This is a genomic window from Lysinibacillus sp. NPDC093688, assembly GCF_050280145.1.
Lineage (GTDB): Bacteria > Bacillota > Bacilli > Bacillales_A > Planococcaceae > Lysinibacillus > Lysinibacillus xylanilyticus_B.
Genome location: NZ_JBNNUX010000014.1, coordinates 1 through 114,134, shown reverse-complemented (window position 1 = coordinate 114,134; position 114,134 = coordinate 1). Strand labels below are relative to the sequence as shown.

The window sequence follows — 114,134 nt, the reverse complement described above, 5'->3', positions numbered from 1 at the left end:
GCTTCGCTTTCGCACAGATAAAACATTTGTTGCTGACGCTTCGCTTTCGCACAGATAAAACATTTGTTGCTGACGCTTCGCTTTCGCGCAGAGCAGAGCTTCCTGGGGGCGTCCGATGAGCTGCTTGGGCCAAAAGGATGTTGGTCACGAAGGCGTTATCACAGGACGTGATGCTTTTAGCCTCCGTTCCTCTATTGCTAATCCCCAAGGAGTCGCCCAGCCTCCACTCCAATCAACTTATTTACATAGTAGACGTTTTAACAAAAGTCATCCACGACCTTTGGTGATGAACTATCAAGAAGCAATCAATCAGAGGTTAAAAAATCCCCATTCACTTCAAAAGTGAATGGGGATTGGGGATATTTATTTTTACTTCGATTTCATAAACAAGATCGTTTTTTGACGAAACATTAAAATTAAACATAAAATCTTCATGTGAACTATTCTATTACATATACAATGCTGCAAGGAATATACCTAATGTCTCTTCATAGATGTCCTCGAACTGGCTAAGTGGAAGCGGATTTGTACCACTACCCAACTCAACGGTAAAGCCAGGTCTACGCCAATCCTGGATAAACCAATCCTTATAGCCCGCATAACTGCCTGCTGAATTGATAGGCTCGTAGCCACTAACCCGGCTAAACTCATTAACAAGGATTTCTGACTCTGGTGGTTCGAGATTTTCAAAACCCCAATAAATAACTCTACCTTGTGTATGAAACGCAAGAACTCTGGCAAAATCGCGCTTCTTTGTTAAATCAGCCATAGCAATGGCCTCGGGCTCAGACAAAGGTTGTGGGCCTCCAAAATCTCTTGGTCCAGGTGTTTTTGGATTTCGTGCGTTTTCGAGCTCCCATTTTGCAGGAAACTGATCGTTCAAATCGACACCATGTATATTTGCCTTCCAACCAGAGAAATCGGTGCTGCCGTTATTCAAAGTAATAAGCTGATTTCTTAATGCTTCGTCATTAGGTGGTCCTTGTAATACTAAATCAACACCATCGGGATTGACCATCGGAACGATTGAAAGAATTGTTTGCTGGTACAGTGGGAGTAGGGATAAACCGCGAATTGTATTTTGATTGGTGAGAGATAGTAGGTAGTCGTTTATAAAAGTTAAAATAATCGGAGTTGTTATCCACTCATTTGCATGAAAGGAGCCGTTATAATGGACACGTTTAGCTCCGTTCCCGATTAGAAGCTCTGGAATTTCATGCTGTAAAACAGAATGTCCAATGGTAGAGCTTTGTAGAAACGGGTAAGCATCGAGTAGTTTTTTGATATCGTTTATCATGGTCGTGTAAGTATAATTTTGTTTACCATTGATGAGCCTCCATGTGATTCGTTGGGGAATGCGAATGGTCTGGTCAATTTGTAATTGATTTGGATTTAAACCAGGGTTGACAAGCAAAATGGCGACTAATGGGAGATTTCTGCTTTGAGCTATTTGCCAAAAAGTATCTCCTTGTTTTATTTGATAATTGACTGTAATAAACCCCGGAATTCGAATGCGTTGTCCAACCCTTAAAAATTGAGGTTTAATAGTTCGATTCGAATCTATAATTAGTTGAAGAGGTATTTTAAACACTTCACTAAAATGCCAAAGAGAATCCCCTGGTCTTACGAAAATGTCCACGATTGTTCTCTCCTTACTATCAATTATGCCTCGGCAAAAAGGCCAATATCATATATATATGAAAAGAATATGGGACTTATTAACTTTTAATGGCTCATCACCAAAACGTGTGGTTGATTTCCGTTCCGACTGGGCGCTTTCCTGGGGGCGTCCGATTAGCCGCTTCGCTTCGCTGCAGGGTCTCGGGCCAACAGATGTTTTTTGCGCGAAAGCGAAGCGGCAGCAGCACCGATGTTGGTCACGAAGGCGTTATCACAGGATGTGATGTTTTTAGCCTTCGTTCCCCTTGCGCTGATCCCCGAGGAGTCGCCCAGTCTCCACTCCAATCAACTTATTTACATAGTAGACGTTTTAACAAAGTCAGCCACAACTTTTGATGTGAACTTTGTTAAGTATTCCTCGCAAAGAGGTTATTCTCTTAACCTAAGAGGAAGAAACTGTATCACTTTTTGATGTACAATAATACTAGATAATAGAGTTTATGTCAGGTAAAGGTAGGGAAGCAAATGTTAAATAAATTAAAGATAGGTATACGAACTAAAATTACGTTAGGCTATATTGTTATCATACTTTGTTTACTTGCATCAGTGATCATCTTATATCAACAAATTTCCTCTCTACAAAACGAAAGAAATTATATTATCAAGAAAGACTCAAATATACAAGCTCTAACCAATCGCATTGAAAAGTCCTTTTTAGATATGGAATTGGGCCAGAGGGGCTTTGTTATTACAGGTGAATCAAGTTATTTAGAGCTTTATAACGAAACCAGTGAAAGTTGGAAATCCGATTTTAATGAACTATATAAGCTTTTAGAAAAAAATCCAACACAACAAGAGAAGTTAAATGAGATAAAGACGACGATAGAGCATTGGATTACAACATCAGGCGAACCTTCTATTACATTAAAAAAAGAAAACAATACTGAAGCGTTATGGAAACTCTATAAAGTAGATATAGGCCGTAAAAACATGGAAACAGTACGTGATCAGTTTGAATCACTCCGTTCAGAGGTAATTGCATCAATGCAAGCCCGAGTAAATGACCTGGACAAGGGGAATAGTATTGTAACACTTACACTGCTTGCCATACTTGTATTTACCTCAGTTGTTGCAATTGTCATTGCAAGTGGTATTTCTCGTTCAATCGTAAAGACGTTAACTGAGGTTACACGAACGATCCGAGAAATCGCTGCTTCCAAGAGCAGCCAAAAAGGAAGAATACATGTTAGAACGAATGATGAAATCAATGCTCTTGCAACTGCTACAAATGAGTTGTTGGATGCGCTTGAAAGAAGAGAATGGCTACAGTTGAATATCGCGGAAATTGTCACAAAATATCAAGGTGTTTCTGCCATAACCAAATTAGCTGACATCTTCCTTTCAGAAATAGCGCAAAAAACGCAGTCTTCCCTTGGCGCATTATATGTCCGTGAAACTACTGATAATCGTATACAGTTTGTAAAAAAAGCTGCTTTTGCGGACGCAACGGATAACGTTGGAATTGAGAGCTTTAAACTGGGACAAGGCTTAATTGGACAATGTGCTTTAGAAAAAAAGGTTTTAATTTATAACGATATTCCAGAAGATTTCCGTTTAATAGGCACTGGTTTAGGGAAAGTACCGCCAAAAGGTATTTTTATCGTCCCTATAATATTTGAAAATGACGTAATCGCTGTTGTTGAATTAGCTACAATAACTAGCTTTAATAAGCTGCAGCAGGAATTAGTGAAGCAAGTTATCGATACTTTTGGATTAACGATCAATAGTGTCCTAGGGCGTATGGAAATTGTCCGTTTATTGAATGAGTCAAGAGCTATGACAGAGGAATTACAGGCACAATCTGAAGAGCTTCAGACACAATCAAAAGAATTACAGATGCAAACAGAGGAACTGACAATGATTAATGACCAATTGGAAGAAAGAACAAAAGAGGCAGAGTTAAAGTCGAGAGAATTAGAACAAGCTAAAAAAGAATTAGAGGAAAGTGCGGAACAGCTGTTACTAAATTCAAATTATAAATCTGAGTTTTTAGCCAATATGTCACATGAATTACGAACGCCACTGAATAGCATTTTAATTTTATCTGAAATGTTAGCTGAAAATGGCCAAAATACTTTATCAGAAGAGGAAGCTGAATTTGCAAAGGTTATCCATTCTTCAGGTGGAGATCTGCTGGCATTAATTAACGATATTTTAGATTTATCAAAAGTTGAGGCAGGCAAGTTGGATATTAGTTTTGATGAAATGAATATGAGTGAGGTTCCTGTACAAATGGAGCAAATTTTTGCGCCTGTAGCAACGAAGAAAAATCTACAATTCTATATTTCGAAAGACGAAAATGTAGTCGATATTTTCTATACTGATGAACAAAGATTCCAGCAAATATTGAAAAATTTATTATCAAATGCCTTTAAATTTACAAAGCGTGGCTCAGTTCATCTTGACATTAAACAGCTTAGTGAAGAACAGGTAACAAATAAAATGCAGGATGTGAGTGCTGACTGGTTAGAAATCACAGTTTCCGATACAGGTATAGGGATTCCGAAGGACAAGCATCAGCTTATTTTTGAATCATTCCAACAGGCTGATGGGGCAACAGTACGTAAATACGGTGGAACAGGTCTTGGCTTGTCCATTTGTAAAGAGCTTGCGAGATTGCTTGGCGGCTGGATTTCTTTACAAAGTAGTGAAGGGCAAGGTAGTACATTCACACTAATAATCCCAAGCTTGCCAAATGGCATCGAAGAGCAAAAACGTCTAGAACTTGCTATTCATGAGGTAGGGGCTGCTAATGAATTAGAAGAGCTAATGGAAGTGCTATCGGAGAATCAGGATTTCTCTCAACAAGAGGTAGAAGTTTTTCAAGGGAAAAATATTTTAATTGTAGACGATGATTACCGTAATATATATGCATTAAAAAATGCACTCGAAAAACGAGGTATGAATATTTTAGTTGCCAAAGATGGGGTAGAGTGTTTAGAGGTTATGCAAGCTAATGATGAAATTGACCTTATTCTGATGGATATTATGATGCCAAATTTAGATGGCTATGAAACGATGTCGATTATACGCAAACAAATGAAGATTACAGATTTACCGATTATTGCTTTAACAGCGAAGGCTATGAAAAATGATCGAGATAAAACATTAGAGGCTGGTGCTTCAGATTATATAAGTAAGCCATTAAATTTAGATCAATTAGTATCCGTTTTAAGAGTATGGCTAGTTTAAGGGAGTTAATAAGATGGACCCATTGCCTTTGCAGCAAAAAATGCATACAGATTTAGAAATTGATTTATTACTTGATGCCATTTATCGTTTATCAGGATTTGATTTTCGACAATATAATCGATCTTCTATATCGCGAAGGATATATAGTAGGATGAGGATGAGTAATATTCCAACCATTTCTCGTGTACTTGAAAAAGTAATACACGAAAATGAGTTTTTAGAGCAACTATTGAATGATTTTTCTATAAATGTTACTGAAATGTTCCGTAACCCTAGTTTTTTTAAGGCTTTTCGCCAAGAGGTTGTACCGTATCTAAGAAATTACCCTGAAATTCGGATATGGCATGCAGGATGTTCCACAGGTGAGGAAGTATACTCCATGGCTATTTTGCTACAGGAAGAAGGGTTAATGGATCAAGCAGTTATTTACGCTACGGATATGAACGAACAAGTATTGGAACAGGCAAAAAAAGGAGCATTCCCGATTAACAAAATGCAGGCATATACGAAAAACTATATGCTTGCAGGCGGCAGCCATGCTTTTTCCGAATACTACAGAACAGATTATCAATATGCTTATTTCCATCCGTCGCTGTTAAAAAACATTATATTTGCACAGCATAATTTAGTAACAGATCAATCGTTTAATGAATTTCATGTCATTATGTGCCGAAATGTATTAATTTATTTTTCACCTGAGTTACAAAAGCAGGTTCATCATTTGTTTTCCGAAAGCCTAAGTGATCATGGATTTTTATGCTTAGGAGATCAAGAGGCACTACGATTTGAAGATATTATTTCGAAATATAAAGAAATCATAGGCAATGAAAAAATATTTCAGAAGATCAAGTAAGAAAAAAACGGGCTGTTTCCTAAGTTTCTCCACAGTAGAGACTTAGGCAACAGCCACTTTTTATGTAGTTTAATGTGCCTGTATCATTAGTACACACATATCATCTGGTTGATTCCCTTGTTTCTCCTTAGGCAGTAAATGGTCAATCAGACGTCGAGAATGATCCCATTTCGTAGATATTAACGTTTGTATATGCTTCTCGGATTCCATTTCACATGGTCCCATTGCCTCCAGCACACCGTCCGTATATAAAATAATTTGCACGTCCTCATTGTATTGAATGAATTGCTTTTGCACGTCAATCTCATCAAAAAAGCCGACTGCACAGCTTCCACGATTTAAATGTACGAGCGTTTTTTCATCAACTAGAGCATAGCCAGAAGGATGACCAGCGTTCACATATTCAATGGTTTTTTGTTCTGTATCTATCACTAAATAAATAGCTGTGAAATAAAAAAGATTGTCGTCTTTACCATTTCGCAAAAGGGTCATGTAACGGTTTAACTCTTTTATCACTAATTCGGGATCTTCTAATTGTTTAACAGCTTCTCTTAGGACAGAGGAGATAAACATACAAACAAGCGCTGCAGAGATACCATGTCCCATCATATCAAGCAAAATGCAGGCGTATCGGTGATCATTTATTTTATGCCAATAATACATATCCCCTGCTAAATTAGAAGAAGGAAGATAAGAGACCTCTATTTGAATATTCGTCTCGTTTAAAGGAGTGCTCAAAAGGCTTCTTTGTACATGTGTTGCTAAATCTAATTCGTATTGTATTTTCTTTTCTTGCTGAGTATGCCAATCTAATTCTGCTTTCAATCGTAAAGCAACCCGAATTCTAGCAAGAAGCTCGGTTTTATTAATCGGCTTCGTAATATAATCTACTCCACCGATATCAAGTGCTTCCGCAAGCGTGTTTTTATCTTCTAGAGCGGTGACAAAGATAATTTGAATATCTTTTAATCGTTCATCTTGCTTAATACGTTTGCAAGCTTCAATACCGTCTACTTCAGGCATCATAATATCTAATAAAATTAAATCCACTGAATTTCCTGTTGGATTTGGTGCATCTAACTGTAAATAATCAAAAAGCTCATAGGCAGATGTTAGAGAAACACAGTTATCATAACCTGCATTTTTTAATATTTTTTCAATTACAAATAGATTGACTTGATTGTCATCTACAAGAAGAATGGTCATAATTATTTCCCCTTATTCTGTCTGAATTAGTGCAGATTATTTATGAATGTATTTAATAACTCTCAACTTTATTATACAAAACATTAGAGAATAACGGTATTTTGATCGATGGAGGGAGTTTTTAAATAAGTGTAGGGCCAACAAGAAAAAGTCAGCCCCAAAATGTATTTTATTTTAAAATTCTAGCCTTTTTAAAGCCACTATAAATATCAAATGCATTTGCTATGATGGCGATAGCAATGCTGACGAATAATATTCGATCTATAGCAAACAAAATCTTAGCAGAGGTCGTTTCCGTAATCGCAGCGATATAAGGTATAGCGGGACTGTGTATGAGATCAGGGTGAATAGCCATGAGAATAAAAACAATAATTCCTGTACATTGAAGAAGAGCATTAGCTACGGCAATTAACATTGTCCATTGGCCAGCCTTCAATTTCCATAATGTTAACGCTACACTTAAAACGATACAAATTAAAATAATCGGTGCAAAGGAGAGTAAGACATCCTGATTGAATATAGGCATAACAAATTTAAAGCCAACTTTATTGTGAGAAGTATAGATTCCTATAAGGTGATGAGCATTGAAATAGACAAAGGAAAAGATAGCAATACCTAAGAAACTAAAAATATTATCATGAAGTGAAATCGTTTTTTCCTTAGGAATTATTTTAACTTTAGCTAAATCATCAGGTGTCCATTCTGGATGGTCCTTTATAAGGGGTATTCGAATATTATTTCCTCCGGATCGTTCTATGACAATGAAAGTAACTGTAATCCAGAATAGTACGTAGATGATTACGGAAATAATATGAGCGATAGTTATAGAAATAGTATTAATAATAGCAGACAGAAGAGCACCACCTTCTCCACTATAAAGCACAATACTTTCTATCATCTGTACAATAACTGTAATAATTATTGCCCAAGGAATAACTAATTTTATTGTTCTAATATAAGTATCAAACACTTTTGGACCGATTAATAATCGTGGTGTGTTTTGATAGCTTGCTGCAACTTCTACAGGACTTCCTAGATTTTTAAGCACTTCCTTTATATCTGATTCTGAATAATCTTCAGGTAACATATTTTCAATAGTAGATTTTAACTCTAGACTGGTTTCATCACGTTTATCTTTGTGAATCCTTTTAGTTACTTCATGAATATATGCATCAATCAGATTCATTCTTTCCGTCTCCCTTCAATAATTCATGCTGTCCAAAGTCCATAGCTGTACATTCCTTTTCGAGCTGAGCTATATGCACCCAACCCATCATATTTCTGAGCTTTACATTTGGCTGTATCTCAACTTCTTGTAATCACATCCTAATGCCAGAATCGACGAGGCAATGAGAATAGTGTACGCAGTTCATTAGTATTCCGACTTGCTCGAGACGTTGAATAAGGGGATAGTTACTAACCGGTTTATGTAGTTGGCTTAAAACAACAAGCACTAATGTTTCACTTTGGACTCTTAATGTAGTCATCAGACAGTATTATTTGCACGTGGTAATATATGTTATTATCGAGAGCTGAATTTAATGTAAAAAAAAATGATGAAAGAGCGTGCCTTATAATTAAAATAGTGTAGGATGGGGATGCATATGAGGTTCGTTGAAGAATTATTGAAGGAAGAAGATTTTACATCAGGAAGGGTAGTTTACAGCCAACAAAATGCGACTCCATGATTTTGAAATGAACCTTCATTCCAATGAGAGGAGTCGACCTAATTTGTAGTTGATTTCCTTCGTGAAAAAGAAATGCTGCCAACGAATAAATGGCTCATTTTTCTAAGGTTCAGATGTTTTGCTTACTGTAATAAAGCTATTGTTCTTTTTTCATAATGAGTGATGAGCTTACAGGTCGTTCCAATGGCGTAATGTTAATAATAAAATAGCTAATAATTAATATTAAAATAATAAGTGAATAAATTAAGGTATTAATGGGATGGTCATGCTCTACGATAATTAATCGAATCATGGCCGTAATCCCTATATATATAAAGTACCTTAGTGGAAAATGATAATTCTCTTTAAAATATTTAATAATCATCGTGATAAATTCAAAATACAAAAAGAAAATAAGAATGTTAGCGAGGAAAAGCTTATAGTCTCCGCCATCGTTGTTGAATAATAAAATTTTAAGGAATTGAATGAGTTCTTTGCAAAGTAGGAAGGATAAAATGAGCGCTAAAAGTACAAGGCAAACATTTAGAAACAATTGTAAAGATTTCGGTACAGCCTTTATTAATTGTAAGTAAGTCGAGTTCTTTTGGTTCACAGAATTCCTCCAATCTTGTAAAACGTCCTAAGTGAATATGAAAAACTAAATAGAGAATACATAATCATATGGTTGAGTGTCATCATTTTATGATTTGAATATAACATTTTATCGTAAATGTAGATGCGCTAATTTGTAAAGTTTTGGTATATATTGAATCGTCACCAAAAGCAAACGTATGTTATGTATATAGGTTGATTGGAGTGGAGGCTGGGAGACTCCTTGGGGATCAGCGATAGAGGAACGAAGGCTAAAATCATCACATCCTGTGATAACGCCTTCGTGACCAACATCGTGTTGGCCCGAGACCCTGCAGCGAAGCGGCTCATCGGACGCCCCCAGGAAAGCGCCCAGTCGGAACGGAAATCAACCACACGCTATGGTAATGAGCCGATATATTCATGAAAGAAAGTTTTTAAAATAATTTAGCTGTATGCTAAAATAGATGTGCATGAATATAAAATTTAAAAGGGGTTTTTAAAATGGCTAAAGCAGCAAAAGCAGGAAAAATTACACCAGAGCGTTTAGAAGAAGCATTAAACGTACGTGACCGTCTTACTATCGAGTTACTAGTACAAGTACTTGATGAAAAGCTTGTAATTGAACGTCCAGTATTACGTGAGCGTGTAGCAAACCTTGTAGACCTTTCTGATTACGATGCAGAATTAAAAGAAACGATCCACGCTGTTATTAACAAACTATAATTTTAAGGAAAATGCTACACGTAATCGGTAGCATTTTTTCTTTTGCTGAAAAGGTGCGTTTTCAATAAAAGAATTGGTCAGTCAAGAGCCGAGAACGTTCGGGTAGCTAGAAGAAGTGATCAGGTAAGAGCCAACCCTGCTCGGGTAACCCGAAGAACAAAACGGCTGAGAGGCTAACTGCATAATTGCTCAACACAGCCCTATATAAAGCTCCTACAGAATAGAAAAACGCAATCCAAAGAAAAACCCAAACAAGAATTTGTGCCATTCTTGTTTGGGTTCCCTTTGTTGTTAGTATACTTTATCTCCATTAAAAATAGAGTTTTTCACAATTACATAATCTACATTTCGAATGGCATCTAGTTTATTGCCACCTGCATAGGAAATAGATGATTGAAGATCTTGCTGCATTTCAATTAAAGTATCTTTGATGCTGCCTTTATGTTCAACAAACATCTTTTTACCTTCAACATTTTTACGTTCGCCTTTTTGGAATTCAGAAGCAGATCCGAAGTATTCCTTCACAGTTTTACCGTCGATTTCGATTGTTTCACCAGGTGACTCTTCATGACCTGCAAATAATGATCCAACCATCACCATTGAAGCACCAAAGCGAACCGATTTTGCAATATCACCATGTGTACGAATACCACCATCAGCGATAATTGGCTTCGTTGCAGCTTTTGCACACCAGCGTAGTGCAGCTAGCTGCCAGCCACCTGTACCAAAACCAGTTTTGATTTTAGTAATACATACTTTACCTGGTCCAATACCAACTTTTGTTGCATCTGCACCAGCGTTTTCAAGTTCACGCACTGCTTCAGGTGTGCCCACATTACCAGCAATCACAAAGCTAGTTGGTAGATGTTTTTTAATATGCTGAATCATACGAATGACAGCATTTGAATGACCATGTGCAATATCGATTGTCATAAAATCAGGCACTAAATTAGCTGCTGCTAATTCTTCTATAAAAGAATATTCCTCATCTTTTACACCAACACTAATTGATGCGATTAATCCACGAGCTTGCATATTTTTGATGAAATCGATACGTGTCTCTGGATTAAAACGGTGCATGATATAAAAGTAACCGTTTTCAGCAAGCTTCACAGCAAGACTTTCGTCGATAATTGTTTGCATGTTTGCTGGTACAACAGGAAGTTTGAATGTATGACCGCCTAAAGTAACAGAAGTATCACATTCTGAGCGACTTTCTACAATACATTTTGCGGGAATTAGTTGAATATCCTCATAGTCAAATACGTTATCCATTATAAACACTCCTAAAATACGAATATTTTTTAAGTTTTAATTTAAATCGTTCGTCATTTGGTAATTTACATTATTTTCGAGCAAATGTCAAAGCTTTTATCTAAATTAATAAAAAATTGGCAGGAAAGAACAGGAATTACGCGGAATATAAAGATATATCCTTTTTTCTTTAGAATGGGAAGGAGGTTTAAGTTTATCTTTTTTCAAAAGAAGAAAAGCAATTTTTTGATTGGTTCATCTAAGATTTGTATTATTATTTGTTAAGCATGTAAAATAGAATTGTTTCGAAAATGACAAAGGGAGTGTTGGAAATGGCAGTAGAGGTTTATTTAATTTTTAATGGAAATTGTCGAGAGGCTGTATCTTTTTACGAGAAAGCTTTTAATACGAGCAAGCCTGAAATTATGACATTTGGAGATTCACCACAGAATCCAAGTTATCCATTACCAGAGGAAGCAAAAGATCTTGTCATGCATACGCGACTTTCGATTTTTGGTAGCACTGTAATGTTCTCAGATACATTTCCAGGACACCCATTCACAATTGGAAACAATGTAACGTTAGCCGTTGTCTCAGACGATGAGGCTCAGATGCGAAAAGCTTTTGATGGCCTTAAAGATGGTGGCGAGGTTAAGATGGAGCTACAAGAAACGTTTTGGAGTAAATGTTATGGCTCCCTTACTGATAAATTTGGTGTTGAATGGCAATTTAGTCATGAGGAAAATAAATAAAATCACTATTAAAAAGCACGATGTTTTTGGAAAGTCTCCATTAACATCGTGCTTTTCTTTTTAGTATTTAAAACGATTCACATAGCTTTGTAATTCATCAGCCATATCGAGAAGCGCTTTTGAGGCTACAGCCATTTCCTGCATTGAAGACAACGTTTGTTCAGTAGAAGCGGCAACTTCCTCTGACGCTGCTGCATTTAATTTAGCATGATCTGTTAGTTCTATAGCTGTTGCAGAAACTTCTTCGACTACTGCTGACATCTCCTGAGCAGATGCAGATATATCCTCCATTTTCGGAGCAATTTCGTGTAGACGCTTAATGATACTTGCGAATTTTTTACTTGTATCTTCTGTTAGCTGTAAACCATCCTGGACATCCGCTGAAGTCTTCATCATTGTTTGAACAGACTTAGCCGTATCTTGCTGAATGCCAGTAATTAGTGCAGAAATCTGCTCTGCTGATTGATGGGATTGCTCTGCTAACTTTCGCACTTCATCGGCGACTACCGCAAAGCCTTTCCCGTGTTCTCCAGCTCGCGCTGCCTCAATTGCAGCATTAAGGGCAAGCAGATTTGTTTGCTCTGAAATAGCGCTAATAATTTCTAAAATAGAACCAATTTCTTTTGTTCGATCATAGAGTGATTTAATCATCGTATCCGATTGTGTCACAGATTCATGAATCGAGACCATTTGATTAACAGTTTGTTCTACTGCTTGTCCGCCTTCATCGGCCAACTTTATAGCACGGCTCGATAAATCTGAAACCTGCATAGAGCTATCAGCGATCTCGACGACTCCTTTTGCGATTTCCTCAATAGAAGCAGCATTTTGGTCAATACTAGTTGTTTGTTTTTCTGTACTGATAGCAACCTGCTGCATAGCTTCAGTAACTTGCTCAGAAGCAGCTATATTTTGTTCGGCATTCGCAGATAAGCTATGCGCTGAAGTTTGTACATGTTGGGAGCTTTGATCAACGTTACGAATAAGTTTTTTTAAGTTAACCTTCATGGCGATAAAGGCTTCCCCAAGCTGTCCAATCTCGTCTTTCGAATGAATGTCAATAAAAGCTGTTAAATCGCCCTCGCTAATTTTGATAGCGCTTTGTTTAAGTCGATTGATCGAATTAACGATAGATTTTATCATGAAAAGCATAAAAATAATGCCAACAATAATAGAAATAGCGATAATTATTAAGTTGATATTAAAGGTCGAAGCAGCAGCATTTGCAGCCTCTGCTGTAAACATGGTACCAACGACTTTCCAGCCTGTTAGCTTATTTGTAACAAATTGAAGTTGACGATCTTTTTCTATAACAGTACCACTATCTTGTTCATAGATTTTAGTAATATAGCTTTCTGTTGCTTCAGCACCACTTTCTTTATTTGGTTCGGCAATATAAATTTTATTACTATCTAAAAGTGAAGCAAAGCCAGTTTCTCCAATGCGTATATCATTCGTGATGGTACTTAATCTAGATATATTGACATCTAGCCCTATTACCCCTGAGCCGTCTGGTAAAGCCTGAGTAATCGTAAGAACGATATCACCTGTAGTCTGTGTAACGTAGGGGGCCGTAATAGATACTTGGTTTTTGTCAGCTTGCATATACCAAGGTCTTTTACGAGGATCAAACCCACTAGGGTATTTTTGAGCAGGCTCATCCAGTAGTCTCCCATCAGCGGTTCCGATATAAATTAGCTCCACCTCTGGATGCATGTTCATGTATTCGTGGAAAAGAGATTTAAGTTCTGTAATTTTACCTTCTTGTAAATAAGATTGATTAAGCTTGTTTGAAAAATATTGAACGTCTTTCACTTTTGGCTCAATCGTGTTAGTAATATTCGTATTAAGCATGCGCACACTTTCGGTTGCACTTGCTTGTTGCTCTTTTGAAATTTGCTTTTCAGCACTTTGGTAAGACACAATTCCAATTAACAGTGTTGGGATGAGAAGTATTGCTAAAAACGAAAAAATGAGCTTTTTCCTTAAACTTAGTTGTTTCACTTGAATTATCCTCACTATGATATTAGTATTTTAAACTTTGTTTTAACACCGAATATTGAGTATGTAATAATGCCTTAGTGATCGATCTCCTGTTGTTGCAGTTGTGGCTGTCGCTTTGCTTTCGCACAGACAAACATGTTGTGGCTGTCGCTTCGCTTTCGCACAAAAAACATCTATTGCTCTAAGAGGCTCATCGGATAATCGACCCTGTTTTATGGTGATAGTTTTATACCTTTACCTTTCTATGTAAACAATAGACGGCTAGGCTCATTTTACCAAAAATAAATTAAAAGTTAAGTACTTTGTAATAACTGTTCACTATATAGTAGATATCATCAATTAATACTTTGAAATTCTCCTAAAAACGATAACCGCTAGATGACATATAAAGCTACTTTTTGATGTATACTAATGCTCAAAAGAGGAGGGAATTGTTTCATGATTCGACAAATTGGACAAGTAATGTTGTATGTAAATGATCAAGATACTGCCGTGAAGTTTTGGACAGAAAAAGTTGGATTTGTTGTAGTTGCTGACCAAGAAGAGGGAGGAGTACGTTGGATTGAAATTGCTCCTACTAAAGAAGCTCAAACTACCTTTGTTCTACACAATAAAGAAATCATTGCAAAAATGCAGCCTGACTTAAATTTAGGGACACCTTCTATTATGTTTTATGCTGATCATATAGAAGATCTATATCAAGATTTTCAAGCAAAGGGCGTTAAAGTAGGAGATTTAGTAATGATGCCAATGGGCAGGGTTTTTAATTTTGCTGATCACGAAAATAATTATTTTGCATTAGTAGAAAAATAAACCTTAAACCTTATCTGACTTAGAAAGAGTAAGTTTGAATCTGTCCAATTTTGATTGCGGAAATCGGACAGATTTTTGCTTTTTTCCCTATATAAGTACATGGTAACTTATTTTAAATCTTCTCCAAAAATCCCTACAGTTTGACGGTCAACGCTAAATTCATTGCCATCCCATTTCAAAATATTTTCTACATAACCTAATCCATCGGCATGAAATCTGCCTGCTATAGCCTGATACGCTAAAATTTCATAGATGCCATCACGTTCATAGTCCACTGGATACAATCCGCTGATTGGATCAACCCATCCTTGAATAGGCTGCTTTAGTGTACCGTCTTGATTATAAATTTCTGCTAAATAATCCGGACCTTTGTATTGTAAATCGATGATATATTGTTTTTTTGGATTCATGCTACGCACGGCTACTTTATATTGATTTTGATAATTAACAGTGTACTTTAGTTTATTATTAAACGTTTCTGCATCAAAAATTGAGCGTATTTTCCCGTTTACGGAGGCAAACATTTCGCCGTTGATAATACCACCACTACCCCCTGTGTCAGAAATAGCTAAAATATCTTCTAGATGATTCCCGGTAAAGTCACCTAAAAATATAGTTGGGTTGTAGCCGACGCTTTGTTTTAGCATTATTTTTTCGAATTGATGTGTCTGTCCGTAAAAAATCACAAGCGTTAGGTTTTTCCACAAAGGACTATCTGGCGTTTTATTCCCCATCAAAAGAACAGTTTCAAGTAAGCCATCTCCATTAATATCCCCAAATTTCGTCTGGATAACCTGAGGGGTCATAGGCGAAATAGGCATATTATTTAAGGGTGGATTCATATTATTAGTCATACATGCACCTCTTTCTATAGTGTTAGCATATGTTGTAAACATGGCTTGGTGAAAAAAAGAAGACGTGTTCGTAATGGGTATAAAACTTATAAAAAAACTTATAATTAACCCATTGACATTTTTAAATGCGAAAAGTATCATAAGTGTCAACGAATCAGAAAATTCAGTACCACCCATTCTCTTGCTACAAAACGTAGTTAGAGATTTTTTACAACATTAATTCTTAGTAAGTATATATGTTTTATACATTTTGGGAAGAAGGAGATTTTCTTGAAGAATTTATTTGTTAAAACAAAGCAACAACAGTATTGGCTCGATCAGCTAGCATCTATTTCAGAGTCAATCAAGGCTGAAGCTAAAGAAGTAGATGAACAATCTCGTTTTCCATTCGAAGCACATAAACTACTTCTGCAAATTGGTTATCCAAAACTAACTTTACCGAAAGAATATGGCGGTGAAGGATTAGCAGTCTATGATATGGTACTCGTTCAAGAAACGTTAGCAAGCTACGACGAGAATGCTTCACTCTCACTAGGATGGACATTAGGTGTTGTAGGTGAACTATATGAGAAAAAGCTATGGACAGACGATTTACTAAGTTCATTTGCTCAGGAAATAAAGAACGGTGCAATTATAAATAGGGCTGCGAGTGAAGCGGCAACAGGTAGTCCAACACGTGGAGGGCGACCTGGAACAAATGCTATTTCAAAAGAGGCAGGTTGGTTCTTAAATGGACGTAAAATCTTTACGACAGCCTCCCCGGTACTAGATTACTTCTTAACATCAGCTTGGATTGAGGAGAAAAATCAAATTGGTTACTTCCTTATTCATAAAGATGCCCAAGGGCTTTCAATTGAAGAAAACTGGGAAATGTCTGCAATGCGAGGCACAAGCAGTCATGACCTAGTGTTAAAAAATGTAATAGTCCCTTCAAATCATTTAGTAGAGTTACCAAGTCACCCAAGTGGTGGCAAGATAAATGGTTGGATTCTACATATCCCAGCGACATACTTAGGGATTGCGCAGGCAGCTCGCGATTATGCACTGCATTTTGCAAATCATTATCAACCTAATAGTTTAAATGCTCCAATTAGTACATTACCAAATGTGCAGCAGCTTCTAGGTGATATTGAATTGAAGCTATATCAAGCGCGCTTTGTACTGTATGGGGTTGCCGAAGCTTATGATGACCCAGCTAGACGTGAGCTTTTGGCAAATGAAATGGCAGTTGCTAAGCATACGGTAACAAATTTGGCGATCGAAATCGTCGATAAGGCAATGCGTGTAGTAGGAGCTAAAAGCCTACAATTAACCAATCCATTACAGCGCTATTATCGAAATGTTCGTGCAGGGCTTCATAATCCGCCGATGGATGATATGACAATTATTAAATTAGCGAGTACCGCAATTGAACAACAAAAATCGACTGAACATCAATTACAAAACAATGGAGAATAAGGGGAAATGACATATGTTTAAACAAAAGAAAAAGATTTTCCAATTGGCAGCAATCGGGTTGGCTTCACTTGCTATTTTAACAGGCTGTAATTCAGGTGAAGCTTCAGATAAAGACTCAGAGGATGGCGGGAAAGTACGTACAGTGAAGGTTGCATTTGATCAGGCGTCTAAGCCAATTAGTTATCTAGATGATAACGGAAATCCAACCGGCTACGATGTGGAAGTCATGAAGCTAGTGGATGAACAGTTACCTGACTATAAGTTTGAATTTGTAGGCACGACTAGTGATGATTTACTAATTGGTGTTGAGCAAGGGAAATATCAAGTAGGAATAAAAAATGCCTTCTTTACGCAAGAACGTACGGAAAAGTTTATTTTCCCTAAAGAATTTTTAGGCTTAAGTAGTGCAGGTTTAGTATTACGTAAAGAGGATGAAGGTGTAAAAACATTAGCTGACTTTGCGAAAAAAGGTTATTCATTAGCACCAATTGCTGCGAATAATGCTCAATACACAATTATTGATGAATTTAATAAGGCCAACCCAGACAATCAAGTGAAATTACAGGCTGGAGATGCGTTCACTGTCGATGTTGTGCAATGGGTAAATGAAAAACGTGTCGATGGTGGTGTGATGATTGAAGGTCCATTTAAACAACAAGTTTTAGCAGAAGATGGGCCTTATCATAATTTAAAGGATGACGTAGTTTACAACGAATTTTCCGTAATTAAAACATGGCCGTTATTCAATAAAAAGGAACAAGAATTTGCGGATGCTTATGATAAAGCTATAGCAAAAATTAAAGAGCAGAAGAAAACAAATGAATTAAGCACTAAGTTTTACGGTCGAGATTTATTTGAAGTGTTAGAAACTGTGAAGCGCTAATAGGCGGTAGTTGATCAAAGGAGAGGCCTCTTGGAAGAGAAAGTGTTACTAGCTACTACCAAATAAAAGGCTGTTGAGTCAGTATACTCAGCAGTCTTTATTCATACAAAGAGAAATATTGTATCAAGTATGTTGATTAGGGAAATATGTTGGCTAATTGTTCGGTGATAAAAGGATTATTTGTTGATATTTTACCTTATATATGAGCATATATAGCTGATTGTAGTGAAGGGCTACTTGACTCCCGCGGGAAGGCGAGACAGACGAGACCCTGAGGCCAACATGATGTTGGTCACGAAGGCATTGTCACAGGACGTGACGCATTTAGTCTTCGTTCCTTCAGCGAAGGAAGCGGCTCGTCGCTCGCCCGCAGGAAGCCTTGCTCTGCGCGAAAGCGAAGCGTCAGCAACAAATGTTTTATCTGTGCGAAAGCGAAGCGTCAGCAACAAAGCAAGTAGCCCGTAACGGAAATCAGCGTCTTCTAATTAATTTTAGTGAATAAAATGGCTAATCAATACACCTGTTACTTGTACATTTATATAAAGGTTGGTGAGGAAATGGAGAAGTATTTTGATGCATCATACATTTGGAACTCAATTCCTGTATTATTGCCGTTTTTAAAAGTTACCTTCCTAGTCGCGGGATCTTCCATTGTACTAGGCACAATATTTGGCTTACTATTAGCGGCTGCTAAGTTAAGCTCAATAAAATTGCTGCGAAGATTAGCAAACTTATATACAACGATTATGCGTTGTACACCATCTATCGTCTTATTATTCCTCGTATATTATGGTGTTCCAGCGTTAGCGGAAAACTTCGGCATAAATCTCCATTCAATCGAAACAGCCATTTTCGTAGTCGTAACGTTCACATTACAGTTTGCAGCGATTATGTCAGAAGTTATTCGTTCTGCCTATTTAGCCATTGATAAAGGGCAATTCGAAGCGGCTGTTAGTGTGGGATTAACGCCATTCCAAGCCTATCGCCGTATTATTTTTCCGCAGGCACTTGTTATCGCTTTACCGAACTTTGGGAATGGAATGATTGCGTTATTACAAGAAGGAGCGCTCGCTTATACAATTGGCTTAATTGATATTGTCGGAAAGGCAAATTTAATTATTGCAAGTAACATCAATGCACATGCATTAGAAATATATATTGCTTTGGCTATTGTTTATTGGGTGCTGTCGATTATTATCGAAAAATTCTTTGCTATGCTAGAAAAGTTTTTTGGTAAGGGGAAAAAGACATTAGAGACAACGTAAGGAGGCGTAACCATGAATTATCAATTTTTAGTTGAAACATTTTTTGTTGCATTATCAGGTGTACCTATCGCACTCCTTGTGACAATTGTTGCTATGCTTGTTGCTTTACCACTAGGCTTTCTACTAGCACTAACCCGGATCAATAAAATCCCGGTGCTCCATCATTTAGCAAAGATTTATGTCTCCTTTGTCCGAGGTACACCAATAATCATTCAAATCTTTATTATTTATAGTAGTATCCCATTACTACTTAAAATTATTTTTGAAAAATATAATATTGCCTATGATATTTATAAAATCAATCCGATTTGGTACGCATTTATTGTCTTCGCATTTAGTACGACAGCAATTTTAATAGAAGTATTTCGTTCTGCTTTAAGTACGATTGATAAAGGTCAGCTAGAGGCTGCTCATGCAGTAGGCTTATCAACATTCCAAGCCTATCGCCGTATAATAATTCCGCAGGCTTTAGTAGTAGCGATGCCAAATATTTGTACGGCTACAGTCAATCTCATTAAAGCGACGTCTTTAGGCTATGCAATGTCCTTACCCGAAATCACATTAAAAGCTAAGGTAGCTGCCAATGTTGGCTACAATTACGTAGAAGCATATATTGATATTTTCATTGTGTACTTAATTTTATGTAGTACGGTTGAATACATTTTTAAACGATATGAAAAACATTTAAGTAAATTCAAAGTGGCAAAAGCCTAAGGGGTGAACGAGTATGTTAGAAATTAAAAATATCCATAAGTCATTTGGTACCAATGAAATTTTAAAGGGTGTCGATTTAGCCATTGATAAAGGAGATGTTGTTGTCATTTTAGGTCCCAGCGGCTCGGGAAAAACAACATTATTACGTTGCATTAACTTTTTAGAGAAAGCCGACCAAGGACATGCAACATTTGGCGATATCCAAGTAGATTTTCAAAATGTGAAGAAGAACGACGTACATTCCATTCGACAACGTGTAGCCTTTGTATTCCAAAACTACAATCTTTTCACGAATAAAACAGCGCTAGAAAATGTGACAGAAGGGCTTATTATAGGACGTAAAATACCAAAGGCAGAAGCAATTGAAATTGGCAAAAAGGCGCTTGATAAAGTAGGCTTATCAGAAAAATATGATGCCTATCCAAGCCAATTGTCCGGAGGTCAGCAACAACGAGTCGGTATTGCACGAGCAGTAGCGTTGAACCCTGAAATTATTTTATTTGATGAACCGACTTCTGCACTTGACCCAGAGCTGGTAGGAGAGGTCCTTCAGGTTATGAAAAACATTGCAGCGGAAGGGACAACGATGCTTGTTGTCACACATGAAATGGGCTTTGCAAAAGACGTAGCCAACCGAGTAATTTTTATGGACGGTGGTGTCGTTGTAGAAGAAGGAAGCCCTCATGATATATTTGTTAATCCGAAAGAGGAGCGCACGAAGAAATTCTTAAAACGTGTTATTCCTGAGGATTATACGTACTATATTTAAAGATAAAAAAAGAGAATCTACAAGCTTTCAATGGAAGCATGCAGATTTTCTTTTTTAACTTCTTTCAGCGGGTGTCCAAACACCCACCGAACAGAGGAACTCAGTCTAAAAACGCCACGTCCTGTGGCAATGACTGAGTGACCAACATCACGTTGGCCCAAAGCCTCCGGCGGATGTCACGGAATCGGAAAGGAGTGCTTTGTGCAAACACAAAGCCGATTCCGGACGCAATTATGCCGAGGCATAATTGATATTAAAGATCTAAAAAGTGGGTTAACTCATTAATTGAATAGATATGCAATTCGTGCATAGCTCGTGTACAAGCTGTGTAGAAATAATTACGTTCTGTTTCTCTAGAATAATTAGCTGCGGAAGCATTGTATATCAAGACAGCGTCGAATTCAATTCCTTTTGCCATGTAAGCAGGCAACAGTAAAATACCTTTTTTAAATTGATTTGTATGATGGGTAATGAGTTGAATATCTACTTGCTCTTTCAATTTATCAAAAACCATTGTACATTCTTGCTCTGTTTTACAGATGACTGCAATTGTTTCGAACTTTAGGGACAAACTGTTAATCTTTTCGACAAGCTGCGCCATTAAATCTATTTCATTCGGAACCATCGTGATGGCCGGTTCGGGGCCATTTCTATTAAAGGCTTCTACTTTGGCGTCCCCGTGTAAAATCTTTGAAGTAAGTTGAATAATTTGTTTTGTTGAGCGATAACTTTTCGTTAATATCATTTTTTCTGCTTGTTCACCATACAATTGTGGTGTCAGCAGTGAAGGGTTTTTAAAGGTATGAGGATGGATAGTTTGATGTCCATCGCCCAATATAGTCATACGTGCACGTGGGAATAATTGCTGTAATACAAATAGCTGAAATGGAGAATAGTCTTGCGCTTCATCAACTAAAACATGACGAATCATCGTATTTGTTCGTTGACCTTCTATTTTGTCCTGCAAATATAAAAATGGAGCGGCATCTTCATATGAGATAATGCGCTTTGCTAAATTAGGGAGTGTATGTTGACAGATTTCTTCCCAATGGTCGGGTAAAAAGTTCTGTAATTGCTGATGAATAATGTTGTTCATATCAAACAATTGACGATAAATGCCTAACATATGAACGAACTTTAATTGTTTCACAGATTGACGAAGTGGCTTGAACTGTTTTTTGACAATTTGGAAGGCTATTTTCTTGCGCTCTTGCTCAAAATCATCAAAGGAGTTTTCTGAAAACCGGCCTTCATGTAAAAGCTCGCTATAGGTTTTTGTATACTCTTCAATGTCTAAAAGTTCACTAGCTTCTTCTACCCATTCTTTCGCTCGTTCGGCCTTTTCGATTTTCGATAATTGTTGTAACAACCATTCTTTCACTAACTGCAGTCGATTTGGGATGGGAATTGTCGCATTGAACGAATAAAAGTACTCAGCAATTTCTTGAGCTGTAATAATTCTTTCTCCGCGAAAAACAATATTTTTAAACAGCAAACCTTCATTGGCAAGGTACTCTATATATTCGTCCATCATTTCCCGATATTTGAGGCTAGCTTTGAAAGAAATAGTAGTAAGCTTCGTTTGGTAGAGCAAGTCATCTTTCTCTGTTAAAAGTGACTCCAATTGCTCATAAGGATATTCCAATTGGAACTGTCGTCCTAAACGCTTTGTTGCATATTCGGAGAAGGTTAATTGCTGCATATTATCTTCACCTAGATCCGGTAAAACAGTATGAACATATTGATTAAAGAGCTGATTAGGTGTAATCAATAAAATTTGATCAGCAGTAATCTGGTCTCGATAATGATATAACAAATAAGCAACACGTTGGAGTGCAACAGCCGTTTTTCCACTACCCGCGACACCCTCTACGATTAAATAAGGAGTGTTGACATGTCGAATAATTTTATTTTGTTCAGCTTGAATCGTTGCTACGATGCTACGGATATGCTCGTTTGCATTTTGAGCGAGAATATCGAGTAATAAATCATCACCGATTGTTAATCCTGTATTAAACATCGATTGCAATTGACCATTCTTAATGATAAATTGCCGTTTTAAAAGCATATCACCTTGAATTTCTTCAGTGGACGCTTCATAAGTAGCTGGGCCAGGCGTGTAATCATAATACATACTTGATATAGGGGCTCGCCAATCATAAATTAATATATTTTCATTCTCTTTATCCATTAAGGTTGCTACACCGATATAAATCTTTAAAGGTTCGTTATGACCATCCTGTAAAAAATCAATGCGAGCAAAATAGGGTGATTGCAGTAAACGGTCATAAATTTTTACATCCTTGATGACACGTTGCTGAGCATGCTGGGAATCAGCTAAGAGCTCTGCCTGCTGTTTAATAGCATAATAGGTTTCGTCTATATCCTCAGGAGTATCTAAATTTACTCTGACGTCATCCCAAAAGGTTTTCTTTAATGTTAAAACATTGTCTTTAACATCCTTTTCCTTTTGTAGTAACGCCTCTTTTTTGTGACCAACTGTGTTTAAACAAAGAACAAGATACTGTTTTTCTTCTGTCCATTCATTTTGCTTTTCCAACGTCACTCACATTCCTCTCCATATAATTATTTGTATGGCTTTTTTATCGGGAAATTTATCATACAGCTAGTTTAGAAAGAAGTATAGTCTAGTAATTTTGGCAAATTTATGATACAATAAAGTTATAAAAGAAAATCAGATTTTTAATAAAAAGACTGTTCCGGAAAAGTTGGGGCAGTCTTTTTTTATATCCATATTTCTCCATTGTGAAGGATGTTGCTTTTGTGGATAGTCACCTAAATTTTGGTGTGAGATCGTGTATATAAGTTGATTGGAGTGGAGGTTAGTCGACCCCTTGGGGTTCAACGTCACAGATAAGACCCTGGAGCAAGCACCTATAGGAACGAAGGCTAAGAGTATCGTGTCCTGTGATAACGCCTTCGTGACCATCGTCGTGTTGGCCTAAGTGGCATATAGGACGCCCTCTAGGAAAGCGCTTAGTCGGAATGGAAATCAAACTCGCGTTATGGTAATTATCCCAATGTTCCTTCGTTATCATTTTAACCATCAAAAATTATTCTCCATACTTTAAAGTTAACTTGATGATTAATTTTTGATAAGTAAGAAGAATAGTCGGTGATTACTACTTGGGAAATGTGTTTTTATAAATGATGTAGACATTTGAGAGGAGGGTGAAAAATGAAGGTGATATTTACAGTTTAGGTACCTGGAAGTGGTAAGAGCGCGTTTGTTAAGGGGCTAGCAAAAAACGAAATACGCTTATTCTTTCAAGTGATGCTATACGTTAATAGTTATTTGGTGTCGCTACAAGATAGAAATCGCGAATGGCATTCTGTTTTTTGTGTGAGCGTTTGAATGTGGCTAAAGGTCAATCTGTTATTGTTGATGCGACAAATATCGAACGGGAATGTAGGGTATTCGCACTAGGTAAAATGTTCGATTGTTTGAAAGTTGGATGTTATTATTTTGATACTAGATATTTGTGGTGAGTATCAAAAATACAATAAAAAATGAGAGAAGTTCCGATGGTGATAATGGAAAAAATGAGAAGGAATATAGAATTGCCGATATTGGGGGAGGGGTTTGAAGAGGTTCATATTGTGTATGAAGCGAGCCTGTATTAAATCTCAAAAGAGCAATTTATTCCAGAGCCGACTCACCTATGAGAAGCTTTTTATAAATATATGAACGAAAACAGTCCATTATGATGATTTTCGATAAAACCGAGGGAATTTTGTGAGACAGAATCATGTTCGAACAAGTGAACGTTGGTTAAATGAATAAGCGATTCCTAATCAATTGAAATAAGTATGATGTGAAAAGGGGAGGTAAACCTACTATAAAACAAAAGGAATAAGAAAAAGTTTATTTCTTTAACATAAAATTATAAATATGAGGAAGTAAACAGTGGCAGTGTGTCTCTTTATAAAAAAAAAATGAACTCCCGAGCGAAAACGGGAGTTCATTTTGTAGTTCTTTATTTTGTATAGTTATCGAAATAACCTTGAATATAAATCATTGGTGTTCCTTTGTCACCTGAACCAGAAGTTAGGTCAGAAAGTGAGCCAATTAGGTCTGTTAAGCGACGAGGCGTTGTACCTTGAGCGGCCATTTGCCCAGTTAAATCTTCATCTTTGTTTTGGATATACTCAGAAATTGCTGCTTTTAATTCTTCGCCGCGAAGCTCTGCAAAATCGTTATCTGCTAAGTATTTTAGTTTTACTTCGTTTGGTGTGCCATCTAATCCAACTGTGAAAGCTGGAGAAACAACCGGGTCAGCTAACTCCCAAATTTTGCCCACAGGATCTTTAAACGCACCATCACCGTAAACCATTACTTCAACTGTTTTACCAGTAGCTTCTTTAATCTTTGCTTGGATGCCGTCAACGATTGGTTGGCAAGTATGTGGGAATAATTTTACGCTATCTTCAGTAGCTTTATTTGAACCAAGTAGACCATACTCTGCATTAAAACCAGAGTCGTTATTAGGTGTAGATAAAATATTATCAAGGCTGTATACTTTTTCAGCACCATTTGAAGTTAGAATACGTTTTGTACGTAAGCGTGTATGAATATCACAAGTTAAAACGCTCTTCGTAAAATCTAAAATTGTTTTTGGGTTATTTGAAAAGATAACTTCACAAGACGCGCCTTCAGCTTCGATTAGTTCTTTATAATATTCAATATAATCTACGCCTGTAAATGTATGTTTTTTATAGCCGAAATGCTCACGGAATTCCACCTCAGTTAAAGTATCTGTCCAAGGATTAATCCCTTTTACATCTAGCTCATCGATATCAACTAGGTGATTACCAACTTCATCAGATGGATAGCTAAGCATAAGAACAACTTTTTTTACGCCTTTTGCAATACCGCGTAAGCAGTTAGCGAAACGATTACGGCTTAGGATTGGGAAAATAACACCAACAGTATCGTCACCAAATTTAGCAGCTACGTCAGCTGCGATATCATCGATGGATGCATAGTTACCTTGTGCACGCGCTACGACAGATTCTGTTACTGTGACGATGTCACGATCTTCAATTGAATAGCCTTCAGTCTTTGCTGCGTTTAATACCGTATCAACAACAATTTGCTCAATATTATCGCCTTCGTTAATAATCGGACCACGAAGACCTCTTACTACTGTACCAACTACACGTTCCAAAATAATCTCTCCTTATTAATAGATAAATGTATGATTAATAGTTATGCCTCATTGTAGCTGTCGCTTTGCTTTCGCTACAGAAAACATTTGCCGCTGTCGCTACGCTTTCGCGCAGATAAACAATGCGTCTGGAATCGGCTGTGGGTTTCACAAAGAACTCCTTACCGATTCCTTTTTGCTAACTGAAAAAAGTTAAATATTGTGAAATTAAACCAATATGATTTTACTATACGCCCCTTTAGTGATATAAGTAAAATTAATAGTTCGTATAATAGCTATAAGAGGTGCTTATATGATAGGGAAATTAGATTTATATCGTGTTTTTAGTATTGTTGCTAAAAATAATAGCTTTTCAAGTGCTGCTAAAGATTTATATATGACTCAACCAGCTGTTAGCCAAGCTATGATGCAATTAGAAAAGGAGCTCGGCACACGTCTTTTTAATCGCACACCTAAAGGGGTGACGTTAACAACTGAGGGTAGTCTTCTATACGAGTATACGAATTCAGCATTAGGCCTTTTAGATGCTGGTGAGGAGAAGTTGCTAGAATTTAAAAATTTAACAACAGGTCAGTTGAAAATAGGGGTAGGGGACACAATTTCTCGTTTCTTTTTAATGCCTTATCTAGAGGCGTTTCATACAATGTATCCAAATATAAAATTACAAATGTTAAATGGAACGACTTCAGAAATTTGTAATTTTATTAAATCTGGTGAGGTAGATATAGGACTTTGTAATTTTCCGATAGAAGATCCGACATTACAGTTAACCGCTTGCACAGAGGTTCAAGATATTTTTGTATGCGGTGAGAAATACAAAACGTTGGCGTCAAGAAGTTTAAGCTTTGGGGATCTGCTAAAGTTTCCACTTATTTTTTTAGAGAAAAAATCAAATTCAAGAAAGTACGTAGAAGATTATTTATTTGCAAGAGGGATCTTTATTGAACCCGAGTTTGAGCTTGGTTCACATGATCTAGTGCTAGAATTTGCACGCAGTAATTTAGGGATTGCCTGTGTAACGAAAGAATTTTCTAAGGATTATTTGCAACGAGGACTTTTGTATGAGTTAACATTAACAGAAAGTATTCCAACACGAAGCATTGGCATGTGTTATTTGAAAAGTGTACCTTTATCTCGAGCAGCGTTGAAATTTGTAGAAATTATTGAACACAAGCAGGAGCGTAAACGTCTAAATTCAAGAACTTTAAAGTGAGATTAGCGAAATTAGAGTAACATGTCAGAAGGTACATAATAAGTGGGATGGTTGATTGGAGTGGAGGCTGGACGCCCCCAGGAAAAAAGCGCCTAGCCGGAACGGAAATCACCCCCTCGTTTTGCCGAAGATCCATACTTTGATTTCAATAGCGTTTCAACAACAGAAAGCTTAGCGTCAAGTAATCCGCTAAGCTTTTTTTAATAGTTCCTCTATAAGAGTGTCAACATTGCGTTTGTTTTTCATTGTAGGTGAGTACAAATAAGAAAATGTCCGCATAAAATGTTGCTCCTCGAGAGGTAAGATTTTTATATCGTTATTTTTTAATTCACGATCAATGACACTAGCAGACAGTAATGAAAGTCCAAGCCCTTGAATTACGCTTTCTTTCACACCTTGATTACTACTAATAGTAAGAAGTGAACGTACTTGGAGCCCGTTTGCTCTAAATAAATGATCTAAGTAATAACGTGTGCCAGAGCCATCTTCACGTGCAACCCAATTTTGCTGCTGTAAGTCCGCAACCGTAATAATTGGTGCTTTTGCAAGGGGGTGATTACTCGCACTGACAATAAATAATTCATCTTGCATAAACGGATTAATAATAAGTTCATGGTCTTGTGCCTGTCCTTCAATAAGACCGATATCGACTTGTAACAATTTTGTATATTGAATGATTTCTTTCGTATTGCCAATAATAACTTGGAGCTCTAACTGAGGGAATTGCTGTTGCAAGCTCGCTATAATAGGAGGCAAAATATATTCGCCAATTGTAAAGCTAGCGCCAATCACAAGTGTCCCTTGAATTTCATGATGATAGGTTAAAATATCTTCCTTTGCTGCTTCTGCAATTGCCAGCATTTGTTTAGCTCGTTTATATAAAATTTCTCCAGTTGGGGTGATTTGTACAGATTTTGGCGACCGGATGAATAAGGTCGTTTGAAATTCTCGCTCTAAGTTTTTAATGTGTAAACTGACACTTGGCTGTGAAATATGAAGTATTTCGGAGGCTTTCGTAAAATTATTTACCTCCACCAGTGTGATGAACGTTTGTAAAGCATCATATTGCATATCATCACTCCTATCATTAGAAATATTAATAATTACGATTATATATATGTATTTTACTGATGATTTACTTTCTAATAAAGTAATAATCATCAAGGATGAAAGAAGTGAACAACATGGATAATGGCCAGCGTAGGTTAAAAAGTTTCCTGACCCCAGCGTTTATGAAGGGGATATTGTTGACACTCATTATTGCCTTAGTAGCAAAGTATATTTCGACATTTCCGTTCTTCTCAATATTAGGGCAGCTTGTCATTGCCATTATATTAGGTATGGCTTGGAGAGCAGCCTTTAAGGTGCAGGATTCATGGCAAACAGGCATCACATTTTCAAGTAAAAAATTATTACGCCTCGGCATTATTTTATTAGGTATGCGTTTGAATTTAATGGATATTTACAATGCTGGAGCGAGTGTCTTCCTTATTGCATTTATTAATCTGGTATTTGCTTTGTTGGTTGTATATGGCTTAACGAAGGTATTTCATGTTGATAAGAAGCTTGGCATATTAACAGCTTGTGGTACAGCAATTTGCGGAGCTGCTGCTGTTGTCGCTATTGCTCCTCAAATTAAAGCAAATGAAAAAGAGACAGCAGTGGGCGCAGCGATTGTCGCATTATTAGGGACTGTATTCACATTAGTCTACACGGTGTTATACTCAGTATTTAACTTAACCCCTACTGAATATGGTATTTTTGCGGGAGGCACTTTACATGAAATTGCTCATGTTATTGCAGCAGCCTCTGCTGGTGGAAATGAAGCAATTGATATGGCGGTTATTGTTAAGCTAACACGTGTCGCATTGCTTGTGCCAGTAGCCATTGTCATCGGTATTTTGTATCGGAGAATTGACAATGGGCAGGAAAAAAAAGGGTTTTCACTGTCGATAATTCCATGGTTTATCCTCGGGTTTTTAGCGATGAGTGCTATTAATTCGTTAGGGATTGTACCAGCTAATGTAGCGCAAGCATTTGTAAATATCGCTTATATTTTAATTGGCATGGCGATGGCCGGACTAGGTTTAAATGTAGAGATAAAAACGTTTAAACAATTAGGTGTAAAAGCGTTTATTGCAGGACTGATTGGTTCAGTTTGCTTATCAGTACTTGGATATGTTTTAGTTATTTTCATGTAATCAATTTCGCCTTGGCGTAATTGCGTCCGGATTTTGAATTGTGCCCGCACAATTCAAAATCCGTGGCATCCGCCGGAGGCTTTGGGCCAACATCACGTTGGTATTTGGGTACCTAATGAAAAGAGACCACATCCGTATTCATCTCACCACCTTCAGAAGTGGGAGTCTTCAGCTGAATGAAGATAAAGTATTAAAAAACCCTGCATTATCGAAAATGCAGGGTTTTTTTAGATAGAATCAGAAGATATTTTAGTTATTATCCCACTTCCTTGGAAATAGTGGGGCTAGGTGATACAAATTAAAAGTTAGCGTAATGCTTCAATTGAAGAAGCTAATTCAGCTATAACTATTTTGCTACCGATCATTGGACTGTTTTCAGGTTTTCCTCCCTCAGAGCTTTGTCCAGGACGGTGATGTGCCGCAGCGAATGCATCGCTATTACGCCAAGCTTGGAAATGCTCCTTAGACTCCCAGTACATATTGACGCTCATTTCGTCATAAGTCGGATCATCAGTTGAAACTAGTACCTCTACTTTATGGAAGCCTTCAAACTGCTGTAGAGGACCTGGCTTTGTAAAGTTCGGTGCCATTTTTGCAGCAAAGCCGGGTTTGACTTGAATACGATTTGTAACAATAATCATGTTTTTCCCCCCTAATCATTTTTAATTAAAAAAAACTACTATATGAATGAATTATCAATGATTATCATTCGCAATCAATGATAATAGGCTTAGGAAGACATTGTCAATAGAAGAGCGATATAAATGTCCAATAGCTCGATATTTTTAACTTGTGACTCAATGAGGATGCCTAACTAAACAAGATTAAAGTGAAGCAAGAAACAAAAGTAGCACTTTCCTTTGTTTTTAACTGAGAGGTCGTTAAAAAAATAACCATATCCAAAACTTTTGGGTATGGTTTTTGCTTTTTATCGTGCTAAAATTAATCATTCTTTTTTTTAGGAGTTTTATTATGAACGAACATCAATTTGATAAATGTTTACATATTAATACAGTAGGTGAACAATACGGCTTCCCGAAACTAGCTCACTACCATCGCTATGAGCCAACACCGTATGTTGGCTTAGAACAATTATTTTTGGAGTATGAAATGCCTGAGAATCCAGTGTTTATCGATATGGGATGTGGAAAAGGGAGAGTCCCTATTTATGTACATCATAAATTTCATATTCCTACAATTGGGGTAGAAATGGATGCAGGTTTTTATGCAGAGGCTGAGAATAATAAAAAGAGCTATCTTCAAAAGAAGAGTGCTCAAGCTCCGATTTCCTTTATTCATTCTATAGCGGAAGACTATGCTATTCAACCATGCGACACGGTTTTCTTTTTTTTTAATCCGTTTTCAATAAATATTTTTCGAACAGTCATTCATAATATTTGGAAGTCTTATGAATTGCATATGCGTGAAATTCATATTATTTTATACTACCCACCATATGATTATTTGCAGTTTTTACATCATGGGACACCTTTTGAATTAATCCATGAAGTTCATCTTGAAAATGAAACAAATATTAATGAACGTCTCTGCGTGTTTGCATTGAAAAAAGCTTAGAGCTGTGCAATAGTCCAGCTCTAAGCTTTTTTTCTTCTTCAGCAAATGTCTTTTGTACCGAAAGCGTAGCGACAGTCCAAACACTCACTGAAATAGAGGAACTCAGGCTACATCCTGTGAAAACGCCTGAGTGACCCGCATCGGTAAAAACGCCACGTCCTACGGCATTACCGAAATGACCAACATCGTGTCGGCATAAGCGCAAAGCTGATTCCGGACGCATTGTTATCTGAGCGAAAGCGGTAATTATGCCAAGGTATATTTGATTAAGAATTAGCGACTAAAAGTAAACGACCAATGATTACTCCCTCTATTTATAGAATGTCAATTTATTCCCCAGGTAATAAATAATTAGTAGTGATTGCATATGAATACAACCATTTTAGCGATTATGAACCTCTTTTATCGAAAAAAATAATCGTAAATGATAGGTTTGTATGAATATTCACTGACAATTAATAGATAATTCGAAAATCACTAATTATACTGAAAAATCACTCTAGACTAAATATAAGGAATGTTTTACAATGTAAAAGTCCTAAATGAAAAATAGTTCGATTCACTCAAAGATAGATAGTTATAAATTATAATTTGGTTATTTTTGTTATTGAGGAAATGCTATTAATTGTTTATAATTATCTGAAATATCTAATATTTGAGAAAATTCTAGGGGGAATAAAATTATGAGAGAGAACAAAAAGCTTAAAAAGTTTGGCTCACTTCTAGTTGCATCTTCACTACTTGCAGGCGTTCTTGCAGGCTGTGGTAACGGAGATAGTTCAAGTTCAGGAGGAGGATCATCATCAGGTGGTGGCGGTTCTTCTGACGGTGATACTATTAAAATCGGTGCAAACTTAGAGCTTTCAGGTAACGTAGCTTCTTATGGTTCTTCGATTGGTGTAGGTGCAGAGCTAGCCGTTAAAGAAATTAATGATAATGGCGGAATCGATGGCAAAAAAATTGAGCTCATTAAAGTAGATAACAAGTCTGAAAACTCAGAGTCTACTGCAGCAGCTCTTAAACTAGCAACACAAGATAAAGTAGTAGCAATGCTAGCTCCAGCAACTTCTGGTAATACAGTTGCTACTGTTCAAATTGCTAATACTAATAAAATCCCAATTGTTACGGGTTCAGGTACAGCTCCTAACATTACAGTTAATGATGATGATAGCGTTAACGAGTACGCATTCCGTACTTGTTTCATCGACCCATTCCAAGGGATTGTAGCAGCGAACTTCGCTTCAGGTGAATTGAAAGCTAAAAATGTAGCTATTTTTGCGGACAACGCATCTGACTATGCAAAAGGTTTAGCGAAATCATTTAAAGATACAATCACTAAAAATGGTGGGAAAGTTGTAAAAGAAGAAGCGTATGTCGCTAAGGATGCTGACTTCCGTACACAATTAACGAATATTAAAGCAGCTAAACCAGACTTTATTTTTATCCCAGGATATTATGAAGAGGTTGGTTTAATTGTTAAACAAGCACGTGAAATGGGGATCGACGTTCCATTGATGGGGGCTGACGGTTGGGATTCACCAACTTTAGTAGAACTAGCTGGTGCGAAAGCGCTGAATAACACGTACATCACAAACCATTATTCTGCAGAAGACCCAGATCAAAAAATTCAAGACTTCGTAAAGGCGTTTAAGGCAGCGAACAGTGATAAAGCACCAGATGCATTCAATGCACTTGGCTATGACACAATTTACTACATTGCTGATGCTATTAAGCGTGCAGGCTCTACGGATGGGGAAGCTATTAAAAAAGCTTTAGCTGACACAAAAGATCTTTCTTTAGTAACAGGTACTTTCTCAGTTGACAAAAATCATAACCCAATTAAAACAGCAACAGTTCTTGAATTTAAAGACGGTAAACAAGTGTTCAACTCTAAAGTTAATCCTTAATGTTTTCTAAGCAAGGGGAGGCGGGTAAACACGCCTTCCTTTTTGTGTTTTATAGACCATGAAAAAATTTTTTGATGAGGACACAATTTACTCTATTTTCAATAATAACATGTAGTAGTAAGTTCTATTTTTGCATTTTTCAAAAAATAAAAAGGGGTGAACGCTCATGGAATGGATACAGCAGCTTGTGAATGGTATTTCACTAGGTAGTATCTACGCATTAATAGCGCTAGGGTATACGATGGTATACGGAATTATTAAGCTGATTAACTTTGCCCACGGCGATGTCTTCATGATTGGGTCATTTATTGGCTTTTACGCAATTGCTAAATGGGAGCTTGGCTTCTTCCCAGCACTATTATTGGCGATGGCAGTCTGTGCAATCTTTGGTGTTTTAATTGAACGTATTGCTTATAAGCGTTTACGAAATGCTACACGTATTGCAGCTTTAATTACGGCAATAGGTGTATCGCTACTAATTGAATATACAACGATCTACTTCAGAGGTGCACAACCGGCGGCATACCCTGAAGTCATTACCAATAAATCATTTGATGTTTTCGGTGTTCAAATCAGTAGTACATCAATATTAATTTTATCTGTAACAATTGTACTGATGATTCTTTTACAATTCATCGTACATAAAACAAAAATCGGGAAAGCGATGCGTGCGGTTTCCCATGATGCTGATGCGGCACGTTTAATGGGTATTAATGTAGATAATACAATTTCAGCAACATTCGCAATTGGTTCTGCTCTAGCTGGTGCAGCAGGTGTTATCTTTGGTGTTTACTATACGAAAATTGATCCATTAATGGGTGTTATTCCAGGGGTAAAAGCGTTTATCGCTGCAGTACTTGGTGGTATTGGTATTATTCCTGGTGCTATGGTTGGCGGTATGTTACTAGGAGTAGTGGAGTCATTAGTAAGTGCACTTGGATTCTCTTTATGGCGCGATGCAGCGGCATTCGTTATTTTAATTTTAATTTTAATCTTCAGACCATCGGGTATCTTTGGTAAAAATGCCCGTGAGAAAGTGTAGGTGAGCGGTAATGATGAAAAAGTCTAAATTTTTCTGGGGCTATGCCGTATTAGCGCTAGTCATCTATGCAGTTGTTCAAAGCCTTATTTCTACAAACATTCTCGATATTTACTATCAAAATATGTTGATCACAATGTGTATTAACATCATGCTTGCGGTCAGCTTGCATATTGTCATTGGGATTACTGGTCAGTTCTCGATTGGGCATGCTGGCTTCTTAGCAGTTGGAGCATATGTTTCAGCAATTATTACAACTAAGCTAATGCTGCCGTTCCCATTGGCTATTTTCTTAGGGGCACTAGCAGCAGCGGTAGCTGGTTTAATCGTAGGTATTCCGACATTACGTTTAAAGGGTGACTATTTAGCAATTGCAACGCTAGGCTTTGCGGAAATTATTCGTATTATCTTTTTAAATACGGACTATGTTGGTGGCGCGGCAGGGATGCAGGTTCTTTATTTATCAAACTGGACTTATGCATTCATAGGTGTTGTTCTAACAATTCTAGTCATCTCAAACTTTACGAATTCTCGTCATGGACGCGCATGTATATCGATTCGTGAGGACGAAATTGCGGCAGATGCAATGGGTATTAATACAACCTACTATAAAGTTATAGCTTTTGCGATAGGTTCCTTCTTCGCCGGCCTTGCAGGGGCCATCTTTGCACATAACTTTTACATTATTCAACCGACGACTTTCGGTTTCTTAAAATCATTCGATATTTTAATCTATGTAGTTCTCGGTGGCTTAGGAAGTCTTTCAGGATCTGTCATAGCTGCGATTTTCTTAACAGTAATCTCAGCATATCTAGCAAACTTCCCAGAAACACGTATGATTATTTACAGTTTAGTATTAATAGTCGTAATGCTGTACCGCCCAACAGGGTTGATGGGAACAAAAGAAGTTACGGATTTATTTAAGTTTGGTAAAAAAGGAGGTACAAAATAATGACTGGAAACCTTCTTATCAATGTTGAAAATATGGGCATTCAATTCGGTGGTTTAAAGGCGGTACAGGGCGTTGACATGTACCTGAATCAAGGAGAACTAGTAGGTCTTATAGGGCCTAATGGTGCTGGTAAAACAACGAGCTTTAACATGCTTACCGGTGTTTATACGCCAACTGAGGGCACGATCACATTTGACGGTATAAAGTTGAACGGGCTTGCACCATATCAAGTAACACAAAAAGGTATTAGCCGTACGTTCCAAAATATTCGTTTGTTTAAAGAGCTATCTGTTTTAGATAATGTTAAGGTAGCGAACCATTCGCTTGCAAAGCATTCCATGTGGTCTTCCATCTTCCGCTTGCCGAATCATTTTAAAGGTGAGGCAGAAATGGAGCATAAATCTATAGAATTTCTAAAAATCTTTGGCTTAGATGTTTATAAGGATGAGCTTGCAAAAAATTTACCTTATGGGATGCAGCGCCGGTTAGAAATTGCTCGTGCCCTAGCTGCAAATCCTAAGCTACTTTTATTGGATGAGCCAGCAGCGGGGATGAACCCGCAGGAAACGCATGATTTAATGGAATTAATAGCGTTTATTCGTAAAGAATTTGGCTTAACAATTCTTCTGATTGAACACGATATGAGCTTAGTTATGGGGATTTGTGAACGTATATACGTGCTCGATCACGGTCAATTAATCGCAGATGGGACACCAGAAGAGATTCGCAACAATCCAAAGGTAATTGAAGCTTACCTTGGTGAGGAGGTTATCAGCTAATGCTAAAAGTACAAAATATAGATGTGTTTTACGGTAACATTCAAGCATTAAAGGGCCTCTCTTTAGAAGTAAATGAGGGTGAAATCGTAACGTTAATCGGTGCAAATGGTGCTGGTAAAAGTACATTATTAAAAACATTGTCAGGCTTATTAAAACCAAAGGGTGGCATCATTGAATATGAAGGCTTCTCTATCGCAGGGAAGGCTGCACAGACAATTGTAAAATCGGGCATTTCACATGTTCCAGAGGGGCGTCGCGTTTTTGCCAATATGTCTGTTGAAGAGAACTTAGAACTTGGAGCATATCTTCGTAACGATAAAGCTGGCATCAAAAAAGATCTAGATCATGTGTATGAATTATTCCCACGCCTTTTGGAGCGTCGTAAACAGCAATCGGGTACATTATCTGGTGGTGAGCAGCAGATGCTAGCGATGGGGCGAGCATTAATGGCAAAACCAAAATTGTTATTAATGGATGAACCTTCAATGGGACTTGCACCACTCATGGTAAAAAATATTTTTAATATTATTGAGCAAGTTAATAAAGAGGGTACAACTGTATTGCTTGTTGAGCAAAATGCGAATATGGCATTATCAGTAGCAAACCGTGCGTACGTACTTGAAACGGGACGTATTGTATTATCAGGTACAGCAAAAGAGCTTCAAGAGAGTGAACAAGTAAAGGCCGCTTATTTAGGTGGCTTATAGAGGGAGAAGGCGTCTCAATTTCTGAGACGTCTTTTTTCGTATAATCGGAGGAGTGAGCAGACGGATAGAACTGTTAAGGCGACGGAAAGAAAGGCTGAAGCGACGGATAGAACCGCCAGAGCGACGGATAGAACAATTAAAGTGACGGAAAGAAGGGCAAGAGCGACGGATAGAACAATTAAAGTGACGGAAAGAAAGGCCAAAACGACGGATACAAATATCAAAGTGACAAAATAGCAGTAGCTTTCGCCTTTTATTATTTGGTAATGTGGACGAAAGGAGTGATGTTTATGAAGTATACAGCACAATATTTTATAGAAAAATTAAATTTAGCAGAGCATCCCGAAGGAGGGCACTATATATCCTCGTTTCGGGCATCGGATGATATGCCTGTAAGAGATGTACAGAGACCCATTTATACGAGTATTTATTTCTTACTACGTTCACAGGATATATCGCATTTGCATCGTTTGAAATCGGACGAGCTTTGGTATTATCATGCTGGCAGCCCGCTAACGGTCCATATGATTTTCCCGGATGGTACATATGAGGCGAAGAAGCTTGGGTTAAATGTTGAGGCAGGAGAAGTACCACAAATCGCAGTACCGAAAAATACTATATTTGGCTCATCTGTAGAGGATGCAGATACATTTAGTTTGGTAGGCTGTATGGTTGCACCAGGCTTTGACTTTGAAGACTTCGAATTATTTACACAAGATGAGCTATTAGCTGACTATCCACAGCACGAGGAAGTTATCCGAAAAATGGCTTACAAGACAATTCAAGAATAGAAGAAAAGTAGCCGTCTCAAATCATTTGAGACGGCTCATGCTATTGAAAAATGATTATATCAATGAAATTAAGGTGTCAAATTTAATAAGGTATAGCTCTTCGGCAAAACGAGGGTTGATTTCCGTTCCGGCTGGGCGCTTTCCTGGGGGCGTCGGGGCAACAGGATGTTGGTCACGAAGGCGTTATCACAGGACGTGATGATTTTAGCCTTCGTTCCCCTCCCGCTTCGCTCCAGGGTCTCGGGCCAACACGATGTTGGTCACGAAGGCGTTATCACAGGATGTGATGATTTTAGCCTTCGTTCCTCTATCGCTGATTCCCAAGGAGTCGCCCAGCCTCCACTCCAATCAACCACTTCACATAGCGTATGTTTTCTGGCATGTCACTTTAATATTCAATATGAGACGGCTCTTTCTATTTACCACAAAATAGTTTCAGGATAATTCGCTTCAATTTCAATTTCATGTAACGCCTTTTTTGTAGTCATCGCAACTTCCATGAGTTGCGATTTTAACGCTACATACTCATCGTCTTCTAACATTAAGCGCAGAGCAAATGCCGCTAAGTGAGCTTTACGTGCCTCTAAATTTAAATGAATATACTCAAGATTTAATACATCTACATACTGTGTTGCATAACGGAATGTTAATGGATTTTTAGTGTGCAGCATTCTTAAAAATACTAAGTATTCATCTTCATGAAGTTCCTGCTCTAAACAATCGGCAACAGCTGCTCGGAATTTACGAATTGTGGCAACGTCAATATTCCAATCAGAAGAGTCAATTAGCTCTTGATGTAAGCGAATGAAGTCATTTAACTTCTTTCAGCAGGTGTCCAAACGTCCGCTGAAATAGAGGAACTCAGTCTAAGAACGCCACGTCCTGTGGCAACGACTGAGTGACCAACATCACGTTGGCCCAAAGCCTCCGGTGGATGTCACGGAATCGGAAAGGAGTTCTTTGGGGATGTTAGCCTAAAACCATCGCATCCATGCGATAACGGCTAACTGACCTGCGTCGTGCAGGCCTAAGCACAAAGCCGATTCCGGACGCAATTATGCCGAGGCATAATTGATTGCGATAGCAGTAAAAATTAGCTCTGGCCAAAGAACTTCTGCTGCGAAATAAACATTTTTGTTAGGGAAAATTAGTTCATGCTGTGTCAGAACACTTTTATTGAGCCCGTTGCTAACAAACTCAAGCTGATGCTCCCCCTTGGCTGCTTGACGGAGATTATAACAAACACTAAGAATGCGCAAGCGCGCGCCTTGATAATCATAATACTTGTTTTCATCACCAGTTATTTTGTAAATGGCATTGATCAGCTCATCTAAATCCCAAAAATCACCGCTAATACGTGCGCCGGTTAACTGCTCAGTACTCTGAATTGACAGCATAGTCCCATCCCCTTAAATGGCTTTATTTTGGTGTGTATTTAAGTAGTCTGAATAGTTCTGTTCGTTCTTTATCTGTTAAATCGCGCCACTGTCCAACTTTTAAATTGCCAAGCTTTATATTCATAATACGAATGCGTTGTAGACGTTTAACGGAGTAACCAAGAGCTGAACACATACGACGTATTTGACGATTGAGGCCTTGCTCTAAAACGATTTTAAAGACTTTGTCAGATATTTTTTCAACATAACAAGGTAGGGTTGTAGTATCTAAAATATCTACACCAGCACCCATTTTCTTTATAAATTGCTCCGTAATAGGTTGATCAACTTGCACAATATATTCTTTTTCATGATGGTTTTCAGCACGTAAAATTTTATTGACGATGTCCCCATCGTTGGTTAGTAATAATAGCCCTTCAGACTCTTTATCTAGTCTTCCGATATGAAAAATACGAAGGGGGTGATTGACAAAATCAACGACATTTCCTTTTATATGACGTTCAGTTGTGCTTGTAATTCCTACTGGTTTGTTTAAGGCAATATAAACGAGCTGTTCTTCTTTCTTTACCTCTTTTCCATCAACACAAACCATATCACCAGCCTCAACCTGACTGCCGACTGTAGCGAGTTCATCATTAATCGTTACTTTACCTTCTTCTATCCATTTATCTGCGCCTCGACGAGATACAATGCCTGTTTCACTTAAATATTTATTAATACGCATACTGTTCTCCTATACATTTATATTATTTTTAAGTATACATTATAGTTGGTCACACCGTGAATCCTAGAAGCTTTTCTAGCAAATATAAGCCACTTTGCGGCTAAGCGCAAAGCCGATTCCGGACGCATTGTTTATCTGTGCGAAAGCGAAGCGACAGCAACAATTATGCCGAGGCATAATTGATTCAAGAATAGATTTTAGTAGTAATCCAAAAAAAATTTAAAAAAGTTGAAATTATTTTTCGTTTCTGACAATATATTGAGTAAGAGGGTTTCTATGAAAATATCGTTATTTCGATGAAAATGACGATTTTTGTAGATTATTTTCTCATTATTTTGTGTAAAGGGGAGAAGTAAAATGGTTTATGCATTTCCAAACACTGAAGGATCGGTAGTTCAATTCAAAGAGAAATATGAAAATTACATTGGTGGGGAATGGACACCTCCAGTGAAAGGACAATACTTTGATAATGTTACACCTGTTACTGGACAAGTTTTTACACAATTAGCTCGTTCTACTGCTGAGGATATTGAACTTGCAATTGATGCAGCACATGCCGCAAAAGAAGAATGGGGCAAAACATCTCCAACAGAACGTGCAAACATTTTACTTAAAATTGCGGACCGCATAGAACAAAACTTAGAAAAGCTAGCCGTTGCCGAAACATGGGACAACGGAAAAGCGGTACGTGAGACATTAAATGCAGATATCCCTCTTGCCATTGATCATTTCCGTTATTTTGCGGGGGCTTTACGTGCACAAGAAGGCGCGGTAAGCCAAATCGATAATGATACAGTCGCTTATCATTTCCATGAGCCGATTGGGGTAGTAGGTCAAATTATCCCTTGGAATTTCCCGTTATTAATGGCCGTTTGGAAGCTAGCACCGGCACTTGCAGCTGGAAACTGTGTAGTATTGAAACCTGCAGAGCAAACGCCAGCTTCGATTATGGTGCTCATTGAATTAATAGAAGATTTATTGCCATCAGGTGTACTGAATGTTGTCAATGGCTTTGGCTTAGAGGCAGGGAAGCCGCTAGCTTCAAATCCACGCATTGGTAAAATTGCTTTTACTGGTGAAACAACGACTGGTCGCTTAATTATGCAATATGCTTCACAAAACCTTATTCCAGTTACATTAGAATTGGGAGGCAAGTCGCCAAACATCTTCTTTGAGGATATTATGGACGAAGATGATGCCTTTTTAGATAAAGCAGTTGAGGGCTTTGTATTATTCGCTCTAAACCAAGGTGAAGTATGTACATGTCCTTCTCGTGCAATAATCCAAGAATCTATTTACGATAAATTTATGGAACGCGTCCTACAGCGTGTTGAAGCAATTAAAGTTGGGAATCCACTTGATCCGAATACGATGATGGGAGCGCAGGCTTCAAGTGAGCAAATGGAAAAAATCCTTTCTTACTTAGATATTGGTAAGCAAGAAGGTGCAGAATGTCTAATTGGAGGAGAGAAAAATAATGTAGGATCAGGTTTTGAAAATGGTTACTACATTAAGCCAACTGTCTTCAAAGGACATAATAAAATGCGCATTTTCCAAGAAGAAATTTTTGGGCCAGTTGTTGCTGTAACAACATTTAAGACAAAAGAGGAAGCATTAGAAATTGCAAATGACACACTGTACGGTTTAGGTGCAGGTGTATGGACACGTGATATGAATACAGCTTATCGCTTCGGTCGTGGTATTCAAGCTGGACGTGTTTGGACAAACTGCTACCATGCTTATCCTGCACATGCAGCGTTCGGTGGTTATAAAATGTCAGGTGTTGGCCGTGAAAACCATAAGATGATGTTAGCGCATTATCAGCAAACGAAAAACTTATTAGTTAGCTACAGCGAAAACAAACTTGGTTTCTTCTAATTAGTAGGGAGGTGCATGAGCGTGGTCGTGCGTGTTTTAGCAACAGAAGAAGCGCTAGCACTAATCGAATTATTGAAAGAAAAGCATGGGCCCATTATGTTTCATCAATCAGGTGGATGCTGTGATGGCTCCTCGCCGATGTGTTATCCAGAGGGAGACTTACTATTAGGTGATCAGGATGTTTGCCTTGGAGAGATTGGTGGTACTCCCTTCTACATGCATAAAAATCAATATGACTATTGGAAGCATACACAAATAATCTTGGACGTTGTCGATGGTAGAGGTGGTATGTTTTCACTGGAAGGCGTTGAAGGTAAGCGGTTTTTAACAAGATCAAGAGCCTTTTCCGCAGAAGAATTAAAAGAATTAGGGTTAATTTAAGTGTACCGAACAAGCAATATTGTAATAAGCAAATTTACGTAAAAAGGCTTAATTAAGTATACTTTTATGGACAGCGGCAAAACTATTGCCGCTGTTTTTTTATGTTCATTGTTAAAAAACAGAATGAATCTTTTCGACAATGTGTTACGTAAATATGGAAAAAGGAGCGTGTTAAACATGGACTTTGTTATGATTGAAAATCAGTTTACAAATATGGTGGAGGATGTCTCGAAGGCTGTTGGTCGGACGGTTGATCGTAAAATTGTGTTGGCAATCGCAAGCAAATATGTGGCATCCGGAAAACCCTTTGATTCCGTTAAATATAAAAAAGTATTACAAGAAATGAAAAAGCAAACGTCATGGTCATCTCCGTTAAGAACAACGGTAGGCTATAGTATTGCTGCAAATTTGATGGAGCAAGAGGATACAGAACAAGCAATAAAAAATTTACTGACAAACGTTAGCATAATGAAAGAGGTAAAATTCAGAAGCGGGAATTTTAGTTTTATTGGTGCACAGTTTTTAACGGAAGAGGAAAGTGAGAAACGTGCACATGCACAGGTAGCACGCGCATTATTTGATGCAATCCGCAAGCATCATCGATTTTTGACGTCATACGATGATATTCCCTATGCAGTTTTGTTAAGTAGCCCATCTGACGACGTTGAGCTACGTGCAGAAACAATGAATCGTTATTATAAAGAATTACGTACGTATAATTTTAATGCAGGTAATGAGCTTCAATGGCTATCGCAAGTACTGACTTTCTTATCACCTCAATATGATAATACGTTAGTGCCTAATGTTGTAACGATCCGTGACGCACTAAAAAATCAAGATGTAAAGGTCAAAACGATGCACTATCCATTGCTTGGCTTTTTTGCAATCCTTGAAGTGAACCAAGTACAGCTTCAACAGATTGGTGATATATATCATGAGTTAAAGGATATGAAACTTTTAAAATGGCATCGTGAATTCGTGTTATTTATGGCCACACAAATTGCTATTTATGATATGGCGAATGTACAACAATCCTTATCAATGTCAATTATGTCATCCATTGAATTGTTAATTCAGGCACAGCAGGCAGCAATGTTGGCGGCAGTTAGTGCAGCAGCTGTAGCATCGAGTTCTTCGTGATAAAATAAAGAAGAACTTGATTTTTGGAGGTGCGTTTGAAGGATGAAGGAAACAAAACTTTGGATGAATGGCGAATGGCAGGACGCAAAGGAAACATATGAACTGAAATCACCCTATAGTGGTGAGGTTATTGCAAAGGTAGCTAAGGCGTCAATTTCTGACGTTGAACAAGCAATAGAAGGTGCGCAGGAGGCATTCCAAACGTTTAAAAAGACAACAGCCTACGAACGTGCCGAAATATTGTATAAAGTGGTCGACATAATGCGCCAACGTAAAGAGGAATTAGCTGAAATTTTGGCCTTAGAGGCAGGTAAACCATTATCAGCAGGTTTAACTGAAATAGAACGCACAATAGCAACCTATCAATTTGCCGCAGAGGGAGCTAAGCAAGCAAAGGGTGAAACGGTACCGATGGATGCTGCACAAGGGGCAGGAGATCGTATTGGCTGGACAAAACGAGAACCTCTAGGTGTAATTTCAGCCATTACACCCTTTAATTTTCCCTTTAATTTAGTGGCACATAAATTAGGTCCTGCCTTTGCAGTTGGAAATACGGTTGTATTAAAGCCAGCGACGCAAACGCCATTAAGTTCTATCGTGATGGCGAAAATTTTCCAGCAAGCGGGTCTACCTAATGGTGCGCTTCAAATTATTACAGGTAGCGGTGGGGAGCTAAGTGATACTCTTGTGACTCACCCGTTTGTGAAAAAGGTGACATTCACGGGAAGCGGTAAGGTTGGATTGGGTATTAAAGAAAAAGTAGGTTTGCGTAAAGTCACTTTAGAACTTGGCTCCAATGCGGCAGTAATTGTCGAGCCATCGACACCGATTGATAAAATTATTTCGCGTTGTGTCAGTGGTGCCTTTAATTTTGCTGGACAAGTTTGTATCTCCTTACAACGTATTTATGTACATGCATCTATTATGGATGAATTTACAAAGGCGTTTGTAGCTGAGACAGAGAAACTAGTGGTAGGTGATCCACTAGATACAACTACTGATGTTAGTGCAATGATTAACCCAAAAGAAGTTGAACGTATTCGTCAATGGATTGAGGAAGCCAAGTCACAAGGTGCTGTAGTTGCTACAGGAGGAACATTTACGGAACGTACTTTAACGCCGACTGTAATGACGAATGTGACGGCGGATATGAAAATTGTTTGTCAGGAAACATTCGCGCCAATCGTCTCAATTGTTTCATATGAAACATTAGATGACGCTATTCGACTAGTGAATGAGTCGGAACTTGGCTTAAATGCTGGAATATATACGAATGTATTACAAGATGCATTACACGCAGCGGATGAATTACAGGCCGGTGCTGTTATGATTAATGATATTCCGACATTCAGGGTTGATAATATGCCATACGGTGGCATAAAAATGAGTGGCTACGGACGTGAAGGCATTAAGTGGGCAATCGAGGAAATGACAGATATGAAATTTATTACAATGAAAAAATCGTTCTAATTTGCATCAACCCTTGTTCTGCGATACGATGACGAAAGAACATTCATGAAGGGAAGTTGCAAGAATTATGTCAAACAACGCAATACCGATGGGCCAGTCACGTACTGTTCAAACGCGTCTCGTACTACCGCCAGATACAAATAATCACAACTCCATTTTTGGTGGAAGAGTGTTAGCTTATATTGATGAAATTGCTGCTATTACAGCAATGAAGCATGCAAAAGGGCTTGTAGTCACAGCATCTATTGATTCGGTTGATTTTTTATCGCCAGCACATGTAGGGGCTGTTTTAGAAATTGAAAGTATTGTTTCGTCAACTGGACGTTCTTCAATGGAAGTTTATGTTCGAGTTATTTCACGAAACATTGAAACTGGTGAGGAGAAATTAACGACTGAATCCTTTGTAACGATGGTTGCAGTAGATGAAGAAGGTAAACCTAAGCCAGTTCCAGCAATTTATCCTGAAACAGATGCAGAAAAACGTCTGTTTGAAACGGGCCCAGCAAGACGCGAACATCGTAAACAAAAACGTGCGTTATCGCATTAAAAATAAAAAGGGAAATTGACGTATGCTGTCAGTTTCCCTTTTTCGTACTTACATTTGTAATTCATTTACCACGTTAATAAGTGAATCGGAAGAAGAAGAAACAAGTGTAGCACCTTGTGATAGTTCAGTAATCAAATTAGAGATGGCTGAAATATCTCTTGATGTATTTACATACTGCTGTTGAATCCCAGAAACAGCATCGGCGATATCGTTAAACGATTTAGATAAACTGTTTTGCGTATCTACGCTATGTTGAATCTTTTGATCAACGTTAATAACCGAAGTCGACATTGTTGTAATATTACTTTCTGTTTCTTTAATGAGATGAGAAACATTTTGTACCGCATTTTTTGTTTCTTCAGCAAGCTTACGAACTTCCTCTGCAACAACAGCAAAGCCTTTACCATGTTCACCTGCTCGGGCTGCCTCGATAGAAGCATTCAGTGCTAATAAGTTCGTTTGATCGGCAATTCCTGTCACCAGTCCTACAATTTCCGATATTTTTTGAGAAGATGTGCGTAACTGGTTCATCGTAACATCGAGACTGTTTACACTTTGTAAAATTACCTGTATTAAATCATTTTGATCTTGCAGTTGCTGCTGTCCACGTCTGGATTTTTCCTGTGTATCAGCAACAAAGGTTAATCCTTGCTTTGTAGCTACTGCGATATCATCTGTTTGAGAGGAAATGACTAATAAAGAAGCTGCTGTTTCTTCACTAATCGCATTAAGTTCCTCTGCCGTTTTTTGAATGGTCGTAACAAGTGCATGTTTTGTTTTACCGTCTACTGCACGAATGCGTTCCTCTTCTTTTTCATAGGCTTCGATTACAAGCTGCTGCTCGAAGTTAATGATTTTGCAAAAGGCATTGATCGCACGGATTGCATCATCTTTCGATATATCTAACTCATTTGTAAAGCGTGTAAAGGTCGTTGTTAATGATTGGAATGAGGCGATATACCACTTCGATTGTAGACCAATTCGAACGTGAGTTTCGGCAATTGCCTTTCGTTCATTAATATAAGAGTGATTAATACGACTTTCAAAAATATCACTCAAATGTTTATGTAAAGTAACTTTTAAACGCTCTATTTGTGAGGTTCTGTTTATAATTTCTAACAAATCTTGGCTCAAACTAATGGCTGCATAAAATTGATCCACCATTTCAGGAACTAAATCCTTAGCTAAAGGCTGTAGTTGTTTAATGATGGCTAAATCCTCAATTGTTAAATCTAAAAGCTGTAACTGTTTTTGAAGGTTTGGATGGTTTGATACATCCAATTGTACATCGCTCTTATAATTTTCAGGTACTAATGTAATTGAGTAGCTAGAATCGTTCTTTTTTGTAAACCAACTCATCGTTGTTTGCTCCATTTCTTAGGTCCGTATTAAGTATAGAATAGTAAACTAAATACCTATTAAATTACTTGGGTTGTTAATTTGCGGAATATATAGTATTTAATATATTCTACTATTTTTTGTACTATATTTGGTTGAAATTTTAGTTTATTTCTATATTTTTTTATCAATTAATAGATGATTGTCGATGAAAAGTCATGAAATAGACTACTAAAAAGGTAATAGGTAAATTGAATTTGAAATAGGAAACCTGTAAAATACGAACTGTTTAGCTTGAACGTAACAATAGTTTTGAGGAGGTATTACATGGAGAAGAAACGTTTCAAATTTGTCATTCCGGTTATGGTAATTGTAGCAATAGGGTCGGTGTACATGTTAAGAAACTACTATGCTGAAGTACCAGACTTAGATCAACTATTAATTACTATCTGTGCAACATTAGTATCTGGGGTACTCGCATACTTTTTATTTCCACAGCAAGGTGAAAATAAAGTTGATGATCGCGGTCCTTACTAACAGTGATAGGCACCTTAGAAAAATCTCTAAGGTGCCTTTAGCTTGTCGACAACAGAATAAATGGTTGATTTCCAAGCCGAGTGACGCTTTTTGCGGGCTTGGTTTCAACCTTCTTGTCAACTCCAGTCATGTGGTCCAGGTTGTGACGTTCATATCCAAGGATAAACGATGGCTTTTAAGTTTTAAATAAATTGAACCAGCCTTTAAGTTTAAAGATTGCCAGCATAAATAAAGCGATAAGAATCATAATTCCGAGTACGATAAAGTAGCTATACTTCGCATGTAGCTCGGGCATATAGTCAAAATTCATTCCATAAACACCGGCAATAAATGTTAGGGGAATAAAGATTGTTGAAACAATTGTTAAGGTCATCATAATGCCATTCATGCGACTAGAGCTCATCGCCATATAGCTATCACGCATATCAGCAGTGAGCTCACGGTTAGATTCGATCATTTCGGTGAGTTTTAGCAGATGATCGTAAATATCTCCGAAATAAGCTCGTTCTGATTTTTTAAGTGAAAACCGGTAAGAGTTAAGGATACGATATAATAAATCACGCATTGGTAAAATGGTGCGTCTTAAATCGAGCAAATCACTACGGAATTCAAACACAATTTTCATAGCATTGGGGTTACTTTGATAGGTAAGCTCATCTTCAAGTGCGTTTAAATGATCCTCAATTTTATAGACAAGTGGGAAATAGCTATCAACGATTTTATCAATTACCTGGTACGTTAAATATACTGTGCCGCGTTCCCAATTCTTTGGCTGTTTTTCTAACATCTTTTGTACTCGATCTATTTCCGGTGCTACATTTTTGTGGAATGTGACAATAAATTTATTAGAAACAAAAATATTTATTTCCTCAGCTGTTAATTCTTCGTTCATCCTTTGGACAACAAAGAAGTGGAAATCATCATAAAAATCGAGCTTTGGCCGCTGTAAACGCATTAAACAATCTTCTATAGCGAGTGGATGGAAATGGAAAAATGTATCTAACAGTTGTTCTTCCTCATCGGTCGGACAATTAAAATCGACCCAATACCATTCAAATTCGTTTTTGTGTATATCTTCAAGCGGAAATTCCTTTATAAGTTTTTGATCTTTTGTAATTCCAATGGTGCGTATCACAGCATTCACCTCAATTCTTTTAATTCTATCCTAACAGGTGTATTGATCTTCACAAGAGATTTAAGTTTTATACGCTTTCTTTATAACATATCCAACCGCCAAATAAAGTAGTGGCAAAAAATCTAGATGGTTTTGTAAAGCCTGCCTGCTGTAATAGTGATAAAATGTCCTCTTCACGCATAAATGAAAGAGAACGTATGGATTTTTCCATTTCCGCTACGTCTGATGGTGATAGCTTTGTATGTTGTAGCCAATAAGCACGCCATAAATCAAATTGTAGCTCGGTTTCTAAGGTACCCGGCTGCCCGTATTTTGAGACGAGCACAAATGGAGCACCAGGCTTTAAATTATTTGCTGTTTTTTTTAATGTTTCAAGCTTCTCTTGGTCATCTTGTATAAAATGAAGCACTAATACACAGCTGGCTGCATCGAATTTTACTGAAGGTAGCTTTGTATCCAGTATAGTTCCTTGATATAAAGAAATATTATTAGGTAGAGATTTTAAACGTTCGCCGGCTATTTGTAGCATCGCTTCTGACGGATCTATACCAACAAATGACCAATGAGGTCTTTTCTCAGCGAGCTGTAAAATTTCATTGCCGCTTCCGGAGCCAACTACTAAAAATTCAGCGTTCTCAGGTAATGCAGATTGATAAAAGGTTTGTGTTAAGCGCAGCATGGCATCGTAGCTAGGTAGCGTGCGACGAATACCTTTTTCATATTCATTTGCAAGTGTGTTATTAAATTCCATCAAGTATCACATGCCTTTCAAAAAATTTTATAAATCCAATTCATAGTTGAAACTATTTAAGGTGTAGTTCCGTAAAAGATAGTACATAAAATAAAAAAATTATATGGAAGGGTTGATATAAATGGAAACTAAATGGTCTAAGGTAATCATACACGCAAGTGCATTTTTTGCGCCATGGTTAGTACCTATAATATTTTTCTTAATTAGTTCGGAAGAAGAGGTAAAGAGCATTTCTGTGCAGGCCTTATTGTTCCAAGTTGTGATGGTGGTATTACTTACTATTTCGGGTATTTTAAGCTTCCTGCTCATTGGTATACCGTTCTTAATTGTTTTCGGGATTATCTATTTTATTGCGCCAATTATCGGTATTGTGAAGGCTTTATCTGATGAGCCTTGGCGTTATCCAATTGTTGGTCGCTGGGTATAATTTTTATAGACGCAAGTATATGCTAATTGCATATGCTTGCGTTTTTTCTTTTGCTGATAAGGGTATCTTATAGCTAAAGCACTCGGCGGATTTTTTCTGTGTGCGAAATAATTGCAATTATTTTCAAGCGTTTTGTATAATATACTCAAAGAAAGTCAAAGATAGTCAAAGTCAGTGTAGTAAGCGAGGTGTATTCCTAAAATGCGTAATATATCAGACATCATAGAAGGCTACTTAAAGCAAGTACTTGAATTAGGTGGAGAGGGGCATATTGAAATAAAACGTAGTGAAATCGCAGATAAATTTCAGTGCGTGCCCTCACAAATAAATTATGTAATTAATACAAGATTTACTGCCGAACGAGGTTACCTTGTTGAAAGCAAACGTGGTGGTGGTGGATACATTCGAATTTTACGTGTCCGCGCGAATTCACAAATTGATCTAATCGATGATGTCCTCAGGCAAATAGAAGGGGGGGCATCGCAAATAATGGCAGAAGATTTAGTTTATCGACTAATTGATGAGCAGGTAATTTCAAGGCGAGAAGCGAAAATAATATTAGCAGCAGTTGATCGCTCAACTATCGATTTGCAACTCCCATTACGGGATCATATTCGAGCAAAAATTTTACGAGCGATGCTAACAACGATTAAATATGAACAGCAAAAATAAAAGAGGTGATGGAAATGATTTGCGAACATTGTAAGCAGCGTAATGCGACAGTTACTGTAACACAAGTTCAAAGTGGTCAAAAGGTGGAGCACCATTACTGTGACGTCTGCGCCTCGCAGTTCCATCCATTTCATGCTGAATTTAAGCAAGAGCCAGTATCTATTCAACAGCTATTATCCAATTGGTTTGGCTCACCTACATGGCAGCAACAAAAAGTGGGTGAAAAGCAGCAAGCACCGCCACAACCGCAAACATGTCCACAATGTGGATTTACGTATAAACAGTTTTTAAAAGAAGGTAAATTTGGATGCCCTAGCTGCTATGACACCTTTAGCGAGCACTTACCGAAGCTCTTTAACCGTATACAGGCTGGTCCTCAACATATAGGGAAAATGCCTGGTGCTCGAAGCAATGTTTATGTCATCAAAAAGCAAATTGAGGATATTCGTAAACGTATGAAGCTTGCTGTAGATAAAGAACAATTTGAAGAGGCAGCTAAGCTTCGCGATGAAGCAAAGGAACTTGAGAAGCAGGTACAATTTGAAGGTGGTGATGTGTCGTGATGATTGAATCGTTTTTAGAGCGTGCTACACCAATATGGATGAGTGTGGAGGACGATTATTCAGATATTGTCATTAGTACACGCATCCGCCTTGCTCGAAATTTAGATGGTTATCGTTTTCCATTAGCCTTTACAGAGGATGAAGCATTACATGTAGAACAGGCAGTTACACATGCGATAAAGGACAGTACAGAACTTCAAGAAAATTATTCATATTTTGCTATTAAAGATTTAACGCCTTTACAACGTCAAATACTTGTAGAAAAACATTTAATTAGTCCTCAGCTTGCAAAAAAAGAGGAAGTTGGCTCCATGCTCTTATCGGATGACGAATCAATTAGCATTATGGTGAACGAAGAAGACCATTTACGCATTCAATGTATGACAGCGAGTTTTCAACTTCAACAGGCATACGAGCAGGCCAATAAAATTGATCGTACCTTAGAGAAAGCTTTGCCTTATGCGTTTCGAGATACATTTGGTTATTTAACAAGTTGCCCAACAAATATTGGTACTGGTTTGCGAGCATCTGTCATGATGCACCTGCCAGCCCTTACACTCACGGGTCAGATGAATCAAATCATTAATGCAATGACTCGATTAGGAATGACGGTAAGAGGAATATATGGAGAAGGTAGCGAAAATATAGGTAACGTTTACCAAGTGTCAAATCAGATTACACTAGGAAAAACAGAGGATGACATTTTAGCAGACATCCAAAGTGTCGCTGAAAAAATAATTCAAAAAGAACGGCATGCAAGAGGCAAGTTAATGGAAAAAGCAGAGCTTGCTCTAGAAGACCGTGTGTACCGTGCTTTAGGTACGTTAACATATGCTAGGATTTTAACGAGTGAGGAAGCTGCTACCTGTCTATCCAATGTTCGTTTAGGAGTAGATTTACAGTTAATTGAAGGTATTAAAGCGACTAAATTAAACGAATGTGTAGTCAGTATGCAACCAGGGTTTTTACAGAATTATGCAGGGGACGTTTTGCCGCCTGCTAAGCGAGATCGCGTACGGGCTGAAATGCTTCGTGAGGCACTATCTCGCGAAAATATGAGTAAGCCTATTATTCGGGGAAAAGGAGAGGATTCATTTGATGTTTAATCGTTTTACACAACGCGCACAAAAAGTATTACAGCTTGCACAAGAAGAGGCAATTCGTTGGAAGCACGAATCAATTGGAACAGAGCATATTCTTTTAGGGCTTATCCGCGAAGGTGGCGGTATTGCTGCAAAAGCATTAGAAGCCATTGATATTAGCCCTCAAATGATTGAAGCAGGTATTGAAGAGCTTGTAGGAAAAGGTAAAGAGGATGTTGGCCCAATTGTCCACTACACACCTCGAGCTAAAAAAGTAATAGAGCTATCAGTCGATGAATCACGTAAATTAGGCCATTCCTATATTGGAACAGAGCATTTACTATTGGCGCTTATTCGTGAAGGTGAAGGTATAGCGGCTCGTGTATTAAATAATGCCGGTGTCGGATTGAATAAAGCTCGTCAGCAAGTGCTATTGTTATTAGGCAATAACGACAATGCTCAATCTGGTCAACAAGCTGCACAGGCTGCCAATACACCAACACTAGATAGCCTTGCGCGTGATTTAACGCAAATTGCTCGTGAAGGCACTCTAGATCCGGTCATTGGTCGAAGCAAGGAAATTACACGTGTTATCGAGGTTCTTTCTCGCCGTACAAAAAATAACCCTGTATTAATCGGTGAGCCAGGTGTCGGTAAAACGGCTATTGCTGAAGGCTTAGCACAGCAAATTATTAATAATGAAGTGCCAGAAATTCTTCGTGATAAACGTGTTATGACACTTGATATGGGGACTGTTGTTGCCGGAACAAAATATCGCGGTGAATTTGAGGATCGCTTGAAAAAAGTAATGGATGAAATTCGCCAAGCTGGTAATGTAATTTTATTTATCGATGAATTGCATACATTGATCGGTGCCGGCGGTGCAGAAGGTGCCATTGATGCATCAAATATTTTAAAACCATCTTTAGCGCGTGGCGAGCTTCAATGTATTGGTGCAACAACACTAGATGAGTATCGCAAATATATTGAGAAGGATGCGGCATTAGAGCGCCGTTTCCAACCAATTCAAGTTGATGAGCCAACTGTAGAAGAAGCGATTCTAATTATTCAAGGCTTACGTGATCGTTACGAAGCACATCACCGTGTGAAAATTACAGATGAAGCAATTGAAGCGGCAGCAAAAATGAGTGACCGATATATTTCTGATCGATTCTTACCAGATAAGGCGATCGACTTAATTGATGAAGCAGGTTCTAAAGTACGCTTACGTTCATTCGCAGTGCCACCGAACTTAAAGGCACTTGAAGATAAGCTTGAAAGTGTACGTTCTGAAAAGAATGCGGCTGTCTCAGGTCAAGAATTTGAAAAAGCAGCATCTTTAAGAGATACAGAGCAAAAACTAAAAGATGAAATTGAAACTACGAGAAAAAATTGGAAAGAAGAGCAAGGAAAAGCCGAATCAAAAGTGACAGTGGATGATGTAGCAGCGGTAGTGTCTATGTGGACTGGAATTCCAGTATCAAAAATTGCTTCCGAAGAATCTTCTAAGTTATTACAACTTGAAGAAGAGTTACACAAACGTGTTGTAGGTCAAGGAGAAGCGGTAGAGGCAATTTCTCGCGCAATTCGTCGTGCAAGAGCTGGCTTGAAAGATCCGAAACGACCAATTGGTTCATTTATCTTCTTAGGCCCTACAGGGGTTGGTAAAACAGAGCTTGCTAGAGCATTAGCGGAAGTTATGTTTGGCGATGAGGACGCAATGATTCGTGTTGATATGTCTGAGTACATGGAAAAACATTCGACTTCACGTTTAGTTGGTTCACCTCCGGGCTATGTAGGCTTTGATGATGGCGGTCAACTAACAGAAAAGGTTCGTCGTAAACCATATTCTGTAGTATTACTAGATGAGATTGAGAAGGCTCATCCAGATGTTTTCAATATCTTACTTCAAGTACTTGAGGATGGCCGTTTAACAGATTCTAAAGGTCGCGTGGTGGATTTCCGCAACACAGTTGTTATTATGACATCAAACGTTGGTGCGGATGCTTTAAAATATCAGAAAAACCTTGGCTTCAATGTAGGTGGTACGGATACGAAGTATAAAGATATGAAGGGTACAATGCTGGAGGAACTGAAAAAAGCATTCCGCCCAGAATTCTTAAACCGTATCGACGAAATGATCGTCTTCCACTCACTAGAAAAAGAACATTTAAAAGAAATCGTAGCGATGATGGCGAATGCTTTAACAAAACGTCTAAAAGAGCAAGACATTTCGTTAGAGTTAACGGATTCGGCTCTTGAAAAAATTGCAGAGGAAGGCTACGATCCTCAATACGGTGCTCGCCCACTACGTCGTGCATTACAAAAACAAGTAGAAGACCGTTTATCGGAAGAACTGTTGAAAGGTAATGTAGAGAAGGGCAACCAAGTGATCATTGATTACGTGAATGATGAGTTTGTTGTAAAGAAAAAAGAGGAAGTTTCTACTTCTAAATAATCGCGATTTAAAAAGACAGCAAGGCTTTAAGTGCCAAGCTGTCTTTTTTTATGTACAATAATAAATATAAGAACAAATATTCGAGGTGAAGGCATTTTGGCAAAGAAAAAAACAAAATTTGTATGCTCAAGTTGTGGTTATGAATCCGCAAAATGGATGGGAAGATGTCCAGGATGTGGAGAATGGAATAAGATGGTCGAAGAGGTGGAGGTCGTTGCAAAAGGGCCGCGAGGTGCATTCCAACACTCTGCTACGGTTACCCAAAAGGCTCTCCCTATTATGCAAATTGAAGCTGCTGAGGAATCACGAGTTGCTACAGAAATGGGTGAACTTAACCGAGTATTAGGAGGAGGCATCGTACCAGGTTCTCTTGTGTTAATTGGGGGAGATCCTGGGATTGGGAAGTCGACGTTATTACTACAAGTATCTGCGTTGCTTTCGAATAAGGGACATCGTGTGCTCTATATTTCTGGTGAGGAATCCATCCGTCAAACAAAGCTGCGTGCAGAACGTTTAGGGGTGATCTCACAGGAACTTTATATATATTCTGAAACGAATTTAGAGTTTTTAAATCAGACCATTGATGATGTGCAGCCAAAGTTTGTTATTGTTGATTCTATTCAAACTGTTTTTCATCCAGAGGTAACGAGTGCACCTGGTAGTGTATCACAAGTGCGTGAATGTACAGCAGAACTTATGCGAATTGCAAAAACAAAAGGAATTGCCATATTTTTAGTCGGACATGTAACAAAAGAGGGACAAATTGCAGGACCACGTATTTTGGAGCATATGGTTGATACGGTATTGTATTTTGAAGGAGAACGACATCATAATCACCGTATTTTACGCAGCCAAAAAAACCGCTTTGGCTCTACGAATGAAATTGCTATCTTTGAAATGCTTCAGGGGGGCTTAAAGGAAGTGTTAAACCCGTCTGAGTTGTTCCTACAGGAGCGTTCACAGGGGGCGGCTGGGTCAACAGTCGTAGCCTCAATGGAAGGTACACGGCCAATTCTAGTTGAAATTCAGTCACTGGTAACACCAACAAGCTTTAATTATCCGAAACGAATGGCAACGGGTGTCGATCAAAATCGTGTGCAACTGCTTATGGCCGTCCTTGAAAAGAGAATGGGTCTCATGCTGCAGGCACAGGATGCATATATTAAAGTTGCTGGCGGCGTAAAGCTTGATGAGCCTGCCATTGATTTGGCTGTGTTGACAAGTATTGTTTCGAGTTTTAAGGATCAAGCTGTTAGGGCAACGGATTGCTTTATTGGGGAAGTAGGTTTGACAGGCGAGGTGCGTCGTGTATCTCGTATTGAACAACGTGTGATCGAAGCAGCAAAGCTGGGATTTAAACGGGCCTTCATACCAGCCTCAAATATCGGTGGCTGGGATTTCCCACAAGGTATTGAGATAGTTGGTGTAGAAACGATAAAGGATGCATTAAATGCTTGCTTTAGAGAGCTATAAAGAGGTTTGTGCATGTTGGACTATGTTCTGACATGCACTTTTAATTGCATGACTAGAATTCATAGATAGAAGGTAGGAAACTCTAAGAGGGGAAATGGCGTCTATGATAACGTCCGTAAAAGTGCTTGTTTAACTTCTTTCACCGGGTGTCCAAACACCCGCTAAAATAGAGGGACTCAGTCTGAAAATGCCACGTCCTGTGCATTACCGAGATGACCGACATCGTGTCGGCGCTCATGTAGTTGTTGCTGTCGCTTCGCTTTCGCACAGATAAAACCGTGTTGTTGCTGTCGCTTCGCTTACGCACAAAAAACATTTGCAGGCCTAAGCACAAAGCCGATTCTGGACGCAATTATGCGGAGGCATAATTGATTGCCCAGCGGATGCTAAAGAGCATTGTTGAGTATAGTGTGAAGAATTTTAGTAATCGATTTTCAGTAGACTCGGGATGATCAATAAATGGATGAAATTACCGATGCTTTGATGGGGTCATAAAAGATTTTCTGCAGTAAACTATGTATAATTATATATTAAGAATGGGAGGTGACAGTTTATGAAAAAATTTGTTCAAATTGCTTTTTTACTGATTGGAGGAGCATTGGGCCTTGTTTTCTTACCGCCATTATACGAATTGCTTCATTTATCATCTAATCCTTGGCTTGATAATCCTTACGTATCAGTAGCTTTAGGAGCGCTTTTACTATTTACATTATCATTTGCCTTTTCGGATTATTTTGTAAAGCTTATTAGCTGGATGGAAGAGGTGCTATTTAAAGTACCGGTTGGTGACTTATTATTTGGTACACTTGGACTTATTATTGGACTAATCGTTGCTTATTTCTTAGGATTTGCAATCGATAGTATGGATTTGCCGAGTTTTACAAAGGTTTTACCAATTATACTGTCATTTGTGCTTGGATATTTAGGGTTCCGTGTAGGCTTTAAAAAGCGAGATGAATTAATCCAGCTATTTACTTTGCGTGGTAACACTTCAAAGAAAAAACTAGCGGAAGGTGTAGAGCCTCAAGAGGTACGAGGAAGCTATAAACTGTTAGATACTAGTGTTATTATTGATGGTCGTATTGCAGATATTTCTGAAACAGGCTTTATAGAAGGTACACTAGTTGTACCCCAATTTGTTCTTACTGAGCTCCAGCATATTGCTGATTCTTCGGATACGTTAAAGCGTACAAGAGGGCGCCGCGGCTTAGATATTTTGAAAAAATTACAAGATGAACGTATGACGAATGTTGAGATTACTGAAGAGGACTTTGAGGATGTTCAAGAGGTTGACTTAAAGCTAGTGCGCCTTGCAAAGAAAAGGGGCATCGACACACAAATAGTGACGAACGACTTTAACCTTAACAAGGTTTGCGAGTTACACCACGTTAAAGTGCTGAATATCAATGATTTAGCAAATGCGGTCAAACCTGTCGTAATTCCAGGTGAGAATATGCAAGTGATGGTCATTAAAGATGGGAAAGAGCATAATCAAGGGGTTGCTTATTTAGATGATGGCACAATGATCGTTGTTGAAGGTGGACGTAGCTATATAGGACAGGCAATTACAGTAACCGTAACAAGTGTTCTTCAAACATCAGCAGGTCGTATGATTTTTGCTAAACCAAAGGATGACTAGGAAGTGGGAAATGTGCAATATGAAGTAGTATTGCCTGCTGCAGGAAGCGGAAAGCGAATGGGCGCAGGGCAAAACAAGTTATTTTTAAATCTTTTAGAAAAACCGATCCTCATACACACACTTGAGGTATTTGAACAGGATAGTCAGTGTACAGGTATTTGGCTTGCAGTAAAGCCTGAAGAGCGTGTATATATTCAAGAAATGCTAGAGAGGTATGGAATTACTAAAGTGAAAGGTTTACCTGATGGTGGTGCAGAGCGACAGCATTCCGTCCATTCGTGCGTGAAAGAAATGAAGCAGGTTGATATTGTGCTAGTGCATGATGCTGCGCGTCCATTTATTACTCACGACATTATAGAGAATCTTGTGCAAAATGCGCATGACTTTGGCGCTGCGATTGCGGGTGTTCGTGCGAAGGATACGATGAAAAAAGTACGTGATGGTGTTATTGAAGAGACGATTGACCGAGAAAGCTTATGGATGATTCAAACCCCGCAAGCATTTCAATTTGATTTGATTGTAGAGGCGGAGGATGTCGCTGAGAAGGTGGGCTTCCTTGGTACTGATGAAGCAATGCTTGTTGAACGTCTTGGCCATGAGGTGCATATTGTAGAAAGCAGCTACGAAAATGTAAAGATGACGACGCAAGAGGATTTAGTTTTTGGTGAAGCGATCTTGCGTAAACGTGCTTTGAAAAAAACATAATAACAAACTAATAATCTCATCAGCATTATAATTTGCTGATGAGATTTTACATTTATCTATCTTTCCGATTCCGGACGCAATTATGCCGAGGCATAATTGATTTCACAGTACTGTTCACTACCAACTCAATTTCCTAGGAAATATGTTAAAATGTGAGGGTATAATATAGAGTAAATATAAAAGTGAAGGAAGGTGAATGAGACTGCCTTAGAAGCTGAATAGAAGGTTTTTAAGTCTGCATACTTTTGAAGTAAATGAGCTTCGGTTGGTGGATTTTATTCGTTTATTTATCTTATTAGACAGTCTCAAAATCATATGTTTCGAGTAGGACAAGGATTTGACGTTCATGCATTTGAAGAAGGGCGTCCATTAATTATTGGTGGTATAACAATTCCTCATGAAAAAGGGTTAGTAGGGCATTCGGATGCAGATGTTTTATTACATACTGTAACAGATGCAGCGTTAGGGGCTATTGGTGAGGGGGATATCGGTCGTCATTTCCCGGATACAGATCCAGCATTCAAGGATGCTGATTCAGCGAAATTACTGGAGCATATTTGGAAAATCGTAGAGGATAAGGGCTATGTTCTAGGTAATGTGGATTGTACGATTATGGCACAACGTCCGAAAATGGCACCGTACATTGAACAAATGCAAAATCGTATTGCTGAATTGCTTCATGCAGAGCCTTCTCAAGTGAATGTTAAAGCAACAACAACTGAGCGTTTAGGTTTTACAGGTCGCGAGGAAGGGATCGCTGCGATGGCGACAATCCTATTGATGAAGAAATAAAAGCAGGCGCTCAGTGCTTTTATTTCCTGTAACAGAGTGGTAAAATGAACAAAGTCAATTTTTTGATCGAAAATTTAGGAGGCTTTTAATTATGGCGAAAGAAGTTCGTGTTCGTTACGCGCCATCCCCTACTGGTTTCTTACATATCGGTGGAGCGCGTACAGCGTTATTTAACTATTTATATGCAAAACATCATAACGGTAAATTTATCGTACGTATTGAGGATACAGATATTGAGCGTAATGTAGAGGGCGGAGAAGCATCTCAGCTAGATAATTTAAAATGGTTAGGTATGGAATATGATGAGTCGATCGATATCGGTGGACCATATGCACCTTATCGTCAAATGGAGCGTCTTGATATTTATAAAGAGCACGCTGAAAAGCTACTAGAGCAAGGTTTAGCTTACAAATGCTTCTGTTCTTCGGAGAAATTAGAAGCGTCTCGTGAAGAACAAAAAGCACGAGGTGTAGCAGCTCCAACTTATGATGGTACTTGTCGCAACTTATCAGCAGAGGAAGTTGCAGCTAAAGAAGCTGCTGGCGAATCGTATACAATTCGTATGCGCGTGCCTGAAAATGTAACATATGAGTTTGAGGATTTAGTACGTGGACAAGTATCGTTTGAGTCAAAAGATATTGGTGACTGGGTACTTGTTAAAGCAAACGGTATCCCAACGTATAACTATGCGGTAGTGCTAGATGATCACTTTATGGAAATTTCACATGTATTCCGTGGTGAAGAGCATTTATCCAATACACCAAAACAAATGATGATTTTTGATGCATTTGGCTGGGAATATCCACGCTTTGGTCATATGACATTAATCATTAATGAAAACCGCAAAAAATTATCAAAACGTGATGAATCAATTATTCAATTCGTAACACAATATAAAGATTTAGGTTACCTACCTGAAGCAATGTTCAATTTCTTCGCATTACTTGGCTGGTCTCCTGAAGGGGAAGAAGAGATTTTCTCAAAAGAAGAATTTATTAAACTCTTTGATGAAAAACGTCTTTCAAAATCACCATCTATGTTCGATAAACAAAAGCTTACTTGGATGAATAACCAATACATTAAAAAATTATCTTTAGAAGAAGTAGTGGCATTAGCTTTACCACACTTACAAAAAGCTGGTTTATTACCAGAGGAGCTAACAGAAGAAGAACGTGCATGGGCTACAGATTTAATCGCACTTTATCATGATCAAATGAGCTTTGGTGCTGAAATTGTAGAACTATCTCGCCTATTCTTTAACGATCATATTGAATATGATGAAGAAGCAAAAGCAGTTTTAGCAGGCGAGCAGGTACCTGAGGTAATGACTGCATTTAAAGCACAGCTTGAAGGTTTAGAGGAATTTACGCCTGATACTGTCAAAGCGGCTATTAAAGCTGTTCAAAAAGAAACAGGTCACAAAGGTAAAAATCTATTTATGCCAATCCGCGTCGTAACGACGGGTGAAACGCATGGTCCAGAGCTTCCTAACGCGATTTGCTTAATTGGCAAACAGAAAACAATTGATCGTGTAGAAAAATTTGCACAATAAGTAGAAATTGATTGACAATTTATCAGTTCGTTGTAAAATGTATTTACATTGAGAAAGCGTTGATAAGGAGAAGTAAGTGGCGCATGCTCTAAAGAGAGGACCATCACCGGCTGAAAGTGGTCTGAGCCTAGGCAAAACTGAAATGCACCTTTGAGCATAAAGCTGAACAAATAGTAGGCTTTATCGATTCGTTCCCGTTACAGAACGTCCAGAGTGGAAGGCATTCGCCTTCAATCAGAGTGGAACCGCGCAATTTTAGCGTCTCTGTCATCCCCTTTTAGGGGATGATAGGGGCGCTTTTTTATTTTCTGGACATAGGACTAGAAGTAGAGGATGCGCCAAATTTCACTCGACTAACTCTGCGGTGAAATCAACGTCAGCAGGCCAGGGATCCAGTTGACTGTGTGGGCTTTCAACTTCTTTCAGCGGGTGTCCAAACACCCACTGAAATAGAGGGACTTAGTCTAAGACCGCCACGTCCTGTGGCAATGACTGAGTGACTAACATCACGTTGGCCCAAAGCCTCCGGCGGATGTCACGGAATTATGCCGAGGCATAATTGATAGGTTCAAGGCAGATCAAAATGAAAAGGGGGAGCTTTTGTGTTTAAAAGAATGAAGGAAGATGTAGAAACGATTTTTGAGAATGATCCAGCAGCGCGCAGTGTATTCGAAGTGATATTAACATACTCGGGCCTGCACGCTACTTGGTCACATCGAGTTGCCCATTGGTTCTTTAAAAAGCGTTTTTATTTTATTGCCCGTACCATTTCACAAATTAGTCGCTTCTTTACTGGAATTGAAATTCACCCTGGAGCGAAAATCGGTCGACGTTTCTTTATTGACCATGGGATGGGCGTTGTCATTGGCGAAACATGTGAGATTGGTGATAATGTAACGTTGTATCAAGGTGTTACTTTAGGTGGTACAGGGAAAGAAAAGGGAAAACGCCATCCGACATTAGAGGATAATGTACTGGTTGCAACAGGTGCAAAAGTGTTAGGTTCTATTACAATTGGTGAAAATAGTAAAATTGGTGCAGGTTCAGTTGTCTTAAAAGAAGTGCCACCAAATGCTACGGTTGTCGGTATTCCTGGTAAAATAGTGATTAAGGATGGAGTTCGTCTAGAGAAAAAACTAGACCACCAAAATATACCTGACCCTGTAGAAGAACGTTGTCAAGCTTTCGAGAAGCAGATTGCAGCATTGAATCAGGAAATCGAAAGCTTACAAAAGGAGAGAGAAACACAATGAGTATTCAAATTTTCAACTCATTAACACGACAAAAGGAAACTTTCGTACCGCTGGAGGAAGGCAAAGTAAAAATGTACGTTTGCGGTCCGACAGTCTATAACTACATTCATATTGGGAATTCACGTCCTGTAATTGTCTACGATACAGTGCGTCGTTATTTTCAATACAAAGGCTACGATGTGAAATTTGTTTCAAATTTCACAGATGTGGACGACAAAATTATTAAGGCTGCTAATGAACTTGGAGAAGAAGTTCATGAATTAACGGAACGCTTTATTGATGCGTACTTTGAAGATGTTACAGCGTTAGGCTGCAAGAAAGCGGATGTACATCCACGCGTAACAGAGCATATGGATGATATCATTCAATTCATTCAAGTTTTAATCGATAAGGGCTATGCTTATGAGTCAGCTGGTGATGTTTATTACCGAACTCGTAAATTTAATGGTTACGGTAAATTATCTCACCAAGCGGTAGATGATTTAAAGATTGGTGCTCGTATAGAAGCAGGCGAGAAAAAAGATGATGCGTTAGATTTCGCTCTATGGAAAGCTGTGAAGCCAGGTGAAATTTACTGGGAAAGTCCGTGGGGCAAAGGACGTCCAGGTTGGCATATTGAATGCTCAGTAATGGCGCGTGAGCATTTAGGAGATACTATGGATATTCATGCTGGTGGGCAAGATTTAACATTCCCGCATCATGAAAATGAAATTGCACAATCTGAAGCTCATAATGATAAAACGTTCGCGCGTTATTGGATGCACAATGGGTATATTAATATTGATAATGAAAAAATGTCCAAATCTCTTGGTAATTTTATACTTGTTAATGATATTCGTAAGCAAATTGACCCGCAAATTTTACGCTTCTTTATGCTTTCAGTGCATTATCGTCATCCGATTAACTTTGCGAAGGATTTAGTAGATGCAGCCACAAATGGTTTAGAACGAATTCGTACTGCCTACAACAATGTCAAACACCGTTTAACAGCAACAGCAAGCTTAGGCGATCACTCAGAAGAATGGCTTGAAAAAATTGCTGAACAAAAAGCTCATTTTGAAGAAGCGATGGATGATGATTTTAATACAGCCAACGCCATTTCCGTATTATTTGAATTAGCGCGTATCGCAAATATTTATTTAAATGAAACGAATACTGATGAAAAAGTATTATTGAGTTTTACTGAAACTTTTGAGGTGTTAGGTGACGTCTTAGGTATTGAATTTGCAAAAGAAGAAGAGTTATTAGACGAAGAAATTGAAGCACTTTTACAGGAGCGTATAGAAGCTCGTAAAAATCGTGATTTTGCTCGTTCAGATGAAATTCGTGACCATTTGCAAGCGCAAGGTATCATTTTAGAAGATACGCGACAAGGAACTAGATGGAAACGAGGGTAAGTGATTTGGATAAACTCCGCAACGAAGATGTCAAGCAATTGAATGCATTAGCGTTAGCCTATATGGGGGACGCGGTTTTAGAACAAAAGATACGAGAGCATTTACTACGTGCCGGCCGCGTCAAACCTAACACACTTCATAGAGAAGCGACACATTACGTATCAGCGAAAGCACAATCTATGATTGTACATCGAATGATGGATGAAGGCTTTTTAACAGAGGAGGAGTTGGCTGTGTTCCGTCGTGGACGCAATGCCAAATCCGGCTCTGTGCCCAAAAATACAGATGTTCAAACATACCGTAATAGCTCAGGCTTTGAGGCTGTGCTTGGTAGTTTATATTTATTAAATGAATTAGAACGCGTTTATGCAATCATTGCATACGCTATTCAAATAATCGAGGAATCGAAAGGAGTGTCAAATTAATGGCAGAGCAAAATGGAGAAATTATTGCCGGTAAAAACCCAGTGTTAGAAGCACTTCGTGCAGGCCGCGATATGAATAAAGTATGGATTGCAGAAGGTGTGAAAAAATCAGGGGTTAATGAACTTCTAGATTTGGCACGAGAACGTGGTGTCATTGTTCAATTTGTCCCGAAAAAAAAGGTCGATCAATTATCAGATGCCAATCACCAAGGAATTGTTGCCTCTGTTGCAGCATATAGATATGCAGAGCTAGAGGAGTTATTTGCTGCGGCGGCAAAAAAACAAGAAGACCCATTCTTCTTAATTTTGGATGAGCTAGAGGACCCGCATAATCTAGGTTCTATTATGCGAACTGCTGATGCGATAGGTGTGCACGGCATTATTATTCCGAAGCGCCGTTCTGTGAGTTTGACAGCAGTAGTGGCAAAGTCATCAACTGGAGCAATTGAGCATGTACCTGTTGTGCGTGTTAATAATCTAGCGCAGACGGTAGATGAGCTAAAAGAACGAGGAGTATGGATTGCAGGTACAGATGCCAAAGGTTCTGCAGACTATCGTAAAATGGATGCAACATTGCCGCTTGCGATTATTATTGGTAGTGAAGGCAAAGGAATGAGCCGCTTATTAAAAGAGAAATGTGACTTTTTATATCATTTACCGATGGTTGGGCATGTCACATCACTAAATGCATCGGTAGCTGCTGCACTTTTAATGTACGAAGTGTATCGTAAACGTCAAGAAGCGAATGATTGACAATGAACAACATTTTGCTTGTTGACGGCTATAATATGATAGGAGCTTGGAAAGAGCTACGACCATTACGTGATACAAATTTTGAAGATGCCCGTAAGAGATTGATTGAGCTTATGGCTGAGTATAAGGCAGCTATGGGGTGGCGCGTAATTATAGTTTTTGACGCACATCTTGTATCGGGTGTGGAGCAAACTTATTTAGAAAACGATGTCGAAATCATTTATACACGGAAAAACGAAACAGCAGATGAACGTATTGAAAAAATGACACACGAACTAAAGGCTAGAAATGTACAGATTCACGTAGCAACCTCCGATATGGCAGAGCAAAACGTTATTTTTGGTAATGGTGCTCTGCGAAAGTCGGCAAGAGAGCTAGAAATTGATATGGGTATTATCCAACATAAAATTTCTCACGATGTGAAACAAAAACATGATAGCAAACCGCCATCTCGCATGGAGCTTAAGCCGGATGTTGCTTTAGCCTTTGAAAAGTGGCGGCGTGGTTTGAAATGATTGATTGACTCATATTTTCCAATTCCGTTATACTGTTCCTATTATCTGTTGTGGCTGAGGTGATACCATGTTTAAAAATAGTATTGTACAAGTGACACAAGATTTTGAACGATTCAATGATGAAGAACTTATTGAAATGGTGCATCAAGGTAATACAGATGCGTTGGATTATTTAATTACGAAATACCGTTTGTTAGTAAGAGCAAAGGCTAGATCTTATTTTTTAATTGGTGCAGATAAGGAAGACATTGTGCAAGAGGGCATGATTGGTTTATATAAAGCCATTCGCGATTTTAAGGGAGATAAGCTTGCTTCTTTTCGAGCTTTTGCTGAGCTATGTATTACAAGGCAGATTATTACGGCTATTAAAACAGCTACAAGACAAAAGCATATTCCACTAAATTCATATGTTTCTTTGGACAAGCCTATTTTTGATGAAGAGTCAGATCGTACTTTAATGGATGTATTAACGGGTGCTATTATGGATGATCCGGAAGAGTTAATGATTCATAGAGAAGAGTATGGCTACTTAGAAGAAAAGATGGGTGAGATTTTAAGTGAACTAGAACTACAAGTGTTAGCTCTTTACTTAGATGGTCAGTCTTATCATGAAATTTCTGCAAAACTAAATCGTCATGTGAAGTCTATTGACAATGCTTTACAACGAGTAAAGCGTAAATTAGAGCGACATTTAGTGCTTGAAGAAATGTCTTAGCGGTTGTATGCCTTTATTGACATTGACAAATATAGGTGTTAGTCTTGAAAAGACAAAGTGCCGAAAAGGTGATTATATGGCAAAAAAAGTCGTTCTAAATTGCGAAAAATGCGGATCGAGAAATTATACGTTTCCAGCTAAGGAAGATTCAAATGTACGCCTCGAATTAAAGAAATTTTGCTCGCATTGCAATGAACATACAGTGCATAAACAAACGCTATAAAATGATTTGTAAATAGACAGATATGATTGATTCGGAGGTTAGGCTAGAATGGGCAAGATTAAAGGCTTTTTCAGCAATGTAATGTCGGAAATGCGCAAAACAAGCTGGCCAAAAAGTAAAGAACTGACGAAATATACAGTCGTTGTAATTTCAACTGTTGTAATTATGGCTTTATTTTTTGTGTTAGTAGACTTAGGTATTTCATCATTATTCCGCTGGTACTTAGAGTTATAATTTAGTAAATAGCATGTTAATACTTCTGAAATAGCCCGTCATTACAATAAACGGGTTTTTTCGTTTGTTTTATGAAGTGATCAGCAGTAAAATATTCTCAATATGGTAAGTATGCTACTAGGGATAGTATGAGGGTAGCAATAGATGACTATGCTAGATTAGGTATATATCATCAGGCTTTCGCTAGCTATTAGCGAAAGCTGCGTTTTTCTAATGAGCAGTTTGTGAAAAGAGTAAAGAATGCACTTAGCATATCCGATTCATTTTCACTTTTATTTGTAAGGGAGGGACGGACGAGGAGTCCTATTAGTTATGGAGAAAAATTGGTATGTTGTTCATACGTATTCAGGGTATGAAAACCGCGTAAAAGCAAACCTAGAGAAACGTGTAGAAACAATGGGTATGCAAGATAAGATTTTCAGAGTTATTGTGCCTGAACACGAAGAAACAGAAATGAAGGATGGGAAAAAGCGTACAATGATGCGTAAAGTTTTCCCTGGTTATGTTTTAGTAGAGCTAATTATGACAGATGATTCATGGTATGTTGTACGTAATACGCCAGGTGTAACTGGCTTTATCGGTTCATCTGGTGGTGGTGCGAAGCCAACACCTTTATTACCTGAAGAAGCGGATCGTCTACTAGAGCAAATGGGCATGACTGACAAAGTTGTCGCGATTGACATTTCTATTGGAGAAGCGGTAGAAGTATTAGAAGGGCCTTTCGCGCACTTCCAAGGACGTGTTGAAGAAATTGACACTGAAAAAGGAAAAGTGAAGGTTTCTGTCGACATGTTTGGTCGCGAAACAATTATGGAACTTGATTTTGAGCAAATACAAAAAATGTAGTTTTGGCAACTGAAGTGTCGTATGTCTGATGAGTATGTCACAGAATTTGTTATTTACTACTTGCTTAAAAAAAATAAAAGTGGTATCATTTCAAAGGTCAGACTGTCATACTTTGGTTTGACGTCTGCAATGATAATTTTAATGTTATCGGCACTTAGCTGACAGACAGATATTGAGTGGGAGGGGCAACCCAATTACCACATCACGGACTTAAGGAGGTGTGTCTCGTGGCTAAAAAAGTTATTAAAGTTGTTAAACTTCAAATCCCTGCTGGTAAAGCAAATCCAGCTCCGCCGGTTGGTCCTGCATTAGGTCAAGCGGGTGTGAACATTATGGGATTCTGTAAAGAATTCAACGCGCGTACTGCAGATCAAGCTGGTCTTATTATTCCAGTTGAAATTTCAGTATTCGAAGATCGTTCATTCACTTTCATTACAAAAACTCCACCTGCAGCAGTATTACTTAAAGTAGCAGCTGGTATCCAATCTGGATCAGGTGAACCAAACCGTAACAAAGTGGCAACGGTTAAGCGTGATAAAGTTCGCGAAATCGCTGAAACTAAAATGCCAGACCTTAACGCTGCTTCAGTTGAAGCTGCAATGTTAATGGTTGAAGGTACTGCACGAAGCATGGGTATTGTTATCGAAGACTAATCCCATTACTTGATGATGTATTTGTTTTTTGGAAGGTTGCGGAGTTTCTTTGTGAACGCGCAACCTTTATTCGTGGGAGGTAAAATCCGCTATAACCACAATCAAGGAGGAATTATATAATGGCTAAAAAAGGTAAAAAACTGCAAGATGCAGCAAAATTAATCGACCGTAACGCAGTATACGGCGCACAAGAAGCAATCGAACTTGCTCAAAAAACTAGCTCAGTGAACTTCGACGCTACTGTAGAAGTTGCTTTCCGTTTAGGAATCGATACTCGTAAAAATGACCAACAAATCCGTGGTGCAGTAGTGTTACCAAACGGTACTGGTAAAACTCAACGCGTATTAGTATTCGCTAAAGGTGAAAAACTTAAAGAAGCTGAAGCAGCTGGTGCTGACTATGTAGGCGATGCAGAATACATCCAAAAAATCCAACAAGGTTGGTTCGATTTCGATGTAATCGTTGCAACTCCTGATATGATGGGTGAAGTTGGTAAACTTGGTCGTGTGTTAGGACCTAAAGGTTTAATGCCAAACCCTAAAACTGGTACAGTTACTTTCGACGTAACAAAAGCGATCGAAGAAATTAAAGCTGGTAAAGTAGAATACCGTGCTGATAAAGCTGGTATTATCCACGCTCCTATCGGTAAAGTTTCTTTCTCTGCAGAAAAATTAGTAGAAAACTTCTTAACTGTATTTGATGTAGTACAAAAAGCAAAACCTGCTGCTGCTAAAGGTACTTACATGAAATCTGTAAACGTTACAACTACAATGGGCCCAGCTATTAAAGTTGACGCTTCAAGTGTAGCAGTAAAATAATTAGTTTTTTTATATAAATCTGTTGACGGCTCTGTCTATCTGTGATATGATGGATGCTGTTGTGAATCATCCATTTGTACCGTAGACAGTAGGAGTGACTTGTCACTTAATGATCCTACCGAGGACATCGGAATTCGGATTCTTATTTTAAAGATGATGACTTTCAGCCTCTGTGTCTATTTGACTCGGAGGCTTTTCTTTTGTCGGTATAAATGACCCATTCTAATAGGAGGTGTCATCATGAGCAAAGCAATCGAAAACAAACAAGTACAAGTTCAAGAGATTACTGAGAAATTCCAAAACGCTGCTTCTGTAGTAGTTGTGGATTACCGTGGTCTTAACGTTACACAAGTGACTGAGCTTCGTAAACAACTTCGTGAAGCTGGCGTTGAGTTCAAAGTTTACAAAAACACTTTAACTCGTCGTGCGACTGAAGCTGTTGGTCTTGAAGGAATCAATGACGTATTAGTTGGTCCTAACGCAATTGCGTTCTCTAATGAAGATGTTGTAGCTCCTGCTAAAATCATCAACGAGTTCGCTAAGAAAAATGAAGCTTTAGAAATTAAAGCAGGTATTATTGAAGGTACAATCTCTTCTGCTGAAGATGTTAAAGCACTTGCAGAACTTCCATCACGCGAAGGTCTTCTTTCTATGCTTTTATCTGTACTTCAAGCTCCAGTGCGCAACTTCGCACTTGCAACAAAAGCTGTTGCAGAACAAAAAGAAGAACAAGGCGCGTAATTTCATACGCACTATAACTTCTGCGGCCTAACCCGCAACAAAAAAACATTATCCAATTAGGAGGAAATTATAATGAATAAAGAGCAAATCTTAGAAGCTATCAAAGCTATGACAGTTCTTGAATTAAACGATTTAGTAAAAGCTATCGAAGAAGAATTCGGTGTAACAGCTGCTGCTCCTGTAGCAGTAGTAGGTGGTGCTGCTGCTGGCGCTGCTGAAGAAAAAACTGAGTTTGACGTAGTACTAGCATCTGCTGGTGGCGAAAAAATCAAAGTTATCAAAGCGGTTCGTGAAATCACTGGTTTAGGTCTTAAAGAAGCTAAAGAAGTAGTAGATAACGCTCCTAAAGCTCTTAAAGAAGGCGTTTCTAAAGATGAAGCTGAACAAATCAAAGCTAAGCTTGAAGAAGTTGGCGCATCTGTAGAAGTTAAGTAATCTCGCATTACTTTTAAACAAAAGGAAAGCTCGTCATTGCGGCGAGCTTTTTTTCTTCATTCTGAGGAGGCGTGGAAATGTCAGATCACTATTATACAAGTAAGCCTCAAACTGAGAGTAAACCTCGTCACTGGACATTCAAATTGTTAGGGCATACGTTTTCCTTCGAAACGGATGCAGGGGTATTTAGTAAAAGCGAAGTAGATTTTGGATCCCGTGTTTTAATAGATGCTTTTCAAATGCCTGATATTGATGGTGCAATTTTTGATGTGGGGTGTGGGTATGGACCAATCGGATTATCGATTGCCAAAACAAACCCAGATCGTACCGTTCTTATGATGGATATAAACGAACGTGCAGTTGCACTCTCTCAAAAAAATGCGCAAGTAAACGGTGTTCAAAATGTACGGATATTTGTGAGTGACGGACTATCGATGGTTGATAACGATGTAAAAGCCGCAGCTATTTTAACCAATCCTCCAATTCGCGCAGGAAAGGAAACAATTTTCCGTTTTTACGATGGAGCTTATGATAAGTTAGTGTCATCTGGCGAGCTGTGGGTAGTCATACAGAAGAAGCAAGGTGCGCCATCAACGGTAAGTTATTTAGAAGAAAAGTTTTCTGAAGTCGATGTTGTGGAAAAGAAAAAAGGGTACTGGATAGTTTGTGCGAAAAAATAAATGAAATATGCATAAATTATTGACTTGACAAATCGGCTATGATAATATGATAAAATGCAAAAATATTATTTTGAGGTCGTATGCCCTTTTGTATATGATTGTTGTAATGTGGGTATACTTGCCAAGATAAGTTTAGTTAACCGAAAATGAGATCTTTTTGAAGACTCGTTTTCTTTTTGTCTTTCGAAATCATACACTATTTGTATGATTTTGCAAAGACCAAATATCGCTTTATTGAGGGGTGAATGAGTTGACAGGTCAACTAGTTCAGTATGGACAACACCGCCAGCGTAGAAGCTTTGCGCGTATTAACGAGGTGCTTGAGCTTCCAAATCTGATTGAGATTCAAACGGCGTCTTACGAGTGGTTCCTTGAAGAAGGTCTACGTGAAATGTTCCGTGACATTTCGCCGATCGAGGACTTTACAGGTAATCTTTCATTAGAATTCATCGATTATTCATTAGGAGATCCTAAGTATGAAGTCGATGAGTGTAAAGAGCGAGATGTTACTTACGCAGCTCCATTACGTGTGAAAGTACGTCTTTACAACAAAGAAACAGACGAAGTGAAGGAACAGGATGTCTTCATGGGTGACTTCCCATTAATGACAGAAACAGGTACGTTCATTATCAATGGTGCTGAACGTGTTATCGTTTCACAATTAGTTCGTTCACCGAGTGTATATTTCCATGATAAAACTGATAAAAACGGTAAGAAAGGTTTCGGAGCAACAGTTATTCCGAACCGTGGTGCATGGTTGGAATATGAAACTGACGCGAAAGATGTAGTATATGTGCGTATTGATCGTACTCGTAAGCTACCAGTAACAGTGTTACTTCGTGCATTAGGCTTCGGTTCAGACCAAGAAATTATCGATATTATCGGTGATAATGAATATTTACGTAATACGTTAGAAAAGGATAACTCTGAAAGTACTGAAAAAGCACTTTTAGAAATCTATGAACGTTTACGTCCAGGTGAGCCACCAACAGTTGAAAGTGCGAAGAGTTTATTATACTCTCGTTTCTTTGATGCGAAACGCTATGATTTAGCGAATGTTGGTCGCTACAAAATGAATAAAAAGCTTCATATCAAAAATCGTTTATTTAACCAAACGATTGCTGAAACGCTTGTAGACCCAGAAACAGGCGAAATTTTAGTAGAAAAAGACACAGTTCTTGACCGTCGTACTTTAGATAAAATCTTACCGTATCTAGAAGATTCATCAAAAGGAATCGGTTACCGCACTTTATCACAAGTAGGTGGAGTGCTTGAGGATGATGTAACAATCCAGTCTATTAAAATTTATGCACCAAAAGATGAAGCGCAAAAAGAAATCAATATTATTAGTAATGCGTACATCGATGAAGAAGTGAAGAATATTACACCTGCTGACGTATTATCTTCAGTAAGTTATTTCTTCAACTTACTTTATCAAGTAGGGGCAACAGATGATATCGACCACTTAGGTAACCGTCGTCTACGCTCTGTTGGTGAACTTTTACAAAACCAATTCCGTATCGGTTTATCTCGTATGGAACGTGTAGTACGTGAGCGTATGTCTATTAACGATACAGCTGCTATCGTACCGCAACAATTAATTAATATTCGTCCAGTAATTGCGTCAATTAAAGAGTTCTTTGGTAGCTCTCAATTATCACAATTCATGGACCAAACAAACCCATTGGCAGAGTTAACGCATAAACGTCGTCTATCTGCATTAGGACCTGGTGGTTTAACACGTGAGCGTGCTGGTTTCGAAGTACGTGACGTTCACTATTCTCACTATGGTCGTATGTGTCCAATCGAGACACCAGAGGGTCCAAACATTGGTTTAATCAACTCATTATCTTCATTTGCCAAAGTAAATAAATTTGGATTCATTGAAACACCTTATCGTCGTATTGACCACGAAACAGGTAAAGTATCGGATCAAATTGATTATTTAACAGCTGATGAAGAAGATAACTACTATGTAGCACAAGCAAACTCACCATTAAATCCTGATGGTACATTTGCTAAAGACGAAGTAGTAGGTCGTTTCCGTGGGGATAATACAGTATTTAACAAATCGCAAATGGACTATATGGATGTATCTCCTAAACAAGTAGTGTCAGCTGCGACTGCATGTATCCCGTTCTTAGAAAACGATGACTCGAACCGTGCACTTATGGGTGCCAACATGCAACGTCAAGCGGTTCCTCTTCTTAACCCAAAAGCACCATTCGTTGGTACTGGTATGGAACACGTTGATGCGCGTGACTCAGGTGCAGCTGTAGTAGCGAAATATGATGGTATTGTTGAGCATGTTGAAGCTCGCTCTATCCGTGTTCGCCGTATCGAAGTCGTTGACGGTAAAGAGGTTAAAGGCGATTTAACAAAATATAAATTACAAAAATTCACTCGTTCTAACCAAGGTACTTCATACAACCAACGTCCACTTGTAAAAGTTGGCGAACGTGTGAAACCTCGTGACATTTTAGCAGACGGTCCATCTATGGAAAATGGTGAACTTGCTCTTGGTCGCAACGTACTTGTTGCGTTCATGACTTGGAACGGCTTTAACTATGAGGATGCTATTATCATGAGCGAACGCCTTGTAAAAGAGGATGTTTATACATCTGTTCATATTGAAGAATATGAATCAGAGTCTCGTGATACAAAATTAGGACCTGAAGAAATCACTCGCGATATTCCAAACGTCGGGGAAGATGCACTTCGTAATTTAGATGAACGTGGTATCATTCGCATTGGTGCGGAAGTACGTGACGGTGACATTCTTGTAGGTAAAGTAACACCTAAAGGGGTTACAGAATTAACAGCTGAAGAACGCTTATTACATGCTATCTTCGGTGAAAAAGCTCGTGAAGTTCGTGATACTTCATTACGCGTACCACATGGTGCTGGCGGTATTATTCTTGACGTAAAAGTATTTAACCGTGAAGATGGCGACGAATTACCACCAGGTGTTAACCAATTAGTTCGTGCTTACATTGTTCAAAAGCGTAAAATCCGCGTAGGGGACAAAATGGCCGGACGTCATGGTAACAAAGGGGTTATCTCTCGTATCTTACCGGAAGAGGATATGCCATTCATGCCAGACGGTACTCCTGTTGATATCATGTTAAACCCACTTGGTGTACCTTCTCGTATGAACATCGGACAAGTTTTAGAATTACACTTAGGTATGGCTTCTCGTTCCCTAGGCATTCATATGGCAACTCCAGTATTTGATGGTGCCAACGAAGAAGATGTTTGGGAAACAATGGAAGAAGCAGGCATGAACCGTGATGGTAAAACGACCCTGTATGATGGACGTTCAGGTGAACCATTTGATAACCGTGTATCAGTAGGGATCATGTACATGATCAAACTTGCCCACATGGTTGATGATAAACTTCACGCACGTTCAACTGGTCCTTACTCGCTTGTTACGCAACAGCCACTTGGTGGTAAAGCACAGTTCGGTGGACAACGCTTTGGTGAGATGGAGGTATGGGCACTTGAAGCATACGGTGCTGCTTATACTCTTCAAGAAATCTTAACAGTTAAATCCGATGACGTTGTTGGTCGTGTGAAAACATACGAAGCAATCGTTAAAGGTGAAAGTGTACCAGAGCCAGGCGTTCCTGAATCATTCAAAGTATTGATTAAAGAACTTCAATCTCTTGGTATGGATGTGAAAATGTTAACGATCAATGATGAAGAAGTAGAGCTTCGCGACTTAGACGAAGAAGAAGATCTTCAACCAGCTGATGCACTTAACATTGCACCACAGCAAGATAAAGAAGAAGAGCCAGTAGAGTCTTTTGAATAATGGAACACGTTAATTCACATTATTAGTGAACACGGTCAAAGTTATTTTTCAAATTAGTCGGGCAGGATTTAACGCCCTGTCCGGCTTTTTCTTTCAATAAATCATTCTATTTCTAATCTTTTGCTAAAGAGAAATGATTCTTGCAAACGATTATCGAGCTGCGTAAAAGAGTCTTTTTAAAGACCTATACTAGAGGGAGGTAGGCTCCTTGATAGACGTTAATGAATTTGAATATATGAAAATTGGTTTAGCTTCTCCTGACAAGATCCGTTCTTGGTCATACGGTGAAGTTAAAAAACCTGAAACAATTAACTATCGTACTTTAAAACCAGAAAAAGATGGTTTATTCTGTGAGCGTATTTTCGGTCCAACTAAGGACTGGGAGTGTCATTGTGGTAAATACAAACGTGTACGCTATAAAGGCGTAGTTTGTGATCGTTGTGGAGTTGAAGTAACACGCTCTAAAGTTCGTCGTGAACGTATGGGCCACATCGAATTAGCAGCACCAGTATCTCATATCTGGTACTTCAAAGGTATTCCTAGCCGTATGGGTCTTATTTTAGATATGTCCCCACGTGCACTAGAAGAAGTAATTTACTTTGCTTCTTACGTTGTAATCGAGCCAGGCGCTACAAACTTAGAAAGTAAACAACTACTTTCTGAAAAAGAGTACCGCGCATATCGCGAAAAATTTGGCAAAACATTCGAAGCAGCTATGGGTGCGGAAGCAATTAAAAGATTATTAGGCAAAATTGATCTTGAAGATGAAACTTATTCTTTAAAAGAAGAATTAAAATCAGCACAAGGTCAACGACGTACACGTGCCATTAAACGTCTTGAAGTTGTTGAATCATTCCGTAACTCAGGTAACTCTCCTGAATGGATGATTTTAGATGTACTACCGGTTATTCCACCAGAGCTTCGTCCGATGGTGCAATTAGATGGTGGCCGTTTCGCAACTTCTGACTTAAACGATTTATATCGTCGTGTAATCAACCGTAATAACCGTTTAAAACGTTTACTAGACCTTGGTGCTCCAAGTATCATCGTACAAAACGAAAAACGTATGTTACAAGAAGCTGTTGATGCATTAATTGATAACGGACGTCGTGGTCGTCCTGTAACAGGTCCTGGTAACCGTCCATTAAAATCACTTTCACATATGCTGAAAGGTAAACAAGGTCGTTTCCGTCAAAACTTACTTGGTAAACGTGTTGACTACTCTGGTCGTTCGGTTATCGTAGTAGGTCCAAACTTAAAAATGTACCAATGTGGTCTACCAAAAGAAATGGCAATTGAATTATTCAAGCCTTTCGTAATGAAAGAGTTAGTAGAACGTGGCCTAGCTCATAATATTAAATCTGCTAAACGTAAAATCGAGCGTTTAAACAACGATGTATGGGACGTTTTAGAAGATGTAATTCGTGAGCATCCAGTATTACTAAACCGTGCACCTACGCTTCACCGTCTTGGTATTCAAGCGTTTGAACCAACACTAGTTGAAGGTCGTGCTATTCGTCTTCACCCATTAGTATGTACAGCTTACAACGCTGACTTCGATGGTGACCAAATGGCGGTTCACGTACCATTATCAGCGGAAGCGCAAGCAGAGGCTCGTCTTCTAATGCTTGCTGCACAAAATATCCTGAACCCGAAAGACGGTAAACCAGTTGTTACACCATCACAAGATATGGTATTAGGAAACTACTACTTAACACTTGAACGTGAAACAGCTCGTGGCGAAGGAACAATTTTCTATGGGCCAAACGAAGTATTAATTGCATATGATACAGGTCATGTTCATTTGCATACTCGTATTGCTATTAAAGCAAGTTCGTTAAACAACCCAACATTTAGTGAGGAACAAAATAATATGTTCCTATTAACGACTGTTGGTAAAGTAATCTTTAACGAAATCTTGCCTAAATCATTCCCATACATTAATGAGCCAACTGATTTCAACTTAGAGCAAGAAACACCAAGCAAATACTTTGTTAACTTAACAATTGATGAAGAAACGGTAACAGAGCTTGAAGCAGATACTGCTTATAATGGGCTTGATGAAAAAGGTAAAGTGGATGCACAACGCACAGCTGTACTGCGCAAACACTTTGCATCAGTACCAGTTGTAAATCCATTCCGTAAAAAATTCTTAGGTAATATCATTGCGGAAGTATTTAAACGTTTCCACATTACTGAAACATCTAAAATGCTTGACCGCATGAAAAACCTAGGATTCAAATATTCAACACGCGCTGGTATCACTGTAGGTGTATCTGACATCGTCGTATTACCAGACAAAGGCGAAATTTTAGCGGTAGCTCAAGACAAAGTAGATAAAGTTCAAGCGCAATTCCGTCGTGGTTTCATCACGGAAGATGAGCGTTATGATCGCGTTATCTCAAGCTGGAGTGCTGCGAAAGATGAAATTCAATCGAAGCTGATGAAGTCGCTTGAGAAAACAAACCCAATCTTTATGATGTCTGACTCAGGTGCCCGTGGTAACGCATCTAACTTTACACAGTTAGCTGGTATGCGTGGTCTGATGGCCAACCCGGCTGGTCGTATCATCGAACTTCCAATTAAATCTTCATTCCGTGAAGGTTTAACGGTATTAGAGTACTTCATCTCAACTCACGGTGCTCGTAAAGGTCTTGCCGATACAGCCTTAAAAACTGCCGATTCAGGTTACTTAACACGTCGTCTTGTTGACGTTGCACAAGATGTAATCGTTCGTGAGGATGACTGTGGAACTGACCGAGGTTTAACAATCGGTGCGTTAATGGAAGGCACAGAGATAATTGAAGCGTTAGATGAACGTATTATCGGTCGTCATACGAAGAAAACAATCCACCATCCAGAAACAGGCGAAGTAATTTTAGAAAAAGACGGTTTGATCGACCAAGATATCGCTCGTATCATTATAGAGCTAGGTATCGAAGAAGTTACAATCCGTTCTGCGTTTACATGTAATACAAAACATGGCGTATGTAAAAAATGTTACGGCATGAACTTAGCAACAGGTGAAGAGGTTGAAGTTGGAGAAGCAGTTGGTATTATTGCGGCTCAATCAATCGGTGAACCAGGTACACAATTAACAATGCGTACATTCCATACAGGTGGGGTTGCCGGGGATGATATTACACAAGGTCTTCCACGTATCCAAGAGATTTTTGAAGCACGTAATCCTAAAGGTCAATCAGTTATTTCTGATATCGCAGGTACTGTTTCGGACATCACTGAAATCCGTGAAGGTCTAAAAGAGATTACAATTGAAGGTGAAGTAGAAACACGTAAATACGCAGCACCTTACAATGCTCGTCTGAAAGTACAAGAAGGCGACTTTGTAGAACGTGGTCAAGTATTAACAGAAGGTTCTATCGATCCAAAACAATTGTTAAAAGTTAAAGACGTTTCAACAGTTCAAGTATACCTGTTAAAAGAAGTACAAAAAGTATACCGTATGCAAGGGGTAGAAATTGGTGACAAACATATCGAGGTAATGGTTCGCCAAATGCTTCGTAAAGTACGTGTAATTGAAGCTGGAGATACAGAATTATTACCAGGTTCATTACTAGATATTCACCAATTCTCAGAGGCAAACGTAGATGCTGTTATGAATGGCAAAAACCCTGCAACTTGTCGTCCTGTTATCCTAGGTATTACAAAAGCGTCTCTTGAAACAGAATCATTCTTATCTGCTGCATCATTCCAAGAAACAACTCGTGTGTTAACGGATGCTGCTATTAAAGGTAAACGTGATGAACTTCTTGGTCTGAAGGAAAACGTAATTATCGGTAAACTTGTTCCTGCAGGTACTGGTATGCAACGTTACCGTCAAATCCGTATTGAAAAAGATGAGCTTGACACAGAAAATTTAATTTCTGCTGAATAATCATTAAAATAAGTGCCGAGGAGATGTATTTTTATCATCTCTTCGGACTTTTTAAAGATATGAGTTGACAGTCGAAATTGGTAATGATAATATATTGAAGGTTGATAGTTAACTGTCTGTACTTCGGAGGATATGAAAATGTCTTATGATAGAGTAAGGGATAGTCAAACAATCATAGGTATAAAGCAAACAGTAAAAGCAATGCGAGCCGGTTCAGTGAAAGAACTTTTTGTGGCACTCGATGCAGACAATTGGGTAACCGATTCGGCCATATCTTTCGCGAGAGAAATCGGTATACCAGTTACTCTTGTTGAGTCGAAAAAGGAACTGGGCAAGGCCTGTGGAATCCACGTTGGAGCTGCAGTAGTTGCGATTACTGTAGAGTAGTTTTTGTGTATTAAACACAAAGACTTTGTTTTTACCCAAAAAATGAACCACCTGGATGTGTGGTATTAACAAGGAATAAATGAAGGGAGGAAAAACCGATGCCTACAATTAACCAATTAGTACGTAAGCCTCGTCAATCTAAAAGCACGAAATCAAAATCACCAGCGTTAAACAAAGGATATAACTCATTTAAAAAATCTTTAACTGACGTTAAATCTCCACAAAAACGCGGAGTTTGTACTCGTGTAGGTACAATGACACCTCGTAAACCAAACTCAGCGTTACGTAAATACGCTCGTGTACGTTTAACTAACCAAATCGAGGTAACTGCTTATATCCCAGGTGAAGGCCACAACTTACAAGAGCACAGTGTTGTTCTTATCCGTGGCGGACGCGTAAAAGACTTAGCGGGTGTTCGTTACCATATCGTACGTGGTGCTCTTGATACAGCTGGTGTAAACGGTCGTTTACAATCACGTTCTAAATACGGAACAAAACGCCCTAAAGAAAAAAAATAATTTAACATTATTAAGCGTTGCTTAATAATGATCTATAAGTAGATGTCGCAAATTTTTAATCTTGCTAGCAGATTGGAGATTTGCCCAACAACTATGACAAAGTAATTCTTATAAAATAAATCGATAACTATTCGAAAGGAGGAAAACACATGCCTCGTAAAGGTCCTGTTTCCAAACGTGACGTGTTACCAGATCCAATTTATAGTTCAAAACTAGTAACTCGTTTAATTAATAAAATGATGGTTGATGGTAAAAGAGGTACTTCTCAAAAGATTTTATACGGTGCGTTCGATATCGTTAAAGAACGTTCTGGTGAAAATCCAATTGAAGTATTCGAAGCCGCTCTAAATAATGTAATGCCAGTTCTTGAAGTTCGTGCTCGCCGTGTTGGTGGTTCTAACTACCAAGTGCCAGTAGAAGTACGTCCAGAACGTCGTACAACTTTAGGTCTTCGTTACCTAGTTAACTATGCTCGTCTTCGTGGTGAAAAAACTATGGAAGAGCGTTTAGCTAACGAAATCCTTGATGCTTCTAACAACACTGGTGCATCAGTTAAAAAGCGTGAAGATATGCACAAAATGGCAGAAGCGAACAAAGCATTCGCTCACTACCGTTGGTAATCTAAACATCGCATAAGCCCAATATGGAAGGAGAAATACCTTATGAAACGCGAATTCTCTCTAGAGAATACTCGTAATATTGGGATCATGGCTCACATTGATGCTGGTAAAACAACAACTACTGAGCGTATCCTTTATTACACAGGTAAGATTCACAAAATTGGTGAAACTCACGAAGGCGCTTCTCAAATGGACTGGATGGAACAAGAGCAAGAACGTGGTATCACAATCACTTCTGCTGCGACAACAGCTCAATGGAACGGCAACCGTGTAAACATCATCGATACTCCTGGACACGTAGACTTCACTGTAGAAGTTGAACGTTCACTACGCGTACTTGATGGTGCTGTAACAGTTCTTGATGCTCAATCTGGTGTTGAACCTCAAACTGAAACAGTATGGCGTCAAGCTACAACTTACGGCGTGCCACGTATCGTGTTCATTAACAAAATGGATAAAACAGGAGCAGATTTCCTATATTCTGTAGGAACTCTACACGATCGTTTACAAGCAAACGCTCATCCTATCCAATTACCTATCGGAGCTGAAGATCAGTTCTCAGCAATCATTGACTTAGTTGAAATGACAGCTACTTTCTACGGCGACGAAAAAGGTACTGCAGTGACTGAAGGCGAAATTCCTGAAGAACACCGCGCGCAAGCTGAAGAATACCGTGAAAAATTAATCGATGCTGTTGCAAGTGTTGATGAAGAAATCATGGAAAAATATTTAGAAGGCGAAGAAATTTCTGTTGCTGAACTTAAAGCGGCTATCCGTCGTGCTACGATCGCAGTAGAATTTTACCCAGTAATCTGTGGTACAGCATTCAAACACAAAGGCGTACGCCCAATGTTAGATGCAGTTATCGATTACTTACCATCTCCATTAGATGTACCAGCAATCAAAGGTACTGATATTGATGGTGACGAGGAATTAGAACGTCATTCTTCTGATGAAGAGCCATTCTCAGCTCTTGCATTCAAAGTTATGACTGACCCATTCGTAGGTAAATTAACTTTCTTCCGTGTGTACTCTGGAACTTTAGAATCAGGTTCATACGTACAAAACTCTTCTAAAGGTAAACGTGAGCGTGTAGGTCGTATCCTACAAATGCACGCAAACTCTCGTGAAGAGATTTCTAAAGTATTTGCTGGGGACATCGCAGCAGCAGTAGGTCTTAAAGATACTACTACTGGTGATACTCTATGTGACGAGAAAAACCTAGTTATTCTTGAATCAATGGAATTCCCTGAGCCAGTAATTTCTCTTTCTGTAGAACCAAAATCAAAAGCTGACCAAGATAAAATGGGTCAAGCTTTACAAAAACTTCAAGAAGAGGATCCAACTTTCCGTGCTCACACTGACACAGAAACTGGTCAAACAATCATCTCAGGTATGGGTGAGCTTCACCTTGATATCTTAGTTGACCGTATGCGCCGTGAATTTAAAGTAGAAGCTAACGTAGGTGCTCCAATGGTATCTTACCGTGAAACATTCCGTGGCTCTGCAAAAGTTCAAGGTAAATTCACTCGCCAATCTGGTGGTCGTGGACAATACGGTGACGTAACGATTGAGTTCTCTCCAAATGAAGAAGGTAAAGGCTTTGAATTCGAAAACGCTATCGTTGGTGGTGTAGTACCTCGTGAATACATTCCTGCAGTTGAAGCTGGTCTTCGTGACTCTCTTGACCGCGGTGTAGTAGCTGGTTACCCACTAATCGACATTAAAGCGAAATTAGTATTCGGTTCTTACCATGATGTTGACTCGAATGAGATGGCGTTCAAAATTGCTGCATCTATGGCTCTTAAAGAAGCTTCTAAACAATGTGATGCAGTTATCTTAGAACCAATGATGAAAGTAGAAGTTGTAATTCCAGAAGAATACCTTGGTGATATCATGGGTAACATTACTTCTCGTCGCGGACGCGTTGAGGGTATGGAAGCTCGCGGTAACTCACAAGTTGTTCGTGCAATGGTTCCTTTAGCGGAAATGTTTGGTTATGCAACAACTCTTCGTTCAGCAACGCAAGGTCGTGGTGTATTCTCAATGACATTCGATCATTATGAAGAAGTACCAAAATCAATCGCTGCTGACATCATCAAAAAAAATAAAGGTGAATAATTGAATTTTCATCTTGCATAAAGTATAACTAATTTGTAAGCTATGATTGTGGGATGGTGGATGGGCCCATTCGCCATCAGCAATCATTCTATAAATTTTCAAAAAATATAAACATATAATTTTGAGGAGGCAATCTCTAATGGCTAAAGAAAAATTCGACCGTTCAAAAACGCATGCTAACATTGGTACAATCGGACACGTTGACCATGGTAAAACAACTTTAACTGCTGCTATCGCAACAGTTCTTTCTAAAAAAATGGGTGGAGAAGCTAAATCATACGCTGATATCGATAACGCTCCAGAAGAAAAAGAACGTGGTATCACAATCAATACTTCTCACGTAGAATACGAAACTGATACTCGTCACTATGCACACGTTGACTGCCCAGGACACGCTGACTATGTTAAAAACATGATCACTGGTGCTGCACAAATGGACGGCGGTATCTTAGTAGTATCTGCTGCTGATGGCCCAATGCCACAAACTCGTGAACACATCCTTTTATCTCGTCAAGTAGGTGTTCCATACTTAGTAGTATTCATGAACAAATGTGATATGGTTGACGACGAAGAATTATTAGAATTAGTAGAAATGGAAATCCGTGACCTACTATCTGAATATGACTTCCCAGGTGACGATCTTCCAGTAATCAAAGGTTCTGCTCTTAAAGCTCTTGAAGGCGAAGCAGAATGGGAAGAAAAAATCATTGAATTAATGGACGCTGTAGATTCTTACATCCCAACTCCAGAACGTCAAACTGACAAACCATTCATGATGCCAGTAGAGGACGTATTCTCAATCACTGGTCGTGGTACAGTTGCAACTGGCCGTGTTGAACGTGGTCAAGTTAAAGTTGGTGACGTAGTTGAAATCGTAGGTATTACTGAAGAAGCTAAATCTACAACTGTAACTGGTGTAGAAATGTTCCGTAAATTATTAGACTATGCTGAAGCTGGTGACAACATCGGTGCTTTACTTCGTGGTGTAGCTCGTGAAGATATCCAACGTGGTCAAGTATTATCTAAACCAGGTTCAATCACTCCACACACAAGCTTCAAAGCTGAAGTTTATGTTTTATCAAAAGAAGAGGGTGGCCGTCATACTCCATTCTTCACTAACTACCGTCCTCAGTTCTACTTCCGTACAACTGACGTAACAGGTATCTGTAACTTACCAGAAGGCGTTGAAATGGTAATGCCTGGCGATAACATCGAAATGACAGTAGAACTTATCGCTCCAATCGCTCTTGAAGAAGGTACTAAATTCTCTATCCGTGAGGGTGGCCGTACTGTAGGCGCTGGCGTAGTTGCTTCTATCCAAAAATAATTTTAGCGCAAGCTAATTTTTCAAAACCAATCTGTAGGGACGCTTACAGATTGGTTTTTTATGTTAAAATAAGTGAAGAGAATTTGATAATTTTACTTAAATTAGATTATTTTATGTATACATAATAGGTGAAATACCAAAGAACATAAGAATTTCAACGCAATAAACTGAGAATAAATTTTTTATCTACGAAACTGCTGTGGATAAAAGCTAGTGCAGCATGTAGAGTGTAGAATCACAGCCCTTTTAATATACATAATAAACATTTCATGGAAGGGGTATTTGCAAGTGGAGATGAAAATATTGTTGATAGAAGATGATCCATCTATTTTCGAGATGATTCAGACACGTTTTGCACAGTGGTCGCTTCAGGTTGTGGGTCCTAAAGATTTTCAAAAGGTGATGGATGATTTTATTGAGCAAAAGCCACAGCTTGTATTGATTGACATTCAGCTACCTGCTTATGATGGCTTTCATTGGTGTCGTGAAATACGTCATATTTCAAAGGTGCCAATTCTCTTTCTATCTTCTCGAGATCACCCAATGGATATGGTTATGGCAATGCAAATGGGTGCAGATGACTTTGTACAAAAGCCGTTCCATATGGAGGTATTACTTGCAAAGGTACAAGCAGTTTTACGTCGTACATATGATTATATAGACGAATCAATGGATGTTACACGGTTTAATGGTGCGGTTATTGACTATGCACGCAGTGAGATTATGTATGAGGCTAAGCTTGCTTCATTAACTAAAAATGAACTGTTTATTTTACGTATTTTAGTGGAGAAGGCGGATCAAATTGTATCTAGAGATGATTTAATGAGAAAGTTATGGGACGATGAACGCTTTGTTAATGATAATACATTGTCGGTAAATGTGAATCGATTACGTACTAAGCTTGAGGATATAGGTTTACAAGAAGTGATTTTAACTAAAAAGGGACTTGGTTATATGGCTGTAACACAAGGGACGTGATGGACAATGCTCATTTTATTTTTAAGAGAACGCCTCGCATGGATAGGATTTTTTGTTTTTATCATCGTTATGATCAATGTTTTGTTTTCTTTAGACGTTGGATTAGTAGGGATCTCGATTTTGTATATTAATATTAGCCTGCTTATTAGCTTTATGATCTTTCTTTTTTGGCGATACGTAGTTGAAGTTGGGCGGCTAAAAGATTTCCTAGGAAATGTGGAAAACCAATTTGATGACGTACGAAGCAAAAATTTGGTGTTATCACCTTTTCAAACGACATATTTTACGAAAATTGAAGATGTTCTTTCCGGCAAGAACACAGAGTTAAATCAAGCAAAGGTACAGCTGCAGGAATATTCGGATGGACTTTTAGCATGGGTTCATGAAGTAAAGGCACCTTTAACTGCAGTAAATTTGATGCTAGATCGCGTCGAAGATTTGACACTACGTCGTAAATTAGAGACAGAATGGCTAAGACTGCATTTATTAGTTGATCAACAGCTACACCAAACACGGTTAGCTTCTATTGAAAAAGATAATTATATGATGGAAATTGAGCTAAGAACCGTTGTCTATAAAGAAATAAGAGCTATGCAGGCATGGTGTATTGAAAAAGGTATCGGTTTTGATGTGGAAGAGTTAACAGATACAGTGACGACGGATGGCAAATGGCTAGCCTTTATCATCCGACAAATTCTGTCCAATGCGATTAAATATAGTCCTGCAAATTCAGAGGTATTGATATTTACTGAATTAGATGCTACTGGAGCAACACTATTACATATAAAAGATGCAGGTATTGGTATTCGTCAGGAGGATCTACCACGAATTTTTTATAAATCGTATACTGGAACAGCCGGAAGAGAGTCTGCACAATCGACAGGTATGGGTCTTTACTTAGCAAATAATGTGGCGCAGAAAATTGGCGTTCGTATTACTGTCCAATCTATTGTGGGTGAAGGTTCGATATTTACATTACGTTTTCCATTACAAAATGAATATGTCAAACTAACAGGTAGATGACGAAATTGTCACCTACCTTTTTATATTGTCATGTAAAACGCACGAATTGGCGACATAGACAGGGTACACTTGAACTATAGAAGGGGGCGTTTACAAGTGGCGGTTTTAATTGGTCGTAAAGTAAAAAAAGTATATGGTAAAAAATCAACAGCCCAAGAGGTGTTAAAGGGTATTGATGTAGAAGTGAATCAAGGTGAATTTGTAGGCATTATGGGACCTTCAGGCTCTGGGAAGACAACACTCTTAAATGTTCTGTGTTCGATTGACTTTGCAACAGAAGGTGTTATTGAAATAAATGGTCAAAACTTACGTGGTATGAAGGAGAAGGCGTTAGCTAATTTCCGTCGTGAACAATTGGGATTCATATTCCAAGATTATAATTTATTAGATACACTAACGGTGAAAGAAAACATTTTACTACCATTAGCTATTGGTAGGCTACCAAAGGCTGTTGCAGAGAGCCGTGTAAAGGAGCTTACACATTTATTAGGTATTACTGAGATTTTAAATAAATATCCAAATGAAATATCAGGTGGTCAAAAGCAACGTACATCAGCGGCTCGGGCACTAATTACAAATCCTTCGCTTGTATTTGCTGATGAACCTACAGGCGCACTTGATTCAAAATCAGCCACTGCACTTTTAAAAAATCTACAAAGTATTAATGAATCAAAAAAAGCAACGATTATGATGGTTACGCATGATGCGGTAGCAGCGAGTTTTTGTACACGTGTTTTATTTTTGAAGGACGGACTCATTTATAGCGAGCTATATAAAGGAGATAAAACGAGACAGGCATTTTTCCAAGAGATCATGCATACGCAAAGTGTGCTAGGCGGTGACGGCTATGAGTCTTAGTAAACTCGTATTGCGCAGTATGAAGAAAAATATGAAGCATTATTATTTATATTTTTTCGCACTTATTTTTAGTGTTACTTTATATTTTTCTTTTGTGACATTGCAAAATAATGCTGAAGTGTTGGCTACAGTAGACAAGAGCGGTACGGCCAAAGCGGGATTTGCTGCGGCAACATATATGCTGTACTTTATTGTCTTGTTTTTCGTCCTATATGCCAACCATCTATTTATGAAGCGTCGCAGTAAGGAAATAGGCTTGTATCAGCTAATAGGAATGACAAAGGGGCTTATCGTACGTTTATTAGCGGTAGAAAGTATCCTCTTATTCGTAGGCGCAATCGTTTTAGGGATGCTTTCAGGGTTCTTTAGTTCGCGCTTATTTGCAATGATTTTACTGCGGGTACTCGAAAAAGAGGCACTTGTGACGATGACATTTAGTACCGAGGCATTACAGCAGTCTATCGTAGTGTTTGCTATTCTACTAGCCATTGTACTTGTGCAAATGGCTTGGATGATCTACCGCGTAACATTACTATCATTATTCAGTGCTTCCAAGCAAGCCGATGAGCGCGTAAAACGTTTTAGCCCATTACAAATGGTTATTGGCTTTTTGGGACTTGTATTTATTGCATATGGCTACTATGCATCAACGAAGCTCTTTGATATTAACTCTCAGGGTAATTTAGCACTTAATATGATTATTATTTTAGCAACTACCATAGGTGGGACGTTCCTTGTTTTCCGTTTCTCTGTAGCATTTATTATGAATTCAATTCGTCTTAAGAAAAATGGACACCTAACTGTGCGTGATGTATTAGCACTAACACCGATTATGCATCGCATGAAAGGTAATGCGAAATCCCTAACGCTTATAACTGTTTTAACGGGTGTTTCACTTGGGGTTACAACATTAGCGTATATAGCGTATTATTCATCAGAATCGTCAGCATATAGCCATGTTCCTGGTGACTATGTTTTACTTGAAGATAGGGATCAGGAATTTATAAAGAAGCTAGAGGACAATAATATTACTTTTGACAAAATAGATTACCGATTACAGAGTGTTTCAGCTTCGTTTACACAATTATTATCTGAAAGTCAGCAAAATAAGGATAATCCCCTTTTTGGTTTAGAAGGAATCATTTATACAATTCCACTTTCTGATTATCAACAAATAGTTCCTGAAGCTTCCGTTTCGGATAATGATGTTATATTAACAAACTATGGTGGTTATATGGCAGAGATGTTTCCACTTGAAAAGGATCGTGATGTAGTTGTCACTACAGGAGGTCCAGAGGAAACAATGGAAGAGACGCTTCATGTCAAAGATGTTCAACATGAAAGTATTATAAGTGGCACTGTGACTTCTGGGCCTGGGGGGCCAATTTTCGTAGTTCCTGATGCATTGTTTAAAAAACTAGCTACTCATTCAAGTACTTCTCAATGGCACAAACAAACTTCTATTAATCTAAAGAATAAAAGTGACTTAGCTCTAGCCGAGAGTTTATATATGCAATCAATTTATTCCTATCTACAATCCTATGAAGAAGAACGTAAGGGGAATATTGAATCATTAGGAATAACGATATTTACCGCAGCATTTTTAGGCTTAGCATTTTTAATGACAACGGGTAGTATTTTATACTTTAAGCAAATGTCTGAGGCTGAAGAGGAGCGAGTTTCTTATACGATATTAAGAAAGATTGGCTTCGCTGAAAAAGATATTATGAAAGGTATATATATGAAACAAGCCTTTAATTTTGGTGTTCCATTAATAATAGGGCTGCTTCATAGTTACTTTGCTGTTAAGTCGGGATGGTTTTTATTCGGCTCAGAGTTAACCGCACCATTATGGATTGCTATGAGCTGCTATATAGCGTTATATGCTATCTTCGCTGTACTTTCTGTTGGCTATTATAAAAAAGTCATTCGCGAATCATTATAATAGGAAGAAATCTGAAAACAGTATGATTATTTAAGGTCATGCTGTTTTTTTTGTCGTTTGAATTTGGGGGACTTTCACAGGGGCATAAAAACATCTTGACTTTCAACTGTTAGACGATTAAAGTTTAATGTATTAGTAATCTAGTGTACGAAAGTGAAGTGTTGAAATGAACGCAGTAATTGTGGCAGTGGCTGTCATGTTAATATTAAGCTTGCTCCGTATCAATGTTGTTCTTTCTCTTGTATTGGGGGCCTTTGCAGGAGGTCTAACAAGCGGCATGGGTATTGAGGCAACTGTACAATCATTTACAGAAGGATTAGGAGCTGGCGCAACGATTGCTTTAAGTTATGGATTGCTTGGTGGTTTCGCTATTGCTATTTCAAAAACGGGAATTCCTGAATTAATGATTGCAGGGATTTTAAAGATATTAAATAAAAACGGTACAAGTAATCGAAAAGGTTTAGTGAAGGTTTTAATTTTCCTGCTGATCTTTATGATGTCTATTTTCTCACAAAACTTAATTCCAATTCATATAGCCTTTATCCCATTATTGATACCTCCGATTTTAAAGGTTTTAAATATGCTAGAGGTTGACCGACGAATAATCGCTACATTAATTGCTGTTGGTTTAATAGGGACGTATAGCTTCGTACCTGCTGGCTTCGGAGCTATTTTCCAAGATATCGTTTCTACTCAAGTAACCGAGGCAGGTATGGAAGCATCTTCACGTGATGTACCAGTAGCGATGGCTATACCCGTTCTAGGGATGTTAATTGGATTATGTGTAGCCTTTTTCGTATATCGAAAACCTCGACAATATCAAAACAATGATGTTGAGACAGAATCTTTAAATGTTCATGTCAGTAAATTCGTTATTATTTCTACGACTGTGGCTTTAATTGTCTCTCTATGTGCACAAATTTATACTGATTCGATGATTGTAGGTGCTTTTGCAGGAATTATGATGATGTATTTTACTGGTGCACTTAAATGGAAAGAGGCAGATGAGATTCTTTCTGAGGGAATGAAGATGATGGCCTTTATTGGTTTTGTTATGATCGCTGCAAATGGTTTTGCATCTGTTATTAACGCTACGGGTCATGTAGATAGCTTAATTTCAAACTCTTTAACAATTCTTCAAGGAAATAAGAGTCTAGCTATATTGATTATGTTGGTCATTGGTTTAATAGTGACGATGGGGATTGGTTCATCCTTTGCGACAGTACCTATTATTGCAACCTTATTTGTTCCCCTTGCACAAGGGTTAGGAATGAGTCCTTTGGCGATTATCTGTCTTATAGGTACAGCAGGTGCTTTAGGTGATGCAGGCTCTCCTGCTTCAGATTCTACTCTTGGACCAACTGCAGGTTTAAATGTAGATGGACAGCATAATCACATTTGGGATACATGTGTGCCAACGTTTATTTTTATAAACATCCCACTTATTATATTTGGCTGGGTTGCATGTGTGTTTTTCTTATAAGTAATGGAAAGAGCAGTTTCTAACTATTAGAAGCTGCTTTTTTATTGTCTAAAGAATAGTAGCGGCATAACTATGGGTATAGTTATCATCTATAAAGTGCTACATCCTCGAAGAGAGCTCAACAGTGCTTTAGCGGACGCGTTCTTGTGCTCGGTTAATTGTTTGAAATATTAAAAAACGTTGATATAGCAACCTTAAGTGTTGCAATGTGCAAGGGAATTTTATATACTAGTAAACGGCTTAGATAAGCGATAAATATTAGTAAAAATATTAGTAGTAAGAATATCTGCAACGTTTAAAAGAATTTAGCGAAAAGACTTGCTTATTCTTTTTTTATTGTGTATAATGTTGAATGTTGGTCTTTGACTGCGATGAAACGAGAGGTTGCCGACACACCCGGCCGCATTGCCATGGCGGTGTGTTGGAGAATTTTCGTGGAGAATGTCTAGAAAATAGGCGAAGGAGGGAAAATAATGGCAAAACAAAAGATTCGTATTCGTTTAAAAGCGTATGATCACCGTATTTTAGATCAGTCTGCTGAGAAAATCGTGGAAACTGCAAAGCGTTCAGGTGCAAGTGTATCAGGTCCGATTCCACTTCCAACTGAGAAGTCTGTGTACACAATTCTACGTGCTGTTCACAAGTACAAAGATTCTCGTGAACAATTCGAAATGCGTACGCATAAGCGTCTGATCGATATCGTTAACCCAACACCACAAACTGTTGACGCGTTAATGAAACTTGATTTACCATCTGGCGTTGATATCGAAATCAAACTTTAATGGTAAAAAATATAACTTTATTTAAAACTTACAGGAGGTGTGACAAATGGCTAAAGGAATCTTAGGTAGAAAAATTGGTATGACACAAGTTTTCGCTGAAAACGGAGATTTAATCCCGGTAACAGTTATCGAAGCTACTCCAAACGTAGTACTTCAAAAGAAATCTGTTGAAACAGACGGCTACGAAGCTATCCAAGTTGGTTTCGAAGACAAGCGTGTTAAGCTTTCTAACAAACCAGAACAAGGTCACGTAGCAAAAGCGAACACTGCTCCTAAGCGCTTCATTCGTGAATTCCGCAACGTGAACGTTGGAGAATACGAAGTTGGTCAAGAAGTCAAAGTAGAAATTTTCGCAGAAGGCGATGTAATTGATGTAACAGGTGTTACTAAAGGTAAAGGTTTCCAAGGTGTAATTAAACGTCATGGTCAATCTCGTGGTCCTATGGCCCACGGTTCTCGTTACCACCGTCGTCCTGGTTCAATGGGTCCAGTTGCTCCGAACCGCGTATTCAAACAAAAGAAATTACCTGGTCAAATGGGTGGCACTGTAGTTACAATCCAAAACTTAGAAATCGTGAAAGTTGATGCGGAACGTAACTTACTACTTGTTAAAGGTAATGTTCCTGGTTCTAAAAAAGCTCTAGTTACAGTTAAAACTGCAATTAAAGCTAAGTAATCACCTAAGGAAAGGAGGAAACAGGAATGACAAAAGTATCTATACTTAGTCAAACAGGTGCTTCAGTTGGTGAAATCGAATTAAACGATGCGATTTTCGGAATCGAGCCAAATGAAGCAGTATTATTCGACGCTGTAGTGGCACAACGCGCTTCTCTTCGTCAAGGTAATCATAAGGTAAAAAACCGTTCTGAAGTTGCTGGTGGTGGTCGTAAACCATGGCGTCAAAAAGGAACTGGTCGTGCTCGTCAAGGTTCTATCCGTTCTCCACAATGGCGCGGCGGTGGTGTCGTATTCGGCCCAACTCCACGTAGCTATTCTTACAAATTACCTAAAAAAGTTCGTCGCTTAGCTCTTAAATCTGCTTTATCAGCTAAAGTTGTAGAACAGAACTTCTTAGTTCTTGATGCTCTTTCATTAGCAGCACCAAAAACAAAAGAATTCACAAAAATCCTTAAAGATCTTTCTTTAGAGAAAAAATCTTTATTCGTAACTGCTGACCTAGATGAAAACGTAGCATTATCTGCTCGTAACATCCCTGGCGTAACAGTTTTAACTGCAAATGGAATCAACGTTCTTGATCTATTAGGTCATGAAAAAGTTGTATTCACAAAATCTGCAGTAGAAAAAGTTGAGGAGGTGCTTGGATAATGGAAGCACGTGATATTTTAAAACGTCCGGTCATTACTGAGCGTTCTTCAGAACTTATGGCAGAGAAAAAGTATACTTTCGAAGTAGACACTCGCGCTAACAAAACTCAAGTAAAAGACGCTGTAGAAGAAATCTTTGGTGTAAATGTTGAGAAAGTAAATGTTCTTAACTACAAAGGTAAATTCAAACGCGTTGGCCGTTATGGTGGTTACACTAACAAACGTCGTAAAGCGATTGTTAAATTAACTGCTGATAGCAAAGAAATCGAATTATTCGAAATGTAATCCTTTATGGATTTATGATTTGAACAATCAAGAAGGAGGGAAACACAATGGCGATTAAAAAGTATAAACCTACCTCTAATGGTCGTCGTAATATGACGTCTTTAGACTTTGCGGAAATTACAACTAACAAGCCTGAGAAATCATTGCTTGAACCAACTAAACGCAAAGCTGGTCGTAACAACCAAGGTAAAATCACTGTTCGTCATCATGGCGGTGGACATAAGAAGCAATACCGTGTTATCGATTTCAAACGTGTAAAAGATGGCATTCCGGCTAAAGTTGCTACTATTGAATATGATCCAAACCGTTCTGCGAATATCGCATTAATCAACTACGCTGATGGAGCAAAAGCTTACATCTTAGCACCTAAAGGTCTAGAGGTTGGTCAAACAATCGTATCTGGTCCAGATGCTGATATTAAAGTAGGTAACACATTACCATTAGCAAACATTCCAATGGGTACTACAATCCATAACATCGAGTTAAAACCTGGTAAAGGTGGACAATTAGTACGTTCTGCTGGTACTTCTGCACAAGTACTTGGTCGTGAAGACAAATACGTAATCGTTCGTCTACAATCTGGTGAAGTACGTTTAGTGTTAGCTACTTGCCGCGCTACAATCGGTCAAGTTGGTAACGAACAACACGAACTAGTACACATCGGTAAAGCAGGTCGTAGCCGTTGGTTAGGCAAACGCCCAACAGTTCGTGGTTCTGTAATGAACCCTAACGATCACCCACACGGCGGTGGTGAAGGACGTTCTCCAATCGGACGTAAATCACCAATGACTCCTTGGGGTAAACCAGCACTTGGTTACAAAACTCGCAAGAAGAAAAACAAGTCGGATAAATTCATCATCCGTAGTCGTAAAAAATAATGTGGTTAAACTACGGTTCTATGTGAGAGCCGTGGTGGAATCACGAAGGGAGGTTCTTACATGGGTCGCAGCTTGAAAAAAGGACCTTTTGTTGATGACCACTTATTGAAAAAAGTGGAAGCGCAAGAGGCTTCTGAGAAAAAACAAGTTATCAAAACTTGGTCTCGCCGTTCTACAATTTTCCCTACTTTTATCGGTTTAACGATTGCTGTTTATGATGGACGTAAACACGTTCCTGTATACGTAACAGAAGATATGGTAGGCCACAAACTTGGTGAATTCGCACCAACACGTGCTTACAAAGGTCACGGTGCAGACGACAAGAAAACAAGACGCTAATTTTGAGAGGAGGTAAATCCTAATGACACAAGCTAAAGCTATCGCTCGTACTGTTCGCATTGCTCCTCGTAAAGTCCGTCTAGTTGTAGACTTAATTCGAGGCAAGCAAGTTGGTGAGGCAGTTGCAATTTTACGTCATACTCCAAAAGCGGCGTCTCCAGTCGTTGAAAAAGTATTAAAATCTGCAGTTGCTAACGCTGAGCATAACTACGATCTTGACATCAACTCTTTAGTAGTTTCTGAAGTATTCGTTGATGAAGGTCCAACATTAAAACGTTTCCGTCCACGTGCACAAGGACGTGCAAGCGCAATTAACAAACGCACAAGCCACATTACTCTAGTGGTATCTGAGAAGAAGGAGGGTTAATCCATGGGTCAAAAAGTACATCCAATAGGACTGCGCGTTGGTATTATTCGTGACTGGGAGTCAAAATGGTACGCTGAAAAAGACTATGCAACTCTACTTCACGAAGACATCAAAGTGCGTAAATATATTGAAACGGCTCTTAAAGACGCTTCTGTTTCTAAAGTAGAAATCGAACGCGCTGCAAACCGTGTAAACATTACAATTCACACTGCGAAACCAGGTATGGTAATCGGTAAAGGTGGTTCTGAAGTTGAGAATCTTCGTAAATACCTTAGCGATTTAACTGGTAAACGTGTACACATCAACATTATCGAAATCAAACGTGCTGATCTTGACGCTCGTCTAGTAGCTGAAAACATCGCTCGTCAATTAGAAAACCGTGTATCATTCCGTCGTGCGCAAAAGCAAGCGATCCAACGCACAATCCGTGCTGGTGCAAAAGGAATTAAAACACAAGTATCTGGTCGTTTAGGTGGCGCTGATATCGCGCGTGCTGAACACTATAGTGAAGGAACTGTTCCACTTCATACTCTACGTGCTGACATCGATTATGCACACGCAGAAGCTGACACTACTTACGGTAAATTAGGCGTTAAAGTATGGATCTACCGTGGTGAAGTTCTTCCTACGAAGAAATCTGTGGAAGGAGGCAAATAATATGTTATTGCCTAAACGCGTAAAATACCGTCGTGAACACCGCGGAAACATGCGTGGCGAAGCGAAAGGCGGTAAAGAAGTATCTTTCGGCGAATGGGGCTTACAAGCTCAAACAGCTAGCTGGATTACTAACCGTCAAATCGAATCTGCACGTATCGCGATGACTCGTTACATGAAACGTGGCGGTAAAGTTTGGATTAAAATCTTCCCACACAAACCTTACACAAAAAAACCTCTAGAAGTCCGCATGGGTTCTGGTAAAGGTTCTCCTGAAGGTTGGGTAGCAGTAGTAAAACCAGGAAAAGTAATGTTCGAAATCGCTGGTGTATCTGAAGAGATCGCACGTGAAGCACTTCGTTTAGCATCACATAAGCTTCCTGTTAAATGTAAGATCGTAAAACGTCAAGAAACTGGTGGTGAATCTAATGAAAGCTAATGAAATCCGTGACCTTGCCACTTCTGAATTAGAATTGAAAGTGAAATCACTGAAGGAAGAGCTTTTCAACCTTCGCTTCCAATTGGCGACTGGTCAATTAGAAAACACAGCTCGTATTCGTGAAGTGCGTAAAGCAATCGCGCGTATGAAAACTGTTATTCGTGAAAGAGAAATCAGTGCAAATAACTGATAAAGGAGGTTTTCAGTATGACTGAGCGTAATCAACGCAAAGTTTACACGGGCCGCGTTGTTTCGGATAAAATGGATAAAACAATTTCTGTTTTAGTTGAAACTCACAAAAAGCACAAGCTTTATGGTAAACGTGTAAAATACTCAAAAAAGTTTAAGACTCATGATGAGTTAAACACAGCGAAAATCGGTGATATCGTACGTATCATGGAAACTCGCCCGCTATCAGCTACTAAACGTTTCCGTCTAGTTGAAGTTGTAGAAAAAGCGGTTATTATTTAATAACTATTTCGGAACAACCAATTTCCGAAGGGAGGTAACCTAAGTGATCCAACAAGAAAGTCGTATGAAAGTTGCTGACAACTCAGGTGCACGTGAAGTTCTTACAATTAAAGTGCTTGGTGGCTCTGGCCGTAAAACTGCTAACATCGGTGATATCGTTGTTTGTACAGTTAAGAAAGCAACACCAGGTGGCGTTGTTAAGAAGGGTGACGTTGTTAAAGCTGTTATCGTTCGTACTAAATCAGGCGTACGTCGTAAAGACGGTACGTACATCAAATTTGATGAAAATGCTTGTGTAATTATTCGTGATGATAAATCACCACGCGGAACTCGTATTTTCGGACCTGTTGCACGTGAATTACGTGACAGCAACTTCATGAAAATCGTTTCTCTAGCTCCAGAAGTTCTTTAATTTCATGATAGTGCCAATCAAGGAGGTGCGACAGCATGCATGTAAAAAAAGGTGACAAGGTAAAGGTTATCACTGGTAAGGACAAAGGCAAAGAAGGCGTTATCCTTGCTTCTTACCCTAAACAAGATCGCGTTCTTGTTGAAGGTGTGAACATCGTGAAAAAACACGTAAAACCTAACCAATTGAATCCACAAGGTGGAATTGTAAGCCAAGAGGCTGCAATTCACGTTTCGAACGTAATGCTAATCGATCCTAAATCTGGCGAGCCGACTCGTGTAGGTTATAAAATCGAAAACGGTAAAAAAGTTCGTGTTGCAAAAAAATCAGGTGCAGTAATCGACTAATTTCTATAAAAGAAGGGAGGTACACAAATGAGCCGCCTAAAAGAAAAATATTTAAATGAAGTTTCAACTGCTCTTATGAGCAAGTTTGGATATAAATCAGTTATGCAATTGCCGAAAGTTGACAAAATCGTTATCAACATGGGTGTTGGTGATGCAGTTCAAAACTCAAAAGCATTAGATGCAGCTGTAGAAGAATTAACAATTATCACTGGTCAAAAACCAGTTGTAACAAAAGCGAAAAAATCGATCGCAGGTTTCCGTTTACGTGAAGGTATGCCAATCGGTGCTAAAGTTACATTACGCGGTGAGCGTATGTATGAATTCTTGGACAAATTAATCTCAATTTCACTACCTCGTGTACGTGACTTCCGCGGTGTTTCTAAAAAAGCATTCGACGGTCGCGGTAACTACACTCTAGGTGTTAAAGAGCAATTAATTTTCCCAGAAATCGATTACGATAAAGTTTCAAAAGTACGCGGTATGGACATCGTGATCGTAACGACAGCGAATTCTGATGAAGAAGCTCGCGAGTTATTGACACAATTCGGTATGCCGTTCCAAAAGTAATTAAACAAGGAGGGCGAAAACGTGGCTAAAAAATCTATGATCGTTAAACAACAACGTAAGCAAAAGTTTAAAGTGCAAGAATATACACGTTGTGAACGCTGTGGCCGTCCACACTCTGTATATCGTAAATTTAAACTTTGCCGTATTTGTTTCCGAGAACTTGCATATAAGGGACAAATTCCTGGCGTGAAAAAAGCCAGCTGGTAATCCCCTAATTTGGGAAGGAGGTAAATGTAATGACAATGACTGATCCGATTGCAGATATGCTTACTCGCATTCGTAATGCGAACATGGTTCGTCACGAGAAGTTAGAAGTACCCGCTTCCAACGTGAAAAAAGAAATCGCTGAAATTTTAAAGCGTGAAGGTTTCGTACGTGACGTAGAATACGTGGAAGACAACAAGCAAGGTATTATCCGTATTTTCTTAAAATACGGTAAAGATAACGAACGCGTTATCACTGGCTTAAAACGTATTTCTAAACCTGGTCTACGAGTATATGCAAAAACAAATGAAGTGCCTAAAGTACTGAACGGTCTTGGTATCGCTTTAGTGTCAACTTCACAAGGTTTATTCACAGATAAAGAAGCTCGCGCTAAACAAATTGGCGGCGAAGTTCTAGCATACGTTTGGTAATTAGCAATAAATGAATGGAGGTGCAACTAAATGTCTCGTGTAGGTAAAAAAATTATCGAGGTACCAGCTAACGTAACTGTTACTGTTGCAGCTGACAACTCAGTTACCGTTAAAGGTCCTAAGGGCGAACTTGTTCGTTCTTTCCACCAAGATATGAAAATTGAGCAAGAAGGTAACGTGATTTCTGTATCTCGTCCTTCTGACTCAAAAGAACACCGCACAAACCACGGTACTACTCGTGCGCTATTAGCGAACATGGTTACTGGTGTTTCTGTAGGTTTCGAAAAATCATTAGAACTAATCGGTGTAGGTTACCGTGCGCAATTACAAGGTAAAAAACTTGTTCTTAACGTAGGTTATTCTCATCCAGTTGAGTTCACACCTGAAGATGGTTTAGAAGTTGAAGTTCCTTCTAACACTAAGATCATCGTTAAAGGTATTAGCAAAGAACGCGTTGGTGCTCTTGCATCTAACATCCGTGACGTGCGTCCACCAGAGCCTTACAAAGGTAAAGGTATCCGTTATGAAGGCGAATATGTTCGTCGTAAAGAAGGTAAAACAGGTAAATAATGCTGCCTAAGCATTAGAAAGGAGTGACCCTTGTGATTACGAAACAAGATAAAAATCAGGTTCGTAAAAAACGTCATGCACGCGTACGTTCTAAAATTTCGGGTACTGCTGAGCGTCCACGCTTAAACGTATTCCGTTCAAACAAGAACATTTACGCTCAACTTATCGATGACGTAGCAGGCGTAACAATTGTTAGCGCATCTTCTCAAGAAAATGGTTTTGATGCTGCTGGTTGCAATGTTGATGCTGCAACTAAAGTCGGTGAAACAATCGCAAAACGCGCTACGGAAAAAAATATTACTGCTGTAGTATTTGACCGTGGTGGTTACTTATATCATGGACGTGTAAAAGCTTTAGCAGAAGCTGCCCGTGAGAACGGTTTACAATTTTAATAAAAAGGAGGGACACATTTCATGAGTCGAATTGACGCAAACAAACTTGGAGAACTTGAAGAACGCGTAGTTACTATTAACCGTGTTGCTAAAGTTGTTAAAGGTGGACGTCGCTTCCGCTTCACAGCATTAGTTGTTGTTGGCGATAAAAACGGTCACGTTGGATTCGGTACTGGTAAAGCTCAAGAGGTGCCAGATGCTATCCGCAAAGCTGTTGAAGATGCGAAGAAAAACTTAATCGAAGTGCCACGCGTAGGTGGAACAACTCCACACTTAGTGCAAGGTCGCTTTGGTGCAGGAGAAATCCTAATTAAACCTGCTGCTCCTGGTACAGGGGTTATCGCTGGTGGTCCAGTACGTGCCGTACTAGAACTTGCTGGTATTACTGATATTCTTTCAAAATCTCTTGGAACTAACACACCAATCAATATGGTGCGTGCAACTATTCAAGGTTTAACTGAATTAAAACGCGTAGAGGACGTAGCTAAATTACGTGGTAAATCAGTGGAAGAAATATTAGGATAAGGGGGGAAAGATAATGGCTAACAAATTAGAAATCACCCTTACAAAATCTGTGATTGGTTCTAAACCAGCACAACGCAAAACTATCGAAGCATTAGGTTTACGTAAATTAAACCAAACTGTTGAGAAAGCTGACAATGCAGCAACTCGCGGTATGATCGATGTAGTAGCTCACTTAGTTACTGTAAAAGAAAACTAATTTTTAATTAACGAACAAGGAGGTGCCATCCAATATGAAACTTCATGAGTTAAAACCAGCAGAAGGTTCCCGTAAAGTACGTAACCGCGTAGGTCGCGGTATCGGTTCTGGTAACGGTAAAACTGCAGGTAGAGGTCATAAAGGTCAAAACTCTCGTTCTGGCGGCGGTGTACGCCCAGGATTCGAAGGTGGTCAAAACCCTTTATTCCGTCGTTTACCGAAACGCGGCTTTACTAACATTAACCGTAAAGAGTACGCGATCGTTAATCTTGACACATTAAACCGTTTTGAAGATGGTGCAGAAGTAACAACTGCATTATTACTTGAATCAGGTTTAGTGAGCAATGAAAAAGCTGGAATTAAAGTTCTTGGAAACGGAACTCTTAACAAAAAGCTTACAGTAAAAGCTCATAAATTCTCAGCTTCGGCTAAAGAAGCAATTGAAAATGCCGGCGGAACTACTGAGGTGATTTAATGTTTCAGACGATCTCTAACTTTATGCGTGTTCGAGATATACGAAATAAAATCATTTTTACTCTTTTAATGTTAATCGTTTTCCGTATCGGTACATTCGTACCAGTACCAAACGTTGACGCTAATGTATTAAAGGCAACTGATGAGTTCAATCTCGTTGGTTTCCTCAATACTTTTGGCGGTGGTGCTTTGAAAAACTTCTCTATCTTCGCGATGGGAATTATGCCTTACATCACTGCTTCAATCATTGTTCAGTTATTGCAAATGGACGTAGTACCGAAATTTGCTGAGTGGGCAAAGCAAGGCGAAGTCGGAAGACGTAAACTTGCACAATTTACTCGTTACTTTACAATTGTTCTTGCCTTTATCCAATCATTCGCGATGTCATTTGGTTTTAATAAAATGTATGGTGGATCTTTGATTAAAGAAGAAGGAATTCTAACATATGTTATAATTTCTATTGTATTAACAGCGGGTACAGCATTCCTAGTATGGCTTGCTGACCAAATTACTGCGCATGGTGTTGGAAATGGTATTTCTGTTGTAATTTTCGCAGGTATCGTTGCGGCATTACCGAATGGCATTAACCAAATCTATGCACAGCAAATCGAGGGTGCTGGTGATAAACTATTTATCAATCTAGTGATTCTTGGTTTACTTGTTTTAGTTATGCTTGCAGTTGTTGTTGGAGTTATCTACGTGCAACAAGCACTACGTAAAATTCCAATTCAATATGCAAAACGAGTTACTGGACGTAACCAACAAACTGGTGGTCAACAAACGCATTTACCGTTAAAAGTTAATGCTGCAGGGGTTATTCCGGTAATCTTTGCTTCAGCGTTTCTAATGACACCACGTACGTTAGTTCCGTTCTTTGGTGAAGGTGCTGTATCAACATTCATTCAAAACACTTTTGATAACACAAAACCTGTTGGGATGATTGTTTACGTAGCCTTGATCATCGCGTTCACATATTTCTATGCATTCATACAAGTGAATCCAGAAAATGTGGCAGATAACTTGAAAAAGCAAGGTGCTTACATTCCAGGTATTCGTCCTGGTGAAAGTACTCAAACGTATTTAACAAGCGTGTTATATCGTCTGACATTTGTCGGTGCGATTTTCTTAACTGTTATATCAGTAATGCCGATTGTAATCATAAACTTTATGAATCTACCTGCCACTGTGCAGATCGGTGGTACTAGTATAATTATCGTAGTCGGCGTTGCGCTCGAAACGATGAAACAGCTAGAATCTCAACTTGTTAAACGTCACTACAAAGGCTTTATGAAATAATGTTGGTTTTTAGGGAACGTTTCACCGTTTCCTGAAATCAGCAAACCTTTTGTGGGAGGAATATTTCCGTATGAATATCGTTTTAATGGGTTTGCCAGGTGCTGGTAAAGGTACTCAGGCAGATAAAATCGTTGAGAAGTACGCGATTCCTCATATTTCTACAGGCGATATGTTCCGTGCTGCTATTAAAGATGGTACAGAACTAGGCTTGCAAGCTAAATCGTTCATGGATCAAGGTGCTCTAGTACCTGATGAAGTAACGATTGGTATTGTTCGCGAGCGACTTGCTAAACATGATTGTGAAAAGGGCTTCTTATTAGATGGATTCCCACGTACTGTTCCTCAAGCTGAAGCTTTAGACAGCATCCTTGCTGATCTTGGTAAAGCTATTGAACATACAATTAACATCCAAGTTGAAAAAGATGAGCTAGTTGCTCGTCTATCAGGTCGTCGTATTTGTAAAACTTGTGGTACATCGTATCATTTAATTTTCAATCCTCCAGCTGAGGAAGGAAAATGTGATAAAGATGGTGGCGAGCTTTACACACGTGCGGATGATAATCCTGAAACGGTTGCAAACCGTCTGGAAGTAAATATGAAACAAGCACAACCTTTACTGAACTACTATGACGTAAAAAGTGTGTTAACAAATATAGATGGACAGCAAGATATTAACAAAGTGTTTGCTGATCTTGATGCTCTTTTACAGGGCAGCCGCAGCTGATACCCGGCTCCGGGCGCAGAATACTGCTTCCGCGGGAGGCATGCGGGAGCAACAACGAAACATAATTTTTTTTGAGAGTTGCAAAAGCATATTGTGCCCGGTATATATTTCTTCTAAAAAGTGCAACATGACTTTTGGAAGAGTATAATGGGTTTCGTGGAAGCATCTGTGTAACGGGTATGAATATCTCATCAAAGACATTCCGGTATTCGTGTAAACATGGGAGGTTCAGTGCCCTTAATGGTTCTGTGTATTCCGTGGATTGTGTGAAGCGAAACCAGACGAGCGTCTTTCAAACATCTCTCATACAATCCAAACATATGTTGAAACGAGGTTGCTTCTATAGTTGCAGCAGATATCCGTTTGATGTAACGATGAGAACTTTAATTTGCATATAGAGAGGAGACAGAGTAGATGGCGAAAGATGATGTAATTGAAGTCGAAGGGACAGTTGTTGAGACTTTGCCAAACGCGATGTTTAAGGTAGAATTAGAAAATGGACATGTGATTCTAGCACACGTATCTGGTAAGATTCGTATGCACTTTATCCGTATTCTACCTGGAGATAAGGTTACTATCGAGTTATCTCCTTATGATTTAACTCGCGGTCGTATCACATACCGTTTTAAATAATCTTTTGCGCTCCGGACTACTAAGGAGGTTAGGTTAGATGAAAGTGAGACCATCTGTGAAACCGATCTGCGAAAAATGTAAAGTAATTCGCCGACGCGGTAAAGTAATGGTAATCTGTGAAAATCCTAAACACAAACAAAAACAAGGGTAATTTTAAAGGAGGTGCACAACGTACATGGCACGTATTGCTGGTGTTGACATTCCTCGCGACAAACGCGTGGTAATTTCATTAACTTACATTTACGGTATTGGTAAAACTACAGCTCAGAAAGTATTAGCTGACGCAGGTATTTCAGAAGAAACACGCGTACGCGACTTAACTGAAGATGAGTTAAACAAAATCCGTGAACAATTAGACTCATACAAACTTGAAGGTGACTTACGTCGCGAAACTTCATTAAATATTAAACGTCTGATGGAAATCGGTTCATTCCGTGGTATCCGTCACCGTCGTGGTTTACCTGTTCGTGGTCAAAATACGAAGAACAATGCGCGTACGCGTAAAGGTCCTCGTAAAACTGTAGCGAACAAGAAAAAATAATAAGTAAAGGAGGTTCCTTCTTAACATGGCTCGTAAACAACAAACTCGTAAACGTCGTGTGAAAAAGAATATCGAATCTGGTATCGCACACATTCGTTCTACATTTAACAATACAATCGTAACGATTACAGATATGCAAGGTAACGCTGTATCTTGGTCAAGTGCTGGTTCTCTTGGTTTCCGTGGTTCACGTAAATCTACACCATTCGCTGCTCAAATGGCTGCAGAAACTGCTGCTAAAGCATCCCTTGAACATGGTCTGAAAACGTTGGAAGTAACTGTTAAAGGTCCTGGTGCTGGTCGTGAAGCTGCAATTCGTGCACTTCAAGCTGCTGGTTTAGATGTAACTGCTATTAAAGACGTTACTCCAGTTCCTCATAATGGTTGCCGTCCGCCAAAACGTCGTCGCGTGTAATGGGTGCGTCTCATATTGTATGAGAACATCATTTTTTGTACAGACTGTCTTGTGCAGATAATAAACGATACGTCAATGACGATCGAATCTATGATGGAAAGAACCTATACATTCGATGTTTTGAAGGAGGGTAAATAAAATGATCGAAATTGAAAAACCAAAGATTGAAACGGTGGAGATCAGCGAAGATTCCAAATATGGAAAGTTTGTTGTAGAACCGCTTGAACGCGGATATGGAAACACTTTGGGTAATTCTTTACGTCGTATCCTTCTGTCTTCATTACCAGGAGCTGCTGTCACTTCAATTCAAATTGACGGTGTTCTTCACGAATTCTCAACTGTAGAAGGCGTTGTAGAGGATGTAGCTTCAATTATTTTGAACGTGAAAAAACTAGCTCTTAAAATCTACTCTGACGAAGAAAAAGTTATTGAGATTGATGTAAAAGGCGATGGTACAGTTACAGCTGCTGACATTACACATGACAGTGATGTGGAAATTTTAAACCCGGATCTATATATTGCAACAATCGCTAAAAACGGTCATTTACGTATGCGTATGTACGCTCAACGCGGCCGTGGTTACACTCCTGCTGATCAAAACAAACGTGAGGATCTTCCTATCGGCGTGATCCCGATCGACTCTATTTACACTCCAGTATCACGCGTCAATTTCCAAGTGGAAAATACTCGTGTAGGTCAGTCTTCTGACTACGATAAACTTTCTCTTGATGTGTGGACAGATGGTAGCATCGGTCCGAAAGAGGCGATTTCGCTCGGAGCAAAAATTTTAACCGAGCATCTAAACATCTTCGTGGGCATGACAGATGAGGCACAAACTGCTGAAATCATGGTCGAAAAAGAAGAAGATCAAAAAGAAAAAGTTTTAGAGATGACTATCGAAGAACTTGATCTTTCTGTTCGTTCTTATAACTGCTTAAAACGCGCTGGTATTAATACAGTACTAGAACTTGCGAATAAGTCAGAAGACGACATGATGAAAGTTCGTAACCTTGGACGTAAGTCACTTGAAGAAGTAAAAGCGAAGTTAGAAGAGCTTGGTTTAGGGTTACGCAAAGAAGACTAAGCGATTTAAACAAAACTTACAAGATCAGATAATTTTTTATAAAGGAGGGAAACATCCATGGGTTACAGAAAACTTGGTCGTACAAGTTCTCAACGTAAAGCGATGTTACGTGACTTAGCTACTGATTTAATCATCAACGAGCGTATCGAAACTACTGAGGCTCGCGCTAAAGAAGTACGTAAAGCTGTTGAAAAAATGATTACTTTAGGTAAACGCGGAGATTTACACGCACGCCGTCAAGCTGCTGCATTCATCCGTCGTGAACTAGTAACAACTACTGATGCTGAAGGTAACGAAACAACTTCATTTGCACTTCAAAAGTTATTTGATGATGTTGCACCACGTTATGCAGAGCGTCAAGGTGGTTACACTCGTATTCTTAAAGTAGGTCCTCGTCGTGGTGACGGTGCACCTGTTGTTGTGATTGAATTAGTTTAATCATAAGAGAAGACAAGTGGTGAAGAGGGTGGAATCACCACCCTCTTTCTTTATTAACGATTTATACGACAAATAATTAAGCTGAGCGTTATGATGAGCGGACACTGTTGTGTGGCGTCTCGTTTAGCTCTCCGCACCTCATTCAGAGGGAACAAGGGCTTGAGCACCCGTGTTTCTTGAAAATGTAACGACTAGCGCATTTCTATCGAATGAGGTGCGCGCTTTTTTATTTTTTAGGGAAGTAAGAGATAGCGCCAATTTAGTGGTGCTTTTTTTTATAGGCTGATTTTATAATGGTAGTAAGCCGGGACGTTTAGGATGGCTCGTTCCAATATTTGATGTATTCTTAAAAGATAACCTATAAATTATAGTTAGGCTTATATGAGACAGACTAAAGAATGGAAAGTGATTTTAGTACTTTTCTTTTATCGACATAATGATTGTAGTAGAATTCATACATAAAAAAGTGTAAGTTAGTTAGTAGAGCTGAGCATGTAGAGAGGAGTTCTAGAAATGCCAGAAATTTTATCATTAAATAATGTGACATTTTCATATACACCAGAAGAAAAAGAAAGTCGCAATGCTGTTGAGAATGTAAGCTTTGCGGTACAGGAAGGTGAATGGATTGCCATTGTTGGCCATAACGGTTCTGGTAAATCCACTATCGCAAAGCTTATGAATGGATTGCTTTACCCACAGCAAGGTGATGTACGTATTTTACGTCAACCATTAAGTGAAGAAAACCTGTGGGAAAGCCGTTCACAAATGGGCATGGTTTTTCAAAATCCAGACAATCAATTTGTAGGAGCGACAGTGCAGGATGATGTTGCTTTTGCTCTTGAAAATAATGGAGTACCGTTTGAAGAGATGGTAGAACGTGTACATGGTGCACTCGAACAAGTAAAAATGAACAATTTTTTAGATCATGAGCCACATCATTTATCGGGTGGGCAAAAGCAGCGTGTTGCCATTGCAGGCGCACTCGCGTTGAAACCTAAGCTCCTTATTCTTGATGAAGCTACTTCTATGCTAGATCCACAAGGCCGTGTTGAGGTATTACAAACAGTTCAAACTTTACGTGCTGAAACAGGATTAACGGTACTATCTATTACGCATGATTTAGAGGAAGCTATGCTTGCAGATCGTGTTCTCTTTATGAACGACGGAAAGAAATTTGCTGAGGGTACACCTGCTGAAATTTTTACACTGGGGGACAAGCTAGTTGAGTTTGGGTTAGACTTGCCATTTGCCATGAAGTTATCAAAGTTATTGCAAAAGGAAGGTGTTCCATTAATGGGACAACATATGACAGAAGAAGAGTTGGTGAATGATTTATGGACATCAAACTTCAACAAGTAAGCTATGCTTATGCACAGGGTACACCTTTTGAAAAACGTGCATTATTTGATGTGGATTTTGAAATCCCTTCACATACGTATCAGGCAATTATCGGACATACGGGTTCCGGTAAATCGACAATTCTTCAGCATTTTAATGCACTTCTAAAACCGACCTCTGGAGAAGTACATATCGGAGATCGGGTTGTTGTAGCTGGAAAAAAGGCCAAGGATTTAAAGGCTGTACGTCAAAAGGTTGGTATTGTGTTTCAATTCCCGGAGCATCAGCTGTTTGAAGAAACTGTATTAAAGGATATTATGTTTGGTCCTATGAACTTCGGTGTTTCGGAGCAAGAGGCAGAAGCACGAGCAAAAGAGCTAGTAGGCTTAGTAGGCTTACCAGGAGACGTACTTGAAAAATCACCTTTTGATTTATCGGGTGGACAAATGCGCAGAGTAGCAATTGCTGGCGTTTTGGCGATGGAACCTGAAGTGATTGTTTTAGATGAACCAACTGCAGGGCTTGATCCACGCGGTCAGAAAGAGATTATGGATATGTTTTATAAGCTACACAAGGAACGTGGGCTAACAACGATTCTCGTTACGCATAGTATGGAGGACGCAGCTCGTTATGCAGATAGTATTGTCATTATGCATGAAGGGAAAAATGTACTAAGTGGCACACCTCAAGAAATTTTCAAAGATGCAGAGACATTAAAGAATTTCCGCTTAGAACCACCTCGTATCGTACGATTTCAACAAAAAATAGAAAAAATGATAAACAAATCCTTCTCGAAGATCTGCTTAACCGAAGAAGAGCTAGCAACTGAAATTGCTCGGGTTCTAAGAGAGGAGCGTGGACAGTCATGATGGAGAAAATGATATTTGGGCGCTTTCTTCCAGGGGATTCCCCTGTTCATAAGCTCGATCCACGTTCAAAGCTTATATTTGTGTTTGCATTCATTATTATTGTTTTTTTAGCAAACAACACAGTGACATATGCTTTCCTATTAGCGTTTACCTTACTCATTGTGCTAGTATCGCGTATTCGTTTGTATTTTTTAATTAATGGGCTAAAGCCAGTACTTTTTTTAATGGCGTTTACCTTCTTAATTCATATATTTATGACGAAAGAAGGCGCCGTAGTATTTGAGTGGAAGTTTATCACTATTTATGAAGAAGGTATCCGACAAGGGATATTTATTTCTATACGTTTTCTAGTTCTAGTGTTTATGACATCTATCTTAACGCTTACAACGTCACCGATTTCCATTACGGATGGCATTGAAGTGCTACTAAATCCATTAAAAGCGGTAAAAGTGCCAGTACATGAGTTAGCTCTAATGATGTCTATTTCATTGCGCTTTATCCCTACGTTAATGGATGAAACAGATAAAATTATGAAAGCGCAAATGGCACGTGGTTCGGATTTATCTTCAGGACCAATAAAGGATCGTATTAAAGCGGTTGTGCCATTACTGGTACCTCTCTTTGTAAGTGCTTTTAAACGAGCTGAGGATTTAGCAACAGCTATGGAAGTAAGAGGCTACCGTGGAGGCGAAGGGCGTACGAGATATCGCAAGCTAAAGTGGGATATGAGTGATACATTTGCACTTATGTTCTTAGTAGCAATGGCCGTTTTACTATTCTTCTATAGAAGTTAAAAGGAGTAATCTTTATGCGACGATTAAAAGCAATTATAAGTTATGATGGAACGCAATTTTCTGGCTACCAAGTACAGCCTGGGGAGCGCACAGTACAGGCAGAGCTTGAACGTGTTCTAGCCATTATGCATAAAGGGGAAAAGATAAAGGTAACAGCTAGTGGACGTACTGATGCAAGAGTGCATGCAACAGGTCAAACATTGCATTTTGATTCACCACTCGCGATTCCAGTAGATAAATACATGAAGGCATTGAATGTTCAACTGCCAAGAGATATTCGAGTATTATCGATTGAGGAAGTAGCTGCTGATTTCCATGCGCGCTACAGTGTAACAGGAAAGCGGTACCGATATATATGGTCATGTGAGCCTGTACAAAGTCCATTCCGCAGACATTACTCTGTAGAGACAAATGGTGTGAAACCAAATGTTGAGGCAATGCAGGAGGCAGCAAAGGCTATTATCGGTACGCATGATTTTTCATGCTTTTGTGCAGCTAATACAAGTGTCAAAGATAAGGTGCGCACAGTGACTGCACTACAATTTGAATGGTATGGTGAGGAGCTACATATGGTGATCGAAGGAAATGGCTTCTTATATAATATGGTTCGTATTATCGCAGGCACGCTTTGGGAAGTTGGTATAGGGCGTCGTGATATTGAGAGCGTGAAGTTAGTCGTTAAATCTATGAACCGTGATAAGGCGGGTAAAACCGCACCTCCACAAGGTCTATATCTTGAGAAAGTCTTCTATTAAAAGGCTTACCCAGAGTTGGGCCGCCATTTTATTTAGCGTATATCATGAGGATAAGTTGATTGGAGTGGAGACTGGGCGACTCCTTGGGGATCAGCGTCACAGATGAGACCCTGGAGCGAAGCGAAGCGGCTCATCGGACGCCCCAGGAAAGCGCCCAGTCGGAACGGAAATCAACCACTCGTTTTGGTGATGAGCCATTATAATGTTATAAAATTTTTGACACGAAATATTATTATATTTTAAAAATGAAGGCTAATAAAAGCCCTAATTTAACCAATAAATGAATCTGAACAACTTCTCCAGGTGTTTATTGAAATTGCTTGACTTTAAAAGTCATTCATTATATGATAACAGATGGTATTTTCATTACCACCACAAATAAGCCCCGAAAACTTATAGTGTAGTTTAATGAAAAATAACGGTAATCGAATCGATTAGGAGGATATATACATGCGTACAACATTCATGGCTAAAGGTCACGAAGTAGACCGTAAATGGCTAGTAGTTGATGCAGAAGGCCAAACTCTTGGACGTTTAGCTTCTGAAGTAGCTGCTATCTTACGTGGTAAACATAAACCAACATTCACACCAAACGTTGACACAGGTGATCACGTAATCATCATCAACGCTGACAAAATCCATTTAACTGGTAACAAATTAGAGGGTAAACTTTACCGTCACCATACTCAATTTGCGGGTGGTTTAAAAACTCGTACTGCTGGTGAAATGCTAGACAAGTACCCAACAAGAATGATCGAATTAGCAATTAAAGGGATGCTTCCTAAAAACTCTTTAGGTCGCAAAATGTTCACTAAACTTAACGTTTACACTGGAACAGAGCACCCACATGCTGCACAAAAACCAGAAGCATACGAGCTTCGCGGATAATATAAATTAAGAGGAGGATATTACTTTGGCACAAGTTCAATACATCGGCACTGGTCGCCGTAAAAGCTCTGTAGCTCGCGTACGTTTAGTACCAGGTACAGGTAAAATTGTTATCAACAAACGTGAAATCGAAGAATACGTACCATTCGCTGCATTACGTGAAGTAATTAAGCAACCATTAGTAGCTACTGAAACTACAGGAAGCTATGATATCCACGTAAACGTTAACGGTGGTGGATACACTGGTCAAGCTGGTGCAGTACGTCACGGTATCGCTCGTGCTCTACTTCAAGTAGACCCAGATTTCCGTGCTGCATTAAAATCTGCTGGATTACTTACTCGTGATTCACGCATGAAAGAACGTAAAAAACCAGGTCTACGCGGCGCTCGTCGTGCACCTCAGTTCTCAAAACGTTAATATTACTTATATCAACGTTTCCAAACCCTTTCTCGAAGTTTCGAGAAAGGGTTTTTTTGTTTGGAAAATGCTATAGCTGGGTTTTGCTACTTAGAAGTTCAAGTATTCCAAGAAATCTTGAAGCACTGTTGTTGACTGGCATATTAATAGCCATTGTGATGTGTAATTTATATAGAAATGGCTGATACTACTTTTAAGTTGTTTATTCTGAAAGTGGAGGTCAATAGATGAAAAAGCTACTAATATTATCACTTGCGGCAATGGCACTTCTTGGTGCATGTCAGAATAAAACTGACGTAAAAAAAACGGAGGAAGTAAAAACAGGGAATACTGCAGATCAGAGACAGGGTGAAATAACAGAAGGTCAAGCAAACGCCAACATTCTTAGTAGTACAAACTGGCAAGCCACAAAAGTTTACGATAAAAATAATAAAGATGTAACAGCAGAGAATTCAAATTTAATGGGCCTTGCTAAATATGACGCTGACTCAGGACGCTATGAATTCTTCGATCCAAAAACAGCTGGAAGTCTTGACGATAAAGGGACTTTTTTTATTACGCATGACGGAAAGCATAGAATATTGATTTCACAAACGAAAAATTACCAAGTAGTTGAAGAAATTACTAAGGTGAAAAATAATATGTTTACGTCTAAGAGAATGGGTAAAGATGCAAATGGCAACGATGCAGAGGTATTCGTTGAGCATGTCCCTTATAAGGAAAAAAAGCTAACATTTACTGAATCCGCTAGAACTTTAAATAATTCTACAGGCACAATTGTTAAGGATGTGGATGGAGATAAAATCTTAGCTGATACGCTTTGGCAAGGAACAGTTGTATTAGATGCAAACAAAAATGATGTAACACAATATAATACAAATTTTATTAGCATTGCGAAATATGATGCTAATACGAATAAATATGAATTTTTCAATCCTGAAACAGGTAAAAGTCGCGGTGACTATGGATACTTTAATGTGATCGATGGAAATAAATTAAGAGCCCATGTTTCAATTGGCGACAATAAATATGGGGCTGTGCTCGAAATTACCGAGCTAAATAATAAGAAATTCACGTATCTAAGAACTGGGAAAGATAAAGATGGTAAGGATATAACAGTATTTGTTGAGCATGAACCTTATACAGGTAAGTTTAAACCTGAATTTACACTAAAATAAAAAGCTAACGGCGTTAGTCCTTGTAGTATAAATGGATTAATGCCGTTTTATCATTATCAAAAAAGTATCTTCTACCATTTCAAATCAAACTCTCAATTTTACCTTCTTTCGATACACAAATATCCGCTGAAAGAAGGCTAAGAATTCCTTTCCGATTACTTAAAGAGTTTTTTTACTTTCTAGCATAGTTCAATCACTAACTTCGTACACTAAATATAAAAGGGTGGTGGATATGGGTGAAGCGCTGGCTTGCACTAGGAGTAATTATGCTAATGAGTATAGTGGTCGTGGCATATGAAACGAATGCTTCGAACCGTAACTTCTTCTTACCGGACCCACTTGGTGGCATAAAAATTGTCATTGATGCGGGACACGGAGGTTTAGATGGAGGTGCTTCGAAGGGCGAAGTAATTGAAAAGGAAATTACACTTGCAATTGCTCAGCATGTTGAGAAGCAATTAAAGAAAAAAGGCGCAACGGTCGTAATGACACGAACAAAAGATGGAGATGTGATCGATGAGCATGCGTCCTCAGAAAAGTTTGGAACATTGAGAGAACGGAAAAAGCAGGACATCTTTTTAAGAAAAGACATAGTAGAAAAAGAAAAACCGGATATTTTTATTACAATTCATGCAAATGCCATTCCTGAAACAAAATGGCGAGGAGCACAGGTATTTTATCATCAAGAAGGACATGCTGAAAGTGAATTTTTAGCAAAGAGCATTCAAGATTCCATTCGCACTAATTTGAAAAATACTGACCGAGAAGCAATGTCTATAAAACAAATATATTTACTGAAAAAAGCTGAGGTACCTGCTGCACTAGTAGAAACAGGGTTTATAAGTAATGATGAGGAACGTGCACTATTAACAGATAAGAAATACCAAGAAAAAATGGGAGATGCCATTGTTGAAGGTATAGAAGAGTACTTATTAGCAAAAATTGAATAGAGCAACAGCACAACGTAAATCAAATCATTATGATATACTAACATTGAGATAATATAAGGGGAGTGTTCGTCGTGATAACTGAACAACAAGTACGAGAAATACTAGGACAACTACAAGATCCATTTTTACATAAATCATTCGCAGAAACAGACGGTATTACAAACGTAACAATAAAAGAAGAGAAGAATCATGTCAGTGTAAAAATTGCGATTGCTAAAACAAATACACCTGAACAATTACAGCTACAAATGAAAATTGTTGAAGTTTTGAAAGAAGCGGGAGCAAATACAGTTGGAATTCGTTTCGAAGAGCTGTCAGCAGAAAAGCTACAAAGCTTCCGTGGCGTAGCAACTGAAGCTGAGGCACAAGATATTTTATCTCCGCTTAGCACAGTACAAGTTATTTCAATTGCCTCTGGTAAAGGCGGAGTGGGGAAATCTACAGTATCAGTTAACTTAGCTGTTGCATTAGCTCGTCTAGGTAAGAAGGTTGGCTTAATTGATGCTGATATTTATGGGTTCAGTGTGCCTGATATGATGGGTGTTACAGATATGCCTAAAGTGGTAGACAATCGAATTTTCCCTGTTGATCGTTTAGGCGTGAAAATGATTTCAATGGGCTTCTTTGTTGAAAATAACGCACCGATTGTATGGCGTGGACCTATGTTAGGTAAAGTGTTAGATCAGTTCTTCCGTGATGTAGAATGGGGCGAGCTAGACTATCTACTATTGGATTTACCACCAGGTACAGGTGACGTTGCATTAGATATTCACCAAATGCTTCCTTCATCAAAAGAGATTGTCGTAACAACACCTCATCCAACGGCAGCGTTCGTTGCAGCTCGTGCAGGTGCAATGGCTTTACAAACAGACCATGAAATTTTAGGCGTTATTGAAAACATGGCATGGTATGAATCAAAATCAGGTGACCGTGAATTCGTATTCGGTCAAGGTGGAGGTCCAAAGTTAGCAGAAGAGTTACGTACAGAGCTACTTGGTCAAATTCCTCTTGGTCAACCTGACTGGTCAGAAGAAGATTTTGCACCTTCTGTTTATGCTGAAAAGCACACAACTGGACAAATCTATTTAGACATCGCGACGAACATTATCAATAAACTAAATAAATAATGAAAACGGATTTCCTCAAACAATGGAGGAAATCCGTTTTTACATTTAAGTGGGTTACTGAGTGCCTTTTTGCTCATTACCTTCACCACCGCCGCCAGCATCTTTTTTACCGCCGCCAGCCTTACCTGTCTCGCCACCGCTCTTCCTAATAAGCTCCTGCCATTTTGTTTGCATAAGCGGACTTTCAATCGTTTCCTTGACGACTTCCTCCATTTGTTTTCTCATATTGGAGGATTTTAGAATAGTCTCTAACTGCTTTTGCATATCTGGCTGGCCAAAGAAAGCTTCCATATCTTTTTGGAAAGTGGGGTCTTTTATTAATTCCTTCATAATATCCTGTTGTTGCTTTTGCATACTTTTAGCTACGGTTTCTTTAAATTTTGGATCTTCGAAAGTTTTCTTCCAAAAGTCTTCTGCTTCTTTGGAAAGCAAAGTAGCCTCAGTAGCCTTCTTCACTTCATCATGCTCCAAAACCAATAATTCACGGAAACTTGGGTCCTCTAAAAGCTTTCGCAGCGCCTTTTTACCATCCTCGGTTTGTAAAGAGTCGATCATTATTTTTTTTATTTCTTCATAGGACATGGTAGAGGCTTTTTCTTGTGAACAGGCAGAAAGAAACAGCATTAGAATTAGTAGTAAGAAGAATTTTCGCATCAAAAATCAGTCCTTTCTATAGATAGACTCTTTCAATTATTGTTCACATTTATGATGACTTTATGTATTGGTTAGGATGAGAAATAGCTTTTTTAACAATGCATTGTTAAAATAAGTATAGATATACATAAGAAATTGGGGGACTTTTAGTTGTGACGATACGAAATTGGGCTAAGTTTTTCTTCTTTGCAATGCTCGTTGGTGGCGCAGTCAACGGAATTTGCAGTTTATTTATTCGATGGGACTTCTTCCAACCATATATTGCAAACGGTCAATGGGGAGAATTTTTGGCCGGACTTTTATGGATGGTTTTCTTAGGATTTACAATGAGTGTTATTGCACAAGCAGGTTTTTTTGCTTATTTAACGCTCCATCAAGTAGGGGTTAATATTTTTAGAACACTTACATTATGGAATTGGATACAGCTAGTATTAATTGCTATTACTATTTTTGATATTATATTCTTCCGCTTTATACCAGATGTAAAAGAAGGTCAAAGCTGGGTATTCTATAGTGGTTTGTTAATTTCATTAATATTCAGTGCTATAGCAACGGCTATTCAAAAAGTAAAATTAACAGGAAAAAAACATGTTTTCATTTCGGCATTATTTTTTATGATTGTTGTTACTACACTAGAATGGACAATTGCATTAATGGGTCGCGATGAAAATATTAACGAGTATGTTGCAATGTTACTTTTCCCTTTACTCGCTGTAAATGCTTATCAATTATTAGTATTACCAAAATATAATGCAAAATCCGAAGAAGATCGTCAAAAATTAGAAGCACGCCGTAAAGCACGTCGTGAACAAGCTAAAAACGCATAATAATAAACAAAGAAGTTGCCTCTATAAATCGTGGAGGCAACTTCTTTGTTATCCGCTATAACTGTCAGTAATTACTGACAGTAAAGAAGATGGAGGGAGATCAACTGCCCGTCCGATTGGGAAGACTAATAGTCAGTGGGGGGGGAAGACAACCCCCACTGATTAAAGTTTCACTTTATGGTGATTTTTTAGTTTGAACTTTATAGCCGAATATATTTTCCTCAATCGACATAAATTTATTTTGTTGTAGGAATGTATTGAGCTCCTTAAACGAGATTTTATTTTTTGGGTGTAAAGATATAAAAACAAAATCTCCCTTTTGTAATTGAGGTTTCTTTTCACCTTTCCAGATTAGGGAGGGAGAAAGTATATTCATCTGCTGTTGAAATAAGTTATTTTGTAAATCCTGCGAATACTGGTGATTTCGTGTTGCAAACCAAAGTGGGGTTTCTTGTAAATACTTTTCGTAAATAGTAATATCTTTTTGAACGACGGCAAGATCAATTGGCTTATCTACGGAATCCTCAGGTCCTAATAATCCTGTTGGTAGTTTGCGTTCTTGAATGACTTTTATGTGCTCAGATGAACGTTTAATCCATGCAGCATCTAATAAAAGAAGCGGATAAGGTTCTTTTACAGTTTTAAGCCAATCCAACAAGGTTTCATCAGAGAAAGAAATTTCGACAACAAGTGATGTGCCATAATGTCCTTTTGTTACAACTGCTGGAGCATCGGCGATGTTGAATACAGAAATCATAGTAGAATTTATCGGCTTTATAAAGACAAACAATATTACGATGAAAACCAGTGAAATCAACGTTTTACGAACCATCATAACAACCTCGTTTCTATATTTTTAACTTCTTTCAGCAAATGTTTTCGTAGCGAAAGTGAAACGTCAGCTACAAATGTCTTTTGTAGCGAAAGCAAAGCGTCAGCTACAGAAGTTAATGCCTCCGGCCGATTCCGGACGCAATTATGCCGAGGCATAATTGATACAGAAAATAAACTTCTTAAAAAAACTTATGATTTAGTGTTGACTTTCATGAATAATCGATGTTATTATGTATAAGTCGCCAAGAGGTGACGCAGTAAATTAAAAAATGAACCTTGAAAACTGAACAAGCAAAACGTAATCAATAAAGTTTTTAGTAGCTAACCTTGAGTTGGTGAACGAAACAAAATTTTGGACATCA

General features: G+C 38.6%; 120 protein-coding genes, 1 pseudogene and 2 other annotated features. Of the genes and pseudogenes, 101 read left to right on the top strand and 20 right to left on the bottom strand.

Features of this window, described 5'->3' with window-relative positions:
- Positions 1-448: 448 nt before the first annotated feature.
- Positions 449-1,639: a M14 family metallopeptidase gene (locus ACQKN2_RS13095; RefSeq protein ID WP_427415327.1), complete on the bottom strand. Its 1,191-nt coding sequence runs from the start codon at positions 1,637-1,639 to the stop codon at positions 449-451.
- A gap of 506 nt (positions 1,640-2,145) precedes the next feature.
- Here ACQKN2_RS13095 and ACQKN2_RS13090 point away from each other — a divergent pair.
- Together ACQKN2_RS13090 and ACQKN2_RS13085 are read left to right on the top strand one after the other, a co-directional pair.
- Positions 2,146-4,872: an ATP-binding protein gene (locus tag ACQKN2_RS13090; RefSeq protein WP_427415326.1), complete on the top strand. Its 2,727-nt coding sequence runs from the start codon at positions 2,146-2,148 to the stop codon at positions 4,870-4,872.
- A 13-nt stretch (positions 4,873-4,885) separates the two neighbouring features.
- Complete coding sequence (locus ACQKN2_RS13085) at positions 4,886-5,725, top strand: CheR family methyltransferase (RefSeq protein ID WP_427415325.1); 840 nt, start codon at positions 4,886-4,888, stop codon at positions 5,723-5,725.
- A 69-nt stretch (positions 5,726-5,794) separates the two neighbouring features.
- Here the strand turns inward: ACQKN2_RS13085 and ACQKN2_RS13080 are convergent, their stop codons facing one another.
- The 3 genes from ACQKN2_RS13080 to psiE all read right to left on the bottom strand — a co-directional run bounded on the left by ACQKN2_RS13080 (position 5,795) and on the right by psiE (position 9,211).
- Positions 5,795-6,931: a SpoIIE family protein phosphatase gene (locus ACQKN2_RS13080; RefSeq protein WP_427415324.1), complete on the bottom strand. Its 1,137-nt coding sequence runs from the start codon at positions 6,929-6,931 to the stop codon at positions 5,795-5,797.
- Positions 6,932-7,100: 169 nt separating this feature from the next.
- Positions 7,101-8,117: an HAAS signaling domain-containing protein gene (locus ACQKN2_RS13075; protein ID WP_427415323.1), complete on the bottom strand. Its 1,017-nt coding sequence runs from the start codon at positions 8,115-8,117 to the stop codon at positions 7,101-7,103.
- A gap of 638 nt (positions 8,118-8,755) precedes the next feature.
- Positions 8,756-9,211 carry a phosphate-starvation-inducible protein PsiE gene (psiE, locus tag ACQKN2_RS13070; RefSeq protein ID WP_323648479.1) on the bottom strand — a complete coding sequence of 152 codons (456 nt, stop codon included), beginning with the start codon at positions 9,209-9,211 and terminating at the stop codon, positions 8,756-8,758.
- A 482-nt stretch (positions 9,212-9,693) separates the two neighbouring features.
- Between psiE and ACQKN2_RS13065 the strand changes: the two genes are divergently transcribed.
- Positions 9,694-9,915: a phosphate-starvation-inducible protein PsiE gene (locus tag ACQKN2_RS13065; RefSeq protein ID WP_427415322.1), complete on the top strand. Its 222-nt coding sequence runs from the start codon at positions 9,694-9,696 to the stop codon at positions 9,913-9,915.
- Positions 9,916-10,206: 291 nt separating this feature from the next.
- Here the strand turns inward: ACQKN2_RS13065 and guaC are convergent, their stop codons facing one another.
- Positions 10,207-11,190, bottom strand: a complete 984-nt coding sequence (gene guaC, locus ACQKN2_RS13060) for a GMP reductase (protein ID WP_427415321.1) — start codon at positions 11,188-11,190, stop codon at positions 10,207-10,209.
- A 311-nt stretch (positions 11,191-11,501) separates the two neighbouring features.
- Here guaC and ACQKN2_RS13055 point away from each other — a divergent pair, with 311 nt between their 5' ends.
- Positions 11,502-11,921, top strand: coding sequence for a VOC family protein (locus ACQKN2_RS13055; RefSeq protein ID WP_427415320.1), 420 nt, complete (start codon positions 11,502-11,504; stop codon positions 11,919-11,921).
- A 60-nt stretch (positions 11,922-11,981) separates the two neighbouring features.
- Here ACQKN2_RS13055 and ACQKN2_RS13050 read toward each other — a convergent pair whose 3' ends face one another.
- Complete coding sequence (locus ACQKN2_RS13050) at positions 11,982-13,925, bottom strand: methyl-accepting chemotaxis protein (RefSeq protein WP_427415319.1); 1,944 nt, start codon at positions 13,923-13,925, stop codon at positions 11,982-11,984.
- A 438-nt stretch (positions 13,926-14,363) separates the two neighbouring features.
- Here ACQKN2_RS13050 and ACQKN2_RS13045 point away from each other — a divergent pair, with 438 nt between their 5' ends.
- Positions 14,364-14,738, top strand: coding sequence for a VOC family protein (locus ACQKN2_RS13045; RefSeq protein WP_427415318.1), 375 nt, complete (start codon positions 14,364-14,366; stop codon positions 14,736-14,738).
- 107 nt (positions 14,739-14,845) lie between these two features.
- Here ACQKN2_RS13045 and ACQKN2_RS13040 read toward each other — a convergent pair whose 3' ends face one another.
- Complete coding sequence (locus tag ACQKN2_RS13040) at positions 14,846-15,592, bottom strand: hypothetical protein (protein WP_427415317.1); 747 nt, start codon at positions 15,590-15,592, stop codon at positions 14,846-14,848.
- Between the two features lie 270 nt (positions 15,593-15,862).
- Here ACQKN2_RS13040 and ACQKN2_RS13035 point away from each other — a divergent pair, with 270 nt between their 5' ends.
- From ACQKN2_RS13035 to ACQKN2_RS13015, 5 genes are all read left to right on the top strand, one after another.
- A complete protein-coding gene (locus ACQKN2_RS13035; protein ID WP_427415316.1) occupies positions 15,863-17,050 on the top strand; it encodes an acyl-CoA dehydrogenase family protein in 1,188 nt (395 codons plus the stop codon).
- Positions 17,051-17,063: 13 nt separating this feature from the next.
- Positions 17,064-17,933 carry a transporter substrate-binding domain-containing protein gene (locus tag ACQKN2_RS13030; protein ID WP_427415315.1) on the top strand — a complete coding sequence of 290 codons (870 nt, stop codon included), beginning with the start codon at positions 17,064-17,066 and terminating at the stop codon, positions 17,931-17,933.
- 557 nt (positions 17,934-18,490) lie between these two features.
- Complete coding sequence (locus tag ACQKN2_RS13025; protein WP_427415314.1) at positions 18,491-19,198, top strand: amino acid ABC transporter permease; 708 nt, start codon at positions 18,491-18,493, stop codon at positions 19,196-19,198.
- A gap of 12 nt (positions 19,199-19,210) precedes the next feature.
- A complete protein-coding gene (locus ACQKN2_RS13020; RefSeq protein ID WP_427415313.1) occupies positions 19,211-19,912 on the top strand; it encodes an amino acid ABC transporter permease in 702 nt (233 codons plus the stop codon).
- 13 nt (positions 19,913-19,925) lie between these two features.
- On the top strand, positions 19,926-20,681 hold the full coding sequence (locus tag ACQKN2_RS13015) for an amino acid ABC transporter ATP-binding protein (protein ID WP_427415312.1): 756 nt from the start codon (positions 19,926-19,928) through the stop codon (positions 20,679-20,681).
- 17 nt (positions 20,682-20,698) lie between these two features.
- Here the strand turns inward: ACQKN2_RS13015 and ACQKN2_RS13010 are convergent, their stop codons facing one another.
- The 3 genes from ACQKN2_RS13010 to ACQKN2_RS13000 form a co-directional block, all read right to left on the bottom strand.
- On the bottom strand, positions 20,699-20,842 hold the full coding sequence (locus ACQKN2_RS13010; RefSeq protein WP_427415311.1) for a hypothetical protein: 144 nt from the start codon (positions 20,840-20,842) through the stop codon (positions 20,699-20,701).
- Positions 20,843-20,934: 92 nt separating this feature from the next.
- Complete coding sequence (helD, locus tag ACQKN2_RS13005; RefSeq protein WP_427415310.1) at positions 20,935-23,247, bottom strand: RNA polymerase recycling motor HelD; 2,313 nt, start codon at positions 23,245-23,247, stop codon at positions 20,935-20,937.
- Positions 23,248-24,679: 1,432 nt separating this feature from the next.
- A complete protein-coding gene (locus tag ACQKN2_RS13000) occupies positions 24,680-25,870 on the bottom strand; it encodes a coenzyme F420-0:L-glutamate ligase (protein ID WP_427415309.1) in 1,191 nt (396 codons plus the stop codon).
- Between the two features lie 292 nt (positions 25,871-26,162).
- Here ACQKN2_RS13000 and ACQKN2_RS12995 point away from each other — a divergent pair, with 292 nt between their 5' ends.
- Positions 26,163-27,083 carry a LysR family transcriptional regulator gene (locus tag ACQKN2_RS12995; RefSeq protein WP_427415308.1) on the top strand — a complete coding sequence of 307 codons (921 nt, stop codon included), beginning with the start codon at positions 26,163-26,165 and terminating at the stop codon, positions 27,081-27,083.
- A 189-nt stretch (positions 27,084-27,272) separates the two neighbouring features.
- Here ACQKN2_RS12995 and ACQKN2_RS12990 read toward each other — a convergent pair whose 3' ends face one another.
- Positions 27,273-28,154, bottom strand: a complete 882-nt coding sequence (locus ACQKN2_RS12990; protein WP_427415307.1) for a LysR family transcriptional regulator — start codon at positions 28,152-28,154, stop codon at positions 27,273-27,275.
- Between the two features lie 113 nt (positions 28,155-28,267).
- Between ACQKN2_RS12990 and ACQKN2_RS12985 the strand changes: the two genes are divergently transcribed.
- On the top strand, positions 28,268-29,284 hold the full coding sequence (locus ACQKN2_RS12985) for a YeiH family protein (RefSeq protein ID WP_427415333.1): 1,017 nt from the start codon (positions 28,268-28,270) through the stop codon (positions 29,282-29,284).
- A gap of 305 nt (positions 29,285-29,589) precedes the next feature.
- On the opposite strand, the gene ACQKN2_RS12980 is transcribed toward ACQKN2_RS12985, so the two are convergent.
- Positions 29,590-29,925, bottom strand: coding sequence for a heme oxygenase (locus ACQKN2_RS12980; protein ID WP_323648507.1), 336 nt, complete (start codon positions 29,923-29,925; stop codon positions 29,590-29,592).
- A gap of 331 nt (positions 29,926-30,256) precedes the next feature.
- On the opposite strand from ACQKN2_RS12980, the gene ACQKN2_RS12975 reads away from it, so the two are divergent.
- From ACQKN2_RS12975 to ACQKN2_RS12945, 7 genes are all read left to right on the top strand, one after another.
- Positions 30,257-30,859: a class I SAM-dependent methyltransferase gene (locus tag ACQKN2_RS12975; RefSeq protein WP_427415306.1), complete on the top strand. Its 603-nt coding sequence runs from the start codon at positions 30,257-30,259 to the stop codon at positions 30,857-30,859.
- A 683-nt stretch (positions 30,860-31,542) separates the two neighbouring features.
- The gene (locus ACQKN2_RS12970; protein ID WP_427415305.1) at positions 31,543-32,766 is read left to right on the top strand and encodes an ABC transporter substrate-binding protein; all 1,224 of its coding nucleotides are present in this window, start codon (positions 31,543-31,545) and stop codon (positions 32,764-32,766) included.
- A 166-nt stretch (positions 32,767-32,932) separates the two neighbouring features.
- A complete protein-coding gene (locus tag ACQKN2_RS12965) occupies positions 32,933-33,808 on the top strand; it encodes a branched-chain amino acid ABC transporter permease (protein ID WP_427415304.1) in 876 nt (291 codons plus the stop codon).
- A gap of 13 nt (positions 33,809-33,821) precedes the next feature.
- Complete coding sequence (locus tag ACQKN2_RS12960; protein WP_427415332.1) at positions 33,822-34,757, top strand: branched-chain amino acid ABC transporter permease; 936 nt, start codon at positions 33,822-33,824, stop codon at positions 34,755-34,757.
- Positions 34,757-35,536, top strand: coding sequence for an ABC transporter ATP-binding protein (locus ACQKN2_RS12955; protein WP_427415303.1), 780 nt, complete (start codon positions 34,757-34,759; stop codon positions 35,534-35,536). The genes ACQKN2_RS12960 and ACQKN2_RS12955 overlap by 1 nt, the downstream gene beginning before the upstream one ends.
- Positions 35,536-36,243, top strand: a complete 708-nt coding sequence (locus ACQKN2_RS12950; protein WP_049662752.1) for an ABC transporter ATP-binding protein — start codon at positions 35,536-35,538, stop codon at positions 36,241-36,243. Before ACQKN2_RS12955 ends, ACQKN2_RS12950 begins: the two co-directional genes overlap by 1 nt.
- Before the next feature lie 290 nt (positions 36,244-36,533).
- Positions 36,534-37,034: a cupin domain-containing protein gene (locus ACQKN2_RS12945; protein ID WP_427415302.1), complete on the top strand. Its 501-nt coding sequence runs from the start codon at positions 36,534-36,536 to the stop codon at positions 37,032-37,034.
- Between the two features lie 419 nt (positions 37,035-37,453).
- Here ACQKN2_RS12945 and ACQKN2_RS12940 read toward each other — a convergent pair whose 3' ends face one another.
- From ACQKN2_RS12940 to rluF, 3 genes are all read right to left on the bottom strand, one after another.
- The gene (locus ACQKN2_RS12940) at positions 37,454-37,798 is read right to left on the bottom strand and encodes a DUF6904 family protein (RefSeq protein ID WP_427415331.1); all 345 of its coding nucleotides are present in this window, start codon (positions 37,796-37,798) and stop codon (positions 37,454-37,456) included.
- A 291-nt stretch (positions 37,799-38,089) separates the two neighbouring features.
- Entirely contained in the window at positions 38,090-38,431 is a 342-nt protein-coding gene (locus tag ACQKN2_RS12935; RefSeq protein ID WP_427415301.1) for a DUF6904 family protein, read from the bottom strand.
- A gap of 22 nt (positions 38,432-38,453) precedes the next feature.
- Entirely contained in the window at positions 38,454-39,155 is a 702-nt protein-coding gene (gene rluF, locus ACQKN2_RS12930; protein WP_427415300.1) for a 23S rRNA pseudouridine(2604) synthase RluF, read from the bottom strand.
- A gap of 357 nt (positions 39,156-39,512) precedes the next feature.
- Between rluF and adh the strand changes: the two genes are divergently transcribed.
- The 5 genes from adh (at position 39,513) to ACQKN2_RS12905 (ending at position 44,571) form a co-directional block, all read left to right on the top strand.
- Complete coding sequence (adh, locus tag ACQKN2_RS12925; RefSeq protein ID WP_323648520.1) at positions 39,513-41,033, top strand: aldehyde dehydrogenase; 1,521 nt, start codon at positions 39,513-39,515, stop codon at positions 41,031-41,033.
- A 21-nt stretch (positions 41,034-41,054) separates the two neighbouring features.
- Positions 41,055-41,414 carry a DUF779 domain-containing protein gene (locus ACQKN2_RS12920; protein ID WP_323648630.1) on the top strand — a complete coding sequence of 120 codons (360 nt, stop codon included), beginning with the start codon at positions 41,055-41,057 and terminating at the stop codon, positions 41,412-41,414.
- A 177-nt stretch (positions 41,415-41,591) separates the two neighbouring features.
- Positions 41,592-42,554 carry a DUF4003 family protein gene (locus ACQKN2_RS12915; protein ID WP_427415299.1) on the top strand — a complete coding sequence of 321 codons (963 nt, stop codon included), beginning with the start codon at positions 41,592-41,594 and terminating at the stop codon, positions 42,552-42,554.
- Positions 42,555-42,596: 42 nt separating this feature from the next.
- On the top strand, positions 42,597-44,024 hold the full coding sequence (locus ACQKN2_RS12910; protein WP_427415298.1) for an aldehyde dehydrogenase family protein: 1,428 nt from the start codon (positions 42,597-42,599) through the stop codon (positions 44,022-44,024).
- Between the two features lie 67 nt (positions 44,025-44,091).
- Complete coding sequence (locus ACQKN2_RS12905; RefSeq protein ID WP_427415297.1) at positions 44,092-44,571, top strand: acyl-CoA thioesterase; 480 nt, start codon at positions 44,092-44,094, stop codon at positions 44,569-44,571.
- A gap of 48 nt (positions 44,572-44,619) precedes the next feature.
- On the opposite strand, the gene ACQKN2_RS12900 is transcribed toward ACQKN2_RS12905, so the two are convergent.
- On the bottom strand, positions 44,620-45,930 hold the full coding sequence (locus ACQKN2_RS12900; RefSeq protein ID WP_427415296.1) for a protoglobin domain-containing protein: 1,311 nt from the start codon (positions 45,928-45,930) through the stop codon (positions 44,620-44,622).
- A 306-nt stretch (positions 45,931-46,236) separates the two neighbouring features.
- Here ACQKN2_RS12900 and ACQKN2_RS12895 point away from each other — a divergent pair, with 306 nt between their 5' ends.
- Positions 46,237-46,446 carry a hypothetical protein gene (locus tag ACQKN2_RS12895; RefSeq protein WP_323648526.1) on the top strand — a complete coding sequence of 70 codons (210 nt, stop codon included), beginning with the start codon at positions 46,237-46,239 and terminating at the stop codon, positions 46,444-46,446.
- 175 nt (positions 46,447-46,621) lie between these two features.
- Here ACQKN2_RS12895 and corA read toward each other — a convergent pair whose 3' ends face one another.
- Positions 46,622-47,581 (bottom strand): magnesium/cobalt transporter CorA, encoded by a 960-nt coding sequence (gene corA, locus ACQKN2_RS12890; protein WP_427415295.1) that lies wholly within the window; start codon positions 47,579-47,581, stop codon positions 46,622-46,624.
- Positions 47,582-47,648: 67 nt separating this feature from the next.
- The gene (locus ACQKN2_RS12885) at positions 47,649-48,332 is read right to left on the bottom strand and encodes a class I SAM-dependent methyltransferase (protein WP_427415294.1); all 684 of its coding nucleotides are present in this window, start codon (positions 48,330-48,332) and stop codon (positions 47,649-47,651) included.
- 121 nt (positions 48,333-48,453) lie between these two features.
- Between ACQKN2_RS12885 and ACQKN2_RS12880 the strand changes: the two genes are divergently transcribed.
- The 75 genes and pseudogenes from ACQKN2_RS12880 to ACQKN2_RS12510 all read left to right on the top strand — a co-directional run bounded on the left by ACQKN2_RS12880 (position 48,454) and on the right by ACQKN2_RS12510 (position 111,457).
- Positions 48,454-48,759, top strand: a complete 306-nt coding sequence (locus tag ACQKN2_RS12880; protein WP_427415293.1) for a DUF4870 domain-containing protein — start codon at positions 48,454-48,456, stop codon at positions 48,757-48,759.
- A gap of 201 nt (positions 48,760-48,960) precedes the next feature.
- A complete protein-coding gene (locus ACQKN2_RS12875; RefSeq protein WP_079562396.1) occupies positions 48,961-49,431 on the top strand; it encodes a CtsR family transcriptional regulator in 471 nt (156 codons plus the stop codon).
- Positions 49,432-49,445: 14 nt separating this feature from the next.
- Positions 49,446-49,994, top strand: a complete 549-nt coding sequence (locus ACQKN2_RS12870; RefSeq protein ID WP_323648532.1) for a UvrB/UvrC motif-containing protein — start codon at positions 49,446-49,448, stop codon at positions 49,992-49,994.
- Positions 49,991-51,100, top strand: a complete 1,110-nt coding sequence (locus ACQKN2_RS12865) for a protein arginine kinase (protein WP_427415292.1) — start codon at positions 49,991-49,993, stop codon at positions 51,098-51,100. Before ACQKN2_RS12870 ends, ACQKN2_RS12865 begins: the two co-directional genes overlap by 4 nt.
- Positions 51,090-53,534, top strand: a complete 2,445-nt coding sequence (locus tag ACQKN2_RS12860) for an ATP-dependent Clp protease ATP-binding subunit (protein ID WP_427415291.1) — start codon at positions 51,090-51,092, stop codon at positions 53,532-53,534. The genes ACQKN2_RS12865 and ACQKN2_RS12860 overlap by 11 nt, the downstream gene beginning before the upstream one ends.
- 96 nt (positions 53,535-53,630) lie before the next feature.
- Positions 53,631-55,007, top strand: a complete 1,377-nt coding sequence (gene radA, locus ACQKN2_RS12855; protein ID WP_427415290.1) for a DNA repair protein RadA — start codon at positions 53,631-53,633, stop codon at positions 55,005-55,007.
- Positions 55,008-55,560: 553 nt separating this feature from the next.
- Complete coding sequence (locus ACQKN2_RS12850; RefSeq protein WP_323648538.1) at positions 55,561-56,646, top strand: PIN/TRAM domain-containing protein; 1,086 nt, start codon at positions 55,561-55,563, stop codon at positions 56,644-56,646.
- A gap of 12 nt (positions 56,647-56,658) precedes the next feature.
- The gene (gene ispD / locus ACQKN2_RS12845) at positions 56,659-57,351 is read left to right on the top strand and encodes a 2-C-methyl-D-erythritol 4-phosphate cytidylyltransferase (protein WP_427415330.1); all 693 of its coding nucleotides are present in this window, start codon (positions 56,659-56,661) and stop codon (positions 57,349-57,351) included.
- A gap of 315 nt (positions 57,352-57,666) precedes the next feature.
- On the top strand, positions 57,667-58,143 hold the full coding sequence (gene ispF, locus ACQKN2_RS12840; protein WP_053482833.1) for a 2-C-methyl-D-erythritol 2,4-cyclodiphosphate synthase: 477 nt from the start codon (positions 57,667-57,669) through the stop codon (positions 58,141-58,143).
- 91 nt (positions 58,144-58,234) lie between these two features.
- Positions 58,235-59,695 (top strand): glutamate--tRNA ligase, encoded by a 1,461-nt coding sequence (gltX, locus tag ACQKN2_RS12835; RefSeq protein WP_427415289.1) that lies wholly within the window; start codon positions 58,235-58,237, stop codon positions 59,693-59,695.
- Positions 59,696-59,745: 50 nt separating this feature from the next.
- Positions 59,746-59,964 (top strand) — a binding site (T-box leader).
- A 333-nt stretch (positions 59,965-60,297) separates the two neighbouring features.
- A complete protein-coding gene (gene epsC, locus ACQKN2_RS12830) occupies positions 60,298-60,948 on the top strand; it encodes a serine O-acetyltransferase EpsC (protein ID WP_427415288.1) in 651 nt (216 codons plus the stop codon).
- The gene (cysS, locus tag ACQKN2_RS12825; protein WP_427415287.1) at positions 60,945-62,345 is read left to right on the top strand and encodes a cysteine--tRNA ligase; all 1,401 of its coding nucleotides are present in this window, start codon (positions 60,945-60,947) and stop codon (positions 62,343-62,345) included. The genes epsC and cysS overlap by 4 nt, the downstream gene beginning before the upstream one ends.
- A 5-nt stretch (positions 62,346-62,350) precedes the next feature.
- The gene (locus ACQKN2_RS12820; protein ID WP_427415286.1) at positions 62,351-62,770 is read left to right on the top strand and encodes a Mini-ribonuclease 3; all 420 of its coding nucleotides are present in this window, start codon (positions 62,351-62,353) and stop codon (positions 62,768-62,770) included.
- Entirely contained in the window at positions 62,770-63,522 is a 753-nt protein-coding gene (gene rlmB, locus ACQKN2_RS12815; protein ID WP_427415285.1) for a 23S rRNA (guanosine(2251)-2'-O)-methyltransferase RlmB, read from the top strand. Before ACQKN2_RS12820 ends, rlmB begins: the two co-directional genes overlap by 1 nt.
- A gap of 2 nt (positions 63,523-63,524) precedes the next feature.
- Positions 63,525-64,037 (top strand): NYN domain-containing protein, encoded by a 513-nt coding sequence (locus tag ACQKN2_RS12810; RefSeq protein ID WP_427415329.1) that lies wholly within the window; start codon positions 63,525-63,527, stop codon positions 64,035-64,037.
- 67 nt (positions 64,038-64,104) lie between these two features.
- Positions 64,105-64,752, top strand: a complete 648-nt coding sequence (gene sigH, locus ACQKN2_RS12805; RefSeq protein ID WP_427415284.1) for an RNA polymerase sporulation sigma factor SigH — start codon at positions 64,105-64,107, stop codon at positions 64,750-64,752.
- A gap of 76 nt (positions 64,753-64,828) precedes the next feature.
- On the top strand, positions 64,829-64,975 hold the full coding sequence (rpmG, locus tag ACQKN2_RS12800; RefSeq protein ID WP_323648551.1) for a 50S ribosomal protein L33: 147 nt from the start codon (positions 64,829-64,831) through the stop codon (positions 64,973-64,975).
- 48 nt (positions 64,976-65,023) lie between these two features.
- Positions 65,024-65,209 carry a preprotein translocase subunit SecE gene (secE, locus tag ACQKN2_RS12795; RefSeq protein ID WP_053596042.1) on the top strand — a complete coding sequence of 62 codons (186 nt, stop codon included), beginning with the start codon at positions 65,024-65,026 and terminating at the stop codon, positions 65,207-65,209.
- Between the two features lie 312 nt (positions 65,210-65,521).
- Positions 65,522-66,055: a transcription termination/antitermination protein NusG gene (nusG, locus tag ACQKN2_RS12790; RefSeq protein WP_427415283.1), complete on the top strand. Its 534-nt coding sequence runs from the start codon at positions 65,522-65,524 to the stop codon at positions 66,053-66,055.
- Between the two features lie 227 nt (positions 66,056-66,282).
- A complete protein-coding gene (gene rplK / locus ACQKN2_RS12785; RefSeq protein ID WP_053596044.1) occupies positions 66,283-66,708 on the top strand; it encodes a 50S ribosomal protein L11 in 426 nt (141 codons plus the stop codon).
- Between the two features lie 119 nt (positions 66,709-66,827).
- Entirely contained in the window at positions 66,828-67,526 is a 699-nt protein-coding gene (gene rplA / locus ACQKN2_RS12780) for a 50S ribosomal protein L1 (protein ID WP_079562381.1), read from the top strand.
- A 61-nt stretch (positions 67,527-67,587) separates the two neighbouring features.
- Positions 67,588-67,734 (top strand) — a sequence feature (ribosomal protein L10 leader region).
- Between the two features lie 32 nt (positions 67,735-67,766).
- Positions 67,767-68,267 (top strand): 50S ribosomal protein L10, encoded by a 501-nt coding sequence (gene rplJ / locus ACQKN2_RS12775; protein ID WP_427415282.1) that lies wholly within the window; start codon positions 67,767-67,769, stop codon positions 68,265-68,267.
- 72 nt (positions 68,268-68,339) lie between these two features.
- Positions 68,340-68,702 carry a 50S ribosomal protein L7/L12 gene (rplL, locus tag ACQKN2_RS12770; RefSeq protein ID WP_079562379.1) on the top strand — a complete coding sequence of 121 codons (363 nt, stop codon included), beginning with the start codon at positions 68,340-68,342 and terminating at the stop codon, positions 68,700-68,702.
- Positions 68,703-68,779: 77 nt separating this feature from the next.
- Entirely contained in the window at positions 68,780-69,382 is a 603-nt protein-coding gene (locus tag ACQKN2_RS12765) for a class I SAM-dependent methyltransferase (protein WP_427415281.1), read from the top strand.
- Positions 69,383-69,623: 241 nt separating this feature from the next.
- Positions 69,624-73,199, top strand: coding sequence for a DNA-directed RNA polymerase subunit beta (gene rpoB, locus ACQKN2_RS12760; RefSeq protein ID WP_427415280.1), 3,576 nt, complete (start codon positions 69,624-69,626; stop codon positions 73,197-73,199).
- A 208-nt stretch (positions 73,200-73,407) separates the two neighbouring features.
- Entirely contained in the window at positions 73,408-77,094 is a 3,687-nt protein-coding gene (gene rpoC / locus ACQKN2_RS12755; RefSeq protein WP_427415279.1) for a DNA-directed RNA polymerase subunit beta', read from the top strand.
- 138 nt (positions 77,095-77,232) lie between these two features.
- Positions 77,233-77,481, top strand: a complete 249-nt coding sequence (locus ACQKN2_RS12750; protein ID WP_427415278.1) for a ribosomal L7Ae/L30e/S12e/Gadd45 family protein — start codon at positions 77,233-77,235, stop codon at positions 77,479-77,481.
- 98 nt (positions 77,482-77,579) lie between these two features.
- Positions 77,580-77,999, top strand: coding sequence for a 30S ribosomal protein S12 (gene rpsL / locus ACQKN2_RS12745; RefSeq protein ID WP_008181595.1), 420 nt, complete (start codon positions 77,580-77,582; stop codon positions 77,997-77,999).
- 149 nt (positions 78,000-78,148) lie between these two features.
- A complete protein-coding gene (rpsG, locus tag ACQKN2_RS12740; RefSeq protein ID WP_079562374.1) occupies positions 78,149-78,619 on the top strand; it encodes a 30S ribosomal protein S7 in 471 nt (156 codons plus the stop codon).
- A 42-nt stretch (positions 78,620-78,661) separates the two neighbouring features.
- Positions 78,662-80,740, top strand: coding sequence for an elongation factor G (gene fusA, locus ACQKN2_RS12735; RefSeq protein ID WP_427415277.1), 2,079 nt, complete (start codon positions 78,662-78,664; stop codon positions 80,738-80,740).
- Positions 80,741-80,879: 139 nt separating this feature from the next.
- On the top strand, positions 80,880-82,067 hold the full coding sequence (tuf, locus tag ACQKN2_RS12730; RefSeq protein WP_427415276.1) for an elongation factor Tu: 1,188 nt from the start codon (positions 80,880-80,882) through the stop codon (positions 82,065-82,067).
- 294 nt (positions 82,068-82,361) lie between these two features.
- A complete protein-coding gene (locus tag ACQKN2_RS12725) occupies positions 82,362-83,045 on the top strand; it encodes a response regulator transcription factor (protein WP_427415328.1) in 684 nt (227 codons plus the stop codon).
- Between the two features lie 6 nt (positions 83,046-83,051).
- A complete protein-coding gene (locus tag ACQKN2_RS12720) occupies positions 83,052-84,068 on the top strand; it encodes a sensor histidine kinase (protein WP_427415275.1) in 1,017 nt (338 codons plus the stop codon).
- A gap of 96 nt (positions 84,069-84,164) precedes the next feature.
- Positions 84,165-84,926, top strand: coding sequence for an ABC transporter ATP-binding protein (locus ACQKN2_RS12715; RefSeq protein WP_249075442.1), 762 nt, complete (start codon positions 84,165-84,167; stop codon positions 84,924-84,926).
- Entirely contained in the window at positions 84,916-86,871 is a 1,956-nt protein-coding gene (locus ACQKN2_RS12710; RefSeq protein ID WP_427415274.1) for an FtsX-like permease family protein, read from the top strand. The genes ACQKN2_RS12715 and ACQKN2_RS12710 overlap by 11 nt, the downstream gene beginning before the upstream one ends.
- 166 nt (positions 86,872-87,037) lie before the next feature.
- Positions 87,038-88,354 (top strand): Na+/H+ antiporter family protein, encoded by a 1,317-nt coding sequence (locus ACQKN2_RS12705; protein WP_427415273.1) that lies wholly within the window; start codon positions 87,038-87,040, stop codon positions 88,352-88,354.
- A 473-nt stretch (positions 88,355-88,827) separates the two neighbouring features.
- Positions 88,828-89,136 (top strand): 30S ribosomal protein S10, encoded by a 309-nt coding sequence (rpsJ, locus tag ACQKN2_RS12700; protein ID WP_004233624.1) that lies wholly within the window; start codon positions 88,828-88,830, stop codon positions 89,134-89,136.
- A 46-nt stretch (positions 89,137-89,182) separates the two neighbouring features.
- The gene (gene rplC / locus ACQKN2_RS12695; RefSeq protein WP_323648578.1) at positions 89,183-89,812 is read left to right on the top strand and encodes a 50S ribosomal protein L3; all 630 of its coding nucleotides are present in this window, start codon (positions 89,183-89,185) and stop codon (positions 89,810-89,812) included.
- A gap of 26 nt (positions 89,813-89,838) precedes the next feature.
- Positions 89,839-90,462 carry a 50S ribosomal protein L4 gene (gene rplD, locus ACQKN2_RS12690; RefSeq protein WP_323648580.1) on the top strand — a complete coding sequence of 208 codons (624 nt, stop codon included), beginning with the start codon at positions 89,839-89,841 and terminating at the stop codon, positions 90,460-90,462.
- Positions 90,462-90,746: a 50S ribosomal protein L23 gene (rplW, locus tag ACQKN2_RS12685; RefSeq protein WP_008181914.1), complete on the top strand. Its 285-nt coding sequence runs from the start codon at positions 90,462-90,464 to the stop codon at positions 90,744-90,746. The genes rplD and rplW overlap by 1 nt, the downstream gene beginning before the upstream one ends.
- A 47-nt stretch (positions 90,747-90,793) precedes the next feature.
- Positions 90,794-91,624: a 50S ribosomal protein L2 gene (gene rplB, locus ACQKN2_RS12680; RefSeq protein ID WP_049662846.1), complete on the top strand. Its 831-nt coding sequence runs from the start codon at positions 90,794-90,796 to the stop codon at positions 91,622-91,624.
- Between the two features lie 60 nt (positions 91,625-91,684).
- On the top strand, positions 91,685-91,963 hold the full coding sequence (gene rpsS, locus ACQKN2_RS12675) for a 30S ribosomal protein S19 (protein ID WP_427415272.1): 279 nt from the start codon (positions 91,685-91,687) through the stop codon (positions 91,961-91,963).
- Positions 91,964-91,985: 22 nt separating this feature from the next.
- Positions 91,986-92,330, top strand: a complete 345-nt coding sequence (gene rplV, locus ACQKN2_RS12670; RefSeq protein ID WP_004233639.1) for a 50S ribosomal protein L22 — start codon at positions 91,986-91,988, stop codon at positions 92,328-92,330.
- 3 nt (positions 92,331-92,333) lie between these two features.
- Positions 92,334-92,987, top strand: coding sequence for a 30S ribosomal protein S3 (rpsC, locus tag ACQKN2_RS12665; RefSeq protein WP_049662850.1), 654 nt, complete (start codon positions 92,334-92,336; stop codon positions 92,985-92,987).
- A 1-nt stretch (position 92,988) separates the two neighbouring features.
- A complete protein-coding gene (gene rplP, locus ACQKN2_RS12660; protein WP_010860599.1) occupies positions 92,989-93,423 on the top strand; it encodes a 50S ribosomal protein L16 in 435 nt (144 codons plus the stop codon).
- Positions 93,413-93,613 carry a 50S ribosomal protein L29 gene (gene rpmC, locus ACQKN2_RS12655; RefSeq protein ID WP_049662852.1) on the top strand — a complete coding sequence of 67 codons (201 nt, stop codon included), beginning with the start codon at positions 93,413-93,415 and terminating at the stop codon, positions 93,611-93,613. Before rplP ends, rpmC begins: the two co-directional genes overlap by 11 nt.
- Before the next feature lie 17 nt (positions 93,614-93,630).
- The gene (gene rpsQ / locus ACQKN2_RS12650) at positions 93,631-93,894 is read left to right on the top strand and encodes a 30S ribosomal protein S17 (RefSeq protein ID WP_049662854.1); all 264 of its coding nucleotides are present in this window, start codon (positions 93,631-93,633) and stop codon (positions 93,892-93,894) included.
- A gap of 43 nt (positions 93,895-93,937) precedes the next feature.
- A complete protein-coding gene (rplN, locus tag ACQKN2_RS12645) occupies positions 93,938-94,306 on the top strand; it encodes a 50S ribosomal protein L14 (RefSeq protein ID WP_004233650.1) in 369 nt (122 codons plus the stop codon).
- Between the two features lie 35 nt (positions 94,307-94,341).
- Positions 94,342-94,650 (top strand): 50S ribosomal protein L24, encoded by a 309-nt coding sequence (rplX, locus tag ACQKN2_RS12640; protein ID WP_053596063.1) that lies wholly within the window; start codon positions 94,342-94,344, stop codon positions 94,648-94,650.
- A gap of 27 nt (positions 94,651-94,677) precedes the next feature.
- Positions 94,678-95,217 (top strand): 50S ribosomal protein L5, encoded by a 540-nt coding sequence (gene rplE, locus ACQKN2_RS12635; protein WP_079562362.1) that lies wholly within the window; start codon positions 94,678-94,680, stop codon positions 95,215-95,217.
- Positions 95,218-95,238: 21 nt separating this feature from the next.
- Positions 95,239-95,424 carry a type Z 30S ribosomal protein S14 gene (locus ACQKN2_RS12630; protein WP_004233656.1) on the top strand — a complete coding sequence of 62 codons (186 nt, stop codon included), beginning with the start codon at positions 95,239-95,241 and terminating at the stop codon, positions 95,422-95,424.
- A gap of 29 nt (positions 95,425-95,453) precedes the next feature.
- On the top strand, positions 95,454-95,852 hold the full coding sequence (gene rpsH, locus ACQKN2_RS12625; RefSeq protein WP_427415271.1) for a 30S ribosomal protein S8: 399 nt from the start codon (positions 95,454-95,456) through the stop codon (positions 95,850-95,852).
- Positions 95,853-95,882: 30 nt separating this feature from the next.
- On the top strand, positions 95,883-96,422 hold the full coding sequence (gene rplF / locus ACQKN2_RS12620; RefSeq protein ID WP_268636381.1) for a 50S ribosomal protein L6: 540 nt from the start codon (positions 95,883-95,885) through the stop codon (positions 96,420-96,422).
- Positions 96,423-96,454: 32 nt separating this feature from the next.
- Positions 96,455-96,814, top strand: a complete 360-nt coding sequence (gene rplR / locus ACQKN2_RS12615; protein ID WP_427415270.1) for a 50S ribosomal protein L18 — start codon at positions 96,455-96,457, stop codon at positions 96,812-96,814.
- Between the two features lie 21 nt (positions 96,815-96,835).
- A complete protein-coding gene (rpsE, locus tag ACQKN2_RS12610) occupies positions 96,836-97,339 on the top strand; it encodes a 30S ribosomal protein S5 (RefSeq protein ID WP_053482806.1) in 504 nt (167 codons plus the stop codon).
- Positions 97,340-97,352: 13 nt separating this feature from the next.
- A complete protein-coding gene (rpmD, locus tag ACQKN2_RS12605) occupies positions 97,353-97,535 on the top strand; it encodes a 50S ribosomal protein L30 (RefSeq protein WP_049662869.1) in 183 nt (60 codons plus the stop codon).
- A 34-nt stretch (positions 97,536-97,569) separates the two neighbouring features.
- The gene (gene rplO / locus ACQKN2_RS12600) at positions 97,570-98,010 is read left to right on the top strand and encodes a 50S ribosomal protein L15 (RefSeq protein WP_079562360.1); all 441 of its coding nucleotides are present in this window, start codon (positions 97,570-97,572) and stop codon (positions 98,008-98,010) included.
- On the top strand, positions 98,010-99,305 hold the full coding sequence (gene secY, locus ACQKN2_RS12595; protein ID WP_427415269.1) for a preprotein translocase subunit SecY: 1,296 nt from the start codon (positions 98,010-98,012) through the stop codon (positions 99,303-99,305). Before rplO ends, secY begins: the two co-directional genes overlap by 1 nt.
- 70 nt (positions 99,306-99,375) lie before the next feature.
- Complete coding sequence (locus ACQKN2_RS12590) at positions 99,376-100,029, top strand: adenylate kinase (protein ID WP_323648593.1); 654 nt, start codon at positions 99,376-99,378, stop codon at positions 100,027-100,029.
- A gap of 250 nt (positions 100,030-100,279) precedes the next feature.
- Positions 100,280-100,357, top strand: a pseudogene (locus ACQKN2_RS12585) (type I methionyl aminopeptidase); the annotation flags it as partial.
- Positions 100,358-100,443: 86 nt separating this feature from the next.
- Complete coding sequence (gene infA, locus ACQKN2_RS12580; RefSeq protein ID WP_004233690.1) at positions 100,444-100,662, top strand: translation initiation factor IF-1; 219 nt, start codon at positions 100,444-100,446, stop codon at positions 100,660-100,662.
- 37 nt (positions 100,663-100,699) lie between these two features.
- The gene (gene rpmJ, locus ACQKN2_RS12575; protein WP_000868344.1) at positions 100,700-100,813 is read left to right on the top strand and encodes a 50S ribosomal protein L36; all 114 of its coding nucleotides are present in this window, start codon (positions 100,700-100,702) and stop codon (positions 100,811-100,813) included.
- Positions 100,814-100,837: 24 nt separating this feature from the next.
- Positions 100,838-101,203, top strand: a complete 366-nt coding sequence (gene rpsM / locus ACQKN2_RS12570; RefSeq protein ID WP_323648596.1) for a 30S ribosomal protein S13 — start codon at positions 100,838-100,840, stop codon at positions 101,201-101,203.
- A gap of 25 nt (positions 101,204-101,228) precedes the next feature.
- Positions 101,229-101,618 carry a 30S ribosomal protein S11 gene (gene rpsK, locus ACQKN2_RS12565; RefSeq protein WP_049662876.1) on the top strand — a complete coding sequence of 130 codons (390 nt, stop codon included), beginning with the start codon at positions 101,229-101,231 and terminating at the stop codon, positions 101,616-101,618.
- 139 nt (positions 101,619-101,757) lie between these two features.
- Positions 101,758-102,702: a DNA-directed RNA polymerase subunit alpha gene (locus ACQKN2_RS12560; RefSeq protein ID WP_004233733.1), complete on the top strand. Its 945-nt coding sequence runs from the start codon at positions 101,758-101,760 to the stop codon at positions 102,700-102,702.
- A 57-nt stretch (positions 102,703-102,759) separates the two neighbouring features.
- Positions 102,760-103,140 carry a 50S ribosomal protein L17 gene (gene rplQ / locus ACQKN2_RS12555; RefSeq protein ID WP_012296051.1) on the top strand — a complete coding sequence of 127 codons (381 nt, stop codon included), beginning with the start codon at positions 102,760-102,762 and terminating at the stop codon, positions 103,138-103,140.
- Between the two features lie 513 nt (positions 103,141-103,653).
- Complete coding sequence (locus tag ACQKN2_RS12550; protein WP_323648602.1) at positions 103,654-104,499, top strand: energy-coupling factor ABC transporter ATP-binding protein; 846 nt, start codon at positions 103,654-103,656, stop codon at positions 104,497-104,499.
- The gene (locus tag ACQKN2_RS12545; RefSeq protein WP_427415268.1) at positions 104,475-105,347 is read left to right on the top strand and encodes an energy-coupling factor ABC transporter ATP-binding protein; all 873 of its coding nucleotides are present in this window, start codon (positions 104,475-104,477) and stop codon (positions 105,345-105,347) included. Before ACQKN2_RS12550 ends, ACQKN2_RS12545 begins: the two co-directional genes overlap by 25 nt.
- Positions 105,344-106,141, top strand: coding sequence for an energy-coupling factor transporter transmembrane component T family protein (locus ACQKN2_RS12540; protein ID WP_427415267.1), 798 nt, complete (start codon positions 105,344-105,346; stop codon positions 106,139-106,141). The genes ACQKN2_RS12545 and ACQKN2_RS12540 overlap by 4 nt, the downstream gene beginning before the upstream one ends.
- A gap of 14 nt (positions 106,142-106,155) precedes the next feature.
- Entirely contained in the window at positions 106,156-106,896 is a 741-nt protein-coding gene (truA, locus tag ACQKN2_RS12535; protein WP_427415266.1) for a tRNA pseudouridine(38-40) synthase TruA, read from the top strand.
- A gap of 450 nt (positions 106,897-107,346) precedes the next feature.
- Complete coding sequence (gene rplM, locus ACQKN2_RS12530; protein ID WP_049662886.1) at positions 107,347-107,784, top strand: 50S ribosomal protein L13; 438 nt, start codon at positions 107,347-107,349, stop codon at positions 107,782-107,784.
- A gap of 25 nt (positions 107,785-107,809) precedes the next feature.
- The gene (rpsI, locus tag ACQKN2_RS12525; RefSeq protein WP_004233744.1) at positions 107,810-108,202 is read left to right on the top strand and encodes a 30S ribosomal protein S9; all 393 of its coding nucleotides are present in this window, start codon (positions 107,810-107,812) and stop codon (positions 108,200-108,202) included.
- 227 nt (positions 108,203-108,429) lie between these two features.
- Positions 108,430-109,380 carry a DUF4822 domain-containing protein gene (locus ACQKN2_RS12520; protein ID WP_427415265.1) on the top strand — a complete coding sequence of 317 codons (951 nt, stop codon included), beginning with the start codon at positions 108,430-108,432 and terminating at the stop codon, positions 109,378-109,380.
- Positions 109,381-109,616: 236 nt separating this feature from the next.
- Positions 109,617-110,330, top strand: coding sequence for an N-acetylmuramoyl-L-alanine amidase (locus ACQKN2_RS12515; RefSeq protein ID WP_323648615.1), 714 nt, complete (start codon positions 109,617-109,619; stop codon positions 110,328-110,330).
- Positions 110,331-110,401: 71 nt separating this feature from the next.
- Positions 110,402-111,457: a P-loop NTPase gene (locus tag ACQKN2_RS12510; protein ID WP_403005875.1), complete on the top strand. Its 1,056-nt coding sequence runs from the start codon at positions 110,402-110,404 to the stop codon at positions 111,455-111,457.
- 54 nt (positions 111,458-111,511) lie between these two features.
- On the opposite strand, the gene gerD is transcribed toward ACQKN2_RS12510, so the two are convergent.
- Positions 111,512-112,111, bottom strand: coding sequence for a spore germination lipoprotein GerD (gene gerD / locus ACQKN2_RS12505; RefSeq protein ID WP_427415264.1), 600 nt, complete (start codon positions 112,109-112,111; stop codon positions 111,512-111,514).
- 152 nt (positions 112,112-112,263) lie between these two features.
- Between gerD and ACQKN2_RS12500 the strand changes: the two genes are divergently transcribed.
- Positions 112,264-112,938, top strand: a complete 675-nt coding sequence (locus tag ACQKN2_RS12500; RefSeq protein WP_427415263.1) for a KinB-signaling pathway activation protein — start codon at positions 112,264-112,266, stop codon at positions 112,936-112,938.
- Positions 112,939-113,113: 175 nt separating this feature from the next.
- Here ACQKN2_RS12500 and ACQKN2_RS12495 read toward each other — a convergent pair whose 3' ends face one another.
- Entirely contained in the window at positions 113,114-113,773 is a 660-nt protein-coding gene (locus ACQKN2_RS12495) for a hypothetical protein (protein WP_427415262.1), read from the bottom strand.
- Between the last annotated feature and the right edge of the window lie 361 nt (positions 113,774-114,134).

Coding starts and splice junctions, on each gene's coding strand:
- adh (WP_323648520.1), top strand. CDS start 39,513: ATGGTTTATGCATTTCCAAACACTGAAGGATCGGTAGTTCAATTCAAA.
- ACQKN2_RS13085 (WP_427415325.1), top strand. CDS start 4,886: ATGGACCCATTGCCTTTGCAGCAAAAAATGCATACAGATTTAGAAATT.
- rplF (WP_268636381.1), top strand. CDS start 95,883: ATGTCTCGTGTAGGTAAAAAAATTATCGAGGTACCAGCTAACGTAACT.
- rplP (WP_010860599.1), top strand. CDS start 92,989: ATGTTATTGCCTAAACGCGTAAAATACCGTCGTGAACACCGCGGAAAC.
- ACQKN2_RS12995 (WP_427415308.1), top strand. CDS start 26,163: ATGATAGGGAAATTAGATTTATATCGTGTTTTTAGTATTGTTGCTAAA.
- rpsL (WP_008181595.1), top strand. CDS start 77,580: ATGCCTACAATTAACCAATTAGTACGTAAGCCTCGTCAATCTAAAAGC.
- rpsS (WP_427415272.1), top strand. CDS start 91,685: ATGGGTCGCAGCTTGAAAAAAGGACCTTTTGTTGATGACCACTTATTG.
- ACQKN2_RS12590 (WP_323648593.1), top strand. CDS start 99,376: ATGAATATCGTTTTAATGGGTTTGCCAGGTGCTGGTAAAGGTACTCAG.
- rpsG (WP_079562374.1), top strand. CDS start 78,149: ATGCCTCGTAAAGGTCCTGTTTCCAAACGTGACGTGTTACCAGATCCA.
- ACQKN2_RS12810 (WP_427415329.1), top strand. CDS start 63,525: ATGAACAACATTTTGCTTGTTGACGGCTATAATATGATAGGAGCTTGG.
- ACQKN2_RS13040 (WP_427415317.1), bottom strand. CDS start 15,592: ATGACTAATAATATGAATCCACCCTTAAATAATATGCCTATTTCGCCT.
- gerD (WP_427415264.1), bottom strand. CDS start 112,111: ATGCGAAAATTCTTCTTACTACTAATTCTAATGCTGTTTCTTTCTGCC.
- ACQKN2_RS12975 (WP_427415306.1), top strand. CDS start 30,257: ATGAACGAACATCAATTTGATAAATGTTTACATATTAATACAGTAGGT.
- ACQKN2_RS12545 (WP_427415268.1), top strand. CDS start 104,475: ATGGACATCAAACTTCAACAAGTAAGCTATGCTTATGCACAGGGTACA.
- ACQKN2_RS12495 (WP_427415262.1), bottom strand. CDS start 113,773: ATGATGGTTCGTAAAACGTTGATTTCACTGGTTTTCATCGTAATATTG.
- rpsM (WP_323648596.1), top strand. CDS start 100,838: ATGGCACGTATTGCTGGTGTTGACATTCCTCGCGACAAACGCGTGGTA.
- ACQKN2_RS13045 (WP_427415318.1), top strand. CDS start 14,364: ATGATTCGACAAATTGGACAAGTAATGTTGTATGTAAATGATCAAGAT.
- ACQKN2_RS12720 (WP_427415275.1), top strand. CDS start 83,052: ATGCTCATTTTATTTTTAAGAGAACGCCTCGCATGGATAGGATTTTTT.
- secE (WP_053596042.1), top strand. CDS start 65,024: ATGGGCAAGATTAAAGGCTTTTTCAGCAATGTAATGTCGGAAATGCGC.
- ACQKN2_RS12885 (WP_427415294.1), bottom strand. CDS start 48,332: ATGGAATTTAATAACACACTTGCAAATGAATATGAAAAAGGTATTCGT.
- ACQKN2_RS12900 (WP_427415296.1), bottom strand. CDS start 45,930: ATGAGTTGGTTTACAAAAAAGAACGATTCTAGCTACTCAATTACATTA.
- rplM (WP_049662886.1), top strand. CDS start 107,347: ATGCGTACAACATTCATGGCTAAAGGTCACGAAGTAGACCGTAAATGG.
- rpmJ (WP_000868344.1), top strand. CDS start 100,700: ATGAAAGTGAGACCATCTGTGAAACCGATCTGCGAAAAATGTAAAGTA.
- ACQKN2_RS12970 (WP_427415305.1), top strand. CDS start 31,543: ATGAGAGAGAACAAAAAGCTTAAAAAGTTTGGCTCACTTCTAGTTGCA.
- ACQKN2_RS13075 (WP_427415323.1), bottom strand. CDS start 8,117: ATGAATCTGATTGATGCATATATTCATGAAGTAACTAAAAGGATTCAC.
- ACQKN2_RS12950 (WP_049662752.1), top strand. CDS start 35,536: ATGCTAAAAGTACAAAATATAGATGTGTTTTACGGTAACATTCAAGCA.
- ACQKN2_RS12905 (WP_427415297.1), top strand. CDS start 44,092: ATGTCAAACAACGCAATACCGATGGGCCAGTCACGTACTGTTCAAACG.
- ACQKN2_RS12540 (WP_427415267.1), top strand. CDS start 105,344: ATGATGGAGAAAATGATATTTGGGCGCTTTCTTCCAGGGGATTCCCCT.
- ACQKN2_RS12895 (WP_323648526.1), top strand. CDS start 46,237: ATGGAGAAGAAACGTTTCAAATTTGTCATTCCGGTTATGGTAATTGTA.
- ACQKN2_RS12985 (WP_427415333.1), top strand. CDS start 28,268: ATGGATAATGGCCAGCGTAGGTTAAAAAGTTTCCTGACCCCAGCGTTT.
- rplX (WP_053596063.1), top strand. CDS start 94,342: ATGCATGTAAAAAAAGGTGACAAGGTAAAGGTTATCACTGGTAAGGAC.
- rpsJ (WP_004233624.1), top strand. CDS start 88,828: ATGGCAAAACAAAAGATTCGTATTCGTTTAAAAGCGTATGATCACCGT.
- rluF (WP_427415300.1), bottom strand. CDS start 39,155: ATGCGTATTAATAAATATTTAAGTGAAACAGGCATTGTATCTCGTCGA.
- ACQKN2_RS13015 (WP_427415312.1), top strand. CDS start 19,926: ATGTTAGAAATTAAAAATATCCATAAGTCATTTGGTACCAATGAAATT.
- rplE (WP_079562362.1), top strand. CDS start 94,678: ATGAGCCGCCTAAAAGAAAAATATTTAAATGAAGTTTCAACTGCTCTT.
- gltX (WP_427415289.1), top strand. CDS start 58,235: ATGGCGAAAGAAGTTCGTGTTCGTTACGCGCCATCCCCTACTGGTTTC.
- secY (WP_427415269.1), top strand. CDS start 98,010: ATGTTTCAGACGATCTCTAACTTTATGCGTGTTCGAGATATACGAAAT.
- ACQKN2_RS12935 (WP_427415301.1), bottom strand. CDS start 38,431: ATGCTGTCAATTCAGAGTACTGAGCAGTTAACCGGCGCACGTATTAGC.
- rplV (WP_004233639.1), top strand. CDS start 91,986: ATGACACAAGCTAAAGCTATCGCTCGTACTGTTCGCATTGCTCCTCGT.
- ACQKN2_RS13080 (WP_427415324.1), bottom strand. CDS start 6,931: ATGACCATTCTTCTTGTAGATGACAATCAAGTCAATCTATTTGTAATT.
- rpmG (WP_323648551.1), top strand. CDS start 64,829: ATGGCAAAAAAAGTCGTTCTAAATTGCGAAAAATGCGGATCGAGAAAT.
- rplL (WP_079562379.1), top strand. CDS start 68,340: ATGAATAAAGAGCAAATCTTAGAAGCTATCAAAGCTATGACAGTTCTT.
- rpsK (WP_049662876.1), top strand. CDS start 101,229: ATGGCTCGTAAACAACAAACTCGTAAACGTCGTGTGAAAAAGAATATC.
- ACQKN2_RS12880 (WP_427415293.1), top strand. CDS start 48,454: ATGGAAACTAAATGGTCTAAGGTAATCATACACGCAAGTGCATTTTTT.
- rpsE (WP_053482806.1), top strand. CDS start 96,836: ATGAGTCGAATTGACGCAAACAAACTTGGAGAACTTGAAGAACGCGTA.
- ACQKN2_RS12750 (WP_427415278.1), top strand. CDS start 77,233: ATGTCTTATGATAGAGTAAGGGATAGTCAAACAATCATAGGTATAAAG.
- cysS (WP_427415287.1), top strand. CDS start 60,945: ATGAGTATTCAAATTTTCAACTCATTAACACGACAAAAGGAAACTTTC.
- rplW (WP_008181914.1), top strand. CDS start 90,462: ATGGAAGCACGTGATATTTTAAAACGTCCGGTCATTACTGAGCGTTCT.
- ACQKN2_RS12560 (WP_004233733.1), top strand. CDS start 101,758: ATGATCGAAATTGAAAAACCAAAGATTGAAACGGTGGAGATCAGCGAA.
- ACQKN2_RS12705 (WP_427415273.1), top strand. CDS start 87,038: ATGAACGCAGTAATTGTGGCAGTGGCTGTCATGTTAATATTAAGCTTG.
- rpmD (WP_049662869.1), top strand. CDS start 97,353: ATGGCTAACAAATTAGAAATCACCCTTACAAAATCTGTGATTGGTTCT.
- fusA (WP_427415277.1), top strand. CDS start 78,662: ATGAAACGCGAATTCTCTCTAGAGAATACTCGTAATATTGGGATCATG.
- rplC (WP_323648578.1), top strand. CDS start 89,183: ATGGCTAAAGGAATCTTAGGTAGAAAAATTGGTATGACACAAGTTTTC.
- ACQKN2_RS12910 (WP_427415298.1), top strand. CDS start 42,597: ATGAAGGAAACAAAACTTTGGATGAATGGCGAATGGCAGGACGCAAAG.
- ACQKN2_RS13055 (WP_427415320.1), top strand. CDS start 11,502: ATGGCAGTAGAGGTTTATTTAATTTTTAATGGAAATTGTCGAGAGGCT.
- ACQKN2_RS13065 (WP_427415322.1), top strand. CDS start 9,694: ATGGCTAAAGCAGCAAAAGCAGGAAAAATTACACCAGAGCGTTTAGAA.
- ACQKN2_RS12960 (WP_427415332.1), top strand. CDS start 33,822: ATGAAAAAGTCTAAATTTTTCTGGGGCTATGCCGTATTAGCGCTAGTC.
- ACQKN2_RS13030 (WP_427415315.1), top strand. CDS start 17,064: ATGTTTAAACAAAAGAAAAAGATTTTCCAATTGGCAGCAATCGGGTTG.
- ACQKN2_RS12550 (WP_323648602.1), top strand. CDS start 103,654: ATGCCAGAAATTTTATCATTAAATAATGTGACATTTTCATATACACCA.
- rplJ (WP_427415282.1), top strand. CDS start 67,767: ATGAGCAAAGCAATCGAAAACAAACAAGTACAAGTTCAAGAGATTACT.
- ACQKN2_RS12850 (WP_323648538.1), top strand. CDS start 55,561: ATGAAAAAATTTGTTCAAATTGCTTTTTTACTGATTGGAGGAGCATTG.
- ACQKN2_RS12955 (WP_427415303.1), top strand. CDS start 34,757: ATGACTGGAAACCTTCTTATCAATGTTGAAAATATGGGCATTCAATTC.
- ACQKN2_RS12945 (WP_427415302.1), top strand. CDS start 36,534: ATGAAGTATACAGCACAATATTTTATAGAAAAATTAAATTTAGCAGAG.
- ACQKN2_RS12710 (WP_427415274.1), top strand. CDS start 84,916: ATGAGTCTTAGTAAACTCGTATTGCGCAGTATGAAGAAAAATATGAAG.
- nusG (WP_427415283.1), top strand. CDS start 65,522: ATGGAGAAAAATTGGTATGTTGTTCATACGTATTCAGGGTATGAAAAC.
- truA (WP_427415266.1), top strand. CDS start 106,156: ATGCGACGATTAAAAGCAATTATAAGTTATGATGGAACGCAATTTTCT.
- rplQ (WP_012296051.1), top strand. CDS start 102,760: ATGGGTTACAGAAAACTTGGTCGTACAAGTTCTCAACGTAAAGCGATG.
- rpsH (WP_427415271.1), top strand. CDS start 95,454: ATGACAATGACTGATCCGATTGCAGATATGCTTACTCGCATTCGTAAT.
- rlmB (WP_427415285.1), top strand. CDS start 62,770: ATGGCAGAGCAAAATGGAGAAATTATTGCCGGTAAAAACCCAGTGTTA.
- rplB (WP_049662846.1), top strand. CDS start 90,794: ATGGCGATTAAAAAGTATAAACCTACCTCTAATGGTCGTCGTAATATG.
- ACQKN2_RS12965 (WP_427415304.1), top strand. CDS start 32,933: ATGGAATGGATACAGCAGCTTGTGAATGGTATTTCACTAGGTAGTATC.
- rplO (WP_079562360.1), top strand. CDS start 97,570: ATGAAACTTCATGAGTTAAAACCAGCAGAAGGTTCCCGTAAAGTACGT.
- ACQKN2_RS12765 (WP_427415281.1), top strand. CDS start 68,780: ATGTCAGATCACTATTATACAAGTAAGCCTCAAACTGAGAGTAAACCT.
- rpsC (WP_049662850.1), top strand. CDS start 92,334: ATGGGTCAAAAAGTACATCCAATAGGACTGCGCGTTGGTATTATTCGT.
- ACQKN2_RS12725 (WP_427415328.1), top strand. CDS start 82,362: ATGAAAATATTGTTGATAGAAGATGATCCATCTATTTTCGAGATGATT.
- ispF (WP_053482833.1), top strand. CDS start 57,667: ATGTTTCGAGTAGGACAAGGATTTGACGTTCATGCATTTGAAGAAGGG.
- ACQKN2_RS13090 (WP_427415326.1), top strand. CDS start 2,146: ATGTTAAATAAATTAAAGATAGGTATACGAACTAAAATTACGTTAGGC.
- ACQKN2_RS12980 (WP_323648507.1), bottom strand. CDS start 29,925: ATGATTATTGTTACAAATCGTATTCAAGTCAAACCCGGCTTTGCTGCA.
- rplA (WP_079562381.1), top strand. CDS start 66,828: ATGGCTAAAAAAGGTAAAAAACTGCAAGATGCAGCAAAATTAATCGAC.
- rpmC (WP_049662852.1), top strand. CDS start 93,413: ATGAAAGCTAATGAAATCCGTGACCTTGCCACTTCTGAATTAGAATTG.
- rpsQ (WP_049662854.1), top strand. CDS start 93,631: ATGACTGAGCGTAATCAACGCAAAGTTTACACGGGCCGCGTTGTTTCG.
- tuf (WP_427415276.1), top strand. CDS start 80,880: ATGGCTAAAGAAAAATTCGACCGTTCAAAAACGCATGCTAACATTGGT.
- guaC (WP_427415321.1), bottom strand. CDS start 11,190: ATGGATAACGTATTTGACTATGAGGATATTCAACTAATTCCCGCAAAA.
- ACQKN2_RS12915 (WP_427415299.1), top strand. CDS start 41,592: ATGGACTTTGTTATGATTGAAAATCAGTTTACAAATATGGTGGAGGAT.
- ACQKN2_RS12870 (WP_323648532.1), top strand. CDS start 49,446: ATGATTTGCGAACATTGTAAGCAGCGTAATGCGACAGTTACTGTAACA.
- ACQKN2_RS12520 (WP_427415265.1), top strand. CDS start 108,430: ATGAAAAAGCTACTAATATTATCACTTGCGGCAATGGCACTTCTTGGT.
- ACQKN2_RS12875 (WP_079562396.1), top strand. CDS start 48,961: ATGCGTAATATATCAGACATCATAGAAGGCTACTTAAAGCAAGTACTT.
- ACQKN2_RS13020 (WP_427415313.1), top strand. CDS start 19,211: ATGAATTATCAATTTTTAGTTGAAACATTTTTTGTTGCATTATCAGGT.
- infA (WP_004233690.1), top strand. CDS start 100,444: ATGGCGAAAGATGATGTAATTGAAGTCGAAGGGACAGTTGTTGAGACT.
- ACQKN2_RS13025 (WP_427415314.1), top strand. CDS start 18,491: ATGGAGAAGTATTTTGATGCATCATACATTTGGAACTCAATTCCTGTA.
- sigH (WP_427415284.1), top strand. CDS start 64,105: ATGTTTAAAAATAGTATTGTACAAGTGACACAAGATTTTGAACGATTC.
- ACQKN2_RS12990 (WP_427415307.1), bottom strand. CDS start 28,154: ATGCAATATGATGCTTTACAAACGTTCATCACACTGGTGGAGGTAAAT.
- rplD (WP_323648580.1), top strand. CDS start 89,839: ATGACAAAAGTATCTATACTTAGTCAAACAGGTGCTTCAGTTGGTGAA.